Annotated in this window: 92 protein-coding genes, 2 tRNA genes, 2 pseudogenes and 1 riboswitch (1 of these 97 only partly in view); of the genes and pseudogenes, 32 read left to right on the top strand and 64 right to left on the bottom strand. The window is 36.7% G+C overall.

Annotated elements, in window-relative coordinates; genetic code table 11:
- Together H592_RS0115695 and H592_RS0115690 are read right to left on the bottom strand one after the other, a co-directional pair.
- Positions 1-465, bottom strand: partial view of a TRAP transporter substrate-binding protein gene (locus H592_RS0115695; protein ID WP_028869602.1) — the start only. It extends 492 nt beyond the left edge of the window; the window shows 465 of its 957 coding nt (coding positions 1-465); the start codon lies at positions 463-465; the stop codon falls past the left edge of the window.
- Between the two features lie 973 nt (positions 466-1438).
- Positions 1439-1831 carry an amidase family protein gene (locus H592_RS0115690; RefSeq protein ID WP_028869601.1) on the bottom strand — a complete coding sequence of 131 codons (393 nt, stop codon included), beginning with the start codon at positions 1829-1831 and terminating at the stop codon, positions 1439-1441.
- Positions 1832-2091: 260 nt separating this feature from the next.
- Here H592_RS0115690 and H592_RS0115685 point away from each other — a divergent pair, with 260 nt between their 5' ends.
- From H592_RS0115685 to hflX, 5 genes are all read left to right on the top strand, one after another.
- A complete protein-coding gene (locus tag H592_RS0115685) occupies positions 2092-2406 on the top strand; it encodes a hypothetical protein (protein ID WP_051369207.1) in 315 nt (104 codons plus the stop codon).
- Between the two features lie 17 nt (positions 2407-2423).
- On the top strand, positions 2424-2846 hold the full coding sequence (locus tag H592_RS0115680) for a hypothetical protein (RefSeq protein ID WP_028869599.1): 423 nt from the start codon (positions 2424-2426) through the stop codon (positions 2844-2846).
- Between the two features lie 168 nt (positions 2847-3014).
- Positions 3015-3260, top strand: a complete 246-nt coding sequence (locus H592_RS0115675) for a hypothetical protein (protein ID WP_028869598.1) — start codon at positions 3015-3017, stop codon at positions 3258-3260.
- Positions 3261-3741: 481 nt separating this feature from the next.
- Positions 3742-5322: a BCCT family transporter gene (locus H592_RS0115670; RefSeq protein ID WP_028869597.1), complete on the top strand. Its 1581-nt coding sequence runs from the start codon at positions 3742-3744 to the stop codon at positions 5320-5322.
- Positions 5323-5687: 365 nt separating this feature from the next.
- Entirely contained in the window at positions 5688-7049 is a 1362-nt protein-coding gene (hflX, locus tag H592_RS0115665; protein ID WP_028869596.1) for a GTPase HflX, read from the top strand.
- Positions 7050-7308: 259 nt separating this feature from the next.
- Here hflX and H592_RS0115660 read toward each other — a convergent pair whose 3' ends face one another.
- Positions 7309-8934, bottom strand: a complete 1626-nt coding sequence (locus tag H592_RS0115660; protein ID WP_028869595.1) for a methyl-accepting chemotaxis protein — start codon at positions 8932-8934, stop codon at positions 7309-7311.
- A gap of 543 nt (positions 8935-9477) precedes the next feature.
- Positions 9478-10056, bottom strand: coding sequence for a phosphoribosyltransferase (locus H592_RS0115655; protein WP_028869594.1), 579 nt, complete (start codon positions 10054-10056; stop codon positions 9478-9480).
- A 119-nt stretch (positions 10057-10175) separates the two neighbouring features.
- Here H592_RS0115655 and H592_RS0115650 point away from each other — a divergent pair, with 119 nt between their 5' ends.
- On the top strand, positions 10176-10769 hold the full coding sequence (locus H592_RS0115650; protein ID WP_028869593.1) for a phosphoribosyltransferase: 594 nt from the start codon (positions 10176-10178) through the stop codon (positions 10767-10769).
- Between the two features lie 162 nt (positions 10770-10931).
- On the opposite strand, the pseudogene H592_RS24680 reads toward H592_RS0115650, so the two are convergent.
- The 7 genes and pseudogenes from H592_RS24680 to H592_RS22535 all read right to left on the bottom strand — a co-directional run.
- A pseudogene (locus H592_RS24680) lies at positions 10932-11294 on the bottom strand (GGDEF domain-containing protein); the annotation flags it as partial.
- A gap of 18 nt (positions 11295-11312) precedes the next feature.
- Complete coding sequence (locus H592_RS24675) at positions 11313-11888, bottom strand: GAF domain-containing protein (protein WP_245600439.1); 576 nt, start codon at positions 11886-11888, stop codon at positions 11313-11315.
- A 542-nt stretch (positions 11889-12430) separates the two neighbouring features.
- Positions 12431-13387, bottom strand: coding sequence for a sensor domain-containing diguanylate cyclase (locus H592_RS0115640; RefSeq protein ID WP_028869592.1), 957 nt, complete (start codon positions 13385-13387; stop codon positions 12431-12433).
- Positions 13388-13845: 458 nt separating this feature from the next.
- Positions 13846-14298, bottom strand: coding sequence for a hypothetical protein (locus H592_RS0115635; RefSeq protein WP_028869591.1), 453 nt, complete (start codon positions 14296-14298; stop codon positions 13846-13848).
- A 157-nt stretch (positions 14299-14455) separates the two neighbouring features.
- The gene (locus tag H592_RS0115630; RefSeq protein WP_028869590.1) at positions 14456-15286 is read right to left on the bottom strand and encodes a hypothetical protein; all 831 of its coding nucleotides are present in this window, start codon (positions 15284-15286) and stop codon (positions 14456-14458) included.
- The gene (locus H592_RS0115625; protein ID WP_037071964.1) at positions 15279-15947 is read right to left on the bottom strand and encodes a sigma-70 family RNA polymerase sigma factor; all 669 of its coding nucleotides are present in this window, start codon (positions 15945-15947) and stop codon (positions 15279-15281) included. The genes H592_RS0115630 and H592_RS0115625 overlap by 8 nt, the downstream gene beginning before the upstream one ends.
- Before the next feature lie 57 nt (positions 15948-16004).
- Positions 16005-17816 (bottom strand): vWA domain-containing protein, encoded by a 1812-nt coding sequence (locus H592_RS22535; protein WP_084296304.1) that lies wholly within the window; start codon positions 17814-17816, stop codon positions 16005-16007.
- A gap of 476 nt (positions 17817-18292) precedes the next feature.
- Between H592_RS22535 and H592_RS0115615 the strand changes: the two genes are divergently transcribed.
- Entirely contained in the window at positions 18293-19489 is a 1197-nt protein-coding gene (locus H592_RS0115615) for an MFS transporter (RefSeq protein ID WP_028869588.1), read from the top strand.
- An 82-nt stretch (positions 19490-19571) separates the two neighbouring features.
- Here the strand turns inward: H592_RS0115615 and H592_RS0115610 are convergent, their stop codons facing one another.
- Both H592_RS0115610 and H592_RS0115605 read right to left on the bottom strand, forming a co-directional pair.
- Entirely contained in the window at positions 19572-19985 is a 414-nt protein-coding gene (locus H592_RS0115610; protein ID WP_028869587.1) for a GFA family protein, read from the bottom strand.
- A 208-nt stretch (positions 19986-20193) separates the two neighbouring features.
- A complete protein-coding gene (locus H592_RS0115605) occupies positions 20194-20592 on the bottom strand; it encodes an NUDIX hydrolase (RefSeq protein ID WP_028869586.1) in 399 nt (132 codons plus the stop codon).
- 175 nt (positions 20593-20767) lie between these two features.
- Here H592_RS0115605 and H592_RS0115600 point away from each other — a divergent pair, with 175 nt between their 5' ends.
- Positions 20768-21556, top strand: a complete 789-nt coding sequence (locus tag H592_RS0115600; RefSeq protein WP_028869585.1) for a hypothetical protein — start codon at positions 20768-20770, stop codon at positions 21554-21556.
- 155 nt (positions 21557-21711) lie between these two features.
- On the opposite strand, the gene H592_RS0115595 is transcribed toward H592_RS0115600, so the two are convergent.
- The 5 genes from H592_RS0115595 to H592_RS0115575 all read right to left on the bottom strand — a co-directional run bounded on the left by H592_RS0115595 (position 21712) and on the right by H592_RS0115575 (position 25499).
- Positions 21712-22116 carry a GFA family protein gene (locus H592_RS0115595; protein ID WP_028869584.1) on the bottom strand — a complete coding sequence of 135 codons (405 nt, stop codon included), beginning with the start codon at positions 22114-22116 and terminating at the stop codon, positions 21712-21714.
- Positions 22117-22321: 205 nt separating this feature from the next.
- Positions 22322-22969, bottom strand: a complete 648-nt coding sequence (locus tag H592_RS0115590) for a LysE family translocator (RefSeq protein WP_028869583.1) — start codon at positions 22967-22969, stop codon at positions 22322-22324.
- Positions 22970-23139: 170 nt separating this feature from the next.
- Complete coding sequence (locus H592_RS0115585) at positions 23140-23673, bottom strand: redoxin domain-containing protein (protein WP_028869582.1); 534 nt, start codon at positions 23671-23673, stop codon at positions 23140-23142.
- Between the two features lie 164 nt (positions 23674-23837).
- Complete coding sequence (locus H592_RS0115580) at positions 23838-24413, bottom strand: YceI family protein (protein WP_037071960.1); 576 nt, start codon at positions 24411-24413, stop codon at positions 23838-23840.
- 453 nt (positions 24414-24866) lie between these two features.
- Complete coding sequence (locus tag H592_RS0115575; protein ID WP_028869580.1) at positions 24867-25499, bottom strand: SGNH/GDSL hydrolase family protein; 633 nt, start codon at positions 25497-25499, stop codon at positions 24867-24869.
- 288 nt (positions 25500-25787) lie between these two features.
- On the opposite strand from H592_RS0115575, the gene zwf reads away from it, so the two are divergent.
- From zwf to gnd, 3 genes are read left to right on the top strand one after another with little or no spacing between them, the layout of a single operon-like run.
- Entirely contained in the window at positions 25788-27284 is a 1497-nt protein-coding gene (zwf, locus tag H592_RS0115570; protein ID WP_028869579.1) for a glucose-6-phosphate dehydrogenase, read from the top strand.
- 1 nt (position 27285) lies between these two features.
- Positions 27286-28023 carry a 6-phosphogluconolactonase gene (gene pgl, locus H592_RS0115565; protein ID WP_028869578.1) on the top strand — a complete coding sequence of 246 codons (738 nt, stop codon included), beginning with the start codon at positions 27286-27288 and terminating at the stop codon, positions 28021-28023.
- Positions 28013-29461 carry a decarboxylating NADP(+)-dependent phosphogluconate dehydrogenase gene (gnd, locus tag H592_RS0115560; RefSeq protein WP_028869577.1) on the top strand — a complete coding sequence of 483 codons (1449 nt, stop codon included), beginning with the start codon at positions 28013-28015 and terminating at the stop codon, positions 29459-29461. The genes pgl and gnd overlap by 11 nt, the downstream gene beginning before the upstream one ends.
- Positions 29462-29630: 169 nt before the next feature.
- On the opposite strand, the gene H592_RS0115555 is transcribed toward gnd, so the two are convergent.
- From H592_RS0115555 to H592_RS0115545, 3 genes are all read right to left on the bottom strand, one after another.
- Positions 29631-30251 carry an HAD family hydrolase gene (locus tag H592_RS0115555; RefSeq protein WP_028869576.1) on the bottom strand — a complete coding sequence of 207 codons (621 nt, stop codon included), beginning with the start codon at positions 30249-30251 and terminating at the stop codon, positions 29631-29633.
- A gap of 375 nt (positions 30252-30626) precedes the next feature.
- Positions 30627-30977: an Imm51 family immunity protein gene (locus H592_RS0115550; protein ID WP_028869575.1), complete on the bottom strand. Its 351-nt coding sequence runs from the start codon at positions 30975-30977 to the stop codon at positions 30627-30629.
- Between the two features lie 362 nt (positions 30978-31339).
- Positions 31340-32674, bottom strand: coding sequence for a ferredoxin reductase family protein (locus H592_RS0115545; protein ID WP_028869574.1), 1335 nt, complete (start codon positions 32672-32674; stop codon positions 31340-31342).
- 436 nt (positions 32675-33110) lie between these two features.
- Between H592_RS0115545 and H592_RS0115540 the strand changes: the two genes are divergently transcribed.
- Both H592_RS0115540 and H592_RS0115535 read left to right on the top strand, forming a co-directional pair.
- Entirely contained in the window at positions 33111-33587 is a 477-nt protein-coding gene (locus H592_RS0115540; RefSeq protein WP_028869573.1) for a response regulator, read from the top strand.
- A 150-nt stretch (positions 33588-33737) separates the two neighbouring features.
- Positions 33738-35159: an SLC13 family permease gene (locus H592_RS0115535; protein ID WP_211235678.1), complete on the top strand. Its 1422-nt coding sequence runs from the start codon at positions 33738-33740 to the stop codon at positions 35157-35159.
- Positions 35160-35378: 219 nt separating this feature from the next.
- Here H592_RS0115535 and H592_RS0115525 read toward each other — a convergent pair whose 3' ends face one another.
- The 5 genes from H592_RS0115525 to H592_RS0115505 all read right to left on the bottom strand — a co-directional run bounded on the left by H592_RS0115525 (position 35379) and on the right by H592_RS0115505 (position 41114).
- Positions 35379-36698, bottom strand: coding sequence for a hypothetical protein (locus H592_RS0115525; RefSeq protein ID WP_028869571.1), 1320 nt, complete (start codon positions 36696-36698; stop codon positions 35379-35381).
- A gap of 411 nt (positions 36699-37109) precedes the next feature.
- On the bottom strand, positions 37110-37691 hold the full coding sequence (locus tag H592_RS0115520; protein ID WP_028869570.1) for a sigma-70 family RNA polymerase sigma factor: 582 nt from the start codon (positions 37689-37691) through the stop codon (positions 37110-37112).
- Positions 37692-37726: 35 nt separating this feature from the next.
- Positions 37727-39055 (bottom strand): hypothetical protein, encoded by a 1329-nt coding sequence (locus tag H592_RS0115515; protein WP_028869569.1) that lies wholly within the window; start codon positions 39053-39055, stop codon positions 37727-37729.
- Positions 39056-39137: 82 nt separating this feature from the next.
- Positions 39138-40022 carry an IS1595 family transposase gene (locus H592_RS0115510; RefSeq protein ID WP_028869568.1) on the bottom strand — a complete coding sequence of 295 codons (885 nt, stop codon included), beginning with the start codon at positions 40020-40022 and terminating at the stop codon, positions 39138-39140.
- Between the two features lie 54 nt (positions 40023-40076).
- Positions 40077-41114: a serine/threonine-protein kinase gene (locus H592_RS0115505; protein ID WP_156916140.1), complete on the bottom strand. Its 1038-nt coding sequence runs from the start codon at positions 41112-41114 to the stop codon at positions 40077-40079.
- A 1526-nt stretch (positions 41115-42640) separates the two neighbouring features.
- Here H592_RS0115505 and H592_RS0115495 point away from each other — a divergent pair.
- From H592_RS0115495 to H592_RS0115440, 11 genes are all read left to right on the top strand, one after another.
- Positions 42641-43024 carry a hypothetical protein gene (locus H592_RS0115495; protein ID WP_028869566.1) on the top strand — a complete coding sequence of 128 codons (384 nt, stop codon included), beginning with the start codon at positions 42641-42643 and terminating at the stop codon, positions 43022-43024.
- A gap of 287 nt (positions 43025-43311) precedes the next feature.
- The gene (locus H592_RS0115490; RefSeq protein ID WP_028869565.1) at positions 43312-44946 is read left to right on the top strand and encodes a diacylglycerol kinase family protein; all 1635 of its coding nucleotides are present in this window, start codon (positions 43312-43314) and stop codon (positions 44944-44946) included.
- A gap of 307 nt (positions 44947-45253) precedes the next feature.
- Positions 45254-46309, top strand: a complete 1056-nt coding sequence (locus tag H592_RS0115485; protein WP_028869564.1) for a mechanosensitive ion channel family protein — start codon at positions 45254-45256, stop codon at positions 46307-46309.
- Positions 46310-46625: 316 nt separating this feature from the next.
- On the top strand, positions 46626-47171 hold the full coding sequence (locus H592_RS0115480) for a BON domain-containing protein (protein WP_028869563.1): 546 nt from the start codon (positions 46626-46628) through the stop codon (positions 47169-47171).
- A gap of 364 nt (positions 47172-47535) precedes the next feature.
- A complete protein-coding gene (locus tag H592_RS0115475) occupies positions 47536-48882 on the top strand; it encodes a sigma-54-dependent transcriptional regulator (RefSeq protein ID WP_028869562.1) in 1347 nt (448 codons plus the stop codon).
- Between the two features lie 121 nt (positions 48883-49003).
- The gene (locus tag H592_RS0115470) at positions 49004-49228 is read left to right on the top strand and encodes a hypothetical protein (protein WP_028869561.1); all 225 of its coding nucleotides are present in this window, start codon (positions 49004-49006) and stop codon (positions 49226-49228) included.
- Positions 49229-49309: 81 nt separating this feature from the next.
- Positions 49310-50788: a sensor histidine kinase gene (locus H592_RS0115465; RefSeq protein WP_037071956.1), complete on the top strand. Its 1479-nt coding sequence runs from the start codon at positions 49310-49312 to the stop codon at positions 50786-50788.
- Positions 50789-50798: 10 nt separating this feature from the next.
- Complete coding sequence (locus H592_RS0115460; protein WP_028869559.1) at positions 50799-51251, top strand: response regulator; 453 nt, start codon at positions 50799-50801, stop codon at positions 51249-51251.
- Between the two features lie 260 nt (positions 51252-51511).
- Positions 51512-53638 carry a response regulator gene (locus H592_RS0115455; RefSeq protein ID WP_028869558.1) on the top strand — a complete coding sequence of 709 codons (2127 nt, stop codon included), beginning with the start codon at positions 51512-51514 and terminating at the stop codon, positions 53636-53638.
- Between the two features lie 530 nt (positions 53639-54168).
- Complete coding sequence (locus tag H592_RS23720) at positions 54169-54345, top strand: DUF1328 domain-containing protein (protein ID WP_028869556.1); 177 nt, start codon at positions 54169-54171, stop codon at positions 54343-54345.
- 112 nt (positions 54346-54457) lie between these two features.
- Positions 54458-54814: a hypothetical protein gene (locus tag H592_RS0115440; RefSeq protein ID WP_028869555.1), complete on the top strand. Its 357-nt coding sequence runs from the start codon at positions 54458-54460 to the stop codon at positions 54812-54814.
- Between the two features lie 318 nt (positions 54815-55132).
- Here the strand turns inward: H592_RS0115440 and H592_RS22530 are convergent, their stop codons facing one another.
- The 5 genes from H592_RS22530 to H592_RS24835 form a co-directional block, all read right to left on the bottom strand.
- Positions 55133-55867: a DNA-J related domain-containing protein gene (locus H592_RS22530; RefSeq protein WP_051369206.1), complete on the bottom strand. Its 735-nt coding sequence runs from the start codon at positions 55865-55867 to the stop codon at positions 55133-55135.
- Between the two features lie 289 nt (positions 55868-56156).
- On the bottom strand, positions 56157-56780 hold the full coding sequence (locus H592_RS0115430) for an alpha-ketoglutarate-dependent dioxygenase AlkB family protein (protein ID WP_051369205.1): 624 nt from the start codon (positions 56778-56780) through the stop codon (positions 56157-56159).
- Between the two features lie 75 nt (positions 56781-56855).
- On the bottom strand, positions 56856-57701 hold the full coding sequence (locus tag H592_RS0115425; protein ID WP_037071954.1) for a DMT family transporter: 846 nt from the start codon (positions 57699-57701) through the stop codon (positions 56856-56858).
- Between the two features lie 204 nt (positions 57702-57905).
- A complete protein-coding gene (locus H592_RS0115420; RefSeq protein WP_028869552.1) occupies positions 57906-59009 on the bottom strand; it encodes an alkene reductase in 1104 nt (367 codons plus the stop codon).
- Between the two features lie 19 nt (positions 59010-59028).
- Positions 59029-59190, bottom strand: coding sequence for a VOC family protein (locus H592_RS24835; RefSeq protein ID WP_342665430.1), 162 nt, complete (start codon positions 59188-59190; stop codon positions 59029-59031).
- A gap of 402 nt (positions 59191-59592) precedes the next feature.
- On the opposite strand from H592_RS24835, the gene H592_RS0115415 reads away from it, so the two are divergent.
- Positions 59593-59991 carry a CBS domain-containing protein gene (locus H592_RS0115415; protein ID WP_028869551.1) on the top strand — a complete coding sequence of 133 codons (399 nt, stop codon included), beginning with the start codon at positions 59593-59595 and terminating at the stop codon, positions 59989-59991.
- 153 nt (positions 59992-60144) lie between these two features.
- Here H592_RS0115415 and speB read toward each other — a convergent pair whose 3' ends face one another.
- The 4 genes from speB to H592_RS0115390 all read right to left on the bottom strand — a co-directional run bounded on the left by speB (position 60145) and on the right by H592_RS0115390 (position 67325).
- A complete protein-coding gene (speB, locus tag H592_RS0115410) occupies positions 60145-61113 on the bottom strand; it encodes an agmatinase (protein ID WP_028869550.1) in 969 nt (322 codons plus the stop codon).
- Positions 61114-63024, bottom strand: coding sequence for a biosynthetic arginine decarboxylase (gene speA / locus H592_RS0115405; protein WP_156916139.1), 1911 nt, complete (start codon positions 63022-63024; stop codon positions 61114-61116). It lies immediately after the preceding gene.
- Between the two features lie 702 nt (positions 63025-63726).
- The gene (gene paeA, locus H592_RS0115400; RefSeq protein ID WP_028869548.1) at positions 63727-65004 is read right to left on the bottom strand and encodes a polyamine export protein PaeA; all 1278 of its coding nucleotides are present in this window, start codon (positions 65002-65004) and stop codon (positions 63727-63729) included.
- A 1490-nt stretch (positions 65005-66494) separates the two neighbouring features.
- Entirely contained in the window at positions 66495-67325 is an 831-nt protein-coding gene (locus tag H592_RS0115390) for a transglutaminase-like domain-containing protein (protein ID WP_028869546.1), read from the bottom strand.
- Positions 67326-68178: 853 nt separating this feature from the next.
- On the opposite strand from H592_RS0115390, the gene H592_RS0115385 reads away from it, so the two are divergent.
- Entirely contained in the window at positions 68179-69729 is a 1551-nt protein-coding gene (locus tag H592_RS0115385; protein ID WP_028869545.1) for a methyl-accepting chemotaxis protein, read from the top strand.
- 265 nt (positions 69730-69994) lie between these two features.
- Here the strand turns inward: H592_RS0115385 and H592_RS0115380 are convergent, their stop codons facing one another.
- Both H592_RS0115380 and H592_RS0115375 read right to left on the bottom strand, forming a co-directional pair.
- A complete protein-coding gene (locus H592_RS0115380; protein ID WP_028869544.1) occupies positions 69995-71974 on the bottom strand; it encodes a methyl-accepting chemotaxis protein in 1980 nt (659 codons plus the stop codon).
- Positions 71975-72778: 804 nt separating this feature from the next.
- Positions 72779-73330 carry a hypothetical protein gene (locus H592_RS0115375; protein WP_028869543.1) on the bottom strand — a complete coding sequence of 184 codons (552 nt, stop codon included), beginning with the start codon at positions 73328-73330 and terminating at the stop codon, positions 72779-72781.
- Positions 73331-73416: 86 nt separating this feature from the next.
- A riboswitch (cyclic di-GMP riboswitch) is annotated at positions 73417-73505 on the bottom strand.
- Positions 73506-74006: 501 nt separating this feature from the next.
- On the opposite strand from H592_RS0115375, the gene H592_RS0115370 reads away from it, so the two are divergent.
- On the top strand, positions 74007-75434 hold the full coding sequence (locus H592_RS0115370; protein ID WP_425414394.1) for an SLC13 family permease: 1428 nt from the start codon (positions 74007-74009) through the stop codon (positions 75432-75434).
- Positions 75435-75761: 327 nt separating this feature from the next.
- On the opposite strand, the gene H592_RS0115365 is transcribed toward H592_RS0115370, so the two are convergent.
- From H592_RS0115365 to H592_RS0115335, 7 genes are all read right to left on the bottom strand, one after another.
- Positions 75762-76187, bottom strand: coding sequence for a hypothetical protein (locus H592_RS0115365; RefSeq protein WP_028869541.1), 426 nt, complete (start codon positions 76185-76187; stop codon positions 75762-75764).
- A gap of 670 nt (positions 76188-76857) precedes the next feature.
- Positions 76858-77511, bottom strand: a complete 654-nt coding sequence (locus tag H592_RS0115360; protein WP_028869540.1) for a PEP-CTERM sorting domain-containing protein — start codon at positions 77509-77511, stop codon at positions 76858-76860.
- Positions 77512-78721: 1210 nt separating this feature from the next.
- Positions 78722-79366, bottom strand: coding sequence for an SRPBCC family protein (locus tag H592_RS0115355; RefSeq protein WP_028869539.1), 645 nt, complete (start codon positions 79364-79366; stop codon positions 78722-78724).
- 111 nt (positions 79367-79477) lie between these two features.
- Positions 79478-80956 (bottom strand): IS4 family transposase, encoded by a 1479-nt coding sequence (locus tag H592_RS0115350; RefSeq protein WP_169727656.1) that lies wholly within the window; start codon positions 80954-80956, stop codon positions 79478-79480.
- Positions 80957-81054: 98 nt separating this feature from the next.
- The gene (locus tag H592_RS22525; RefSeq protein WP_211235677.1) at positions 81055-82998 is read right to left on the bottom strand and encodes a hypothetical protein; all 1944 of its coding nucleotides are present in this window, start codon (positions 82996-82998) and stop codon (positions 81055-81057) included.
- A 300-nt stretch (positions 82999-83298) separates the two neighbouring features.
- Positions 83299-83389, bottom strand: a tRNA-Ser gene (locus H592_RS0115340).
- Positions 83390-83749: 360 nt separating this feature from the next.
- Positions 83750-83840: transfer RNA gene (locus H592_RS0115335), tRNA-Ser, on the bottom strand.
- Positions 83841-84090: 250 nt separating this feature from the next.
- Between H592_RS0115335 and H592_RS0115330 the strand changes: the two genes are divergently transcribed.
- The gene (locus H592_RS0115330; RefSeq protein WP_028869538.1) at positions 84091-86049 is read left to right on the top strand and encodes an exoribonuclease II; all 1959 of its coding nucleotides are present in this window, start codon (positions 84091-84093) and stop codon (positions 86047-86049) included.
- A gap of 252 nt (positions 86050-86301) precedes the next feature.
- Positions 86302-88503, top strand: a complete 2202-nt coding sequence (locus H592_RS0115325) for a YgiQ family radical SAM protein (protein WP_245600442.1) — start codon at positions 86302-86304, stop codon at positions 88501-88503.
- A 197-nt stretch (positions 88504-88700) separates the two neighbouring features.
- On the opposite strand, the gene H592_RS0115320 is transcribed toward H592_RS0115325, so the two are convergent.
- From H592_RS0115320 to apbC, 4 genes are all read right to left on the bottom strand, one after another.
- On the bottom strand, positions 88701-89366 hold the full coding sequence (locus H592_RS0115320) for a hypothetical protein (protein ID WP_028869536.1): 666 nt from the start codon (positions 89364-89366) through the stop codon (positions 88701-88703).
- Between the two features lie 264 nt (positions 89367-89630).
- Positions 89631-90230, bottom strand: a complete 600-nt coding sequence (gene recR / locus H592_RS0115315; protein WP_028869535.1) for a recombination mediator RecR — start codon at positions 90228-90230, stop codon at positions 89631-89633.
- Positions 90231-90332: 102 nt separating this feature from the next.
- Complete coding sequence (locus H592_RS0115310; RefSeq protein WP_028869534.1) at positions 90333-90584, bottom strand: DUF2164 domain-containing protein; 252 nt, start codon at positions 90582-90584, stop codon at positions 90333-90335.
- Positions 90585-90630: 46 nt separating this feature from the next.
- Entirely contained in the window at positions 90631-91716 is a 1086-nt protein-coding gene (gene apbC, locus H592_RS0115305) for an iron-sulfur cluster carrier protein ApbC (RefSeq protein ID WP_028869533.1), read from the bottom strand.
- 196 nt (positions 91717-91912) lie between these two features.
- On the opposite strand from apbC, the gene metG reads away from it, so the two are divergent.
- Positions 91913-93973 carry a methionine--tRNA ligase gene (gene metG / locus H592_RS0115300; protein ID WP_028869532.1) on the top strand — a complete coding sequence of 687 codons (2061 nt, stop codon included), beginning with the start codon at positions 91913-91915 and terminating at the stop codon, positions 93971-93973.
- A 346-nt stretch (positions 93974-94319) separates the two neighbouring features.
- Here metG and H592_RS24940 read toward each other — a convergent pair.
- Positions 94320-95615 (bottom strand): annotated as a pseudogene (locus H592_RS24940) (substrate-binding domain-containing protein).
- Between the two features lie 891 nt (positions 95616-96506).
- Between H592_RS24940 and H592_RS0115285 the strand changes: the two are divergent.
- Positions 96507-96716: a DUF3565 domain-containing protein gene (locus H592_RS0115285; protein ID WP_028869530.1), complete on the top strand. Its 210-nt coding sequence runs from the start codon at positions 96507-96509 to the stop codon at positions 96714-96716.
- A gap of 40 nt (positions 96717-96756) precedes the next feature.
- On the opposite strand, the gene H592_RS22510 is transcribed toward H592_RS0115285, so the two are convergent.
- The 8 genes from H592_RS22510 to nrdR all read right to left on the bottom strand — a co-directional run bounded on the left by H592_RS22510 (position 96757) and on the right by nrdR (position 103384).
- Complete coding sequence (locus H592_RS22510; protein WP_037071950.1) at positions 96757-97653, bottom strand: DMT family transporter; 897 nt, start codon at positions 97651-97653, stop codon at positions 96757-96759.
- A gap of 163 nt (positions 97654-97816) precedes the next feature.
- Complete coding sequence (locus tag H592_RS0115275; RefSeq protein WP_028869529.1) at positions 97817-98536, bottom strand: DUF445 domain-containing protein; 720 nt, start codon at positions 98534-98536, stop codon at positions 97817-97819.
- A 358-nt stretch (positions 98537-98894) separates the two neighbouring features.
- On the bottom strand, positions 98895-99323 hold the full coding sequence (nusB, locus tag H592_RS0115270; RefSeq protein WP_028869528.1) for a transcription antitermination factor NusB: 429 nt from the start codon (positions 99321-99323) through the stop codon (positions 98895-98897).
- Positions 99324-99328: 5 nt separating this feature from the next.
- Positions 99329-99796, bottom strand: coding sequence for a 6,7-dimethyl-8-ribityllumazine synthase (gene ribH / locus H592_RS0115265; protein ID WP_028869527.1), 468 nt, complete (start codon positions 99794-99796; stop codon positions 99329-99331).
- A 63-nt stretch (positions 99797-99859) separates the two neighbouring features.
- Positions 99860-100966 (bottom strand): bifunctional 3,4-dihydroxy-2-butanone-4-phosphate synthase/GTP cyclohydrolase II, encoded by a 1107-nt coding sequence (gene ribBA, locus H592_RS0115260; protein WP_028869526.1) that lies wholly within the window; start codon positions 100964-100966, stop codon positions 99860-99862.
- Positions 100967-100989: 23 nt separating this feature from the next.
- Entirely contained in the window at positions 100990-101652 is a 663-nt protein-coding gene (locus H592_RS0115255) for a riboflavin synthase (RefSeq protein ID WP_028869525.1), read from the bottom strand.
- Between the two features lies 1 nt (position 101653).
- Positions 101654-102793 carry a bifunctional diaminohydroxyphosphoribosylaminopyrimidine deaminase/5-amino-6-(5-phosphoribosylamino)uracil reductase RibD gene (gene ribD, locus H592_RS0115250; protein WP_037071948.1) on the bottom strand — a complete coding sequence of 380 codons (1140 nt, stop codon included), beginning with the start codon at positions 102791-102793 and terminating at the stop codon, positions 101654-101656.
- A 135-nt stretch (positions 102794-102928) separates the two neighbouring features.
- Positions 102929-103384: a transcriptional regulator NrdR gene (gene nrdR, locus H592_RS0115245; RefSeq protein ID WP_028869523.1), complete on the bottom strand. Its 456-nt coding sequence runs from the start codon at positions 103382-103384 to the stop codon at positions 102929-102931.
- A gap of 318 nt (positions 103385-103702) precedes the next feature.
- Here nrdR and H592_RS23715 point away from each other — a divergent pair, with 318 nt between their 5' ends.
- Positions 103703-103831: a peptide-methionine (S)-S-oxide reductase gene (locus H592_RS23715; RefSeq protein ID WP_084296302.1), complete on the top strand. Its 129-nt coding sequence runs from the start codon at positions 103703-103705 to the stop codon at positions 103829-103831.
- A gap of 467 nt (positions 103832-104298) precedes the next feature.
- Here the strand turns inward: H592_RS23715 and H592_RS0115230 are convergent, their stop codons facing one another.
- The 7 genes from H592_RS0115230 to H592_RS24265 form a co-directional block, all read right to left on the bottom strand.
- Complete coding sequence (locus H592_RS0115230) at positions 104299-106239, bottom strand: bifunctional diguanylate cyclase/phosphodiesterase (RefSeq protein ID WP_028869521.1); 1941 nt, start codon at positions 106237-106239, stop codon at positions 104299-104301.
- 7 nt (positions 106240-106246) lie between these two features.
- On the bottom strand, positions 106247-106939 hold the full coding sequence (locus H592_RS0115225) for a transglutaminase-like cysteine peptidase (protein WP_028869520.1): 693 nt from the start codon (positions 106937-106939) through the stop codon (positions 106247-106249).
- Between the two features lie 11 nt (positions 106940-106950).
- Positions 106951-107556, bottom strand: coding sequence for an OmpA family protein (locus H592_RS0115220; protein WP_028869519.1), 606 nt, complete (start codon positions 107554-107556; stop codon positions 106951-106953).
- Entirely contained in the window at positions 107543-108943 is a 1401-nt protein-coding gene (locus H592_RS0115215) for a TolC family outer membrane protein (RefSeq protein WP_028869518.1), read from the bottom strand. The genes H592_RS0115220 and H592_RS0115215 overlap by 14 nt, the downstream gene beginning before the upstream one ends.
- 19 nt (positions 108944-108962) lie before the next feature.
- Positions 108963-110336 carry an HlyD family type I secretion periplasmic adaptor subunit gene (locus tag H592_RS0115210; RefSeq protein WP_037071947.1) on the bottom strand — a complete coding sequence of 458 codons (1374 nt, stop codon included), beginning with the start codon at positions 110334-110336 and terminating at the stop codon, positions 108963-108965.
- Positions 110333-112540 carry a type I secretion system permease/ATPase gene (locus H592_RS0115205; RefSeq protein WP_245600438.1) on the bottom strand — a complete coding sequence of 736 codons (2208 nt, stop codon included), beginning with the start codon at positions 112538-112540 and terminating at the stop codon, positions 110333-110335. Before H592_RS0115205 ends, H592_RS0115210 begins: the two co-directional genes overlap by 4 nt.
- Before the next feature lie 205 nt (positions 112541-112745).
- Positions 112746-115343, bottom strand: a 2598-nt coding sequence (locus H592_RS24265) for a VCBS domain-containing protein (RefSeq protein WP_051369204.1), incomplete at its 5' end; no start/stop codon positions are given.

The raw sequence follows: 115343 nt of genomic DNA, 5'->3' as shown, positions 1-115343 counted from the left end.
TGCTGGAGAGTTAATTGGTTTTTTAGCGTAGAAGCTACGTGTACCTGAATCATAAAAAGTAAGACCAATGAAACCTTTTCCTTCGCTTGAAACTAACATCTCTTGTGCTGCTTCACTTCTCATGAATTTTCTCATGTGTGGAACATCACGAAATAAGAAAGGTAGCGCATTAACTTTAAAAGTGGGTTCGAAAGATTCTGCTAAACCACCGTTGATTTTAGCCATATCGATAGCTCCCGTTACTACTTGCTCAGCCTGATCACGTTCAGAACCAAGTTGTCCATTTGGGAAAATCTTAATAGTAAGGTCGCCATCAGATTTTTCTTTAACTTTCTCAGCCATGATAACCATGCCTTGGTGAGCGGCACTTTCTAGAGACATAGCATGCCCCAAGTTTAGTGTCTTAGCATATGCACTTGGTGCAAGTAGCAATGTAGCTACTAAAGGTAATAAGATCTTTTTCATTATTTTCACTTCCTTATTAAAAATATTAATTTTTGCAATCGTCATTCCAATCAAGAAAATGTGCTACAACTGCGATGTTTGGTAAAAATTTTTGTTAAAAATGTATCGGTGTTCATTAACAATGAATGCATTTTACAAAGCCCATTAAGTATTACAATAAGAAAATATTTCAACATGACATAGGTCACGCTTAGTCATCTGAAAGTTAGATCTTAATCACTGTTCGCTTGTTTTTTATAACTCAGCGAAAATAACGTTTAAAAAATAACAATAATAAACACAGGGTAAATAGATAAAAAACAACAACTTACATATTCTTGTGATATGTAAACGATTAATTGATCGACTGCCTTTTAAACAACCGTTAATTTAGATACAACATAATTACATTTAATAAAATTATCATAAAAACCAACACATAAGGATTAGTTGTATTACAACTAGCCGTAAAAACAATAATATTAACTGGCACTTAAAAGGGAAATATAGCGAACCAGCAAGTTGATTATAGTCAGGTTTCACACTTTGTTTTTAACTCTCTAAAATCAACGCCCCATATTTAATTAACAAGTAGCATTGAACATTGAACATTGAACATTGAACATTGAACATTGAACATTGAACAAGCATGTTTCAACTCTGTTCAAATAATTATTAAGGGGGAATCTGGTGTGATTAAAAAGTAATAGGTTGAGTTAGGTGGGATAGAAATCATGAATTTATTTGAAGTAAGTTATTTTCGACACCCGTTCATCAATTATTATTAATGAATAATTAATAAGTGATGAGGCTAATAATAATGAGGCGAATAAAAAACAGGTTTAAGGAATAATAAGAAAAGGCTAGGTTGCAGCTCTACTCCTAGCCTTTTTAATGACAAATAGAATTAATAGTAATAATAGTAATAAATGACGAGTAACATTAGGTGATTAAAGGTAACTAATTGAAACGTCTTCTAAAGCTAATTTAATCTTTACGTTGAGGCAACATAAGCACGCCAACTACCTAAATCACTAATATTGATCGCGTCATTAACTGCATAACCTTCACAAATAAAACGAGTGACCCAACTGTTACCTTGCTGAACAGTAATAGCTAACAACTGGTTAAGCTCATCAACCGTATTCGTTAATAAAGTCACACAATCTAAACTTTTACATGCAGGTACAACAACTGTACAACTCAATAATCCTTTGGTCGCTTTTAAGCCTACAATATTATTCAGTGCAGCGGGCACTCGAGCTGACCCTACCGTATCCGTACCTAATGAGAAACTCACGTTACCATTAGCAACAGCAATCGCGCTGCCAGGGTTTGAACCACCAGAAATATAATCAGGATTAAAACTATTTTTAACCGCCCCCATGGGCTACGCACACCAACAAGCCCAGTCGCAAATTGGTCTAAATTAGCTTTACCTAATAGCTAACTTCATTTTGCTTTTGAAAATCTTACAATATCATACTGAAAAAATTACACTGACAATACCCCAAAAATCTTCATAAAAACCATAAGTAATTGATAAATAAAAGATAAAAATCCGGCCTGATAGTTGCTACTACCTTATTGAACACATTATAAAACAATCAATATTGTATATTTCAATAACTGAAGAGGAAAATAAAAATGGCACAGTCAAAACAAGCAATTAAAGCTGATTTAAAAAACACATTAAACGAAGATCACCCAGTTACTGATAAGTTACAAGATACTTTACATGATTCAGTGGATACCTTAGCGGATAAAGTGGGTTCGGCAGAAGAAACCATTCGCGAAACCGCGCACAGCAGTTCAGAAACATTAGCGAAGAAACAAAGTGAAATAGAAGATAAATGGAATCAGTCGGCGGTTAAAAAATACGCAAGTGAAAACCCTATCGCGACCGCAGGTATTGCATTTACAGTAGGAATGCTAGTTTCATCACTATTAAAAAGAAAATAATCGAGGCGTAGATTAGCATGGATATTCCAGAGCAAAATGACACGTTTGAACAACAACCTAATAGTGACGTTGATGAACAATCAGCGTCATTTAAAAAGACATTCGACAGTTTAGAGACACTATTAGGCAGTAAAATAATCAAGCTAATCGCCTCAAAAAATTTAGTTGTTGCTGAGGCTAAACTTAGCCTCAGCGCTATTTTATTATCATTTGCTATTAGCTTAACCTTAGTAGTGATTACAGCAATGGTATGGATGCTATTAAACATCGGGCTTGGTTTACTCATTTACCATATGAGTTTGTCCCTAAGCGTCCCTATTATATTGTTATTAATAATCAATGCTGGATTAGCATGGTGGTTGTTTAAGCAATTGAAAAGCATATGGAAATTAGTTGGATTCCGTTCAACGATCACTGAAGTAATAAGTGAAAACACCTAGCTACTAGCAACTAATCATAATTAACAGCTAACAAGTTACTCGTACTAGTTAACTACTAATGAATAACAACTAATAAGTAACCAGTATTAGTGAACCGTGCGCAACATCTAACGCTTATCAGATAAAAGAGCTTAACTCATAACGAGTAAAAGATAGCAGGTAAAGAGTATGAAATTTATTATTCAAGATGAAATAAATGCAGTACAGCAAACACAACAAGAGTATCTCAACGCATGCATTTTAGATAAGCAAGCCACCCTAGACGCCAAAGATAATGTCAATACGTTATTAGCCTCAAAACAAGGTCTGATGGCTTCCTTTGGTGCCGGTTTTGCAAAGGGTATGGTTAGCCAACCCAATACATCGTCTAAATCAATGTTACCCAGTTTAATACAACTGTTAATGAAGCTATAAACAACTTTTTTAATCAATTTATTAATTACCTACATGAAGGAACAATTTAGTATTGTTTTTTTGGTTCTTGGGATTTTAGTTTTTGGTTATGGGTATTCGATTATGACTGTTGGGTATTAGATGACGAATTAACATTCACTTAATTGGCAGTGGCGTGTAGTCATTGAATAGCTTATCGTCCCCTTGCGTTGTTTATCGACTGCGAGTTAGCATTTACAACTCATAAAGAGGCAGTTATTGATCATGCAAACCCACTTTAGTATTAAACGTTAAAAGAATAAGTCAAAATAAGTTAGCCATTTAATCATTACATTGTACTATCGCTCTCTGACACCACAGTGAACACTTGGGTCTGCTAATAGTAAATGATTAAGCACTGTTATTTAATTTATAACCTGCTTAATAACGATTAATAAATACGTGATCGTTATATTTACTTTCTAATTAACCGCTGTTTTTAAGGCACACAGTAAAAAATATTATGGATAATCAACAACAAAAATACAGTATCGAGACAACTGACTATCAGGTCGGTCAAGATAACCTTCAAAAATGGGGATTTGATATTCATAACCCTGTTTTTGGTACCAGTGCAGGGCTTATTTTCCTATTCATTGCAATGACTTTACTTGTCGAACCAGGCACCGCTAAAGAAGCATTAAATAGTGTTAAAAATAGCATTATGAAAGAATTTGATGTGCTCTTTATGTGGGCGACTAACTTCTTCTTACTCTTCTCATTAGTACTAATGGTTTCTCCATTAGGTAAAATTCGCATTGGCGGTAAAGACGCTAAATCCGAATACTCAACACCTTCATGGTTAGCCATGTTATTTGCGGCAGGGATGGGTATAGGTCTCCTTTTTTGGGGAGTTGCTGAACCAACGGCTTACTTTACTGATTGGTGGGGAACGCCATTTAACGTCGAACCTTATACGCCTGAAGCGAGATCTCTCGCGATGGGTGCAACCATTTTCCATTGGGGTATTCACGGCTGGGCTATCTATGCAATTGTCGCATTATCGTTAGCCTTTTTTGCTTACAATAAAGGCCTCCCTTTATCCATTCGTTCTGTCTTCTTCCCTATATTTGGTGATAGAGCATGGGGTTGGTTAGGGCATATTGTCGATATTCTTGCTGTATTAGCAACCTTATTCGGTTTAGCCACGTCCTTAGGATTAGGAGCGCAACAAGCAACTAGTGGTATCAACCATGTATTTGGTACCGATGGCGGCCTTGGCATGCAATTCATTGTGATTGCTTTTGTTACTTTTATTGCAATTTTATCGATTATTCGTGGTATCGAAGGCGGTGTAAAAGTACTGAGTAATATCAATATGATGTTTGCATTTGCACTGCTTTTATTTGTTGCCTATGTTGGTTTCGATATTATTGTTGTGACTATACCAGACACCTTTATCGCTTATGCTGAGAATATTATTGCATTAAGTAATCCGCACGGTCGTGATGATACGACCTGGATGCAAGGCTGGACTGTCTTCTACTGGGCTTGGTGGATTTCATGGTCACCATTTGTTGGTATGTTTATCGCCCGTATTTCTAAAGGCCGTACTGTTCGTCAATTTCTATTTTGCGTGATTTTTGTGCCGACATTTATGACCATTATTTGGATGGCTATTTTTGGTGGTATTGCTATTGATCAAGTGATTAACAAAGTCGGTGAATTAGGTGCTAACGGTTTAACAGATATCTCATTAACTTTATTCCATGTCTATGACTCGTTACCTTTTGGTGATGCCATTTCTGTATTATCAATTGTATTGATTCTGATCTTCTTTGTCACCTCTTCTGATTCTGGTTCCTTAGTTATCGATAGCATTACTGCTGGCGGTAAAATTGATGCACCGGTGCCACAACGTATTTTCTGGGCAACAACTGAAGGTGCTATTGCCGCGGTGATGCTGTGGATTGGTGGTAAAGAAGCGCTGCAGGCATTACAGTCAGGAGTTGTCGCAACGGCTTTACCATTTACTTTTGTATTGTTAATTATGTGTGTGAGTCTGATCAAAGGCTTAAATAGTGAACGTGCTTTATACAAGTAACGTTCACAAGTTAATCGCTGCTAATGCAAAGCTCCTGTTGCTCTATCGCGATTAGTTTAAAATATTAGCGCAAGCCCATACTAACCACTAGCAATGAAATTAAGTACTATCAATGAAGATCTTGATAGTACTTTCCTTTTACATCATTTTTCTCCCAGATTACTTTTCTATAGAGTACTTTTCTACAAAGTACTGGGCTTTATAGCGCACTACACTGTTACACTGCTATTTTTATTCCCTATCAGCAAAATAGCCATTCATTTTTTCATTTTAGTCAATAGCAACAGCAATACTCGAAATTAATATAACTGCACCACACAACAGCGTAGGATAGTGACTATAACTCCTTAAGTCATGAGCATTCCATGTCAATTACTACCTCAGATGAAAGCATTACCCGCGCCCTTTTAATTGCGATCCGCACACCCGATGTGACCCAACAAGAAGTTGATGAGTCTTTATCTGAATTGGGGCGCCTAGTAAATACATTAGGTTTTGAAGTAGTTGGTAGTAAAACCCAACGACAAAAATCAACTAAAAAGTTATCGGTATTAGGCTCAGGGAAATTAGAAGAGCTTGCCTCATTAACTAACGACAGTGAGTTGATAGAAGACGATGAAGATCAGAGAGAGTTGGAAAGTATTGATTTTGACCAAGATGAACTGAACCAATTATTGGCAACAGACGATATAAAAAAACAAGCCAATGTCGTTGTATTTGACTGTGAATTGAGCCCGAATCAATTACATAATGTTGAGGCGGCATTAGGCGTAGAGGTTTACGATCGTACGCGTATCATCATCGAAATTTTCAGCAAACATGCACGTACTCGAACAGCTAAACTGCAAGTAGAAATAGCACGACTTAATTATTTAACACCACGAGTACGCGATGAAAATAGCGGAGACCGAGAACGCCAAAAAGGCCGTTGGATAGGTGAAACAGCCTTTGAGATCAACCGTCGTCGTATTCGGGATAAAATTGCAGACTTAAAGAAAGAACTAAAGAAATTACAAAAAGAGATGCAGGGTCGACGCAGTGGCCGTATCGAGCAATTATGTGTGGCATTAGTTGGTTACACGAATGCGGGGAAATCCTCTCTGATGCGAGCCCTTACTGATTCTGAAGTATTAGTTGAAGACAAGCTTTTTGCGACTTTAGATACTACCGTAAGAACCTTACAGCCAGTGACTCAACCACGAATTCTAATCTCCGATACCGTTGGTTTTATTAAAAAATTACCGCATGATTTAGTCGCGTCTTTTCACTCTACTTTAGAGGAAGCCAAAGAAGCCTCTTTATTACTGTATGTGGTTGATGCATCGGATCCACTTTTCGAATCACAATTAGCGGTTGTTGACCAAGTGCTTGCAGAACTTGATGTTGATTTTAGTAACAAATTATTACTTTTGAACAAAGTGGATTGTTTAACTGAAGATCAGCAGTTAACCTTATTAACACAATATCCAAACGCGTTACAAATAAGCACTCGTGATAAAAAAGATGTTGCCATGGTGCATCAAGAAATTCAGAACTTTTTAGAGAAAAAGATGTGTGCGGCTTGCTTTAGTATTCCTTATACCGCGACCGGTATTATGGGTGAAATTCACAGCAAAATGCAGGTAACTGATGAGCAATACAATGAAGATGGTGTTCGCATAACTTTAAAAGCGAGCCCCATTGCACTAGAACGTTTACATAAAATGTTACAAACATCCTCATTTTAAACATGTTTAACTGAGTGCTTTGCAATATAAGTAGCAGTTTCATAAGTAGCAGTTGCCGCTCATCAGTAGTCAGTATTACTTGAAGCCTTTCCATTTGCCTATTAACAATAGGTAGCAATATGATTAGCAACATAGTTTGATGCTAATGCGAATAGGTACAATAGAGATACTATAAACCATCACTTAGCTGTGTTTATGTATTGTTTAAGCTATCTCTGATTTACGTTTAAGTGTTGCTGAAGTTACACTTCAAATATATTTAAACGGTGAAATAGTCAGTATCTTTTTTCAAACGTTTAGCTAGGTTTTCAAGTAATTCAGCTTGGTTAACATTGCTTTTAAGTGTTTCACTGGTTTCTCTAGACATTAAGGTGATCTCTTCCATGCCTTTGGCTACATTATCAATAGTAGCAACCTGCTCATTGGTTGCACCTACCACCTCTAATACTTTAACTAACGAATCATCAGCCTGGCGTTGGATATCATTCAATAACTCATTTGCTTGATGAGTCAGTGTTAAGCCCTTTTCTACTTGCGGTACCGTTGTTTCCATTGCCGTAACAGAGGCTTGAGTATCGCCCTGTACTTGATTAATCATGGTTTCAATTTCCCCCGTTGCCTCACCTGTTCTTAATGCCAGTTGGCGAACTTCATCGGCAACAACCGCAAAACCTCTACCAGTTTCACCAGCTCGGGCAGCTTCAATAGCTGCATTTAAAGCTAAAAGATTAGTTTGATCGGAAATACCGCGAATAACGTTAATAATTTCGCCAATTTCACGAGCTCTTTCTTGTAATACGTTAACTTGTGTCACCGTCGCTTTCACAGTACTTGAAATTTTTTCAATTTCAGTAGCAACATTTTGAACTGCTTCTCGGCCTCGTTTTGATAGCTCTACCGTGGCTTGAGAATTACTTTCAGTTTGCTTCACGGTATCAACGACATTGTGAATACTGTAACTCATTAAGTCCAAATCATCTTTAGCATGATTGGTTTGCACAACTTGTTTATCAGCAGCATTTAATGCTTGTAAAGAACCAGCAGTTACTGATATTGCACGTTCAGATAACTCTGTCGAGGAAGCCACAATGCTATTCACAGTTGTTTTTAATTGCTGTTGCATCAAACCAACCGATGCCAACATGCTATTTGGACAACATGAGTTGATCTGTCCCGTAAGATCTCCTTTTGAAATTCTGGCCACAACTTTAGCTGCTTCCTGAGGATCTCCGCCCACTGATTGCCTCACTTGGAAACTAATTCGGTAAGCAACTGCTAAACCGATCGCTATCGCAATGCTGGTTAATATAATCATCCAATTTTGAAATGAGCTTGCCACTTCTCGGACTTCTTTAGTGGCCTGCTGATTCACCGCTTCTTGATAATCAATAAATTCGTTGATAATACCAAGCCATTCAACAAATGCGCCTCTCGCTTGATTCAATAACAGATCATTTGCTAATGCAAGGTTGCCACTTTGTTTAGCGGCGATCACTTGCTCTATTAACGGCATGGTTTTCTGTTCAATTTGATTAATTGAAGTGTAAATACGTTTTTCTTCTGCGCTAACATGTTCAGATGACATTTGTGAGCGCATCGCCACTGCAGATACTTGATAAAATTTATCCAGTTTTTGTATATTAGCAATATCGTTATTCAGTTCACTTTCGGTCCTTGCAAACACAACATCTCGAACGGCAATAGCACGATCATGAACACTACCACGGAAATTAATAGCGTAACGTTGTTTAACTGAATTAACATCTGTCATTTCGGTGATCTTAGCATCGATAAAATTAACGCGGAATGTGCTGATAACTGTCAAAATTAACATCATTAAAAGAACGACGCCAAAACCAATAATTAAACGTAAATTGATAGTCATATAGTTTTACTCAGAAAATGGAAAGAAGTGAATGATTTTAATCGCTTTAGCCTAGTGTGGAATTCAAGATATCGCCATTAAATATTAAAAATAATAACAAAAGTAGTACTTATGAAGTTATCCGCATAAGGTATTAATCAAAAAAAGCTTTATTTACAATGTGAGAGCAGGATAAACGTGGAGTGTAATCATCGGATAAAACGTATGTTATATCGATTACATGAAATAAGTGATCTAAATTTTGCTTAGAAAAAATGACTTAGCTCAAGGCTAAAATCAAGCTAAATGCTTGTTCTAAATATGAAAGTCACAACAAAGAAATAAGTTATTTTAACAAGTAAAATAGATCAATAATTAGTGTGATTAATGGTATTAGTCAGTCTCTATATTTATAAACCAAATAAATGCGAGGTACATCGCCATTAAGATGGGATTAATTTATTTCAGTAAATTATCGTATCTATAGTTAATATTGATACGATAATTTAACCAATAACCCCACGTAGATAGCAGTCACATATCGCAGTACTATCTAGGTGTGGGTTATTTCTCTTCTGATGGTAAGAAGTCTTTAATAATTTCATATAAACGAGGTCGTTGTGCTGAAATTTCCTGCGCGCTCAAACCTTCAAGTGAATGCGGGTATTTTAACCAAGCATTAGTTTCATGAATATAATAATCAGGAACACGATCCGTTAAATTACGAGAAGGTTTGTAATAAGGAACAGCAACTCTTACATCTTCAGGCATGTTAAGTCTTGTTTTTCTTTGTAGCTCTTGAATAATCGCCTCAATAGAGCGACCCGTATCAAAAACATCATCTACCAATAGTAATTTATCGTGATGTTGTAAGTTTTTAACTAAATAATTCAAACCATGCACACGTACTTCTTTTTGTTGTTGATCGATGGCAGCAGCATAAGAAGAGGTTCTGATAGCAATATGATCCGATTGAGTTCCGTGTACGGCTAAGAACTCCTGCACCGCAATACCAATTGGCGCCCCACCACGCCAGATAGCAACAATAAAAGTAGGTTTAAACTCGCTATCTAAAATTTTACGCGCTAAAGCATAGGAATCTTCTAATAGGGTTTGTGCGGTTAAATACTGTTTGTCTGACATGTTATTTCCCAGTAAAACATTTAAAGATAGTGCCACTAAAGATTGAATTAAAATCTTGTTTATGTTCTAATTTTTCGATTAATTATTTTGTAAATTTAACACATTAAGTTGGTAATTTCTTGGCTAAATACAGTGAAAAAATCTTTTTAGATGAAGACACGCTAATCGAAGAATCCTTTCAATTAGCAACGCAAATTATGGCAAGTGATTTTAAGCCGACCTTTATTGTTGGCTTATGGCGCGGAGGTAGTTCGGTAGGTATCTATGTGCAGGAATGTTTGCAAACACTAGGTGTCAAAACCGATCATATCTCTATCCGTACTTCCTATGGTGGTTTTGATAGTTATCATGATCAAGATAGTGTCAACCAACCCATCCATGTGCATGGTTTAACTTACTTAGTAAAACAGTTAAATGCTGATGATAAATTACTGATTGTAGATGATATGTATCGCTCAGGTAAAAATGCTGATGCCGTGATCAACGAGCTTAAAGTCAGACTCAAGCGAAACATGCCTTCTGATGTCCGTATTGCAACTGTTTGGAAAAAAGCATCATTACCGGAAAATATAGGCCCAGACTACTTTGTCAATCAGACAGATGATTGGGTTGTATTTCCCTATGAGTTACAAGGGTTATCACTTGAAGAGATAAAAACTCATAAATCATTTGCTTTTAACCATATAGACACTAAATCATTTGTTAAAAGTTAATTAATGAAGCATTAATAAACAGTATTAATAATCAAACATTAATAACAGCTTACTAAAGGACTAATATAATATGGGTCCTTTTTTATTTGTTGAATTGACAGCGTTTAGTAAAACTTTCATATTCAATCGACTGTATTAACTACCTATTCTAAGTTCTAAGCTTTACCTTTTAGCACCTTTACAGACATACATTTGCTGATCTGCCTCTGATAATAATAGGTCTATGGAGCTATGTTTATTAAGATTAAACTCAACAAAACCCATTGAAAACGAAACATTACAGCGCATTTCACTTTGTTGCAGGTGGTCTAAAAGCGACAGCTTAAAGTTCACCATTATTTTTTGTGCATCTTGCTGTGAAGCATTATTTAAAAGCAACACAAACTCATCCCCGGCAAGTCGAGCAACAATATCTGAATCACGAAACGAGCAATTTAAGAAAGCAGCAAATGAATGTAATATTTTATCTCCAACCTCATGCCCAAAGTTATCATTAATAAGCTTAAAATCATCTAAATCTAAATAAACAAGTGTACAAGTAACTCAATCTCTTACGCTTAGATTTAAACTATTTTGAGCTAAAGAGATAAAACCACGTCTATTTAATATACCAGTTAGTTCATCATGGGTGGCCATTTGTAATGCAGAAAGCTCTTGTTCAACGGTTGCCGCTAAATCTTTTAATGCTGCAATATCTTGATCATCAAAGTCTCTTATTCGATTGTCCGCAATACATAAAGTACCAAGTCTGTAGCCCCCGACTACTAAGGGGCATCCCGCATAAAACTCAACATTAGGAACATCAATAACAAAAGGGTTATCAATAAAACGATGATCGCTGCTTGCAGAAGGAACGACTAAGACTTCACTATCAAGAATAGTATGCCCACAAAATGAAATATCACGCGACGCTTCAGTTGCCTCAAGACCAATACAAGACTTAAACCATTGTCTATTTTCATCAACCAAAGTGACTAATGCAATGGGCACATTAAACATATGCTTAGCCATTCTCGTTAACCTGTCGAAACGTTCTTCAGCAGGAGTATCTAAGATGCGCAGGCCGCAAAGCACTTCAAGTCGATTTATCTCATTAAATGGAATATCTGGCTGTATCATTAAATAATCCTAAAAGTAAGTTAAGTCATTAACTAAGTTAGTTCCCCTAAGGAAAATTATAAATACAAACTAAGAAAGCTAAAACATAGACTTAAACTCGAAACAAAAAAAATACCTCTTACGAGGAGCAACAGTGACTGTATTCTAGCAACAATGATAAAAAAATTATCAAAAACGTTATTTTGTTATCATTAACGTGATTTAAAGCATAGTTACAAACTTTAGCTATAACTTTAAAATATCAAATATTTTCAGTTTAAAAGTAACAATACAACGGTCTCTTTAGCCGTTTTATAACACCGAAAGTAGTGAGAAGATAAATAGGCAGGTATTGGCTAACGATTAGATGTGACAGGTAAATATTGATAGAGCTATATCTTCGATTTCTCTTTATATACTTGAACAATAAAATAATAAGGGCTAGTTGCGAAAGACGGCCTCATTCTTTGAATGGATCCCTCATTGATTGATAACGTTCGAAGACCGTCTTAAAGACTACGTTTAAAAACCGCAGTTACACAGAATTATTTGCAGGGTCTTAATTAACTATTTCTCTTCTTACAGTGATACATATTATCGTCTCCCTCAGATAACAAATCCTCAATGGAATGATGTTTTTCAGGATCAAATTCTACTAACCCAAATGAAAACGAAACAGGAAATAGCGTTTTCTGTTGTCGGTGAAATTTATCGATGTAACCTATAAATTTTTCAATGACTTTCTCTGCTTCATTTTGAGCGGTATAATTTAATAATAAAATAAATTCATCACCAGCTAATCTTGCAAGTATATCTGACTCTCTAAAATGGCTATTTAACAGTTGTGAAAAAGAACTTAAAATATTATCCCCTTCCGCATGGCCAAAGTTATCGTTAATATGTTTAAACTCATTTAAGTCTAAATAAGCTAATGTCACCGGAAATCTATTTCTTGCACTCAGATTCAAACAATGTTGAGCAAGAGATAAAAAACCTCTTCGATTTAATAACCCTGTCAGTTCATCGTGTGTAGCAATTTCCAATATAGAAAGCTCTAATTCCACCGTCGCAGCAAGGTCTTTTAGTGAATCAATATCATCTTGCTCAAAGTCTCGAGGTTGATGATCTGAAATACACACGGCACCAATCCTATATCCATTCACGACTACCGGGCAGCCAGCATAAAATTGGATATTAGCCTCACCAGTGACAAAGGGATTATCAAAGAAACGCTGGTCCAAACTGGTATCAGGAATCACTAATACCTCACTATCTAAAATGGTATGAGCACAAAATGAAATCTCACGAGAGGTTTCTTTAATATCGATGCCAGCACAAGATTTAAACCACTGACGGTCCTCGTCAATTAAACTCACAATGGCAATCGGTGCATTAAACATTTTTTTTGCCATGCGAGTAATGCGATCAAAACGTTCCTCATTAGGTGTATCTAACACCCCTAGAGATTGTAGTGTTTGTAATCGTTTTTTTTCATTAAGTGGAATATCTGTTTGTTTCATTAAATAGTCCTGAAAATAAGTTAATTAATTCACAATCTCAAGGCAACATTAGTAATCGCTATAGATTAGCTAAAGGTAATCTGAATAATAAAGATAGACTGAAACTGACCACCTATAAAGGAAAAACAAGAAAAATTACAATTATGTACCAAAGTTATAACAAAATAAAGAAAACCAAAATACGCTTATTGAAAGACCTGATCAGTAAAAACTGTTTCGATTCAAAAGAATAAAGTTTGGTTTAGTTAAAATTAAATTTGCCACCATTTAAATGGGCAAAGTTAGACGGTGAAGTTGCATGTGAAAGGGGCTTTTGTGGACAGCTATTAATTTAATAAAAAGAGTCAAAGCAATTGATAAATAAACCAGACTCTTTTCATTAATGAGGAGGTAAAATAGACAAATAATCAGCACGATGAACATTGCTTATCATTGCTATAATATGGGTATAACACGGGCTACTTAAAGCGGATCAATACATCCATTTTAGTTGACATGGTTGCGCTCAGTGTTTGTTTATTGTCAGTCGCTAAAATCACCATACCGTTATGCTTTGCGATATTTTTGAATAAATTATTAAGGTCAAAACCACTATCACGTTCGTGTGAATTTTTTACGTCTGTTTTTTTATCAAATAACAAATCAGATTTTTCAAACAACAATATATTGCGGCTATTTCGTGCATCAGCAAATAACACATCAACTTGTTCTGGTGTTGCTTTATCGTTAATCGCAGTAGAATGTTGTACTGCACTTTTTGTGATCGCAGTTAACTCTGCTGTCACCGCCTCTAAATCTGCCTCATTTGCACCATTAAAGGTAATCAAAAAACGGGTTTTATGGTTTATAACCTGAGGCATATCATTTAAAAAACGGTGATAACTTTTGCTCTGGTAATCTACTATTAACATTTATAATCCTATTTACATTGTCATTTTTTCTGCGCTTAGTTTAACAGCTTATTAGCTCAAAAGTTCAGCTCTATTTACCAGTGTTTACTATATTTTAGCGATGACTAAAATAAACAACGGCCTTTTTAACGCTCTAATGCTTAAATAAATACAACATTTACCTATCATCTTTTTCTAGATTACTTTTCTGCAAGCTTTCATAAGAAGCGGTTATCTCTTTTTGCCTTTCTGGATAAGCTGTTAATAACGCCTTTAAGACGATATTAGCCTGCTCTTTTTCACCTTTCTCTAAATGTAATGCTATTATTTTCAGCCCTTCGATTATTGACGATGGTTGATTATTTTCAATTACTTTAGCTTGGGGCAATGAACTATCTTGGAGCCCTTGTAACGCCTCTGCTGATGCTTGTTGTTTTTGCTGAGACATTTTTTTGGATTGCATCATCATGCTATGATTTTCTTTCTGTTGCGAGTGTATCGCAGCTTCAATTTCTTCGCTTTGTTGCATTTGGCTATCTAGCATTTCACTTTCTAACCTTTCACTGCCTATTTGTTGTTCATCGTAACTCGCCGTATCATGCGGCGGTGCAAAGCTTCGTACCGGCGGCTGATTTTGTAAGTACAATACAGCAACAAAAACAAGTGAAGCAGCTGTTGAAAGCAGCCCATACCATGTTTTATAAAGTGGTTTTTTACGAGAAAATGTCTTCTTAGCCTGAATTTTTGTAGGAAGCGCCACGACATCTTGTGTAGAAGGTTTATCACTGCTCGCATTAACATCACTCTCTTCAACCGTTAACGTAGCGCTATTGTTGTTATTAAATGTGCTGTTAGTATGCTTCTCACTATGACTATGTTGAACGTGAGCAATATTGGCTTGTTTTTCTGCCGATGCTAAAATGCACTGATCCAATGCATCGCTTGGTTGCTCTGTTGCTCCTTGATGATAAAGGGAATTCAGATCATGATCTGTCATCTTATCACTCATAAAATTTCCCCATGTTATGCTTTACACAATGCTTTAACTTATTGATGCTATAACGAATTCGACTTTTAATATTTTCACTCGTCTCACCGACTAATTGTGCGATTTCATTTAAAGTAAAACCTGATTCATGCTTAAGTAAAAAAGCTTCTTTTTGTTCTCGAGGTAATTGTTGTAAACACCACTTTAATTGCACAGCTTGTTGCTTCGACTCTAATTCATCATCGACATTCGGTTGATTTTTGTCGGCTAAAAACCCCGCTTTAACATCCTCTACACCTTGCTCGTCATTATCATTATTATGCACTTCCCTATTGCAATGATGACGCACTGAGTGGGCTTGACCTTTCTCTTGTACTTGCTCAATACTAGCCAAAAACACTTTTTTCTCAGAGGCATGACGACGGTAATGATCTATTAGCTCATTATGGGCGATTCGATATAACCAGGTACTAAATTTACTTTCAGCTTGGTAACTGGGACTAGCTTCGATCAGTTTATTCCAGACATCTTGATACAACTCTTCAGCCAATTCAGGTGTTGCTGTTTGACGTAAGAAATATCGATAAAGACTATTTTTATGGCGAAAGTACAGTTCACTAAAAGCCTGTACATCGCCCTGCGCATATTGCAGCATGAGTATTTCGTCTGCTATCCCTGTCATAATATCCTTAATATCTTAATACTCGCGCTCTTTTATTGGTGTGCTTTATCAGTGATTTTATTGCAACGCACTGGCGGTTCTCACAAGCTGAATAAATTCAGCGCGATAGCCAAAAGGATCTTCACCTTTGCTCTCTACCGCTAAATTAATAACATCTTGATACTGCCATTGCCCTGTGTATTTTGCACCTTTTAATAATTGAGCAAAACCTGCCACTGCACTCGCAAACTTAAAATCATCACTTTGTTTAGTTACTTTATCCACCACCATCACAGGCTGGCTAATTAACTGACTAACATCACTATTAGGTTGTTTATAACGTACTTTTACATAAGCTAATTCTTGGTCATTTAAATGATCTGTTGACGTTTCTGTTAATGCATTGGTTTGGTAACGCGATTCATCTATGTACTTATTATCAGTCTTCGCTAAGGTGATTTCATATAAGGCAGTGACAGTATGCCCCGCGCCGTGCTCTGCGGCATCAACGTTATCATTATTAAAATCCTCATTGGCCAATAAGCGATTTTGATAACCAATTAATCGATATTCAGCAACCTGTTGCGGATTAAACTCTACTTGAATTTTGACATCTTTAGCAATAATTTGCATGGTGCTACTTATCTCATCCACTAACACTTTTCGGGCTTCATTAATATTATCAATATAGGCATGTTGGCCATTACCAATATTGGCAAGTTGCTCCATTAAGGCATCATTATAATTTCCCTGCCCAAAACCTAACGTTGTTAACGCAATACCTGTATCACGTTTCTGGGCAATCATTTCTTTCAACTTATCTATAGATTGAGTACCGACATTAAAATCACCATCAGTGGCTAAAATCACTCGATTAACGCCCCCCTCTTTAAAGTTTTCTTGCGCTATTTGATAAGCAAGCTCAATACCTTGTGCTCCGTTCGTTGAACCACCTGCAGCTAATTTATTAAGTGCGTTAGTAATTGTTTGTTGATCATTACCAGCCGTCGCAGGCAATACCACACCCGCTGCGCCAGCATAAACAACAATAGCGACGGAGTCATTTTCATCAAGTTGCTTGGTCAACATGGTTAAACTTGTTTTAAGCAGCGGTAATTTATCGGCTGCATTCATTGAACCAGAGACATCCAATAAAAATACTAAATTTGCCGCTTTTAAGTCTGCTTTTGCTATTTCAAACCCTTTAATCCCTATTTTTAATAACTGTCTTTGGTTATTCCAAGGTGCATTTGCAACTTCACTGTGCACTTTAAAAGGAGTATCAATACGTTCTGGTGTACTGTACTGGTAGTTAAAATAATTAATAAATGCCTCTTCACGAACTGCATCCTTAGGTGGAAGTTGCCCATGATTGATAAAGCGGCGCATATTACTATAACTACCACTATCTACATCTACAGAGAAGGTTGATAGTGGATTGCTATTAACTTGTTTCACTGGATTTGATAATGATACGGAGTAGTTTTCAGTATTCATTTTTTCAGCTGCAACGGGTGGTTCAATAACCCGCGATGAAACAGGTGCGCTTGAAAGCGCGGCATAATTTAACTGTTTTGACTGCATACGAGATTGTTTTTGCAGTTGCTGACTAACTTGACGATCGGCCATCATTTCCTGCTCAAGCAACTCAGTGTGTACTTCTTTTTCGCTTCCCTGAAGCGGCTCTATATTGGTTTGATTGCATGCCGTTAATCCACATAAAATAGCAGTACTTAATAGTGTTAAACGATATTTTTCAACTCGCAGCACAACACCCCGCTTCATGCTCTGATTAATACTCTGCGTTGATTGCTTCGATTCTTGCTGAAAATCTTGCTTAGCATTTTGCTTCATTTCTTGATTCGCTTTTTGCTGTAAGTTACTGCTCATGATGTCACCTTTTTTATCTCAATTTAGAGTAGAAATTTTTTATTTAACGAATTGTATAGAGCGTTAAATAAAGCCTTGTTATTGATATAAACGGATGACATGCAAAAGTGGGGTTAAAAAAGTTAAATTATTTTTCTTCTACATTTTTATGCATCGTAACTATACCTCGTAACATTGCATCCTAATTATGCCTCGTAACTGTGCATCCTAGTTATGCATCGTGATAACGTAATTATTTAACTTATCCCCCTATTATATTTTTAGTGAATAGCGTTTAATGAACCGGTTTAAATAACTCATTAAATAATGTCTAAAATTAACAGTCATCATTAATGAGCTTAAAACCAGCCCCACTAACTATTTAAAATCATTCACTTTAATCATTTTTTACTCAAATTTAGAGCGACTATTTAATGCGTTTAATTACTATTCTCTGTTATCATCATGAGCCTTTTTTCTAACCATTAAGTTTCAGCATGTATTCTATCTCGCCTAAACGATCCCGCCTTGCCTCCGCCATTTTAATTCTTGGTATTTTATTTATTGCAGCCAATCTACGCGGCCCTATTACAGGGATTGGTCCGGTGCTAGATCAGGTGATCAGTAGCTTTCAACTTAGTGCTTCTCAAGCCGGAATGTTAACAACTTTACCTTTGCTTGCCTTTGCCATCGCTTCACCTGTGGCAACAACCTTAGCGAAGAAACAAGGCCTTGAAATCTCATTATTTATCGCATTAATCTTAATTGGATTAGGGTTGAGCTCTCGGCTAATTGATTCAGTCGTTGTGCTTTATATTGGTACCGCCGTAATTGGTGTAGGGATTGCTATTGGTAATGTGTTACTGCCAAGTTTAATAAAACGCGACTTTCCACATAAGGTGGCGGTCATGACCTCAGCTTATGTATTAGCCATGGGGATTTTTGCAGGCAGCTACTCCGCCCTTATTATTCCTCTCGCTGCCTATCAAAATATAGGTTGGCAGATTGCTTTGGCTTGCTTTGGTTTAGTCACTTTATTCAGTGCCATCATTTGGTTACCGCAATTAAAGCTGCATACCAAACCCACTAAAGATTTAGCACAATCACTGACCCCCGGTAAAATTTGGCATCACGCATTAGCATGGCAAATTACCTTGTGTTTAGGACTTAATTCTTTTTTTACCTATGTACTCATTGCTTGGTTACCTAATATATTAATGGAAGGCGGGCATGATGCGCAGCAAGCGGGTGTATTACATGGCACCTACCAACTTGCTTCTGCAGTGCCGGGTATTATATTGATTCCACTATTATCAAAACTAAAAGACCAACGATTTTTAGCGTTATCATTAGCAATATTAGGATTTATTTGTGCATTAGGCCTCTTGTATTTACCTGATTTTGCTTTTATTTGGTCAACAACATTAGGTTTTTGTTCTGGTGCAATTTTTATTTTAGGGCTGTCATATATCAGCTTACGTACTCATCATTCTGGGCAAGCTGCTTCTTTGTCAGGTATGGCTCAATGTGTGGGATATTTACTGGCGGCGATAGGGCCAATGTTTGCGGGCTTGTTACATTCACAGTTTGACAGTTGGGCACCCGTGTTATGGTTATGTGCAATAGCCAGTTTATTATGTGGTGTGTTTGGTTACTTAGGTGGGCGTAACATCACCCTCAATGAGCACCTTTAATCAGCTTAAATTGGTATGGTACAAGCCCTAAACTGAATTGATACCATTAAGTTGGAGATAGGGTTAGGGCTTGTCATTAAAACTATTTAGGTATTGCTGTCTCAAAGGCAGGAATGTCTGCCAATGTCTTTAACCATGGAGCAGCGGAACGACACCATATTTGTGCTTTGGGGGTCAACAACTCACGTTGCTCAATCGCCCCTAAGCGTAAACCATACACTTTATCACCTTCCCCCACTGAAGTGGCATACAGTGTTGTACCGCAATTTCCACAAAAACCCTGCGCGCGTTTATTTCCACTCTCAGCCGTTTTTACGTATTCTTTGGGTTGAGCGGCAGTAAAAGTAACAGCGTTGGGTAATGACACAACCGCACTACGAAAAGGTCCACTGGACATCACCTGACAATCACTACAGTGACAACTTACTACTTTGGTTTCATCTACTTCTGCATGGTAAACAACATCACCACAGTGGCACTTTCCAGTAATCTTCATCGTCTTTCCTATTTTGAGATCATTATTTGCAACACATTAAAGCAGATATTAATCAATAAGTAACTGCCCATGTTATAAACTTATTTCCATTGTATGAAGTCTGTGAGCTATCTTTTACGAATGAAAATACCTTCTTTTAAACCACAAATTACGTGCCGTAACAAACGTAATACAAGCAAGTAACGCTTTAGCGTGAGTTTCTTTATGATCACATTAAGTTTTCATGCTTCAGCCATTGCATCACTTTGATAGAACCTAATGAACAACGTGCTCTGTTATTAAAATCAATAAAGGCGATTTCATCTATTTCTGACTGCGCGCAAAGCTGTCCTTCAAAATCAGCAAAATAACAGGTCAATTTGACTATCGTGTCACACTGTTCTCCATCGGCTGGCGCTTCAAATGTACCGACATATTGAATAGAATCGGCAATAAGATCGACTGATATTTCTTCTTTAATTTCGCGTATTAATGCTTGTTGATCAGACTCCCCTATTTCACGCTTACCACCCGGTAAATAAAAAAGTGTTTTATTTTTAGAACGAGCATTAAGCAATTTACCATCACGAATCATTAACCAGGCAAGTTTATCAATTACTTTTTTCATATGTATTCCATTACGTTAGCACCTGTGAAATACAGATGTATTCATCAAAAATGCTATTTTATACCTTTGTATTGTAAATCTCTCAATTTACTAAGCAGTTAGCGCTTTTAATCCATTATCATCAATGCTATAAACTGATGAAAATATAAAATTAACATACTTAAAAGGACTTATTGTGAAAAAGATATTATTAATAACCTGTGCACTTTTATCATCTAACAGCTTTGCTTTAGACCTCGCTAAATACCCGATAGAGCTAACGTCTGGTGACGGCGTAAACGTTGTTATTGCAACAACAACAGACAAAAAACAAGCCTTGATAAAAGTAACCGGCATTAATCATGAGATTGATGGCATTACTCTTTTAACTGATTTCAAACCTCACGGTAGTAACAACGCCTATAAATATACTTATGACGGCTCTGAGCGAAGCCTAGTAAGTGTTGATCAAGGATATAGTTGTTGCTCCTACACGCTCTACATACCAGATACGCGGGATGGTATTTATTTAGCAAAAAAAGAAACGCCTAATCCTATATTAGTTGCCGATTTAAAAGCACAATACGAACAACAAAAAAGCAAAGGCCTGCAAGCCAAGTTAGCTAACTTCAATCGTGAAAAGCACTTAAGTTATCAGCAGGGAAAAATCACAGCGGCTAATAGCGAAATAGAGAAGCAATGTGGCGTAAAAATACAAACCGATGTCGACTGGAAAATAATTGATGACAAAATATTACAAAAATATGCCATCGGTTCTTTTTGCGCACAGGTAGCGAATGAAATGGCTTCTATGTGTGAAAGCGATCAAAGCTTTAAAAATGATATTGCCCACATTAATAACATTGAATGTCAATTTACTGATCAATTGAAACTACGTCAAAACGACACAACTCTGACATTTAAAACAGCACCGAAAGCACCAAACCAACGCCAGTTTATCGACGCATATTTACGTAACTTATAATTCTGCTTTAAAAATCTAAAAAGCACCTTCGGGTGCTTTTTAGTAACTAACCTAAATGTTCACAAAATAGCACTGATAATAGCGTGTTGATAAAATAGAGCTGATAATAAAATTAATGAAGAACAGTAAAGTATCACTCAACTGAATCGGATCAATTACTCTGGAAATTTATCAAATTTATGGGCCGTAATCGCTTCTTGATACCACTCTGCTTGTTCTGAACAAAATATATTATCTTGTGGCGCGATTGAAACTGGCGTATCTAAACAACCTGCTGGAATTATTAAGCTGTTACCCGATAAAGAAAGATACGGAACAGCCCCACCACATTCCATACAAAATGCATTTGATATCGTTCTTCCTGGTAAATCAAAGCGCTTAACTAATTGTTTTCCGGAAAGCCACTTAATATTTTCAGGGGCAGTAAATAGATTAGCAGCGTGCGCTGAGCCTGTGGCTTTTTGGCATTGAATACAGTGGCAAAGATGAAATTGTTGAAAATCATCCTTGCTCTCAAAAGTAACCTGCCCACATAAACAACTACCCGAAACATGGGTCATATAACATCACCTTTATGATTGAGTTATGTTACCTATTTTAATAGCATGCTTAGCTTAAATAGGTAACTTAAATTGATAGTTTAAATAGAAAGCTAACGTGAATAGCTTAGGTAAAAAACTTAACTAGAAAACTGATTTAAACAACTAATATATAAAATCAGCTAGTGCATATGAATAGATAAATCATATATTTCGCGACTGCTAATTATCCTTTTTTATCGAAACCAGCCGAAGCGGCAAGCGCGCCGCCCAATACAATAAATACACTTCCAACGGTACGATTAACAAAACTCATTGTGCGAGGTTTAGCTAATAATGGGCTAATTTTTGAGCCTAAACCTGCATACATAAACATAGAACTGCAATCGATTAAAAACCAAGTGCTGGCTAATACAATATATTGTTCAACTTGAGGCAATTGTGCATCCATAAAGCTTGGAAACAAGGCAATAAAAAACAGGAGATCTTTAGGGTTACTAATACCGACCATAAAGCCTTTACGAAAAAGTGTAACACTAGAGTAAGAGACTAATTTAGTGTCTATTGCAGTCTCAGATGGAAGGTCTATTTTGCCTTCTTTCCATGCGCTCCAACCTAAATAGATCAGATACAGCGCACCGATCATTTTGATAACAAAAAAGAGATGCTCTGAGGCGGCTAAAATAGCACCGAGACCAACAGCCGAAATGCTCATCAAAATAAGCGCCGCTATTGCACCACCTATAATTGTAGGGATTGTTTTCTTGTTGCCAAACTTAACACCATCAGAAATACATAATAGCGCCGATGGGCCAGGACTAAATATCAATATACTGATCACACTGATATAAACTAACCATGTACTCCATTCCATAGAGGTCTCATTAATAATATTTAAGCTTTTATAAGCCTATTAACTAAAATAATAGTAAGCAGAAAATAAAAAAACTAAAACAATAAAGGCTAAAAAAAAGATATTGTACTCTTTTATTTTAGCCATATTTTTCTAGTGTAAACTAACACTAACTATACCTTTACCTTCGTTTATTGATGTGTCCCACGGATCGGGTAATCATTTTCAGGCGCTTTAATAAACTCTAATCCCCCCGCTAAAACCGCTAAGTCAGGGCGCGAGAATGGACCATTTGATATATCCAATAGTTGTACTTCGCCTTTCTCATTGATCACAAATAAACCCGGTTCAGCAAAAGCATGGTCCGTTTCTTTCTCAGAGCGAGGATCAGAAATATAAACACCTAACGCTTTCATTTGTTCAATGCTTAAACCATGGTAAATAGGGAAACTAATTTCTAATGCAGGCAAATGTATTTCAAGTTGCTCTTTACTGTCAGCAGAGACTGCAACGATTTCAACACCGTTTTTAGCAAATCTTTCTTTATAAGTTTCTAATAAATTAAGGTACTTAGTACATAATGGGCAATGCTTACCACGATAAACTATCACCATTCTCCAATCTGCATTTTCGCTAATTTGGCTGATATCAACCGCTTCGCCGTCAACACCTGTGACAACGGTACTTGGAAATAGCGAACCTGCTTTAATTGCGGAATGTGTCATTATACTTCTCCTAACTGGTTGAATTTTTTTTAAATGTTTAAAAGCATCTCGCTAAATTAAACAGCATAGAAATAGTTGGTTAAAGAGTTGTGCCCCTATGTTTTGCAGACATCTCCAATAACCAACCGCTTTTTCAATACTAGTAGAACTAGTTTGTATACTTTTTATTGCACAAAAATAAGATTAAATGTTACCGGGACGGCAGTACTAATTGATGGCAGCTTAGCAACTTCTCGTAATTGCTCTATGCCTGGCTCTAATCCAAAACTACTCGCATTAATAACAACCGGTCTGATGGAGCTAACCAATAATTTTCCATCATTTAGTTTGACCACTTGTACTTCGTTTGATACTTCCTGTGAAGCACCATGCAAATCGAGGTCTAACTTAACTGTTTCAACGTAGCTATCACCCACGTTTAAACTAGCAACTTTCTCAATATCAATTGCGCCCGTTACATTGGCTTGTAAAAATGTAGAGGTTTCAAACAACATTGATTTAACTCTGCCATTACGAATACCAATGTTCGTTTCAACACTAGCCAGATCAATATTGAGAGCAACAGCCCCAGTATCGCTTATCGCACCGGTGAGCTTTTTGAAATGATGAACTTCGGCTGTTGTTGAGCTCTTTACAGAGACAAAATTGACGCTTGAATCATCCCCTTGTAATTGCCATTGTGCAAATGCACTCGGGGTTAAAAATACCAATAATAATGCAATGCTAGATATAGCTTTCATGACAAACTCCATTAATTTTTAATTACGTTAAAAAAACCTACAGACACCATCGCCTCAACATCATTGTTAAGTAACATAAAGTTAATTTGTATAAAGTTAAGTTGTATAAATCCGTATTTACGGTGGATACGTGACGCCAATATTGCAGTCAACGTGCGCGACCACAATATCAAAGATATATATTTAATCAAACTCTTAAAAATAGTCGGCCAACTGAAAAATAAGCCTTGCTGAAAAAATTGAGGGCTTACTAATGCGAGAGAGAGGTTTAGTGATCAGCAAAAAGCCAACTTCTATATACTGCAAGTGCATATATTAATCTAATAGCTTGATAACTAGTATGAAACACCCTAGCTAACACTCAATCAGGAGAATACAGTAGCACTCTTTTTGTCGCAGCTATCAAATGAATGAATAATATTTAATAGCGAATGTTAATCGTAAGCGACAGCACTAGATATCATGACTAAAAATAGCTTGAATCTCGGGCACTAAAGCATTAGCAAAAAGTTGATGTTGTTCTACATCCCAATGAATCCCCTCTTTATTACATGAGGTGACGACGCTACCCGCATCAAAGTAGCTACAGCCTAATTTTTCTGCACTACGCTGATAGTATTTTGCTAAGGATAAGGATTTAGCTGCACCACCTGCAAACATATCAGCGAATTCACCCACCTCATAAATAGGAGGAGGAGAGATCAATAAAACTTTAGGTGCCTTTTTTTTGCAAGCAGCATCAAATTTAAGTACCGTTTCAGCCAGCACCGACACACCACGAGAAATGTCATCGGGAGATAAGCCAAAACGATGTTTTAAATCATTGGTACCGAGCATGATCAGCACCAAATCAGGCACATGAGACTCTAAACATGGACGTAAATATTGCAGTCCATTTCGGCCTGCATTAAAAGGGTCATCATGTACAGTTGTTCGGCCAGGTTGTCCTGCTTCAATAACGTCAAAATGAACAGGAAGCATGCTTTTTAATAGGCTTGTCCACCTTTCGGTTAGATCATAACGTCGATCCTCATCGGGTACTGTTCCCCAAGTATTTGAATCACCAAAGCATAATATTGTTTTCATCATTATCACCGCTGAAATTTTATAAAATGAAAGTCATTAATCATATTCTTAATAATTGATTATAAAAAATATCCTTGCTAAACAAAACATGTTTAGAATATGGTATCTCCGTAAACAACCTATACAAGCAAAACTTTATGCTTTAAACAGTGTCCATATCATTGGCTGTTAATCAAACAGTATGTTGTTTAACAATAAATTTAAACACAAAAATTAAATCTATATCTGCGACAACTTAATAATCAGATTTTTTTAATCTTTTTTGCCTATTTAAATAAGGATAGATTAATGTTAACTCTTGATAATAACTGCATTGTGATTTTTGGCGCATCTGGCGACCTGACACAACGCATGTTAATACCCGCCCTTTTTAAGCTTTATATGCTAAAAGAATTACCCACCTCATTTGCTATTATCGGGGTCAGTAGAAGTGATTATAGTGACCAGAGTTTTCGAGATAAATTAATTAAGCATATCGAGTCTGACCCAGATGTTGATCAAGCGGCACTAGAAAAATTTTCTAAACACTTATTTTATCAAGCGATTGATCCTGCAAAAGTAGATCAATATGCAGTCCTTAAAGAGCGTATTGAATCCTTAGAAACACAATTAAAAATACCAAGTAATACCCTTTTTTACCTTGCGACACCGCCTAGCCTATACTCCGTCATTCCTAAAAATCTTGCTGCGCATGGCATGAACAAAGAAGATAACGGTTGGAAACGCTTAGTCATTGAAAAACCCTTTGGTTACGACCTTGAATCAGCAATCGAGCTAGATAAAAGCTTATATCAAGATTTTACCGAAAAACAAATTTATCGCATAGACCATTACTTGGGCAAAGAAACAGTACAAAACATGCTCGTTTTACGCTTTGCAAACAGTATTTTTGAACCTTTATGGAATGCTAAATATATCGATTATATTGAAGTTACTGGCGCAGAAGATTTAGGGATAGGCACTCGTGGAGGTTACTACGATAATTCCGGTGCGATGCGCGACATGATCCAAAATCACTTATTACAAGTGATCGCAATGGTGGCAATGGAACCACCAGCAGTGATTAACGCTGATTCTATGCGTGATGAAGTCGTTAAAGTTTTGCAATGCCTAAAACCTCTGACCGACCATGACCTAAAACATAACCTAGTGCTAGGCCAATATACAAAATCACATGTGCGTGGTAACTGCTTATTAAGCTACCGTGAAGAAGAGGGTGTACCTAATGACTCTCGTACTGAAACCTATGTCGCATTAAAAATGTTTATTAAAAACTGGCGTTGGGACGGTGTACCCTTTTATGTACGTACCGCTAAACGCATGCCTACTCGTGTTACTGAAGTGGTTATTCACTTCAAAAAAACACCACATCCGGTTTTTTCAGCCAATCCACCAGATAATAAATTGATCATTCGTATCCAGCCCGATGAAGGTACTTTACTTACTTTTGGTTTAAAAAAACCTGGATCTGGTTTTAACACCGAGGAAGTTTCTATGGACTTCCATTACAAGAACTTAAAAAACACACAGCTATTAACGGCTTATGAACGCTTATTATTAGATGTTGTAAAAGGCGATGCGACCTTATTTTCTAGAAGTGATGCCGTTCATGCCTGTTGGCAATTTGTGCAGCCTATTCTCGATTATAAAAAACAATCCTTTGATCTTTACGGTTATGCCGCAGGAACATGGGGGCCGATTGAGGCAGAAGCGCTGTTTGAAAAAGACCAAACATGGCGTTCTCCTTGTAAGAATTTAACTGATACTGACTACTGTGAGCTTTAATGTGAATAATATTATTTTTAATTCCACTCAAGCATTGCTTGATCAACTGGCGACTGATTTACAACAACTCAGTGTTAGTGAACATAAAATCCATATCTCTTTATCGGGAGGTTCTACGCCTAATCTGTTATTTGATTATATAGCAAGTTCTGATTACGCAAACACCATCAACTGGCAGCAACTGCACTTTTGGTGGGGTGATGAACGCTGTGTTGCCGCTGACGATGCTGAAAGTAACTATGGTCAATGTAAACAACGTTTATTTGATCATATCGCTATTCCAGAAGCGAATATTCATCGTATTAAAGGCGAAAACCCACCCGCTGAAGAAGTACTTCGTTATGCACAAGAGATACAAGACTTCATTCCTTGTGGCGATCATAATATTCCACAATTTGATTGGATCATTTTGGGTATGGGGGGAGATGGGCACACCGCATCGATTTTCCCAGGACAAACTAATTACGATGAAACTAACTTAACGTTTATTGCAACACAACCACAGTCTGGTCAATTACGCATCTCTAAAACCGCACATTTAATAGAGCAGAGTAAACGTATTACTTATTTAGTGATGGGCGCGAGTAAAGCTGAAATGATTTATACAATAAATACTCAAGCGAATAGTGGAGACATTTACCCTGCTGCTCATATTTCAACTAAATCAGGATTAACCGAGTTTTATTTAGATCCAGAATCCGCAACACTATTACAAAAAGGAAACAATGATGAATGCTGATATCGCAGTCATAGGCCTAGCCGTGATGGGGCAAAACCTAATTTTAAATATGAACGACCATGGTTTTAAAGTGGTTGCTTATAATCGTACCGTGTCAAAAGTTGACCAATTTTTAGCATCAACAGCAAAAGATACCAATATTGTTGGCGCGCATTCCTTAGAGGAGATGGTGAGCTTATTAGCAGCACCGCGTAAGATAATGTTAATGGTGCGCGCTGGTGACGTTGTTGATCATTTTATAGATGCCCTACTGCCACTCTTAGATAAAGGAGATATTATCATTGATGGCGGTAATTCTAACTATGTCGATAGCAACCGTCGTGTTCAAAAACTAAGCGAGTTAGGCCTTCACTTTGTAGGTGCAGGTGTTTCTGGTGGTGAGGAAGGTGCGCGCTTTGGCCCTTCTATTATGCCAGGTGGCGACATTAAAGCGTGGCCGCATATCAAACCTATCTTCCAAGGTATTTCTGCAAAAACGGATCAAGGTGAACCTTGTTGTGATTGGGTGGGTAATGCTGGCTCAGGCCATTTTGTAAAAATGATCCATAATGGTATTGAATACGGTGATATGCAGTTAATTAGTGAAGCTTATCACTTTATGAAAGAAGCATTATTGATGTCACATGAAGAGATGGAAGCCACCTTCCGTGAATGGAATGAGACAGAATTAAATAGTTATTTAGTAGAAATAACCATACAAATTCTGGCCTTTAAAGACACTGATGGCGAACCACTGGTTGAAAAAATCATGGATACCGCAGGGCAAAAAGGCACCGGTAAATGGACAGGGATTAATGCCCTTGACCTTGGCATTCCTTTAACCTTAATTACTGAATCTGTTTTTGCACGTTACTTATCTTCTATTAAACAACAACGTGTAGAGGCGAGTAGCCTATTTAACAAATCTATTTCGCCTATCAAAGAAGATAAAGCAAAATGGGTTAATGCCTTACGTGATGCCCTATTAGCGAGTAAAATCATCTCCTATGCACAGGGTTTTATGCTGATGAGACAAGCATCGGACGAAAACAATTGGGAGCTAAATTACGGTAACGTGGCATTAATGTGGCGCGGTGGTTGTATTATACGTAGTGCATTTTTGGGTAATATTCGTGACGCTTTTGCGACACAACCTGAACTTAACTTCCTGGGCTTAGACCCTTATTTTAAAGATATCCTAGAACGTTGTTTACCAGCATGGAGAGACGTTGCATCTAGTTCACTGCAAATTGGCTTACCAATGCCATGTATGACCTCTGCACTCACCTTTTTAGACGGTTACACAACGGCGCAATTGCCAGCAAATATGATCCAAGCACAACGGGATTACTTCGGCGCACATACCTTTGAGCGAATAGATAAACCTGCTGGTGAGTTCTTCCATAACAACTGGACAGGACACGGGGGCAATATTTCCTCCACCACCTATGATGCTTAAATAATCTTAACCGCACTCAAGCTTAAGGTAACTATTTATAAACATAGCTATTTATATAGTAGCTATTTATATAGTAGCTATGTTTAAGATAGCAACGCCATAAGCAAAGGCGTTAAATCATTGAGTATTACAATGGTTTAACGCCTTATTTCTTGTACATCTATCAAACTTAAAGTTTGCCAATCAATTCTGACATATGCTGTATTTGCAACATCGCAAGCGGACTTTGCTCTACCTCATTAGGCGCGTAATAAACACTTTTCATCTGCGCTGCATTCGCAGCCTGTAAACCTACTAAACTATCTTCAATCACATAACAATTAGCGGGATCGACCTGCATGGTTTCTGCTGCATGTAAAAATAAACCAGGGTCAGGCTTCCAAGAGCCGACTTCATAGGCGCTGAATATTTTACCTTTAAAATACTTATCCAACCCTGTCACCCGTAGTGCCTGTTCTATCTTCATTCGTGGGGCTGATGATGCAATGCAATAGGGAATAGTCAGCGATTCAATTAACTCAATAACACCTTGATTGGGGGTTAAGTGAAGGTCAAAAAGTTGGGCCACTTTTTTCCTATACTCAACTTCGAAATTGCCAGGGAAATTGATTGAAAAGACAGTTTCTAAGCTCGACATTATCACATTAAGCTTCACGCCTCGATACTCAGCAACAAGCTGCTCAGCACTTGCCTCAATACCCAATTCTGCCAACTGTTGTTGCATTGCTAGATTACAGAGAAACTCACTGTCGACCAATGTTCCATCACAATCAAAAATCACTAAATCCATAACACCCTCATGATTACTTTATAAAAATAATTAGATACTCACCTTTTTATAACTACCTAGCTTACAACTACTTACCTTATAGCGCCCTACCTTACATCACTTTACAATAAGTAAAAATAACATTAAAAGGCGTCCAATAACAATTCGCAGGAAGTGGCTTGCTGAATCGTAGTTAAATATATCATCGTTATATTGCTACATAGAAAACTGAATACATAGCTGAATACATAGCAGAAGGCTTAGTTGACTAGCAGGTGGCTAAAAATTATTGTGAATAAGAATAAAAAGGAAGGTGAGTAAAACAGTGAACGAATAATGATTCGCTGTTTACTCAATATTCTATCTAGATAACCAAAGATATTGTTTACAGGATCTTTAAACGGATGCGTTAGGTACAAAGTCATACTGCGCATAACGTTCAATAAAAGCATCTAAACGTGTATCATCGTCATAAAACTCAAACACCATTTCTGCTACGTCATGCAGTGCATCTCTATCTTGGCTGCGAATACAAAACATATCATGGTCGCTACACAATGTTAATTTTGCTAAAAGATCGGGGTTTTTCTCGGTTAGCATATTTTCTACGACCATACCCCAGTCATCGCTATCACCTAAAAAATCATGCGACTCAAATGCTTTCCATTTTAAGTCCCCCAAGGTCAAACTATGAATTTTTTGGAAACTTGAAAATAAAAAAGGTTGAAAAGCATTCGGTTGTTTCATAATAAATCTCTTTAATAGACACGGTTGATTTGAACTTCATCCTAGCCCTAAAAATGATAAAAAATAATGCTATGCATCATACTTTTGTATTTAATAATTTATATAACCCTCAGAATGAATAGGTTTTTTATGAGCAAGCAAATAGTCTATTGCAAACTGAATTGTGCTTAGCGAATGTTTGTAGTGCCCAGCTCATGTTTGTCGCGTTGACCGCACGATAGTAATCAAGCCAATGCCTTTTTTGAGGCATCGATTTTGCTTCATGGATAGTTATCGATAGTTATCGATAGTTAAGGTGAATGATTATTCATATACTAATGAAAGCATGGCGTTATAACATTACAAATTAAAATAATTAACCACTAACGCATTTGAAACAACTCATAATGGAATTTACTTTTGTCTAATCCAAGCTCATCAAATGCATGCTGTAATGCACTAGAGAAAGATTGAGGTCCACAAAACCACACATCTGAACCTGCCCAATTCATTGCCTTTTCAGTGATCTGTTTGGCATTTAAAAATCCCTGCTTATTCACATCCCATAAGTGTAATTTAACATTAGCTTGTTTGGCTAATGAGCTAATGTATTGAATAAAAATAGGATCAGGGCTTTGCGTGCAATAAAACAGATCCACAGAACAAGTTTGATGTGCATTCACCAACGCTTCCATTCGCGCTGTAAAGGCAGCAATACCAATCCCCCCCGCAACCCATATTTGATGATCGGTTTTAGATTTAAAATTAAAACATCCGTAAGGGCCTTCTAATGTGACGGGATCGCCCACTTTAATACTGGCATTAAGTCGATCCGTAAAATCGCCAATCGCTTTAATATGAAAACGAACAGACCCCGATGAGTTTGGCATACTAGCAATAGTAAATGGATGTGGCTCTTGTCCCAAAAAGGTAACAAAAGCAAACTGCCCACATTCATGTCCAGGCCATTGCTTTGAAGTCCCCACGCTGAGATTTAATACATGATTACTTTTATAAAAATGAAAGCTTTCAACATAGCCCTGTATTTTATTATTTTGTCCAATATTACCTAGCAAGCTTTGTATTGAAGCCCAACAACCGATAATGATTAATACTGCAACAAACCAACCAATGGGTTGCTGCCAATAACTAAACTTCAATAACACTAAACTATGAAATACAAACAACAGATAAACAACGGACATTAGCTTATGTGTTGTCAAAAATATCGGGTAACTGATCTTTTTGACTAAGGCGATAGCAATCAATAGTAGCAGCACATAAAAACCCCACTCACCTACCGATTCAGCGGAATGACGTAAGCTATGTAATAGCCCTTCAAATGAAGATGCGTCAATGGATGACAACATTCGCCCTTTTCCACCGGGTTTATCTAATAGCCCCCAGTTGACCAAATATTTTGAACCTTTAGTCCAAAACCAATGGATAAGAATAAACACCAAGCTACTAATGCCTAGCCATTTATGTAAACGATATGATTTATCTAAACCATTTAATAATTTTTCTAAGGGCTTTAAACGCAGTGCTAGCAGCATAATAATACTCATCGTCGCCATTGCTAATATGCCACTGTATTGCATCAGTACCTTACGAATGGGAAAGTAAGACCAAGGAAGTAATTGAAGATTTTCGGCTAATACCCATAACAGGGTCAATAAACCAAAAAATACCGGCATAAACCATTTTATTCTACGCATAACCCCGCCCCCTAAAACTTAAATAGCGACTAAAATAGCGACTAAAATAGCGACTTAACACGGCGCAATTCACGCACTATTAACATGGGTATAATATAGCAAATAAATAGCCTTCAAATATGAATTAAATATGGATTTAGACACAAATAATCAAACCTGCAATAAAAATGCTAAAACACCTTTTAAAGACGGCCTTATCAAACTCAACTAAAAGATATAGCTATCCTATCTTTACTTGATCTAACCACCTATTTCGACTGTTGAGCCTATGCTATACCTTTATTAATGCTTAGAGGTGAACATCGCTTTGTTAGCGCTAATCACCTTACTATTGAAGATATTTTACTGCAGCAAATTACTTTCTTATTGGAGCTAATTACTATTTATTTTCATAAAGATAGTTACTTTTATTGATGACTGTGTAGGAGGAATTAAAATGGAAAAAATTAATATTATTTGCGTTGATGATGATCGCGAAATCCTAGAAGCTGTCAATCGAGACCTTAGCTTTTTTAGTGAAATGTTCACTATTGAAGAATGCCAATCTGCGGAGCAATGTGAGCAGTTATTAGAAACCTTCGATGCTCAACAAGAATATGTCGCTTTAATTATTTCGGGGCATTTTTTACCCGTTAAATCAGGCGTTGCATTATTAACAGAAGTCGCAATCGACAGCCGCTTCATTGGCACTAAAAAAATCCTCCTAACCGGCCATGCCACACAAGCAGACACGATCAAAGCGATTAACAGCGCCAAGGTTGATGGCTTCTTAGCCAAAGCCTGGGACTCTGACCAGTTAATCCAAATGGTGAAGGAGTTATTGACTCAATTCATCCTTGAAAAAGGGATTGAATATGAACCTTTTATAAAGAAACTCGATGCCCCGACTCTGTATCGATTACTTAAATCATAAATTTTACAGCATTTATTTTACGGCATTAATTTTTTGATAATAACGAATTCGTAATAATGGCAAATAATAAAATAACGCGGAGATACAGATAGAATTACTTCAACAGCTAACATCAACTTAAATTAGATCGCTTTGTGGGAGGCATATTAAATGATAAAAAAAAACTTGAAGTACATTCTGCCTATTTTATTCCCCTTAATTATTATTTTATTACCCGCAGATAGCTTTGGACTAGCAGGTTTAACATTAGTAGAGCAACGCGTCATGGCTATTTTTGTTATGGCTGCTTTGTGCTGGGTCATGGAGCCGATCCCGATTTACGCCACTTCCGTGTTAATTATTGTATTAGAGCTGCTGCTTATTTCCGATCACGGATTATGGTTTGCCACTAATGGCACACCGCAATTGCAAGGGCATTTGCTTAGCCAAAGTGACATTATGGCCACCTTCGCATCACCGATTATTATGCTATTTCTAGGTGGTTTTTTCTTAGCTATTGCCTCGACAAAATATCGTCTGGATATTAATTTAGCCCGTGTACTGTTACGTCCTTTTGGCCACCAGCCAAAATATGTCATGTTAGGTATCATGCTCATCACAGCTGTGTTTTCGATGTTTATGAGTAATACAGCAACCACCGCTATGATGTTATCTATTCTAACGCCAGTACTTGCACTGTTTGGTGATAAAGATAGCGGTAAAGTTGCCTTTGCATTATCGGTCCCCGTTGCGGCCAATATTGGTGGTATTGCAACTCCAATTGGTACACCACCTAATGCCGTCGCCCTAAAATATTTAGTCAACGAAAACAGCATTAGCTTTGCGGAATGGATGGCAATGGGCGTACCTTTTGTTGCTGTGATGTTATTACTCGCTTGGCTATTACTAAACCATCTATTTCCAGCTTCCGTTAATGCCATAAAACTAGACATCGAAGGTACATTTTTAAAAACACCAAAAGCTTGGCTCGTTTATGGCACCTTTTTATTAACCATCATATTGTGGTTACTGGGAGACTTGCATGGCATGAGTTCTTACGTAGTTGCGATGTTACCCGTCGCTATTTTCTCTATCTTTAATATCATTAGCAAAGAAGACTTAAAACATATTTCTTGGGACGTTTTATGGCTTGTTTCCGGCGGCATAGCCTTAGGTTTAGCATTAGACAAAACCGGACTGGCAGCTAGGACCATTGAAGCAATTCCATTTCATCATTTTCATCCATTAGTGCTCATTGTTGGAGCCTCAATGCTATGTTTACTGATGGCAAACTTTATGTCTAATACAGCCAGCGCTAACCTGCTATTACCCTTAGTCGCGACATTAGGTGCATCGATGCACTCATTACTTCCCTATGGCGGTCAAATGGTCCTTATATTATCAGTAACCTTTGCGGCCTCGCTAGGCATGTCATTACCTGTCAGTACGCCCCCAAACGCACTTGCTTATGCTAGCGGGCACATTAGAAGCTCACAAATGTTAAAAGTGGGTGTAATACTTGGATTGAGTGGTTTGATGATCAGCTTTTCAATGTTTTTTGTACTACATCAACTTGATATTATTCTCGGCTAAAAAGTGGTTAGAAGATGGAGAGAAGTGCTTATAAAAAAAAGATGTTGTATTTATTCAAGGTGAAAAAAAGCCACTCTAAAGTGGCTAAAATGGGTAAAACGGTCGTGCTCATTAGCGACTGACTTTAGTATTAAGCGTCGCTAATGATGGATGTGATTGTTTAGTTAATGAGCCTTATAAATAAGCTTATTTATAGATAAGCTTGATAAATCGATACTATTATTTATTCAATAATAACCATTCGCTAATAATGTTTCTTGCTAGGTTTTCATCTTTAAGTACTAATGTTAATGGGCCTTGGCCATCAACACTTTTAACAAGTACCATATTATTATCTGAAAGGTACTGGCTATAAACCAAGTCATTTTCACCTAATGCGCTTAATTTGAATGTTAATTCTCCGCCTTGCAAAGACCAGCCTAGTGTTATTTCTTGACCTTCTTCAGTCATAGTCAAAGTTGATTCAGAAAAACTGACGGTGACCATTGAAGGGTCAGGTACTTTAGAGTCTGCCGAGTCATCAAAAACAAAATAGAATGTCTCACCAATTAAATCGTCTTCAGTCCAAAATTTAGTCTCATCAATCTCTGATTTGTGCATTACCGTGAGATCTTTATCTGCTAAAGGGACAGATAAAGACAAGTCATTACTGACATAAATAAATTGATCCGTCTCTTGTTCTGAACCAAATGAAGTCGTCAATTGGTTGCCAGTTATTGTATAAGTCGCGATATTACCTTCAAGATCGGCTTCACCATTAGAAAAAGTAACAGCTCTTACACCTTCGTCATTAAAGTAACTACTATTAAGGCTAAATTGCGTTAACTCCCCCTCTTCAAGGAAGTCTGATAATGAGGTTATTAATCGTCGATGTTTAATCTCACCTTCTTTATCAATAAAGATATTATTCAAATCTAAATCCATACCCTCATTAATTAAATCAAATTTAATATAATCATTAATTTTTGTCGCTTGTTTAATTAATTCACTGGTATCGTTGTCTTCTTTTTGTTTGCTAAGTTGGGTAACTAATGCACGAGCTAATAAATGTACCTGTGCCTGTTCAGCTGCGGCTGAAGCAACATAATCACCACTGATCAGTTCTTTATCAAGTCCCAAATCATTAGCAATATCAGCCATGGTTTTATCAGTATCTAAGGCATCTAGAGTTGTATATGGTGTAATAACATTAGGCGTATCTACCGAAATATCGGCGACCATTTGATAACTTTGAGCAATAAAACCAACACCATCGTTATCACTTGTTTGACCTGCAATTGCGCTAACCACAATCTGCCCTGCAGTATAACTTTCAGGAATAACAATAAGACCGTTACTATCCGTTTTACCGAGCTCATTACAGTCACTTTCATCTGTTTTAATGACACACACATCTGCATTCGCTAAGTAACCATCAATGACACGATATTCTGTACCAGAACTTTTATTAACCTTATTAGCACTATCATCAGATGAAGATCCCCCACAAGCAGAAAGTAAGCTAACAATGCTAAGAGAAAGTAACGTTTTTTTGATCATTTTATCATTCCTTTATAGGGTTATTCGCAAAAAACTAATCACCCCTTGATTAGTTAATTCGCTGAAGATGAGAGAAATGTACGATCAAAAAATACTTAATAATAGGTACGATAATTAATGGAAAAACCACATTGTTTTTTATTATTATTTTAAAAAAGGGGAATAAATGTGATTAAAGCAATAGGAAAACAAGATAGGACGTGCAGTTAATGTGTATAAAATCAATAGCTTGAATTTAAATATGCAATCATTGCTATCTCTACAATTAGACTGCAAACGACTCAGTCATAACAAGCTATCACTTTTTATGAATACAGATAATAAGCATGATCGGAAAATATAATACTGTAATTAACGTCAGCAAGGGATATCTTTTTTTGCGGCTCAGTGAGGAGGTTATTTATAATCACTTTACATTTGTAACCTGATCCAAGCTTTGGCAAATCTTAAGTCATTCTCCACCGTGCGTGTAGAGACACTTAATAATCTTGCAATCTCTTTATTAGAACGTTGCGCGTAATACCTAAGCTCCACCGCTTCAGCTTGTCGTGGGTATTGCTTCTCTAATGCATCAATATTTAACGATAAAGACGATAGCTCATAGGATTTATCTAGGCAGTGCCCTTGTTGTGATATTGCACGAGGCGACATTAAACTGGTGCGTTCAGGATTTCTCGATTTGGTTTCAACTAATTTACGATAATGATCAATAAATGTATTTCTTACGGTCGCATTGAGGTAGCTATAAAACTCTCTCAGTGTGGTAATCGGCAACTTCGATTCCGCCTTGGTCAAACGTTCATAAACATCGTGAGCTAAATCAGTGGCTGATTGTGAACAAATAGCCGTATTAGCATTCTCAGGCATATTTTCACGGTGCTTCACAGCTAATTGTTTTATTCTGTGGTAAGTCATCCCCATTAGAATTTGCGTTGCCGCGGGGTCTTTATTTTGCCAACCTTTCACCAATTGAATCAATTCACTTTCTTCCATGGTTTTACCTTCTTAATTGTATTGACGCGTTTGCTTTATAAAAGTGACGTCCACTGATCTACTATATATTGCGCAAGCTGTTTATCTTTAATGAATAGAGATTGCACACCTGATGCTTGATTCTTGGTGATGATCATCTCGTCGTCGGTCATTAATTTGATGATATTTAATGTTGCTTGATCATTGTCCGAAAACGCTAATTCCAACTCGCCCTGCGCATTAATCTGCCATGGCACAGTTATCGACTCACCATTGATGGTCAATACAGCTGAGCTTTCGGTAAAAATAGCTTCCATTAATGTTGGTTGGATTGCTTCATTTAGTTCAAGCGCTTGATCATAAAGGTGATACCAGGGACCTGCTAATAGTTCTTGCTTCGACCAAGGTTGACCTTTTTTATGACTAATAAGATCTTCATAGGTAAATATCACTAAGTCACCATCTAACAATGGTACCGTCAATGCTACAGACGAAGAGACATAAATAGCCACATCACTTTCAGGCCCTTCTCCAAAGTCCATTGTCATCAGGTTATCAGTTATCTGATATAGCGCTTCAAAGTCTTTAGATTTAAGGATGCCTTGTGAAAATAAAGCGGTATTGGCCGTTTCATGCTCGACATCGTTTTTGTGTGTTCCTGACCAAAAAACAGGTTGCAGCTCAAGAAACTGCTTAAACTTTTCTTGTCCAACCAAATACTCTTTTGCCGGTGAAAAGTACCCTTTAATGACTTCCGGAATATTTACGATATAGGCAGATAGCGACGGTGCATGTTGTTGAAAATAAAATGAGCTCTGAAGTTCTGTAAGCGCTGTTACTTGACCTTGAAATGCATAGTAAAAATCTATTGTTTGTCGTTGTGGGTTAGTAAGTTCTTGCCAATGAGTCTCTTTAATATATTGCATTAATTGAGTATGCAAATTAAACGTTTCAGTGATTTTGTTGCTCTTACGATCGTAAGTTAGGTTGAGCAATTGATGATAAAAATAGGCTTGTGCCGAGCTGACTGGTAGCTTTGTTCCAGGCGTAAATTCAAGCTTATCCTTAAGCATTAATAAATGACGATCTGCTAAATTTGATTGATTGTCTTGAGTGATTAAAGAAAACAACCTTTGTCCTGCGTTAAAGGCGATATCGGTATCGGTTAAACTGTCAAATCGCTCAATAATTTTGTTATAAAGCAATATCGCTTTTTCATTTTCACCACGACTGACATAGTTATTTGCTAAACTTAATTCTACCGTTGACTTCCTATCAAAATCCAAATCGAGTACCAATGAAAACTTTTCTAGCATCACATCTGTTTGTTGTTTTTCCGCCTCTAAATGCTGGTATTGAAACAATAAATCAGTAACTAGAACCACCAACACCATCACAAAAAAGCTAGCTAAAGAAACGGAAACAGGGTGACGTTTACAAATAAACTTTCATGCTTATGCATTTAACTCAGGTTGTTTTAATTGGAGCATGAAAAATTGCTAAATTTAACAACCTATTAGGTATTTCTTTTTCTACAAACCTACGGTTGAAGCGATAACAGAACTCATTAAGATATTCTTGTAGAAACTTTCCTGTCACACCATGAAAAGTACCCAGTAAGAACGTTTTCAAATTACCAATTGCTATATGAACCCACGGAAGCCATTCATCAACTAACCCACTAGGCGTTACTTTTGGAATGTGCTGCTGTGTTTTATTTATAATATTGAGTGAAGGATAACCATCCGTTCTTACTTTCTGCTTTGGTAATAGATATCTATTTACAAATTCTTCGACATTAGAAAAATTAACACTATCAACAGCCTTCATTGCGATAAAACCAGCTTTCTTTTCTCGGCTTTCACAAGCGACGATAACGGCTGTTTTCCCACTTGCGCCACGCCCTCTTTTTCCTTTTTGTTTACCGCCAACAAAGGCGTCATCAAGCTCAATGGTCCCTGATAAACGATATAAACTATCTCTGTGGCCCATGGCTTCTCTTACTTTTCGTAAGATTAATCGAGCGGTACGCCAATTCACTTCAATTAATTTGCTAAGTCGTAATGCTGAAATACTACCTTTATCTGAGCCAATAAAATACAACGCCCAAAACCACTTTAACAAAGGTAAATGACTACGATGAAAAAGAGTACCAGCCAAAACAGAAGTTTGCTTGTGACATTTACTACACTCAGTTACTTTTCTACTAATTAACTCAGAGCCTTTGTCATGCATGCATCGAGGGCATATAAAACCATTTGGCCATTTAAGTGTTTTTAGATGCGCGATACAATCATCTTCAGTATAAAATTTACGTTGCCACGTTAAAAAACTAGCTTCTGGAGTTTTCATAACTTTCACCTCGTCAACAAACTGTTTATACATACAGTATAGACGATACCTGACTCAAGTGCAGAAGCATGTAAACTTTTTAATTCGGTATATTTTATTCGATGCATAGGCAGTGGCTACGTGCCCCGTTAAAAAAAGAGTGATATCCTGTTTTAATTCAGATACCGAGGCATAGCGGCCGGTAGCTGATGAAGCAACCGCTTTGTTAATAATCGCTTTAATTTCTTGATAGTATTTAATATCGGTGGTCATCTTCTGTGTGACCAATGCAGATAAAATCTGACCTAAAGCATACACATCGCTATAAACACTAGGTTTTTCACCATTGATTAATTCAGGGCTAGCAAAGCCTTTAGAGATACCATTTAATGGTTCAGAGGTTTGTTCTTGAGACGTTGATTGTGGATTATTAATCACTTGAGAAATACCAAAATCAAGTACTTTGATCTGTTGCTCTTGATTAATAATAATATTAGCGGGTTTTAAATCACCATGAACCACCTGCATTTGATGTGCATAATTGACCGCACTACATAAGCGAGCAAAAGTGATCAGTTTTTCATGTAAAGTAAAGTCTGTATCGGCAAAATAATTAGATATTTGATGGCCATCCAAATATTCCATTACGACAAAATGTAATCCCTCTTCAGTGATCCCTGCATCGTACACTGAACAGATATTGGGGTGATTAAGCTTAGCCATAAAGTTGGCCTCACTGACTAGCTTATTACTATCAAAAAAAGGATACAGTAATGACGAAATGACTTTAATCGCTACGGTTTGCTCAAATCGACCATCGATACGCTTTGCTTTAAAAACAGCGCCCATACCCCCCTGACCTAAAAGCTCCGTTAGTTTATAAACAGAAATTATATCGCCTATTTCCACTGTATTTTGCTGTGCAAATATTTCACTCTCTTGAGCGATATGATGGGACAAAGTAAAGTCATCATGCTCTGCTGAAAGTAAGGCTAAGACCTGCGCTAAAATCGCTTGATCTTTGCATTTTTCACGTACAAAAGCTTCCCTGTGTTGCGCTGCTAACTGCATCGCTTCACTATATAATTGATATACCATAATAAAGTTTTTCACTTCCTTTGAATGACATGCTTGCAGTTATTTCACTGATTAAATAATACAGACATACAAGATGTTGTAGGTTTGCAGACTTAGAAACCTACACTCATCTAAAAAATTAAGTTGATCGCTAATAAGCCGTTAAATAGAGTATTAAGTGGTTCGGTAACTGTATTAATAGCGATAATTTTTAGCGTATTGATGTCATGACTGCACATTATTCAAAAACCGAATCTTGTCGACAATATTTACAGTCTATAATAAGACGCACTCTAACAGGGAAAATAGAAGCTTACAATTTAAGTTACTGAAAAATATAAACAAAAAAGTAAAGAAGAAGGGATATTAAGGTAAGTGTTGAATTTTGAATGTTATTATAAATATTGAATAATGGCATCAAAGTAAAAAACACATCAGGTTTTAACACAATGACACCCTCATTATACTAAAATATTTGAACCTCAAGCCTGCTCTTATTGACCTTGATATTAAAAAATTATTTTGATTATTAAAACAGTAATAAACGACCTAAAACTATTGCTTCATAGATACGAGAAAATGAATTACTTATGCCATATCGGTTATCATTTAATTAACCTAATCACTAATAATAACCCTGGTCATCAGTAATCAAGGTTAGCTCAACAAAGTGAATCCTAAGATTTACGCCCGTACTGCAAGGCAAAAACTAAAAAGAGAGAAACGATTTTCACTCTAATTTATTCTCCATTCATTGGTTATTCACTTGTCATTTGTTCAACACTGAGTCGATATAGTAAGGTGAAATGAACAATAAAGAACGGCACTACTCAGTGCTAACTCAGCTATTGCTATCTATTGTTACATCATAGGGCCATACTGAATCCGTTATACAATAAGCCTGTAGACCAAGATATTGAGCCAATGTGTAATTTCCGTTATTCACTTAGTTGAATAATTATAAGTAAGCAATTTCTACAAAAGGAAAAAATCATGAGTAAAGGCCAAGACACTAAAAAAAATGTTAAAAAGAAACCATTATTAACTGCAAAAGAGAAAAAAGCAGCCAAAGCAGCAAAACAACCCGTCAGTACTTCTTTAGTACACTAGATGAATAGTGCACTATTTTAAAATGTATAAAGTATTAAGTGCGTTTTAATAAGTAAATTAACAAAATAAGGTAATCAACTCTTTGATTACCTTTTATTGCCCAGCTAAAAAACGACAACAGATATAAAAGCTTATCTATCGGTTATGAGCTTTGCTAAGCCGCTAAAGTAAATACCGACTTTTTTCTGAGACCACCTGTGCCAATATTATTTAACAGGCACTGTGAATTTATCATCACATTTAATCAGTTATCAGCCTAAAAAAATGTAACTATTGATGACATCACTAACAAACCTCCCCTTTTTAAACGAGATAAAACCGTTACAATATTGTTTATATTCATTTTTGTATTGATGTAGATATTTATATAGATGTATAAGTTGATGTTGATTAAATTAATCATGGTTATTCAAACAGCCAATACCATTACGTTTTTTCAAGGAGAATAATAAATGGAAGGGATTTTTTGCGGTTATTACGATCAAGAAATGGAACAAGATGTTCCCCTTCAACCCACTTTAGATGAAGCATTAACTTTTTTTAGACATTTCCATTGGCAAAATCAACAGCAAACATCGTCAATGAAAATATTAATCTTTCAAATTCCTGAGTCAGACGAGGCTTCTTTACACATCTCTAGCTTAGAAACAGGAAAATGGATGATTTCAGCTAAAGTTTCTCAGCGTCGACGCTTTTTAGGTCCTTTTTTTAAAAGAGATACTTTTAGCCTGTTTGATGATAAAAATGCAATTGAAACTGAAGCATTGATAAAAGACTTTTACCAGTGTTCTTTAAATGAATTCTCTCAACGATTAAAAAGTAATAATCAGCTATAACCTTATTATTTTAACGCGCAGTATTAACAATAAAGTGTGTAAACTTTACAAAAAACAGATAGTTAAAAATAAAAGATAGAGAATAAGTAGTTATTTATCATAAGGTTAAGTTTTGGCTTATGCCTTGCAAATAACCAATGTAAAACATAGAGCTAAGAGAAAATAACAGGTACAAGTGAGTATATAGAGGTAGTAAAATGACCACCAATAACCTAAACCTCAAATTACTACGACGTTAAATCAGTCCTGTTGAATCTATGTCATCATTTTTCTTAAGGGGATTATTAATGCCTATTTATTTTTATTACATCGCGTTAACCTTCATTTTTGCTTTATTGGGTTATTACAGCACTTTTTTACTGTCTTTTATTTTATATTGGATCAGTGCCTCTCTCGCCGTTATTTCAATTGCTTACCTGATTAAAATGCCCAGTATATTTAGAAAGAATAGCGATGGACGCATTCCCCTCTATATTAATGTTTTATTATGGCCATTTATCGCAGGTGTTTATATTTATAATGGCATTGCTAGGAAGCTAGATAAGACCCCTAAAATACATGAAATAGACAAAGGTTTATTCGTCGCAACACGTTTAAATACACAAGACTTTATATCCGGTGATATCAGTGATATTCATGCAATTGTAGATATGACCGCTGAATTTAGTGCCTTAGACTGGGGAAGTACTGCGCTAGATCTAGATTATTTGAACATCCCAACATTAGACCATCAAACACCGGATCTCGATTCTTTACAGCAAGCAATCACTTGGATCGACAACCATATTAATGATGGTAACAACGTGGTGGTTCACTGCGCTTTAGGCAGAGGCCGTTCGGTATTTGTTGCCGCAGCTTATTTATTAGCAAAAAACCCGGACTTAACCGTTCGAGAAGTATTAGATAATATATCAAGTGTGCGTACTCAAGCAGGTTTAAACAAAAAACAGTTAAGACGCTTAGTGCAATATCGAGAACAGAAAAGCCTTAATACTTACCCAACGGCTTGGTTAATTGTAAATACGGCGGCAGGGGGCGGGAAGTGGGAGCAATATAAAGTCGATGTTATCAATCAACTTAATAAACACTTCACATTAACAGTAAAAGAAACGACCCCAACACTATCCGCTAAGCACTATACCGAACAAGCGCTAGCGGCCAAGACTTCGACAGTGATTGCCGCAGGTGGAGATGGTACCTTAAGGGAAGTTGCTGAAGAGGTAGTGAACACGAATATTATATTTGGTTTTTTACCTATGGGTACCGCAAATGCATTAGCCCACCATCTATACGGCCACCTGTCTAAAATAACCCCCGTTGAGCTAGCGCTATCACACATATGTAACAAACAAACAGTTAAAATTGATACCGCAAAATGTAATGATAAAACGGTGCTGTTATTAGCAGGAATTGGCCTAGAATATGACATGATCAATTTTGCAGACAGAGAAGTTAAAGATGATAACGGGCAATTTGCTTATTTAAATGGTTTTTGGAAAGCGTATTCAAAGGGTAAAAACTATCAGCTCGAGATCGCTTTTGATGAGCAGGATTTTACCCCTATCAAAACCACTAGTTTTGTAGTTGCTAACGCCGCCCCCGTAACAAGTTTATTAGCACAAGGTAATGGAGCACCTAATATACAAGACGGTTACCTTGATATTACTTGGATTAATTCAACACAACAGGTAGGCAGTAAATTAGTGGGATTAGGGGAATTAATTTCAGCAGGATTGAGCTTTAATAATGAACAACCGAGGCCAGTAGATAGCGAACAAAATATTCAAGCTAAACGGGTTAAAAAAATAAAAATCAACAGTAAAGAAAGCATTAAATACGTCATTGATGGTGAGTTATTTGAAAGTGATACGCTCAGTATTTGTATTAACCCCAGTGCATTAACAGTTTTTTTAAAACAATAAAAATAACCGCGCTTAGTGGACTCTGCTGACAATAAGCAGCTCCACTTAGCGCTTTTATTTCAATCTTCCATCCACTTTCATGGTTCATGGTTCATTATCTGTTCCAACAGCCATTCAACTTAAATTTATATTTCCTCAGCAAAAATGCTACAGAGCTAGGAATAACTGACAATTATTTTTGTAAAATTTACCACTCCGTCTTTTTAAGACCTTATAAAACAGAAATAAACAAAATAATATCAGACAGTTAGGTTCAGGCCTAGAATTTGCAATTGGATTTTTATATGTAATTTTCTAGGAGTACGACATGGACTTATTAAATATTGATCAATATTGGAAGCTGATAGAAGAAAAGCTAAATACTTGGATAGAGACAGGCATACAGCATATACCCAATTTAATCGTGGCGATTATCTTTATTATTTTATTTTCTTTATTCGCGCGTATCGCCGGTAATGTAATGCGTAAAGTATTAAGGCGTGCATTTGACTCCCACCAAATAGCAGACTTAATTACAGCGATTCTTAAGACATGTTTAATATTAATGGGTATTTTCATCTGCTTAGACTTTGTTGGTTTAAAAGGCACAGTGACCTCGTTATTAGCGGGTGCAGGGATAATTGGTTTGGCGATTGGTTTTGCCTTCCAAGATATGACTGAAAATTTAATTGCCGGCATTGTAATGGGGATTAGAAAACCATTTAAAATCGGGGATATAGTCGAAGCTGATGGCGTATTTGGTACTGTTAAAACGATTAATTTACGCAATACCTTAGTTGAAACATTTTTTGGTCAACTAGAAATTATTCCTAACAAAATATTGTTCAGGAATATATTAACCAATTACACAGTGATTGGTGAAAGACGTATTGAAGTCCCCGTTTCAATTTCTTATGCTGACGATCCGGATCAAGCTGCCAAGCTGTTAGTCAACGCATTAAATCAATGCGACTTTGTGATCAAAAAACAGGAAACCAATGTATACGCTGAAAGTTTTGGAGACAGCGCCATTAATTTATTAGTATGGTTTTGGATTGATTACCCTGGCCAGACAGGCTTCATGGCAGCAAGGCACCAAGCTATTTCTCTTATTAAAAACACACTATCGGAAGCTGATATCTTGATCCCATTCCCTATTCGTACCCTAGATTTTGCAATTAAAGGAGGAAAAGAGTTAGGCCAGGTATTAAATGAGCAAGCAGATGCTGAACAAGTTAATGTTAAACAAGGAGCTAAGCAACGGACTAAGCAAGGTGCTGCATCTACTAATAACTCGCATAACAAACAGCCTCATAAAAGTACTAAAGCCGCTACTAAATCCAGTATTAAATCAAATACGACAGGCACGGCAAATAACAGCTAAGCAATGCAATCGCTAATCGCTAATCGCTAATAATAGAATAATAAGTAAATTCCTCCCTACCTCTCTAGGATTATCTGTGAAGTTAATCCTAGAGAGGTGATATAACCGTGATCATTTAAGCTGAGAAATCAGCGGCCGCAAGGTCAATGCCTAACGGCGATCCCCCTTGTAATTTTTACATTCACGCATGTAATAAACACAAAGTAACTTTACTAAAAAGTCATAACAAAAAACAAATAAACAATAAAAATCAATTATTTACAGATTTGGCACAATAATAGCTAATCCACTTTACCTAATCAAAAAGGAGAAAATAATGAAAAACTCAATTCGTTCAATTATTGCACTTACCTTGTTCACTGCAGGTTCAACAACCGCATTCGCAGACAACACGTGGGAAGATAAATCTAAAGATGCATGGTTAGATGGCAAAGCAGAGACAACGCTTTTATTTAACAGTCATTTAAACTCTTTTGATATTAATACCGATGTGCAAGACCGTGTTGTGATCCTAACGGGTAAAGTAGATAGCGCCGTAGACAAATCATTGGCGGAAGAGTTAGTAACAAGCCTTGAGGGTGTTGAGTCAGTTGACAACAAGCTTTCAGTAATTAATAAAAAACAAGATAGTGAATTAGTTGCTTCGTTAACCGACTCAAAAGTTGAAGCCGTAGTTAAAAGTAAATTATTAATGTCATCGGACGTGAGCGGCACTAGTATTGAGGTTGAAGTGCTTAATGGCGTAGTGATATTAACCGGTGAAGTTGACTCAGACAGTGAAGAAGAATTAGCAGTGATGATCGCTAAAAACAGCGAAGATGTTAAATCTGTTATAAACAAATTAGAAGTTGCTGATAGCTAAACATTAATCAGCGCTTAAGAATCATATAAAGCATGCTTCGGTGTGCTTTTTCATGCACATAAAGCGTTCACTATTTCAAAGCTTTTTAAGAGTTATTTAAACCTTTAGATTAAATCATACAAACCTCCCTATCAATTATTGAAGTATTAATACCTATGCCTTAAGGAGTAATTTGTATAAATATTCTTAACTAATTAATAATAAACAATAAAAAATAGCCCTTTTAAACGAGACTGGTCGTTAAAAAAGTCGATATTTAAATAAAAATGTGCAATAACTTACCGTTAAATATTGCTAGTATGTGGCATTATAAAATATTTTAGTTATAGGCAAAAAGTCTATTGAACGACCATAAAGGATCACCGTGTTAAATATATTATTAGTTGATGACGATGAAGAGTTTACAAGCGTAGCATGCCATATTATTGAGTTTCTTGGGCATGACATCATGACGGCTAATTCTTTGCAGGAAGCGTATCAGATACTAGAAAATAATGACTTTGAGCATATTTTTTTAGACTTTATGTTACCCGACGGTAGTGGCTTGCACTTAATTGATTATATTAATAAGTCTGATCAAACACCTTATATTACCCTGATCACAGGACACCCCTTAGTAAAAGGGATGTTAGACAGCTTATGTGGCCCTAAAATAGACTACCTTGCTAAACCTTTACAACGCGAAGATTTAGAGGAAGCGCTGTCGCACAAAAGTCCAAAAGCAACAAATAAAAAGCACAACTCATCGTTACCCCATAAACATTTCGGTTGTTTAATTGGAGAATCCGATGCGATGAAAGCCCTTTATACCATGATTGAACGTGTTTCTTTGACACAGGCAAATGTGATGTTAATGGGAGAGAGTGGCGTGGGTAAAGAGGTTGTTGCACAAGCTATTCATAGCGCGACTAATAAAGTAAACAACACAGAGCATCAACTGATCGCAACGAACTGTGGCGCTTTAACCAAAGAGCTTATTGTAAGTGAATTGTTTGGTCATGAAAAAGGTGCTTTTACCGGCGCAATTGCTAAAAAAGAAGGCGTATTTCAACGTGCAGGTGATGGCACTTTATTTTTAGATGAAGTCACTGAAATGCCAATTGATATGCAACCTAATTTATTACGTGTATTGGAAAATAAAAAAGTTACCTCAGTAGGCGGTACCAAAGAAGTCGCGGTTAATTGCCGTGTTATTTCAGCCTCTAATCGCACCGTCGCAGAGATTGCAGAGAAGAAATGTTTACGTGAAGATATCTACTTCAGATTGGCCGTTTTTCCTATTGCAATCCCAGCTTTGCGCGAACGCAAAGAGGACATTCCTTTATTAGCTCATACTTTTTTACATGAGCTTAATGAAGAGAATAACCGTCAGTACCAATGGCAAGCGGTGCAATTACAACGTCTTATGGACTATGACTGGCCTGGTAACGTACGAGAATTACGTCATGCCATTCATCGTGCTTTTATTATGTCAGATCCCCAGTCGACATCGATTGAGTTACCAACAATATTCAGGTCGCCCTTCTCTTCGATATCAGAAAGTAGCCATAGTGTTAGCGCAGGGCAAACCATAGAAGATGTTGAAAAAGAATTAATCAAAGTGACCTTAAAAGATGTAAACGGTAATAAATCACTCGCCGCTGAAATGCTAGGTATTAGTACTAAAACCTTATACAACCGCCTGCATGCGTATGGTGAATTTAAAGAGTAAAGCATAGCAGTAAGGCATTTTTATAAGCCTGAGTTAGTGACCACATCGAAAAGCGATTCAGGCTCTACTTTCGAGGGCTGATACGTTAAATCCTTAACTAATAGATAAGGTTAATTAAATAATGAATGATCAAGTAAACAACAGTGATGCCAAAAAAATCAATGAACTAATTCATGACGCTCGTGCCCCATTAAATAGAATTTCAATGCAAGCAGAGATGATTAAATTAGTACTTGAAAATAATATGCCAATCGAAAAAGCATTAGAAGCTGCGGATAAAATCCTTATTTCGTGCCAACAATGCAGCCAGTCTTTAGAACACATTGCAAATAAAAAATCGGATTAATTGAGACGAAATAAATCGGGATAAAGTAAGTGTTTAACTTATATTTAAAAACGCTTTCAAAGCAAATACATAGGAAAATAAATGACATCGATTTCTCGCTTATTAAATAACAAACGCATTTCATGGGCTTTAATCTACTTTATTGTCATCGGCATGATCACGATTAATGTCGTATTAGCATTAAAAACAATCGATGAACTAGCAAAAACGCAAAAAAGCTTAACCAATACTGGGGAGGTTATTTTAGCGTTAGATAAATTGCATATACTTGTTTTATCTGCAGAAACTGGACAGCGTGGTTATTTATTAACGGAAAATAAGGACTATTTAGCTCCCTACCAAGAAGCACTTTCATTAGTGTTAAGTCAAATTCAAAAAGTCAAAGCCCTACAGACAGATATGGTGGCTGACCTAGACAAACAACAGGTATTGTTAGAACTTGTTGCAACAAAATTAGATGAACTCACCTACACCGTTGAACTCGCACTTAACGATAAAGAAAAAAGAGCTATTCGCACAGTTATGACGGGCAGAGGTAAAAACCTTTATAACGAAATAAAAACCTATTTTGATGAATTGCAAAATGCTGAAGTTAAACATCGTTACAACCTATACAAAAAACTCAATAAAATTGAAAAAGAAGCACAGGTGACCTTTAGTACCTCCGCCATCACCAGTTTTTTATTATTATTTGGCTTATGGTTTTTAGTGCGAATTAATAATAAAACAGAGCAACAATACAAAGATACTTTAGAGCAGCAAAATGAAAAACTAGCGGATGAAGTAAAAGAACGCACTAAAGAGTTAACTTTGTACTCCGAGGAGTTATCACGCAGTAACCGAGAATTAGAAGACTTTGCTTTTGTAGCATCACATGACTTACAAGAACCGTTAAGAAAAATTAGGGCTTTTGGTGATCGCCTGATGACTACCTACGCTACTGAAATTGACCCTAAAGGTCAGGATTACCTTCAACGAATGTATAATGCGGCAGAACGGATGTCGAACTTAATCAATGACCTACTCGAGTATTCTCGTATTAATACTCGAGGTAAGCAATTTGTGAGTGTTGCGCTAGATGAAGTGTTAGAAGCCGTATTAGATGATTTAGAAGTGGCCATTGAAGAGAGCAAGGCGGAGATCATAGTGACCGCATTACCCGTTATAAATGGCGATAAATCACAACTTGATCAACTTTTTTTGAACCTACTAAGCAATGCAATTAAATTCAAAAAAGAAGCCGTTTCACCGCATATCAATATCGATTACAAAGAAACCATGGTCTTTGACCCACAATTAGAAACCGACAGTTTATGGTATGAAATCACCGTAAAAGATAACGGCATTGGTTTTTCACAAGAATTTGAAGATAAAATATTTATTCCGTTCCAACGCTTACATGCACGTTCTCAGTATAAAGGAACAGGCATTGGTTTAGCGGTATGTAGACGTATCGTAGAGCGCCATGGCGGTATTATCTCAGTACAAAGTGAGGTCAATGTAGGCTCTGAATTTACAATCAAAATCCCACATGATTTTACTTTTACAACAACCAGTTAAGGTTAGATAAATGAATACAAAAGCAATTACCATTTTAATCGCAGATGATGATGAAGATGATCGCCTATTAGCTCAAGATGCACTAGCAGAAAGCCGTGTATTAAATAAACTGCATTGTGTTGAAGACGGTGTTGAATTACTTGAATATTTAAACCGAGAAGGTCAATACCAAGATAAATGTAGCTCACCAAGACCTGATTTAATATTATTAGACCTTAATATGCCGCGTAAAGATGGACGCGAGGCGCTGAAAGAGATTAAAGAAAATCCAAATTTAAAGGGTATCCCGGTGGTTATTTTAACCACTTCAAAACAAGAAGAAGACAAAATTAAAGGCTATAACTTAGGCGCTGCGTCCTATATTACTAAACCCGTTAATTTTGAAGGCTTAGTTGAATTAATGAAAGTATTAGGGAAATATTGGATTGAGTTTGTTGAGTTTCCTGTTTCTAATGATGATTAGCCGCTTCTTGTAATGATCCATTTCCCTAGCGCTAGTTATTGCTAGCGTGAGTTATTGCTAGCGTGAGTTGTTTCTAGCTTTAGTTATTTCTAAAAGTGCTGAATTATTTGTCCGCAAACAAATGGAACTCATCACTTACTACTTGAACAATAATACAGGGCTAGTACTGACTAGCCTCTAAGTAACACCCAAGTAGCTGAAGAGCGAAAACCCTTTAAATACTGAATTCAATTTAAATTATAATCAATGAAGACTTAACCATGACTGAATCTATAAAAAGAGTATTGCTGGTAGAAGATGATGAAGATGATTACCTATTAACCAGTGACTATCTTCAACAAGTCTCCAATTATCAATTTGAAATTCAATGGACAGATAGTGCAGTTGAAGCGTTAGCCTTACTCAAGCAAAATAAACACGATATCTGTTTACTTGATTTTCAACTTGGTTCATTGAATGGTTTAAATGTGTTACAACAAGCGATTAATGCGGGCTGTACCATTCCCATTATTATGTTGACGGGTCAGACAGATAGCGAATTAGATAATAATGCACTGGATGCCGGCGCGGTTGATTACGTTATCAAGTCAGAACTTAATACCACGCGTTTTCATCGTGCTATTCGTTATGCACTGTCCCGTAAAGAAGTTGAAAATGAACGCTTAGAGCGCATTAAAGCTGAGACTAAAAATCGCTCAAAGGATAAGTTTGTTGCACATCTAAGCCATGAACTGCGAACCCCCCTTACCTCTATTTTAGGCTATACGGAACTCTTATTATCGCACCAAGAAAATACTCATATTCAATCAGAGTTAAATACAATATTAAATAATGGTAAGCATTTATTAGGGCTGTTAAATAACGTATTAGATCTCTCTAAAATAGCGGCAGATAAATTAGAATTAAATAATGCGAATATTGCCTTAGACAACTTTATTACAGACCTGTACGCGTTAATGTCAGTGACAGCAGAAGACAAAGGTATTTCACTTAATATCAATACAAGCACCCCACTACCACTTGAAATCAATGCCGATCCGATTCGTTTAAGGCAGGTCTTTATTAACTTGATTCATAACGCCATCAAGTTTACCGATAATGGGGCCGTGACCATTGATATCTGGTTACAAACAGAAGCGAATAAAAACACCTTATATTTTACTATCACTGATACAGGTATTGGTATTCCTCAACATTTATTAAAAACCATCTTTAAACCCTTTGAACAAGTTGAAGATATTGTTTCTCGGAATGAAGCTGGAGCAGGATTAGGACTAGCCATCTGCTGCGAATTATTAAAAAAGATGGGTGGCACAATAAAAGTTGAATCAGAGGAAAATGTTGGCAGTAAATTCATTATTAGTTTAAATCTTGGTGATTTATCTAATACGCGTATTGAACCATTTGCCTTTAACCCTATCAACGCGCAAGCACCTGAGGCTACTCTGCCGCAAATAAGCGGACGTATTTTAATTGTTGATGATATAAAAGATATTAGAAACTTAATTGGCTTTATTTGCCGCTCCTTTGGGTTAAGTGTTTGCTATGCAGTTAATGGTGGCCAAGCAGTTACTAAAATCATCGAAGCACAGGTACAAGGTACGCCCTTTGATAGCATCTTGATGGATATTCATATGCCAGTGTTAGATGGTAAACGAGCCATTGCCAAATTAAGAAGCATGAAGATCACCACACCGGTTATCGCGGTTACAGCAGCCACCATGAAGGGTGTTGATCAAGAACTAAAATTGCTCGGTTTTAATGATGTAGTGGCAAAACCGGTAGATAGAGAAGTATTATATCGAGCATTAGTAAATTGTTTAGGCATCAATATAAACTCTTCTGGTATTGAAACTCAAAGCACTGACAACACTTCATCACCACTTGTTAATACTGAAGATGGCAATTTAATCGCGTCGCAACAAACAAAAGATAACGTAATAGCTATCCAACTCGATGCAAATAAGCTGAACAATACTTCAGCAACAAGCTCTCAATCAACAGCACAAAATTTAGAGGCTGTCGAGGTGTCAAAACGGTTTTTAATTATTGAAGACGATCAAGATGCTGCTCAAATAACAGCGTTATTACTGAATAACCTCAATGTAAAAACACAAATTGCGCACAGTGCTGCTGAAGCGATAGCTTTATTAACCAGTAAAGATCAACCCACTAAAGATGATTTTTACGACCGTATTTTACTGGATATCAACTTACCCGATGCAAACGGATTAGCTTTTTCAAAAGAATTACGCTTGTTATTACCAGACAGTGAAATAACTATCATCAGTGGTAATGAGATTAGTGCAAAAACCTTAGCCGAGTTTGCGATTGACCAAGCTTTATTAAAACCAATCAATTTAGCGATGCTTAAAGATATTATTTAACGTCGAGCTAAACCTTGAAGATAACTTTATCCGTTTAACCCTTTAACCTTAGAGGCTAAAAGTGCTAAACAACTGCTCCGCTACACAGCCACTAGGCTGATAACCATTGTTTATGATGAGCGATGGTTATCAGTTCTATTTATTAACAACAAGTTAAATCCCCCTAAAGATTGTTCTACCTATCAACTCCAATATCATCCTCACTCACAGTACTGAGCACTTCACCGATAACAAACCACCTATTGCAACATCGTAATAACAATATTAAAAAATAAATTGATAACAGGTCGATATTAATAACAACGTAAATATCTACTTCATCGTCATTGTCATCGTCATCGTCAATAGAGTAGTGCACTCTTTCTTTGCTCTGCAAACTTTACACTTTATCTTGTAAAGTTTACTTCAACTCACTTTCCTAAAAAACAGAAAACCAAATAAAAACAATAAAATCAATACATTAAAAACTGGCACGCATCTCGCAACATAGATATCAACAATATCATTCAACATACAAAAAGGAGCGTCACATGTTAGGTTGGGCATTAACTTTCTTTATCGTTGCAATCATTGCAGGTGTGTTAGGTTTTGCAGGAATAGCTGGAGCAGCGACAGGAATAGCTAAAATAATATTCTTTGTCTTTGCCGTATTACTGGTGATTTCATTAATTGCTAACGCACTAAGAGGTCGAACACCAAAGCTTTAAGCATTTAAATGTTAAGCATTAAAACGAGCCTATTTATATACATTAAACATTTGAACTTTAAACATTAAAGTGAATCTATATCACATAAATTAATTATTACTGGAGATCGACTATGAACTTTAACAAACAAAAAACACTATTAGTACTAACACTTGCGTCAACATTAGGTTTAGCGGCTTGTAGCGATGATAGCGCAGAAACAGCAGGTGAAAATATTGACGAAGCAGCTGCGGAAACGAAATCATTTGCAGAAAATGCTGGCGATAACCTAGATACGCTTGTTTCAGATACTAAAGATGCAGCGGGAGAAGCCGGTGATACACTAACCGAAGCTGTCTCTGACTCTAAAGGTGCAGCTAGCGATGCAGGTGACAAAATAAAAGACGCAGCAACTGATACAGGTAATGCCATAGAAGATGCCTGTGAAGATGTTAAAGGTGAATTAGGCGCTGAAGATAAAGACTGTTAATCACTAACCTATTGCGGTGATCTAAAAATTAACCACCTTTTAGCCTAATATAGCTTTTAATATCAAGCTTAACTTTGATATCAAGTTTAACAAGGTTTTAAGAATGGCTTTTAATATCACTTAAAATATGGCAATAGTTAACAAAAATGCATCGTGCTAATACACGATGCATTTTTTATTGCGGCTTTGTAAGTTGCAAACATCTCATAAAGCTAAAAAAATAACAATCTAGTATCTAGAAGAGATGCAGCGTTCTTAACGCTCACTTTTCACTTCATTTACAATAACTACGTTTTAAAAACGCGATTAAATTTAAAATTAAACGGAATAACAACGCTTCAGCACTGACATCGCATCATTCAATGCCTTGGTCGTCTCCAAACATCCGCCTTTATCAGGATGGTATTTTGCCAATAACTGTCGATAGCGCTTTTTAATCATCACTAAATCACATGGCTCTTGTAACTCAAGCAAAGTTAATGCAGCGATCTTTTCACTATTGTCCCCAATATTAAGCCAAAAACTATCTAGTAGATTAGCTACATCTTCACTTGATGTGTCGTGCAAATTATTGATATCTAAATAATAACCCCTTAATGGATCATTATTCGCCAACTCAAGGTGTAGATTATATTTAGGGTCATTAGCTCTATTTTGCTGACCTTGCTCGGCGGGTAAAAATTGAATATTTAAGGCTTCAATAATAAGCATGCCCTCTTGAGCGGCTTGTAATTGATCATTTAACTTATAGAGTGCATGAAATAAAAGAAAGTGTTTCTGAAAGAGGTCTAAGTTATCAAAGAAGGTGGCATTTCTAGAAAAAGGTTCTTTTTTCGAGTAAGCCGTATCTATCGAATTTAGTGGCTCTGCTGCTTGTTGTGGAGGTTCTTGTGGAGATGCTTGCTGCTGTAACAGTGTTAACAGATCATACTCTTTGATCCCTTGCGGATAACCTTTAAGCATTTTTAATAGACGACTGTTGTGATAGCTATTTTTTTGTTCCTTGTTTTTCTGCTCACTTTTCTGATCATTGCTTTGTTGATGCTGACTCACTAACACTGCTCCCTTTCATTAACCTATACCCGTTAAGCTAATATCAATAACTGCAATACAATAAATATATGTTTAGTTCTAACTTACAACTTTACACCTGTACCACTATGAACATAAGCGTAGCAGATTTACATCGTAGTATAGTTAGATAGATTAAAAGTTTTGTAAAGGGAATAACCATTTACAAAACTTTTGGCTTAAACTAGCTCCTTTTTCCTGCCTAATATCTGATCATTAAATTAACGAAATTGCTATTAGCAGGTTCCTTAGCTATTTAATCGCCTATTATTTAGTAGTTCTGATCAATGGTACGAAACGTCAAATTAATACGAGCCGTATTGACTTTTTTAGTCGGTGGTAATCGATGTAACCAATGCGTTTGAGTTGCGCCTTTCATAACTAATAAACTGCCATGTTGTAAGAAAATCGACTTCGTATCTTGGTTTACTTTATGTTTAAAAGAAAACTTACGCTCTGCACCAAAACTTAATGAAGCAATCGCCCCATTCTTTTGTAAGTCTGTTTCACCATCATGGTGCCAAGCCATCCCTTCTTCACCAGTACTATAGAGGTTTAATAAACAAGAATTAAACTGATGCCCTGTTGCTTCTTCTACCCTCTTTTTTAATACTAGTAGTTCAGGCGTCCAGGGTAAGGCCACTTTCGTCATATTAGAATAAGTGTAATTAAAAGATTCATTAGCATACCAAGCGACCTTTCTCTTGGTCACAATCACTTCACCTAAAATATTTGCTTGGTCATGTTTCCATTGAATGGTGTTAAGCAAGATATCAAAGAAATAATTCGCTTCATCAAAGGGGATTAACAGCCCATGGTACTCTACTATCCCATCGTAATTAATAATGTTAATCGGCGACTCTTCTAGCGCTGAAAATAAGTCCAGATTGTACATTCTATTTCCTCTTTTAAAGCAAACTCATCACTAAGCTAATATTTGTAAAACTGCGCTATTTTCTACAAAACTTCACTATCTTCTAGAAAGCTTAATATAAAGAAATAACGACAAAAATATAATAGCAGCCCCTATCAGCTTTTGTGTTTCAAGTATTTCTCCAAGCACCACCATGCTCATGAGCAGTGTCCAAATGGGTTCTAAAATCATGATTAATGCGGCAGTTTCGATCTTAATTGAAAGTTGTCCCATGGTTTGTAATAAATAACGGATTGAAGTCGCAACAACAGCAGAAATAACGAACCAAACTATCACGTAATTGGTTAATTCAAAGTGAGCTTGTTCGTTAAACACAGCAAAAAGTGCAGTAAAAATGCCTACCGTCAATAACTGTATAAAGATAGAGATAAGCGGCTTAACACTGCTGGACATCTTTTTATTAAATACAAAATGCATAGACAGTAACGCAGAAGCAAGTAAAAAACACCATTGGCTTTTCTCTACCTGCCAACCATTAGACAGTGTCATCAACATCATGCCAGCAATCGCAATAGGTAACGCGAACCAGAATGCTCTATTAGGGCGTTGACGAAAAAACAACCATGAAGTAAAAGGTGCAATAATCATCGCTAAGCTCATGATAAAGGCCCCTTCAGAGACGCTGGCAGTGATTGACATCGCATAGACCCAGACCTTCATTGAAACGGCTAAAATAAGGCCAACGGAACACACTGATATAACTTGTTTGAAGTTTAAGCGTAATACTTTTTTATAACAAAAAGGAAATAAGATAAGACTCGCAAACAAAAATCGAACCGATAAAAAGATGTCACCCGGTACTGACTCAATCACTATTTTAGAAGCAATCCAACCAACTGCAGCTAGCAATGTAGCTAATAATAAATGAAACTCTCCGCGCATCGGTTTTCTCTTTTTAATTGTTTTATTTTTACGTTTTATAAACACAAAAAAGCAACCAAACTGTTCCGTAAGGTTGCTTTTAATAAACTGAATGACTAGCCACACTAGTTTAACTGAGTCACAAGAATTAGCTTAACTTATTTGCAACATTCAGATTAACTATGCTTAGATTTATTCTTGTATAGTTTTAATGTATGGCTTAGTTTACTCAGGCTGACTGTATTCAGGATAATCCGTTAAGCCTTTTTCGGCTCCACCGAATAACGACTCTGGATCATGAGCAGCTAATGGGTATCCATTTTTAATACGGTTTGGTAAGTCGGGATTAGACACAAATGGACGTCCAAAACCAATCATATCAGCCAATCCACTTTTAATAGCTTGCTCGCCTTTTTCAGCATCATAACGTCCCGCGTAAATTAATGTTCCTTGATAAGCCGCACGAACATTTTCTTTAAATATTAAAGGTGTTTCAGGTGCATCGTCCCAATCCACTTCTGCAATATGAATATAAACAACATTATGCGTATTCAATAATGCAGCGGCGGCGCTATAAGTTTCTACAGGCGTTTCATCAACCGTACCGTTTAATGAAGTAAACGGCGCTAAACGAACTCCCACGCGATCTGCACCGATAGCATCAACCATTGCAGCAACCACTTCACCTAGAAAACGTAGACGATTTTCAATACTGCCGCCGTATTCATCAGTACGATTATTGGCATTTGAGTCAATGAATTGATTGATTAAATAACCATTAGCAGCATGAAGTTCAATACCATCAAATCCCGCTTCAAGAGCATTCAGTGCCGCTTGACGATATTCTTCAATAACAGCTTTAATATCCGCTTTCGTCATTTGACGAGGTTCAACTACATCAACAAAACCAGGTGTACCAACACCATCATCAACAAATACTTTTACATTTTCAGCTTTTAAAGTAGAAGAAGAAATCGGTTGAACACCACCCGTATTATCTGGGTGTGATACTCGACCAACATGCCAAAGCTGAGCAAACATAACACCGCCTTTTGCATGTACGGCATTGGTTACTTTTTTCCAACCCGCAATTTGTTCTGCACTGTATATCCCAGGTGTCCAAGCATACCCCTGACCTAATGCAGAGATTTGTGTGCCTTCACTAATAATAAGCCCTGCACCTGTGCGTTGTGCATAATACTTAGCCATGATGTCATTTGCTTCATTACCCGGTTGAGTAGCACGAGAACGTGTCATCGGTGGCATCACAATGCGGTTTTTTAATGAAAATTTGCCTAATTGAAGTGGTTGAAATAGTAAATCTGTCATCATATCTTCCTTTAAAAAATTATTCAGTTTTAATCAATTCTATTTGATATCCATCGGGTCTGTAATAAAAGCAATATGAGGTTGCACCTATAACAGGGCCAGACTCACCTATCACTTTTCCACCTAATGCATTGTTCTTGCTGCAAGCAGCGTAAATATCTTCAACGCCAAGCGTAAGGATTAATTAAGAAGCGCAGTACCGCTTCGATAGCCAACAATATACTCCACTCCATTGGTACTTTAAAATTATGATTAATTATCATAATAATAATTAAATGTTATACATAATCAGGTTAGTTAACGACTGCTCAACAGCGATTAACCTTATTTACCTCAGCCCTATTGGTATGAATATTTTGAGATGAAAAGAAATGAGGTGAAAGGAAATAAGCTCAACGCAAAGTAGAAACACTTACAATAAATAATTTAAGTAATCTAAGTTATATAAGTTACATAAGTTACATAAGTTACAAATGTTAGTTAAAGCATAAAGTTGTTTAAAGTTACTTGAGGTTATTTAAGGTTGCATAGCCTTTAAATACAGCCTATTGTTAATACAATATTATAAAAAGGAGTTTTAAAAATGAAAGAGATGATCGTAAAAAACTATATGGATGTTAATTTTGCGAAGATTTATGAAGATATGCCAGTGATAACCGCATCAATACAACTCATTCAGAAAGAAGCATTAGGTGGGCCCGTTATTGATCAAAATAACATATTACTTGGTTGGATTTCTGAACAGGAATGTTTACACGTAACCACTCAATTTGCTTATCACAACCAGCGAATAGGTTTAGTTCAAGACATCATGCGTAAAGAAGTGCTAAGCGTTAAAGCAGATCAAACAATTTTCTCATTGGCAGAAAAGATGGTGGGTCCTCAACCTAAAACTTACCCAGTGATTAACGAAGACAATAAAGTGGTGGGTGTGATATCTCGTCGTCGCGTATTAAAAGCATTATTAGATAACAATTTTTAATCAAGTTTAAGATGGCTTTTCGGCAGGCTAAAATAGTTTTACTAAGCTCGTTACTTAATAAGCTAATTGAACGAATTAAAAACGTCTATTTACTCTATTTTTTAATATCTTATAGTAAATAGACGTAGTACTAGCAAGAAAAAAGTAACGATTCTAAGCAGTAGCGTTAGATGCGTTCAATTTATTAGCCGTCCAAACATACAATAACTCTAATGCTATTGTTGCAGCAGCAAGTGCAGTGATCTCGCTTTGATCGTAAGCAGGTGATACTTCAACCACATCCATTCCCACCAAGTTAATCCCTTGCAGTGCACGAATGATTTTTAATGCTCTATCCGAGCTAATACCACCACATACTGGCGTACCCGTACCCGGTGCAAAAGCAGGATCTAAGCAATCAATATCAAAGGTTAAATACACCGGTTTGTCACCGACAATCTGTTTAACCTGAGACACAATCTCATCAACTGATAAATCATTCGCTTGCATCGCATTAATCACATTAAAGCCATGTCCTTGCTGCTTATATTCAGTACGAATACCAATTTGCACTGATGATTTAGGGTCAATCAACCCTTCCTTAGGCGCATGGTAAAACATCGTACCATGGTCATAACGACTACCATTATTATAAGTATCAGTGTGGGCATCAAAATGAATTAATGCCATTTCACCATGATGCTTTGCATAAGCCCGTAATAAAGGCAGCGTTACAAAATGATCGCCCCCTAAACTGAGTAACATTTTACCACTGCTTAGAATTTGGTCGGCTGCCGCTTCAAGACGTTGTGTCATGTCTTCAGCATCACCACAGTCAAATACTAAGTCGCCAGCATCAATCACCTTGGTATGCTCAAACAGTTTAAACTCCCATGGGAATTTTTTACTTTCCCATGACAAGTTAACCGAGGCACGGCGCACTGCATCAGGGCCCATACGCGCACCAGAACGACCTGATGTTGCCATATCAAAAGGCACACCGAGTACAACTACGTCCGCATTTTCTGCCAATGGATCTTTCGCTAAAGGATTTTTCACTAACGGACGACGCATAAACGTCATCGCATTAGAATATAAAGAATAATCTTCTTTAGTGAATAAATCGTTAAAGGATGCCGACATTTAAAAACCCTCTAAGTAAGTGTAACCCGCTAAACCTTGCTCTAATTCATCTAAAATACTTTGCTGCTCTTCAACCGATATACGCGATGATGCCAATGCGCGGTAATTATCACGAATTGCTTCAACGTCGATATGTACATATTTCATCACATCTTCAACGGTATCGCCTTCATTTAATGAATCGATATTCCAGCTACCATCTTCTTCTACATTAACCACAACGCTATGTGTATCACCAAATAGGTTATGCATATCACCTAAAATCTCTTGGTAAGCCCCCACTAAGAAAAAGCCCATTAAGTAAGGTTTATCAGCAGACCAAGCTGGTACAGGTAAGGTTGTTTCAATGCCTTGTCCATCAACATATTGGTCAATCACACCATCAGAATCACAGGTAATATCTAACAATACAGCGCGACGTTCGCCCGCATTCTGTAAGTTAGACAGCGGTAAAATTGGGAATACTTGATCAATCCCCCACGCATCTGGTAGCGATTGGAATAGTGAAAAGTTAACAAAGAACTTATCCGCTAAACGCTCGTTTAAATCATCTAAAATAGGACGATGAAAACGGTTTTTAGTACTCATTTGCGCGCTTAATTCATGGTAGATACGTAATGCAACTTGCTCACCCCAAGCACGCTCCTGCAAACTTAATACACCCGTCGCAAATTGATTATGTACTTCTACGATGTCACTTTGTGTATCGTTGTAAATCTCAATTAACGCTCGATCATCACTACCGCCAGATAACAAGCTCCAGTTATTCCACATATTTTGTAGCAATAATGAACCAGCCTCCACCGGCGCTTCAATCACTTCTGGTTTGTAAGTTTCTGCACCAATAACATTGGTGATTAACACCGCGTGATGCGCTGTTAATGAACGACCAGACTCAGAGATAATCGCAGGTTTAGGTTGATCATAAAGATTACAAATATCACTAATCGTGATCACAATATTACGAGCATATTCCGCTAAACTATAATTCATTGAATTATGAGATTGGCTACGAGTGCCATCGTAATCTACCGCTAAACCGCCACCCACATCTAAATAGTCTAATGGCACACCCATCGTGCGTAATTCACAGTAAAAACGTGCTGCTTCACTCACACCATTACGTACATCACGAATATTCGCCATTTGCGAACCTAGGTGAAAATGTACTAGTTGTAATGTATCTAGTTGGTTTTCAGCTTTTAAACGTTCAACAACCGTTAATACCTGAGCAGCAGCAAGACCAAATTTAGACTTTTCACCGCCGCTTGATTGCCATTTACCCGCGCCCTGAGAGGCTAAACGAATACGCAAGCCCATACGCGGCTTAACGCCTAACGAACGAGCTTCTTCTAACACTAAATCAAGTTCAGATAATTTCTCTAATACAATGAGTACTTTATGGCCTAGTTTTTCACCAATTAATGCTAAACGAATATATTCTCTGTCTTTGTAGCCATTACAAACAATCACAGAACTGGCTTTATGTGCCAACGCTAAAACTGCTAATAATTCAGGTTTACTGCCCGCTTCAAGCCCGAGTTGTTTATGCTCTAACTCCGCTTGGCTTGCTAGAATTTCATCAACAACTTCTTTTTGTTGGTTAACTTTAATAGGGTAAACCAATAAATAATTATTATCGTATTCAACTTCTTGAATTGCTTGGTTAAAAGCATCACAAATATTGTGTACACGTTGGTGTAATATTTGCGGAAAACGTACTAAAGCAGGCATGCTTAAATTACGCTCAGCCAATTGCGTTGCAATGTCACTTAATGCAAGTTGATGATCACTGCCACTGCGCGGTGAAACATACACCTCACCTTGGTCGTTGATCCCATAAAAACCTTGGCTCCAGTAACGAACATTGTATTCCGCTCGGATGCGTTCCATATCAGTTGAATGTTGCAAATTTAGATCTCTCAATAATAATGTAAGAATAATGATGACTCAGTGAACTGAAATCACAGCTCGATGACCGCCTTTTTCTTCCTCTAATTAATAGGCATTAAATAGAGTTAAATACAGTGGCCATCGCACAATTTATGGCTCGGATTATTGGGTAATAATGGCATCACGTCTAGATAATAATTTTGCTTTGTTTAACAAAAAAAATTGAACACACAGCTAGTTCAAACATTTTTATTGATTAAAAAAGCCAATACAGGTCGAAAAATAAGCAATTAAGGGGAATAAAAGTAATTGATTTAAAAAGTGTTATACAAAATAAATGCGCAAAAATAACGGGTTAGGATTACAAAAAAATGATGCTAAAGAGTGTGCAAAATAAGAAGAGAATGGGCGGGAAATAAGCACACAATAATAAAATTTATTTTGTGTGCTTATTATATGAATCTAGGAAATTGCTTGAATCTATCAAACAAATTAAATGAACTACCTTTATTGAAATTACTTAACCTCAATTCTGCTTAATGAAAGCAGAATTGAGGTTAGTTAAAATCATAAGATTATATTTTTTGGCTATACAATGCCGCTAGTTTTGCGTAGTTCAAGGCCAATTATTGAAGCAATAACTGGCTATTGAAAGAGTGTTTAACGAAGAAATCCGCAGAAATAACGGTGTTGTATCGTTTTGCTTATCCATAACTGAGGTTACTTAAGCTTAGTCACCAGAATTTGTTCAACGCGAACACCTTCTAGATCCAACACTTCAAACTTGTAACCTTGGTGGGTAAAGTGATCCGTACGTTTAGGTAAACGTTTCAACGTATAAATCATAAAACCCGCAATCGTTTCATATTGAATACGATCAGGAAACTCTTCAATCGCCAAGCAACGCATTACCTCATTAATTGGCGTTAAGCCCTCAATCAACCAAGACGATTCATCCCTTTGTACAATTTGCTCTTCATCTTGATGTGTGATCAATTCACCCATAAAGCTGCTCAACAGATCTTTTACCGTCACAATACCCACCACGGTGGCGTATTCATTAACAATTACCGCAAAAGGTTGAGTGGCCACTTTAAAGGCATTCAATGCTTCAGAAAGCGTCAAGGTTTCAGGTAAATAGAACAAGTCTTTGTCCACCTGTGTGGGGTGAATTTGTGCCAGCTCTCCTTTTAACACTAAGCGTAAAATCTCTTTTGATTCAATACTGCCACGAATTTTATCCAAGCCACCATCACACACTAGAAAGTCATTATGAGGTTGTTCGATAATTTTTTGGCTGATTTCATCACTGCTATCGTCTAAATCAAAAAAAATGATTTGATCACGCGGGGTCATCACACTACCAATAGTACTAACTTCTAAATCAAATACATTACCAATCAGTTGATATTCTTGCTTTTGCAAACTGCCATCTTCTGCCCCCGCATCCATCATCGCGATAATATCTTCCGTTGTCACCAGCTCGGTACGTTCCGTTGGAATATGAAATAAGCGCAACATTATATTTGTCAGGCCGTTAAACAAAAACACCGCAGGCATCAACAAAAAGGTTATCCAACGCATCAAGGATACGATACGAATAGCCACCGCTTCCGGCATAATAATCGCCAACCGTTTAGGTAATAAATCAGCAAATAAAATAAATAAAGAAGTTAGGCAAATAAAAGAAAGGATAAAACTGACTTCGCCCAATAACGGGCCTTGATAAAACACACTGAGCATCTGGCGAATATAAGGCGTTAATGCCTGCTCACCGATAATACCGCCAAGAATAGAGATACCATTTAAGGCAATTTGCATCATCGCAAAAAAGTTACCCGGTTGCTGTTGCAACTCAATCACATCAAGTGCTTTAGCACTGCCCTCATCCGCCATCACGCGCAGTTTAATCTTCCTAGCCGCCGCAATAGAAATCTCCGACATAGCAAATAAAGCACCCGCTAATATTAATAAAACAATGCTCAACACATCACTCATCTTCAAACCCTTTCATCACACCATAGCCACCCAAATTGATGACTATTTAACACATTACCAACACGCTTTAAGCAACCGTTTCCGGATATATAGCGCTAAAATTAGCCGCATTATAGAGCGAGTTTCAAGTTCGACAACGGTTATTTTTTTAATTATCAAGATCCAACTGCATCGTTAGGTTAAGTAGTTGAATCTATTTAGTAATTAGGAAATTAAATATTGTGAGTTGGTTGTTTGGAGGGACGAATAATATTAGTAAAGATAAACAAAAAAATACCAATGGGGTCATTTAGTGCCTTTTGTTCCGTTACCCAAAAACACTTAAAATAAAACCTTACTCAACATGGCCCTCCCACCGTTGATTTTTCCCAAGGTAACCTTTAATTTTAGTAACAGCAAACAGGACGTTTGCGGTAGTTTCAGAATCGCCATGGACGGCCATCCTGAAACGGTGCGTTTAAAATTAATAGTTAGCTTAGAGCAGAAAAGGACTCGGTTGGCCTTTCCTTTGCTTACTTTCCTTTGGCCACTCAAAGGAAAGTAAAGTCGCTGCAAGAGCGAAACACCAAGCAAAAAATAATAAAAATGACTGGATGAGCGCAGACGAACCAATATCGCAAGTAATAAGCATCACCGTATCGATTTTGTATTTTGCATCATTGTCTAGAATCACTCCAAATAAAACATGACTCAACGTGGCTACATCCTACCGCCGTTGAGTTTTCCCAAGATAACCTTTAATTTTAGCAACAGCAAACAGGACGTTTGCGGTAGTTTCAGAATGGCCATGGACGGCCATCCTGAAACGGTGCGTTTAAAATTAATGGTTAGCTTGGAGCAGAAAAGGACTCGGTTGGCCTTTCCTTTGCTTACTTTCCTTTGGCCACTCAAAGGAAAGTAAAGTCGCCGCAGGGCGAAACACCAAGCTAATAAGAATAAAAGTGACTGGATGAGCTCAGACGAACCATTAAATAAAACATGACTCAACGTGGCTACATCCTACCACCGTTGAGTTTTCCCAAGGTAACCTTTAATTTTAGCAACAGCAAACAGGACGTTTGCGGTAGTTTCAGAATGGCCATGGACGGCCATCCTGAAACGGTGCGTTTAAAATTAATGGTTAGCTTGGAGCAGAAAACGATTCGGTTGGCCTTTCCTTTGCTTACTTTCCTTTGGCCACTCAAAGGAAAGTAAAGTCGCCGCAAGGGCGAAAAACCAAGCAAAAAATAATAAAAATGACTGGATGAGCGCAGACGAACCATTATCACCAATTAGGTTAAGCCTTGCCTTTTTCTTTGCTATTTATAGGTATAATTTTATTTTGGGCAAGCAAAAGAAAGTAAAGTCGCCGCAAGGGCGAAACACCAAACAAAAAATAATAAAAATGACTGGATGAGCGCAGACGAACATTAACCTCATAGCTATAAACTTCATAGCTTCATAGCTACATAGCTACATAATAAGATAACAACATAAATCAAAAAGCTAAACTACGCCGTCGATACTGGCATACCATCACCATACAAAAAAGACGGATCTGCAGCGTCCGCCTGCACATCAATCGACAACATGGTCACTTGCCCCACAATATTCGCAAATGACGAATCTGCGGCATCCAGGCCAATACCTACCCTAACCAACCCACTAACTGGTGCCATACGCGTTGCATCAAAAAGATACCAACGATCTTGCAAATAAACTTCAAAGAAACCATGAAAATCAGGTGGTTTTAATCCAACCGCATAACCCGACACATAGCGCGCAGGGATCCCCAAAGCACGACATAGCGCAATACTCACATGTGCAAAATCACGACAAACACCTGCTCGCTGAATGAGTACATCACAAGCGCTTGACGAAGCATCCGTACTTCCTGCAACATAGTCAATATGTGCATTTACCCAATTACAAATTTCCTCAACGCGCGAGTAACCACTGGCTAATTGACCAAACTCTTTCCAAGCAAACCGCCCGAGACGATCTGACTCACAATAACGACTCGGACTTAAAAAAGGCAAAACTGAAGCCGGTAACCTTTTATGCTCGACCTCATTTAAATAAAATATGCGCTCTATTTCTGGTGATAATTCGACGGTAGCATTATATCGAACGCTAAGTTCACAAGGGTCTGTTTTTAAACGCAAGCCACGACAACCAAAATCATTTAATTGAAACCATTCACTGTCGATAAAAGGATAAATAACAAGATTTTCTTGCACTGTTTTTTGATGCACAGTATCCGCGGCTGCAATGTTAAAAACAAAGCTTGAGGGAGATTCAACGGTATAAATAAGCTCTGAAGATATATTGACTAAATACATAACAGATAACCTCTAATCGACGATCGCCATAACAACCAATAAATACAAATAAACACCCTGTATCATTGAATCTTTTATATAATTAAACGAAATTCTGGTTTATACATTAATTGATTTAACTCACCGAGTATATGCACAATAAGTGATGAAAGCCTTTCATTTTTAACAAAAAAATAAAAACACCTCCTATAGGGTACATGCCACACCTGAAATAATTACGCTTAATAAATAATACTCAGAGTAAAATCAAAGCAGTTAAAGTTAAACCTATTAAACTAAAACTGTTCTAAAAAAATAGCACTTTACTCTGTAAAATACTTCTAACTCCCAGTTTAAAACCTTGTTCAATAAAGACAATATCCATTACCGCTATGTTTTTTCAAAAGCACTGCATTTAACAAAGCCAAACAACACATTTGGCTTAATTTCGTAAAACTTCCTTATTTAAGGTATAAATCATAGGTTTAAAATAGCGCTAACCTGAGTGCATGAATATAAATAATAAAAGTAAAACCCGACTATTTACTTGAATCATAAACGTATCCGCAGAGTAATATTTTCATCAAAAAACAAGGCTAAGTCACTATATAAGAAACAAATTCTTAACCGGCAGATATAAGGGGTGTTTTTGTTAACAAGTCCTGTAACATTATCAAAAAAATACCTAGTTAGAGCTATTTACGTGTAAATTCATCAGAGCACCTACTAAGGTTTTACATTAGTGAACGATTTAATTACCTATTAAATCCTTACAATTAATTTCAAACACTACAGTTTACTTTCATCAAAAACCTATTGTATTTAATGGGTTTTAATATCAACCAAGTTTTAATATCAACCAAGGTTAAATTTAATGCGTAAAAATCTGCCCGTTATCGATCAACGAAAAACATTCTCTCCAGATTCCAAGTTAATTTCAGTAACAGACAACGATGGCAATATAACTTATTGTAACGATGCTTTTATTGAAATAAGTGGTTTTTCGCGTGATGAATTAATTGGCCAACCGCATAACCTAATCAGACATCCCGATATGCCAGCAGCAGCATTTGAAGTAATGTGGGAGCACCTAAAGCAAGGTAAACCTTGGATGGGTTTGGTTAAAAACCGCTGTAAAGATGGGCAATATTATTGGGTTGATGCCTATGTCACACCCGTGACTGAAAATGGTGTAATTATTGGCTATGAGTCTGTTCGGTCATGCCCTAAACAGGAGAATGTAGAAAGAGCAGAAAAGCTTTATAAACGAGTAAATGCAGGTAAAGGGCTGAATAAACCTGCGCCTGTTTCAGCGCCAACTATATTTATAAGTGTCATGTTGATTTTGTCTATTGTTTGTTATATGGCAGGGTCAATACCCGTTGCATTTAGCCTTCTTGTTTGTTCAACTATTTTACATGGTATTTGGGTTAGCGCGGTAAAAAAACACATTATCACTAATTTATCTCAACGTTTAAAACATAACTTTTCTCATGAACAAGCGGTGCAATCCTATACAAACAACACTGGTATGTTGGGTAGTTTAGAAGTGGAAATTCTTAGTCAACAGGCTCATTTAACAACTATTATTAGTCGTATTGAAGATGCGGCAAAAAAAGTGTCTGCAGGCTCTCATAAATCATCGGCACTTGTGCAAAACTCTAAAAATAGCCTGGAGCAACAACAGTCAGAAACCACTCAAGTTGCAACTGCAATGAATGAAATAACATCAACAATTGCAGAGGTCTCTGAACGAGTTAACGATACGGCAAAATATACTGAAACTGCATTTGGACTTGCTATAGAGGGTAAAAAACTATCTGAAGTTACCAGTAATTCAATCAATGAACTTCGAGAAACGGTGCAAACCATTAGTCAATCGGTTATTAGCGTATCAGAACAATCAAAATTAATTGCTACAGCGACGAATATGATTGAGAAAATTGCAAAACAGACCAATTTACTTGCATTAAATGCCGCGATTGAAGCCGCTCGAGCAGGCGAACAAGGCAGAGGTTTTGCGGTGGTTGCCGATGAAGTGAGGAACCTTGCCAAGAATACACAAGATTCAACCAGTGAGATTTATAATATCGTTGAATTATTAACCCAAAAAACAGACGATGCCGTCGCTCACGTGCAAAAAGGCACCATTGAAGCAAATAACGGTTTAGAAAGGGTATTAGAGAGTGGGGAAATGCTTAATGGCATTGTTGACTCTGTTGGTAAAATTTCAGATATGTCTATCCAAATCGCCGCAGCTGTTGAACAGCAAACTCACGTATCTGAAGATATTAATCGTCAAGTAGTCAGTATTTCAGACTTAACCGATGACAATGTAACTATTACAAGCGATGCAGCCTCTTCTATTAATGACCTGAGTAAAACTGCTGACGATCTTCATGAACTAGTGATCCGCTTTAAATAACTTCCAGTCTTTAAATAAGCAGGTAATAAAAAAGTATCAATGGATGGGGTCAGTATTGCCTTCTGCCCCATTGATTTAAAAGGGCTTTAAATAAGACATTACTCGATAAAAGCCAAAAATAAACCTTATTACTTTAAACAAGTAATAAGGTAACTTAACGACAGTGCTAAAACACTACCGACAACCATCACAATAACTGAGACAGCTTAACAATTAACAACTAACAACTAACAACTAAAAATTCACAGACACTAAATATTAATGACTATGCAGCGGTAAGCCTGAACTTTTTAGTTTCATTATTTAACGTATTTGCCATATTAGATAATTCGTTACTTGATTCAGCAATATGCCTTACCGCTTGTTCAGTCTCACATGTACCAGTATTAATACCTTCTATATTTTGCGCAATTTCATCAATCGTAACACTCTGTTGTTCAGTAGCCGCTGCAATTTGAGCGACCATATCAGAGATACCTTCAACACTTAATGCTACATCAGCATTGATTTGATTCGCTTGATACGCAATTTCTTGAACCTTGTCGGTTTGAATAACATTATCATTCATGGTTTCTACTATGGCACTACTACCACTCACTATCGCTTCAATAATCACTTCAATCTCTTTTGTTGATTTTTGTGTTGATTGAGCGAGATTCCTTACTTCATCGGCAACAACAGCAAAACCTCGTCCTTGATCTCCCGCCCTTGCTGCTTCAATAGCCGCATTTAACGCCAGTAGGTTAGTTTGTTCTGCTACCTGTTTAATAACACCTAACATATTAGCAATTTGATCCGAGTCATCGCGCAGTTTAGACATTTCTATCGCTGTCTCTTTCGTTTTTGCACCAAGTGAAATTAAAGCTTGGTAAGTTTCCTCGATATGTTCTGCACCTTGTTTTGATTTTGATTGGATATCTTCACAAATATTCGAGGCGTTTGCAGTCGTTGATGCAATTTCCCTTACTGATGCACCCATTTCAGTTGTCGCGGTAACAACCTGCTCCGTTTGTCTTTGCTGTTCAGTAACGGAAGCACTTGTCTGTTCAGTGACTGAGGCGAGTTCATCCGCTGTCGTCCCTTGTTGCATGGCTATATCAGCAAGGTCCCCGATCATAGAGCGAAGGTTATTCAACATGGTAGACAATGCAACTTGTAATGCTCCTACTTCATCATAAGCATGCACCTCAATCTTATTACTTAGGTCACCTTCAGCTATCTTGGTAGCAAAAGAAGATGCCGCAATAATAGGGTTAGCAATTTTTTTAGAAAAGTACAGTCCTAATAAACTGACGATAATGGCGCAAATTATAATCAGTACGATGGCAAAGAATATTCCTTCATAGACTGAAGCAAAGGCTTCTGCTTGATCTATTTCACTTAATATAACCCAATTAAAATTATCTATTTTAATATTGTCATAAGCCGATAAAACATTGTTTCCATTATAATCTTTAATTATACCAACACCATGCTCTCCAGCCAAAGCAAGGGAAACGGCTTCTGTATCAACACCATTATTTGCGACATTCCCTGCGAAGCTTGCCATTAATGAACGACCAGTGGGATCTAAAAATGAATTAGAACGCATAAGTTTATCTTCACCAACTAAGTAACTTTCACCTGTTTCGCCCATACCATCACGTACAGCCATTATCTGATTGGTGCCATCACTAGAAAGTTGCAATGCTAATATAATGTCACTGCCTTTAATAGGAATAGCGATAAATGCAGCAGGATCGCCATTACTTGGCGCATAGGGTTGAAAATCGACAATGCCATAACTACCGGTATTACGTACCTGCTGGATAAGTTGACCTAAATTAGAACTTGCATATTTTCCGTTCAAGATATTGGTCTGATAATCCGCTTCTTTGGCTTGGGTGTAAAAAATCATCCCCTGCTTATCAACTAAAAACAAATCATAATAATCATACTGTTTTATATAGTCAGTAAAATAAGCATCATAATTTTGCTCATCTAAATTTCCGATGGTATTTGCTAACACTGTAATGTCTGAAACACGCTGCTCAAAAAAGGTTTCTATTTGCGACTTTTTTATTTGATTAATTGCTTCGAGTGATTGTGATACTTTATATTCGACATCTTCTACAGCATACATAGTGATAATACTGCTTGTTATCATTGCGGGTAAGAGCCCTAATAATAAGAATGCTAAAGTGAGTTTTGTTTTAAGGCTCCAATAAGCAATATTAAAAACTGAACGCTGTGCTAATTTTTCCATTGTAAATATCCTGTTAATTGTTAATTGTTAATTGTTATCTTGGCTACCTGTAAAAAAAACAGGGCAACGCTCTCAGTCAAAAAATCAACTCATTGCCTTCTTACTAAGATCATAATGATTTTCATCATTTTCCATTTTCTCAGCACACCCATTATGATCTTCGGTCATATTTTCAATTTCAGCAGAATTTGAAAATTAATATTTAATAATAGGTAGGAATTTCAAAACGTCAATTGTATTACAATAATTTTATTGATCTAAAGCAATTTTACATACATTTAGTTAGCCACTGGGAATGGTAGGCCTAAGCGGGGAAGTCTTTCTTTTTTACTATTACCTCAAATAACTTCTTGGATTCAAATAAAACTTACTCAATTTGGTCAAATCGAGGCACAATCAATTTCCCCAAGCCATCAATTACTTTTAGCAAAGCCAAACAGGGTATTTAGCTTAAGTTCATACTGCGTATGGATGTGCTGTACAAGCTGATGCGTTAAATAAGGAATTGCTTTGCTATTTGTAGGTATAGCTTTTATTTAATACCAACTACATTAACTATGTGATCAAATATTGCGCAGGAAAATGGGGAAATTTAAGGCAGAGTAAAATATCTATTATCAAACTCCATTAAAAATGGGAGGATTACCAAATAGATTGTTCCCTTTACAAAACGTTTAACGTGAAAAGAGCTCCTTTTTAGCAACAAGATTGATCTGCTATTTAGCAGAATTGGTAAAATAGGGAATGAAAAAGTGATTTATTTGCAAAGCCAAACGGAGCGTTTGGCTTTGATTTGAAGTAAAATTATAATTCAATACATTGTTCAGATGATGATGACTTACCAATGCTATTTGACGCACTAACACGATAACAATAAGTTTCACCGACTTGAACACCTTCGTCATTATATGATGTTATATTTTCAGCAACATAATACGTGGTTCCATAATCAACATTAGATTGAATTCGGCGCTCAATAATAAATTCTACTTCATTATCAGAATTATCCCCCCAGGAGATATATAAATCGACTTGATTCGCTTGTTCCAAGTTTTCCTCTTCAACAATAGATTCATTAACAATCGTTCCATTAACAATCGATCCATTAATAATAGGAGCTTCATTCTTTGAATCCTCAACTAAAGTCGTCTCTGAAGTAATGTCTTCTGCTTTAGCCTCTTCTGTAACGATTATTGAATCTAATGACTCTTTAGCACCAGATTCTTCACTTGACTCAGCTTGTTTTGATACTTTAGCAGGCTCTGAACTTGATGAACCAGATGATCCACACCCCATCAATAAAACAGGACAAAGAATTAACACCACCTTAAATAGAGTACTTTTTAAAATCATCATTTTTGTCTCCAACAAAAGTGATGATTCAGAAATTTTTATATATAACAGAAGAAAAAATGAAGAGGATAAATGAGAAGTATCATCGCCTCGGTAACTCCGCTGCCGTAGACGATTAATTGTCAATAGGCCGGTGGTTTTGCGTATTAAGGTTTCCCTTAAGTTGCCTTTTTCTAGCTAATAATATTGTAATTACTGAATCAGATGCATTAGCGCAATAGATTATTATTAATATATTAGTTTATCGAATTGGTAAAAATAAATTAGACAACTATTTATAGCACGCTTTAATTTTAATACAAATTCGAAACGTCCTTTGTGATGCGAAAAAATTAAAACCCCAAATTTATCAACAACTTGAAGTCAAACTTAATAAGTCAAAAAAATATAACACTTACCTATAACAGCCTATTAATTCAAATAATCACAATATAATTACTTCCTGGATTCGCATAATAAGAACCAAGCTATTCTTGAAAGATCAGGAAAAATGGTTAGTTTTTGCCGCCTGACTCCTTTGATGGTTAAGTACAGGTTTACTCGAGTCCAAAATAAAAGCGACATTGCTCTGAGGTAAGATTATCGTATTAGGGATATCTTTTGTCATAATAACCACTTAAATCAACACTAAAGACAAGATATGATGGACGCATCAACTTTTCATTGCAGCATTTTCAACATAACAAGGATCACTGCCGTGGCGCCTACACTTAATTTTAAAAGCATAGCGGTATCCACCACTATTGCTGCTGCTCTCTATATGATGGCGTTTCCGTTAGCAAGCTATCCCATTTCATTTTCATATAGCGCTGCGGTTATATTAATAACACTGACCTGTTGGAGCGCTTCATTGCTCCCCCCTTTTCTGACTGGATTAATGTTTTTTGCATTATCAATTGTATTGCAATTAATTGAACCTAACGCTCTATTCTCAGGGTTCTCTTCCACCGCTGTTTGGCTGATTATCTCAGGGTTTATTATTGGCTCTGCTATTTCCACCTCTGCTTTAGATAAAAAATGTGCTTCATTCATCGCTCCCCATTTAACACTTAGCTATCCACGACTTATCTCAGGTTTGGTGTTTAGTGCCATCATTTTAGGGTTTATTATGCCCTCTTCAGTTGGTCGCGCCGTGGTATTAATTCCAGTTGGGATGGCACTTGCTGAGCATGTGGGCTTTACTCAAGGAAGTAATGGCCGTAAAGGTGTGGCAACGGCGTTAGCAATTGCATGCAACATGCCTAGTTTTGCTGTATTACCGGCAAATATTCCTAATATGATTTTAGTTGGTTCGAGTGAAACACTGTTTAATATACACTTTGGCTATATGGAGTATTTACTATTACATTTCCCAATATTAGGGATTGTTAAATCTTTGTTAATTGTCTACTTAGTATTGAAGTTATTTCCAGCCTCAATCGTCGAAAAGCCGACTAAGAGCTTGCATTCGCAGGATACAAACAAGTCGAGTGATCATATACACATCAATATATTACAAAGAAAAGTTGTCGTTATTCTCGGACTCACCTTGCTGTTTTGGATCACTGACTCAATACATGGTGTGAACCCAGCATGGGTCGGTCTTATTGCGACTATCGTTTTATTATTACCACGATGGGGTGTGCTTGAAACCAAGAAATTTAACAGTTCAGTTGATTTTGGTACCGTCGTATTTGTTGCTGCAGCACTCGGCTTAGGCACATTGGTTAATGTTTCAGGTGTAGGTGCGTTTATGGGAGAAGCATTTACTCATTTATTACCGAGCGCATCGGAAAACAGCTTTTTTAGTTTTATGTCGCTTTCGCTTATTTCAACATTAACAGGATTAGTAACAACCGTTCCCGGTGTCCCAACCGTACTTTCACCAATGGCCACTGATTTTGCGCAAGCCACAGGACTTTCATTACCCGCAGTATTAATGACACAAGTTATCGGCTTTTCAACTGTGTTATTCCCGTATCAAGTCGCTCCTTTAGTGCTTGCCATGCAGTTATCACGGGAGTCACTTGCGAGCTTAGTAAAAATAACTATACCGTTGGCGATATTAACCATAGTCGTGTTAATGCCACTTGATTATTTATGGTGGCAACTATTGGGGTGGATATAATGACTGAACAAGAAAATAATAGCTTTTATAATTTTTGACTAGGCAAGGCCTTAAAGATAAGAGCCGTCAGGAAGTGAACGCTGGATTAATCGCCGTTGTGGGGTTAGGTATTATTGATAGCTGTTGTTTTAAATATTTTTTAATAGGTATTGTTGTTAGACGCTGTTTCGGATAATTGTTAAGGGATGCTTTGGTAAAGATTGTTTTGAAATAAAGTTGCGAGGAGATAACTTAGCATGGCTAAGCTTACTACCTCGCAAAGCGATTAAATGGTTTAAACTAGCGCCCAATATCCCGGAAAAATAACAGTATTAGGCTGAAAATCCATTAGTATTCGTACTTTTGCTCAATTTTTCTTTTCTCAATAAGATAAGTTTTATTATCGATTTGATCAGCAATCAATAGTTCTTCTAAAGCAATTAATTCCTTACCTTTTTCTTTTCTTAAATATGTTTTAGTCATATCGTAGTTAATTGACTGAGCACCATCATAACCACTGACAGGATCCCATAAAATAGAGGCAGGCCAAAATAATAAATTAACAACGCCAAACCCAGGCTCTCTAGCATAGAAAGAACCAAACCCAGGTAAAAGCCCCAACGCAGCACCAACCATTGGTTTTTTTTCTTCGATTAAAACACCTTCATTTTCAAAAGCTGCATATTCCCTTTTTTGCATTGAATTTAATCCAGCTGCACACCCAGATATTATTAAAGCGGAGAGAGCCAATGCAGCAACCTTTATAAATTTCATTTCTTACCCTTTTTAAATTTAAATCATCGAAGACGATTGTTAGTCTTTTATATTATTTAGATAAATTACGTTTCTTTCACTTTGAGATGTCAGAAATTAATATCAAAGTCTTAGCGTAATCTCTACGTGGTTATTTGAATTAAATTAAATATAGGAAATTGCACTTATTATGAGAATCTAGGAAAGGATATGGACACAATGAGTTAACTCAATAATGGAACATCTTTCCATTAAATAAAGAAGCTATATTTAATTCGCGCACAATACATTAAAAACATATTACAATCAAAAAAATACCACCATATAGGTAATCTCATTTCAGTAATTGCAAAAAGATGTTCTAAATATCAAAGAAATGATTTATTAAATAAGTATTAATAACTCTGTATCGGGTTGATTTAAAATGTTTTAAGCAGGTAATTTTATCGATAGAAAATGATAAAACATAAGATTATTGACTTACTTTTGTGTTCATAAGGTATCAGATAAAAAATGCTATCTAACTACTTAGATAGCATTTTTTCATTAATAAATTTATTTAATAAGAAGCTATTTGTTCTTTCTTTGCCATTTTATATATGTTGATAAATATCTTATAACAATCAGACAATCCTACTAATAAATTAAACACTATAATTTGTTATGGGATATTATACTTAACTCAAATTAGTTAAGCTTTGCTACGTTTTATTAGCAGTAAAGCCAAACCGAGAAATAACATACTAATTGTAGCTGGCTCAGGGACATTCACACCTATTGTAGGGTCATTGTAAGGGTCTGTATCAGCTGCATAATTATCTGAAAGTAAAGCATAATCAAAACCGTAAAAATCCGCAGAACCATTCCTTTCAATGACAACATCAAGGTAACCTAATGAGTTGATACTTGTAAGCACATCAGGTGCAAGGTCAAAATATCTTACAACTGTACTAGGGTAACCGTCATTAAAAGACCAATTTTGCGCTATACCATTATAAGTTGTAGTCACAGCTCCAAAAGTTGAAGCTTGGAAATCTGCCATATCAAACCACATACTTCCTGATGTCCAACCGTTGCCTAGTCCAGTGAAAGAAAATGTCGTTGTAGTACCTGTTTGAGGGCTGTATCCTGGATGTGCAGTACTATATGAATCAGTATATTGAGCACCATTTGTTGCAGCTACCTCATCCGGTGTACGTCCATCATAAATGGGGGCAAATGGTGGATGATTAGCGTTATCAGCAATTCCGGCACCATAACCATCATTGTCACCAATCATAATCACAGCAGCCCAAGTTGGGCTAATCATCATTGTTAGTAAAGTAATATAAAGTAGTTTAAACATTGTGTATCCCTCCAGTAATGAGTAAAGATCAATATTTGACTCCAAATCCTTGAAGCTAAGTATAAACAGAGCAAGTTAAGTGCCACAATTAAAGCGCATAAAAATCAATTAAATATAATAACCCTAAAATAACAATGTAAAAAAATCCGTCGTATTTTATTCTTTTAGGATGAGTAAAGTTAATTTATTTATTTTTTCATTCAAAATACATTCTCAATTTTAGCGCATGCCAATGGACACAGTATTGCTTTTGCCTGATTGTGACCAAAACACTTCAGATAAAATATTACCCAAAGTGGCCACATTCTATCCGCCGCTTAGTTTTCCCAAGGTAATCATTAATTTTAACAACAGCAAACAGGGCGTTTGAGATAGTTTCAGAATGGATATGGACCGTCATCATGAAACTATGTTTTTAAAGTGAATAGCTAGCTTGGATCAGAAAATGAATCGGTCTGCCTTTTTCTTTGCTATTTATAGGTATAATTTTATTTTGGGAAAGCAAAATAAAGTCACTCGACGCAAGGGCGCAACGCCTAGCAAATAAATATCAAAATATCTGGATAAGTGCAGACGACGAAGAATACTCACAAAAATAAAAGTCTCGGATTCAACTAAATAACATCGACATTATCGAGGGCTATTTACATTGTTCTGAAAAGAGAGTACTTAAATAAATTAATTTTAAGCAATTGATTTTTAATGCTTAGTTATTTTTTTAAATGTTAATGATTAATAAATATGATATGTGTATGACCGACCCAAATTTCGTATCAGTTCGATCACTTTAACAGTATCTGTGTTAAAAAAGGCTTAGGTTGTGGGAAAATTGAAATAATCAATTAAGGAATGATGAAAGGCGATGTGCTCCTGAAGCAGGCTATCGCACTATCTAAAAACGAATAAATGCATATAAATAGCATTAGAACTGTCATTCCGCGCTGAATAACGATTAAACTTCACCTTTGAAAAGTAATTTTAATCACGGAGTGATACGGTAGTGAAAAAGTGATTAACCGCGTTCTTACTTTTTGATTTATTACTCTCAACTGTCACCATAAACTTTGTTGAGTTTTTCTTTACCACTGTGTGCAACGGCTTTGACTTTTTTGTTGATCACAATGGCATACGAAATAAAGTCGCTGACAGGACCAAACTAGTATTAATAATGCCGCAATGCGCACATCTAATATGTTAATAATGAGTAAATCTAATAGGAAAACTGTTCTAATGAAGCGTCATCGATAATAGCGTTTAGCTTTTTCAGATCACGCTCAGTGCTATCCACCAGTTCGTTATTGAAGATAAATGCAGGTACGTTGCCAGCAGGATCAATCCATGTTTTATAATTGACTTCAACTAATGCGTCACCACGTTTTTTGATTACCCAACTCGATTCAACTTGTGAAACACGAACATAAAGATCATTAATTGCTACTTGTTCACTACAAGAAACAATATTAATAGTGATGATTGTTTCCTCAAAGGAAGTGTTAACACAGGTAATGAGCTCTCGATTTTTAAACGGCCAAGGGCTGTTTATAATCGTTCGCAATAAATATTGTTGATTATTATAGACTGTCAATACTTCTACGCTATCCAACCGCTGTAACCATTGCGATGTTTGCTTTATATTTGATAAGACTCTAAACACAAGCTCTTTAGATTTGTAAGTATAAAAACGCGCTTCCACCTGTTTAAAATCGCTTTGCTCGTGTTGCTTTAAATCAACCTGAACACTCGCCATTGATTCAGCTACTTTTTTCTGTTGCAACTGTACATTGGCACAACCAGAAAACCACAGAGTAGAAACTAACAAAAAATACACAGAAATTATGCTTAAACGATATTCCATTAATGATCTCCATTCCATAAAAGAACAGTGACACAATAAAAATCCACTGTTTAACAACTAAAGAACTCAAGTTTCGGAGTTCACTTTTAGCCCATAAAAGTGGACGTTTCATCATTCTAGCGCCTCTTGCCGCAAGGTGAAACTATCCATTTGCATGACTTGCGTAAAAAAATCGACAACCATTTTTTCAATTTTGTTTAACACGTCATGTTTATCAACGTTTGTTAAACTTGTCATTTCATTTAATGCACCCGCGATCAACGCTTTGAATAATCCCCACAATTTACTGGCAAAGTTCAGGCAACTCAAATTTTCTTCAAAATCATTTCTTACATCACTAAGTCTTGCCGAGCCTTCTTCTTGTTTGGCAAAAAGCAGAATGCAAAACCTTAGGCCAGTTAGGTGTATTGAGGCAATATAAGCACTGTAATGTCGGCTTTGCTCTTTTAAAAAACCGAGCTTTTGCTTGGCTTCTTTGAAGTAAACTTCAATCCCCCAACGCAACGCATAGACCTCAAGTATTTTTTCATCTTCAAGTTGGCTATCAGTCGTTAAAAATAGCGCCCAATCATGCTTACTCGCCTGTTGCTTGCTTTCATTTACTGAACGAACAAAGAGTAATTTCACTTTTATCCATTGGGCTGGCTCTTTATCTGAGCTTGCAAGGTTCAGCTCAACAACAATGGACTTACTTTGGTAAGGCACATGATTAAGCGTTTGCCAGTGACCTTTGACATGTTGCTTATATAGCGCTTGGGCACAAAGCAAGTGAGTCATGCCGTTGATAATTAGTCGGTATTTCATCTTATTCTTTTTCATTCTGACAATCGCAACAAGCGAGTGTGTTATCGTCATGCTAAGAATATGCTTGGTCGCGAACCATGCATCCGCTAAAAAATAATCGGCATTAATGCCGCCCCGAATAGCTCGCGCTATCATGTCACACACCATTTCTGGCTTAGTTTGTTGTTTTGATTTCTGATAGCGTTTGGCCGCAATACTACGCCCATCATTAAACCTATAGTCTAACGCTTGCTCCTTAACCTGACTGATGAATATTTCATTATCAACGGGAACAAATTGCTCATCATTAGCGACACCTAGCGTCACTATTTGCTGCCCCATCACACAACGAGCGGTTAAGTGATCAAAGTGACTTGAAACACCTGGCATTTTTTTACCACGCCTTGTTTTGACTGTGTCATCAATAACAAAGGCGCTGAGCTTGCTTTTACCGCTAGCCTTAAGTACTTTTTTAGCGGTCAATAGCTGTAGCTTTCGCCAATCTAAATCTTCGCGGTTAAGTAGATCATATAGCGCGTCTTTTTTAGCCGCTGAAAAACTTAATAACGCATCCCTTGAAAACATAGCAACAGAGTCTACTTTTAGCCAAACCCAAAGCATTAATAGATAAACAACATCACTGGCTGGTATGCCTGAGCGTTTAGAAAACTTAGCTTGACGTAACATCGTATTAAAACGCAGGCTCTTCCATGTTGAGCTAAATGTGTTATCAATTTTAAGGTTTTTTTGGTTAAGTAAGTCAGCGGTTAATGATGGTAAGTTCAAGGGCTTTGTGGCAGAATTCATTTGATGTCTCTTGTGGTTTCTTACTTTGTCTAGATAACAAGTATTTTACCACAATGAGACGTCAACCTATTTTAAATCATCAAGTTACTTTAGTTTTATTATCTGTTTTGAATCCCGAAACTTGAGTTTAAAGTAATAAGAAAATTATTATCCTTAATATATTCATCTCTAAATTCTTGGCTATTATATTGATTTTGTATTTTAGAAAGTGTTTTATTGATTTCTTTTATTTTTTTCAAAATGATTGGATCACTTTCACTATATGAAACTGTTGAGTTTACTAGTGTTGTTAATAAACTCCTTACACTATCAACATCTGCGAGACTATAGAAGTCGAATAGGGTTAAAGAAACTTTTTCAATTTTTCTTCCTTTTAACTCTAATCTAGGATAATTTTCAAACTCAATAAAACCTTGCTTCCGAAGGATATATTCGTGTCTTCCAATTTGTTCTGTAGCATTTAATAGCGATTGAGAAATATCAAGTAAGCCTGATACAACATCCCCTTTTCTTGCATCCGATGTTAAAGTTTTAGATTTTTGTTCAATGAATATTATTTTATTGTTAGTTTCTATAATAAAATCACATTCCCCTTCTTTTGCTCTTGATTTTATACCCTGTAATATATTCCCTTTAACCTTATAAGTAGCGCCTTGCATATAGTTTATATTTTTTTCTATAAGTAAATTTTCTACAAACTTCTCTGAAATATCACCAAATAATTTAGCAAATTTTTTACCTGTAATATTTAACTCTTTTGATTTTTTTTGTAATTTACTAAATAATACTGAAATAAAGCCCGTGCTATGAAAATATGAATTTAAATACTTTATGCTCACGCCATCCTTGATAAATGGCTTGGAATAATAATTTATATGATTGACTTCAAATGGGTCTATATATCTCCTATTTATGCTTTCGTTATTCAAACAAAAATCTTCTATTGCTGTAGTTAATTGCTCTTTAGTGTATTTGCCACAGAGTTGGCGATAAATATCATCTATATGAATTAAGTATGTTTTTTTATTAGGGGTTTTATTTGTAATATCGAATATATCTAAATAAATACTTAAATCGACAGGTAATTCAGAATTTTTACTCTTATTAAATAACCCGTGAATTATTTTTCTAGCGTTTTTATTACAATATTGCGGAATGCTAAACAATTGATCGTGGAGTAAGTTTTTTCTTACGAAAGCTAAAATATCATAATTTCCCGACAGCATTCCTTCATAACAGTTTAAGATTTGAAGTTTATACACCGTCATAATATCTTCTGCTAATTCAAATATTTCCTTCAGAAGTTCATTTTTTAATTTTGTTTTTAATTCTGTTTTCTGCAAATGCCTAATAGATAAATTATATAAGTATCCTAATGGTATTTGAGGATCATTATCATCTATTGTCACAGCCTTTCTTAAATAATACCTGTCGTGCCTAAAATGATATTTATTTTCTATTTGAGCAAGTATTGAACCATATAACTCAATACCTAATTTTTTAGAACGATATTCTATTCTTTGTAACATATTATTAAACTGGCTTTCGCTTATACTTATCTTCCCTTCAATTACATCAACTTTAATTCCTTTTTTACGCAATCGTCTTACAGCTTTACCAATGATTCTATTTTCATCATATAACTGTATTTCTTCGGTAATGTGGTTTGATATGCTTATATAGAGTTGTAATAATTTATGTGCTTCAATCCAATTATTTTTATCAATAGAATAAGAATCAAGATGGTTAATGCAAGATCGTAGTTTGGCTAAAAAAGTAAATAAATTTTTATGCTTATTATTACAATAAAACTCAAAAGAAACTTGATCCGATATTGTTACAAACTCTTTAAATGAGCATTCATCAGAAGTTAATATCGTTTTAATTCTGTTAAAAATAAAATCTGTCACCTCTCTTGTTGTTTTTGATGACTTAAAATCATACCCTAACTCTATCCCTACACGTATAAAATCTTTTTTCGTATTAAAATCAAAGCTCCAATCATAATTTTCTTCTGTTAGAGTCAGAATCAATTTATTCAAAAAATCTCTCCCTTGGCTATTTTTTATTAATTAAGATCATTTATTTTCACAATAACTTAATCTACTTTCAAGTTCACTTTTATATAGCACGAATTCAAATATTGTTATTTATAATTAATAAGGATTAATTATCCAAAATGAAGATATGATTGTGGATCATTGGAAATAATGCTAAAACTAAACAGGACTAAACAACTAATAATTGTTTACTTACGGGCAATCTAACTATGGAATTGGAATTGATTTTAATACTGTAGATAAGAAAAAAGCCACTGAAATCAGTGGCTTTTCGCTTTAATGTGGCGGAGGAGGAGAGATTTGAACTCTCGGAGAGCTATTAACCCTCGCTGGTTTTCAAGACCAGTGCATTCAGCCGCTCTGCCACCCCTCCGCAGAACGAGGCGTATATTATAGAACCTGAGATAAAAGCCAAGTACTTTTTTACAATTAATGTTCGAGTGCTTAATTTCCAATCAAAAAGAGCAAGTTGCAACCAATCACTTTATAAAAAGTAATCAATCGTTATTCATGTAACTGAAATGGTATTGTTTATTGAAATAATTAACGCTGGTTTACTGAGATAGTTAACATTGCTTTACAGCTTATAAAAATTAATGACAATAAAAAGCAGATTGAATTGCTAAGGAAGCGGTTTTTGAAAAGAGTGACAACAATGGAAAGATGAAAAGTAGTTTATAACGTAGTAGATACGAAAAAGGGCTTCTCAATTGAGAAGCCCTTTTTCTTAATGTGGCGGAGGAGGAGAGATTTGAACTCTCGGAGAGCTATTAACCCTCGCTGGTTTTCAAGACCAGTGCATTCAGCCGCTCTGCCACCCCTCCGCAGAACGAGGCGTACTATATCTAGATTTTAAAAAAAGCCAAGCTTTATTTTAACATTTCTTAAAATTAGTTTTAATTTTCAACATTTGCGCACTTCAACCTTTAATTCCCCTGCGATCACCTTTACTATTCATCACTTAAGTTGAGGAAGTTTAACGAGTTATATTATTCGCTTTTATTTCAACCCTCGTTTTTCTATAAACGCCTCTTTCTCGAACATTATTATCGCTATTCACTTAAGGTTTCCAGCATGTTTCAAGACAATCCATTATTAAATCAACTTAAACAAACCATGCAGGAAAACACCCCAAAACGCACAGGGATTGTCAAAGCCTCTGAACGTGGGTTTGGTTTTTTAGAAACCGATAAAGGTAAACGCTTTTTTATTGCGCCCAGTGAAATGAAAAAAGTATTACACGGTGACAAAATAAGTGCCTCTATTACAGAGAATGGCGATAAGTCATCGGCACAACCTTTACAATTAAAACAAACTAACACCACAGAGTTTGTTGCTCAACTTTCTATTAAAGATAAACGCATCTCGATTAAACCTAATAATCCGTTATTACAGGGTTTCTTTAAAATTAAAGGTGCTATGCAGCTTAGCAATAAAGGTTACCATGATGGAGATTGGGTAAAGGTTAAACTACTTTCCCACGCCCTTGATGGTAATGGCTTCTTGGTTGAAGTAGTTGAGAAAGTCGCTGAGCATAATGACCCTTTTGCGTATCGCTTAATTGCAGTGGCTACGCATCAATTACCTAATAAAGCCCCTGAATTTGATCATCCTTGGCAGGTTATCGATACAGATCTTGAACGACAAGATTTAACAAAGATGCCCTTTTTTACTATTGACGGTGTTAATACACAGGATATGGATGATGCATTGTACATTGAAGAAAATGAACAAGGTTGGGCATTAACCGTTGCTATCTCAGACCCTTCTGCTTATGTACCTGAAAATAGTGAAATGGATGCGGAAGCTAAAAAACGTTCGTTTACTTTATACTTACCTAACTTTAACGTGCCAATGCTACCGCGTGATTTAAGTGATAGCTTATGTTCACTGAAAGAAGGTGAAAAACGTGCAACTATCTGTTGTACTCTGCAAATTGGTAAAAGTGGTGAAATCCTTGGTGAACCTACTTTTTTTGCTGCTTGGATAAAATCTCATTATCGTCTTAATTACCATGATGTTTCGACTTATTTAGAAAACGAAACGCTAGCAGAAGGCCAATGGAAGCCTAATAAAGAATTAGGGCCATTATTAAAAGTGCTTGAACAAGCGACTGAAGTGCGTCATCAATGGCGTTGCGAAAATACCGTGGTGATTAAAAGCCAGCCCGATTACACTTTGAAGCTAAATAATAAAGGTGAAGTTTACGAAATTTTATGTGAACCCCGCCGCACAGCTAACCGTTTAGTTGAAGAGTCAATGATTGCTGCGAATGTTTGTGCCGGTGACTTTCTTGCAAAACATTGCCAAACCGGTGTGTTTAATGTGCATTCTGGTTTTGCCTCGGACAGATTAGAAAAAGCCGCTACTTTATTAGCTGAATATGGCATCACCGTTGAAGCAGCAACATTAGCAACGCTAGAGGGTTATATAAAGATGCGCCAAGATGTCGCGTTATTACATAATGCTTACTTAGATCATCGTTTACGCCGTTTATTATCTTATGCAGACACAGCGCCTTCCCCTGCTCCGCATTTCACTATGGGGGTCGGCCATTACGCGACTTGGACATCACCGATCCGTAAATATGGGGATTTAATTAATCATCGTTTAATTAAATCAGTATTAATGCAACAAACAGCGACTGAGATTGATGCTGATGTTGGTGTACACCTTAACGAAGCGCGTAAAGTACAGCGTATGGCTGAACGTGATGTGAATAATTTATTATATTGCTGCTATTTGAAAGATCAAGAAAATTCAGATTGGCGCTATAAAGCAGAAATATTTGATATCGTTAAAGCGGGTTGTCGCGTTCGTGTTCAAGAAAACGGTGCGACTTTCTTTGTACCAAGTAGCTTGTTAGGTAAATCTTCTGAAGCTAAAAAAATAGAATGTGTCCGCGAACAAGGCGTGGTTAAAGTAGCCGATCAAATTGAATTGCAGTTAGGTGATGTAATTGATGTGATGTTGACTTCGGTGAAACCTGAATCTCGTCAATTAATTGCTAAGCTTGCTGATCCGCTAGGTTAAACACCTTTTGATCATCTCAAAATAGACTTTTTTATACCTCTAATCAGTTGATCTTTAAGATCAACTGATTAACACCTTTGTTTGTTAACGACAAAAAGCGACTTTGTTAAACTCTATGGTACAATGATCTCAATTTAACATTCTAATACTAGAGATTTTTTCTTGAAGCCAATAACTCCCCACAAAGACCGCAATTTATTTTCATATCCAAAATACAGAGGCGACTCTGCTAAGGCAGCTCCTTTTTTACCTATGTCACGTAAAGAGATGAAGCAGCTTGGCTGGGATAGTTGCGACATTATTATAGTGACAGGTGATGCTTATGTGGATCACCCTAGTTTCGGAATGGCTGTCATTGGTCGAATGCTTGAAGTACAAGGTTTTAGAGTCGGTATTATCGCTCAACCTGATTGGCATTCAAAAGATGCATTTATGGAGCTAGGTAAGCCTAATTTATACTTTGGTGTGACTGCCGGTAACATGGACTCAATGATCAACCGTTATACGGCTGAAAGAAGATTAAGACATGATGATGCTTACACGCCAAATGATGAAGGTGGTAAACGTCCAGATCGAGCTGTTGCTGCTTATACACAACGTTGTAAAGAAGCTTACAAAGGTGTTCCCGTTATCATTGGTGGTATTGAGGCGAGCTTACGTCGTATAGCACATTATGATTACTGGTCTGACAAAGTACGTCAATCTGTTTTGTTCGATGCAAAAGCAGATCTGTTAATTTATGGCAATGCGGAACGTCCTTTAATTGAAATTTCACACCGTATTGCACAAGGTGATGATATCAAAACCATTACCGATGTACGTGGTAGTGCTTTTCTAACTAATTCAGCGCTTCCTGGATGGACAGGTATTGATTCTCGCAGTGTCGATAAGCCAGGCAAAATAGATCCTATCTATAGCCCTTATCAAGACTTAAGTGAAAAATGTGATACTGCGAAAGATGAAAGCGATGCTGCTGATGAAGCATCAGATATTACTAAAATAGCGCAAGTTATCCAAATGACGCCTCATAAAGGCACGCCGCAAGAAGAGCGTGAAAAAAGATGGGAAGAGAAAGCAAAAGCTTGGTCAACGACTTATATTAATTTACCGACTTTTGAGCAAGTGAAAGAAAATAAAATGCTGTATGCACATGCATCGCGCATTTTTCACCAAGAAGTTAACCCAACCTCTGCAAAAGCATTAATGCAGAAGCATGGTAGTCGCGCTATATGGTTAAATCCTCCTGCAACCCCATTAGAAGAAAGTGAAATGGATGGTGTATTTGGTTTACCTTATGCGCGTGTTCCGCATCCGAGTTATGGCGATGCTAAAATTCCCGCTTACGATATGATAAAAACATCCATCAATATTATGCGAGGTTGTTTCGGTGGTTGTACTTTCTGTAGTATTACAGAGCATGAAGGCCGTATAATACAAAGTCGTTCGCAAGAATCAATCATCAATGAAATTGAAGACATTAAACTCAAAGTGCCTGGGTTTACTGGCGTGATTTCAGACCTTGGTGGTCCGACAGCTAATATGTATAAATTACGTTGTAAGAGTGAAAAAGCCGAAGCAACATGCCGTAAACCCTCATGTGTATGGCCAACTATTTGTGGCCATCTCGATACTGACCATACGCCAACAATTGAGCTATATCGCGCGGCACGTAGAGTGCCAGGCATTAAAAAAGTATTGATTGCATCAGGCGTTCGTTATGACTTGGCAATCCAAGATCCTGAATATGTCAAAGAACTCGCGACGCATCACGTGGGTGGATATTTGAAAATAGCACCAGAACATACCGAGGAAGGTCCATTAAATAAAATGATGAAACCGGGTATGGGTAGCTACGATAAATTTAAAGAGCTATTTGATCATTACTCAAAATTAGCCGGTAAAAAACAATACCTGATCCCATACTTTATTTCAGCTCACCCTGGCACAACAGATATGGACATGATCAATCTAGCAATGTGGCTAAAAGAAAATGATTTTAAGTTAGATCAAGTACAAAACTTTTATCCTTCACCTTTAGCGAATGCGACGACTTTGTATCACACAGAAATTAACTCATTACGTAATGTAAAAAGAAACAGTGAAACAGTGTCCATTCCAAAAGGAACCGTTCAACGTCGATTACATAAAGCGATACTGCGTTATCATGATCCAGATAATTGGCCAATTATTCGTGAAGCGTTAATCAAAATGGGATTGGATAAAACCTTGATTGGTAGCAAAGCAACGTGTTTAGTACCAAAAGAAACACGAGCTGAAATCCTTAATAGAAATACTAAAAAAGCAAAGTCACCTTTAAAAGGCAATAAAGTGGCTGCGAATAATAAAGGCAAACTGGCTAATAATAAACGTGCGCCTAAAGCAAAATTTGGTAGTAAACCAGCAAATGGAAAACAAGGTTTAACGCGCTTTAGTACTAACCAATTTCAAAAGTAAGTTTTTTATTTTGGTATGACGTAGTTAAAAAATAGTGTTCAAGTAAATCTTATAAAGACCCTCACTATCTGCGATAAATTATCTTCGAAAAAAGCGTTAACTTTTAACTAAGTTAGCGCTTTTTATTTGAATTCAAACCATGAGTTTATGCAATTTTCACTAGAAATTTAAATATTGAAGTCTTTTACTTAACTAGATTAATCTAATTGCAGCGCACCTGTTTGCTTCAACTTACATATTTGGTTTAAAAATGAATTAATACGATAGGGTTGAAAATGAGTAGGCATTTTATTTTCCAACGCAGGAATAGGTGCTCGATCGTCACGTAAATGCTTTAATATTAAGGATAATAAGGCTGAAAGGTAACGCTTAAATTCCTGACTTTGATACAGTTTATCCCAATTGATAATATATTCATTACTCACCCCTTCTATCAAATGCTCTAACTGATAGGTGTAGCGTTGAATTTCCGTATCTCCCATGCAGTATTCTTTTACTAACTGTAGAAACAGATCCAAACACTCACCACGTGGTACCAAGGTAAAAAACTCTTTTTGTTTAACCGCGCTTTCATTACCTTTATTAGCATTAATGATACGAAATAAAATTTCAAACATATGCACAATGGTTCTGTCTAAAATACGCTGTTTTGGTACTCGCTGATGTTTCATATCATCGGCAACAATTTTATAAAGGGTTAATAAATCGACCTTATCTGCAACCTGTCGAGATAGTTTGTCTGCAATGGACACAGGAATGCGATTAGCCAACAAAGCATTTAATGTTGTTCTGGTGAGTGTTTCCTTTAATGCTTTATGTGCTTTTTCTGTGCCTTCAAAAGGCATATTATTATTTGCAGACATTTTATTCCTTTTAGTGAATACAAATCTATTTTGTTGATAATGTTCGCCAACAAGCGATGTAACCTTTTATCTACCCTTTCAAGCTATACTTACTGCGCTTTAACAGCCCTACTTTGAAATATAATTTTAAAGGTAAAGCTTTAAAGGTCTAGGGTTGAAAATATAGTTTTAAAGGTAAAATTTTGAAGGTCTAGCGTTGAAAATATAGTTTTTATTTTGAAGCGGCCTCACTAACTTTAAAGTGTAAAGTAAGGCCGACAAGCACTATAACTTTGATCGGCCAGTAAACGAATGCGATAAGGTGGTGCTATCTACGAACTCTAGCTCTCCACCTACTGGTACGCCGTGTGCAATACGACTTACCTGAATTCCATGTTTTCTGGCCATTTCTGCAATGTAATAAGCTGTTGCTTCACCTTCTACGGTTGGGTTAGTGGCCAAAATAACTTCATTAGTCTTACCCGCTTGCATCTGTTTTTCTAATAGATTCAAACCTAGTTGGTCAGGACCTATACCATCGAGTGGGGATAAATGCCCCATTAATACAAAATACGTACCAGAGAAAAGCGCTGTTTGTTCAATAGCCACCACATCAACGGGCATTTCTACAATACAGATAGTGCCGTTGTCGTTACGTTTTTGATTATTACAAATAGAGCATAAATCTTCTTCGGTAAATGTGCGGCACTGTTGGCAATGGCCAATTTCAGCCACTGCTCTTGCTAACATGTCGCTTAACTTAAGCGCACCATTACGATTTTTATCTAATAAATGATACACCATACGTTGCGCCGATTTTGGGCCAACACTGGGTAAACATTGCAAGGCTTGCATTAATTCATCTATTAAAGGTCTACTTGACATTATCTCTTCTTCTATTTTTAAGCATTATTTAAGGTACTGTTTATAAAGTACATTTTATTAAAGTTATTCTAGTATTGATATCAACATCTGACTGCAATCTTGTTAGTTAAATTCAGTGACTTTTTCCAGTTCATAAAATGATTCAGTAATGGTATCTAGTTTATCATCTAATAGTGCTCTAGCGTCATTTAGTCCTTGATTGTAATAATAACTACCCACTTTTTCGGTAAAGAAATCTAACAAAAATTCAGCATCAAATTGCCCAAGCTCTTGATCCAGCTCTTTTTCAAAATACTTTTGTATTTGATCCACTATTGCGACTTTTTGTGCATTAGAAAATTTAATTTCAGCCATTTTCATTCCTCTATAAACGGGTAGATAATTTATTATTCACTGTATCTTATTTCAGCTCAGTAATTTTTATTTGCTCAATAGTCGGCTGCAAGTCTTTGTATAGATTAATCGCCACCTGCTCAGCTAAGTGTAAATACGGATCCACTAGTTCAGGAAGATCACCTTTAGCCACCGTTGGCATACCTGCATCGGTATCTTCACGGTATCGAATATGTAATGGTAATTCGCCTAAATAAGGTAAGTTAAATTGTTCTGCCAATTTTCGTCCACCACCGGTTCCAAAAATAGCTTCTTGATGGCCACATTTTACACAGGAATAAACACTCATGTTCTCAATTAAACCAGCGACATGTACGTCTACTTTATTAAACATAATAACCCCTTTTTGAGCATCAATTAATGCAACGTCCTGCGGAGTTGTTACTATGATTGCACTGGTCACAGGTACATTTTGAGACATCGTTAATTGAATATCGCCGGTACCCGGTGGCATATCCACAATCAAATAGTCTAATTCAGGCCAGTCCGTTTCATTTAATACTTGCTGCAAAGCTTTACTCGCCATCGGCCCTCGCCATACCATGGCATCTTTATCATCGATTAAAAAGCCAATGCTATTACCCACAATGCCATGAGCGCTAATTGGCGTTAATAGTTTGCCATCAGCAGAGGTCGATTTAGTTTGTTTTTTACCGATCATAGTAGGCAGCGATGGGCCATAAATATCTGCATCTAATAACCCTACTTTTGCACCATTCTTGGCCAACGAAATAGCAAGGTTAACACTGACCGTAGATTTACCCACTCCGCCTTTACCCGATGAAACGGCTATAATATTGTTTATATTAGGATTAGTTTTGGCCACTTTTTTGTGCTCAAAGGTGGGCACTTTGTAGCTAACATTCCACACTGCAGGTTGTTTGAATAAGGTTTGTAATGAATCAGCTGTTTGTTGTTGTAAAGAAGCTAACCATTTAGGTGCATAAAAAGGTAAACGTAAATTGATTTCAGCTGAGTCTTCTTTAATAACTAATAAACGCTGCTCAATAAATTTTTTAAATATTGTTTCTTCAATTGCTTTTTCTAAACATTTTAAAACTTTTTGTTCGATAGTTTTCTTTTTAAACATCATGATAAGCCCTTAAAACTGAATTGATGAGTGAGTTTATCAAAATCATTAGATAAATCATCCTTATTAAAAATAGGCATTAATACATACTGATATCTATTGCAAACAAGAAACCTAGATAAGAGTGGGATTTATAATGTTTTTTGGGTAGAATTACTGGCTTAAAAAATCCGCTTAGACTTAAGGAATATCAAATATAATGGCTAATCAAGATCGTAATATCCTTGTTACTTGCGCCCTTCCCTACGCTAATGGTCCAATCCATTTAGGGCATATGCTTGAGCATGTACAAGCTGACATCTGGGTTCGTTTCCAGCGCTTACGCGGTAATAACATTCATTTTGTTTGTGCTGATGATGCACACGGCACGGCTATCATGCTGAAAGCGCAAGAAATGGGTATCACTCCTGAGCAATTAATTGCACAAGTACAAGCTGATCATGAGAAAGATTTTGAAGGGTTTAACATCAGTTTTGATAACTACCATTCAACGCATTCAGAAGAAAATAAAGCATTATCATCTCAGATGTACCTCGCTTTACGTGATAATGGTTACATCACTAAAAAAGTGGTTTCGCAATTATACGATCCTGAAAAAGAGATGTTTTTACCAGACCGCTTTGTAAAAGGTACTTGCCCAAAATGTAAAGCAGAAGATCAGTACGGCGATAACTGTGATGTTTGTGGTGCAACGTATAGCCCAGCTGAAATGATTAATCCAAAATCAGTGGTTTCTAATGCGACACCCGTGATGAAAGATACAGAAAATTTATTCTTTGATGCGCCACAGTTCCAAGAGATGTTAGTGGAATGGACTAAATCTGGAGCGCTTCAAACGGAAGTGGCTAATAAATTAAGTGAATGGTTTGAGAGCGGCTTGAAAGCATGGGATATCACACGTGATGCACCTTACTTTGGCTTTGAAATCCCAGATGCACCGGGTAAATTCTTTTATGTTTGGCTAGATGCACCTATCGGCTACATGGGTAGCTTTAAAAATCTGTGTGATCGTACCGATGGTCTTAACTTTGACGATTACTGGAAAAAAGACAGCACAGCTGAGCTTTACCATTTCATTGGTAAGGACATCATCAACTTCCACGGTTTATTCTGGCCAGCGATGTTAGAAGGTGCAGGTTTCCGTAAACCAACTGGCGTTAATGTACATGGTTATGTGAGTGTTAATGGTGAGAAAATGTCTAAATCAAAAGGCACCTTCATCAAAGCAAGTACTTATCTTGAAAACTTAGATCCTGAGTGTTTACGTTATTATTACGCTGCGAAACTAACATCTCGTGTTGATGATTTAGACTTTAACTTAGAAGACTTTGCGCAACGAGTTAACTCTGATGTGGTTAATAAGTTAGTTAACTTAGCTTCTCGTACAGCTGGCTTTATTGCTAAAAAATACGACGGTCAACTTTCTAAAGAAGTGTCTGAACCAGAGTTATACCAAGAGTTTGTTGATGCCGGTGAGTCCATCGCAACGCAATTTGAAAACCGTGAATTCGCTCGCGCTATTCGTGAAATCATGGCACTGGCTGATGTTGCCAATAAATACATTGATGACAAAGCACCGTGGGCATTGGCTAAAGTTGAAGGCAAAGAAGTTGAAGTGCAAGATATCTGTTCAATGGGTATTAACTTATTCCGTGTGTTAATGACATATTTGAAACCAATCATGCCAAAACTAACCGAGCGTAGTGAAGCATTTTTAGATGAAACGTTAACTTGGGACAGCATTCAAACACCATTAGCTGGCCATAAAATTAATAAGTTTAAAGCCTTATTCCAACGCATTGATCCTAAACATGTTGAAGCAATGGTTGAATCATCTAAAGCAAGCGCTGCTGCCGATGCAGCTGCTAAAGAAAAAGCTGCAGAATCCACACAGGCCGCAAGTCAAAGTGAGCTAGATAAAGAGCCGATTGCCGCTGAGATTGATTTTGATACTTTTGCTAAAACGGACTTACGTGTTGCTTTAATTGCTAAAGCTGAACATGTGCCTAAAGCCAATAAACTGTTAAAACTAACCTTAGACTTAGGCGGTGAAACACGTACCGTATTTGCTGGCATTAAATCAGCTTATAACCCTGAAGATTTGGAAGGTAAATTAACAGTCATGGTAGCGAACCTTGCTCCACGTCAAATGAAGTTTGGTTTGTCTGAAGGTATGGTATTAGCAGCAGGACCTGGCGGTGAAGATATTCATATTTTAAACCCAGATTCAGGTGCAAAACCTGGCCAACGTATTATGTAATTTAAACGGCTAACCTAGTGGAAAAAGTTAGCTAGTTTGTAATTTTGTAACTTTGTAACTTTGTAACTTTGTAACTTTGTAACTTTGTAACTTTGTAACTTTGTAACTTTGTAACTGAAGATTATCAAGTTGTTCACTAGAAAAAAGGCGCTATATTCAGTTTATGCAACTAACGTAGCGCCTTTTTTATAAGTGATGTTTTACCCGTCAATTTCCTGAGTTAAGTTCATTGTGTCTATACTCACCACCTCTGAGTTCAGTGCTATAGCTTCACCATTTCTAGACCTGTATTTCTAAACCTAGTATTGTTAATTCATTCCTCCTAAATAAAGTATTTCAAACTTCATTATTTAAAAACAAAACCGTTTACCACATTTTCTAAGTATTCTTGAGCACCAGACACAGATGTCGGTTGAAAATCACTTTTAGCAGCATGCTCAGCTAATGCAGCAAGTGAAAGTTTACCACTTAAAATATCTTTGCCCATTTGGTCATTCCAACCAGCATAACGATTAGCGATATTCTTACCTAAAATATCATTTTCGATCATACCCGCTGCGCGCTCTAATGATGCAGCCATTACATCCATTCCACCAATATGGCCATGGAAAAGGTCAGCACCGTCAATTGATGGACGACGTACACGAGAGTCAAAGTTGAAACCACCCGTTGTAAAACCACCCGCTTTAAGGATTTCGTACATAACTAACGTATTTTCTTCAACACTATTTGGGAATTGGTCAGTATCCCAGCCTAGTTGAGGGTCACCTCGGTTAGCATCAACTGAGCCAAATAAACCTAATGATGTCGCTGTTGCAATTTCATGTTGGAAGCTATGACCTGCTAACGTGGCATGATTAGCTTCGATGTTTACTTTAATCTCATTTTCAAGCCCGTACTGTTTTAAGAAACCATAAACAGTTGCCGTATCATAATCATACTGATGTTTAGTTGGCTCTTGAGGTTTTGGTTCGATTTAAATAGCACCTTTAAAACCTATTTTATGTTTATGCTCAACAACCATTTGCATCATTCGGCCTAACTGCTCACGCTCTTGACGTAAATCGGTATTTAGTAATGTTTCGTAACCTTCTCTACCTCCCCATTTCGCAGTTAATGCATTTTCCATTATTTTGAATGCGTTTTCTGCTAACCAATAATTAACCCATTGGTCACCAACAACTTCTATATCACCAGCATCAATTTTAGGTTGAAGAATATTCATTTGTCCTTTACGGAACAGTTTTGCATTACTATCAGTTGGCACACCACCCATTAAGAAATAACGACCTGATGGTTTTGCTGCAACCATCGCTGTTGCTTGCATTTCACCTACAATTTCATTATCAAATGATAAGTAAAAATCGATATCTGCATTGCTAATCAAGCGATCATAAGCAAGTACTTTGATCCCATCAATTTTAGCTTCTTTGATTACGTTAGAAAGTACCTCACCGTTTGTAGGAATAATCACTAGTACATCAACGCCTCGTGAAATCATATTTTCGATTTGAGATATTTGAGTTTGTTCGTTTCCGTTAGCAGATTGAACATAAACTTTAGCGCCTTGTTTTTCTGCTGCTGCAACAAAGATATCTCTATCTTTCTGCCAACGTTCTAATCTAAGGTCATCAATTACCATTCCTATTTTTAAAGATTTAGCAAAAATAGGAGTGCTAATTGTGATCAAAACTACGCATAGTAGGGTTATGATTTTTTTCATTATAATGTCCTTTAATAATGTAATTTTTTTGTAAAGGTTTATACCCGTTACCAATCAAGATGCAAAGTTCAGCAGGTTGTAAGGTGAGTAGCTTCTAGGCAGAAAGTTGAAGATCTAACTAGTTCAAGCAATACTTTCTAACAACGAAGATACTTGCCTAACAACTTGCCCTGCGGGTCGTTAGTTCGGAAAGCAATTCAGCGTTGCAACATTCGATAAGGGCTAGCCATTGTCATCATGTTGCGTCTTGCCTTGCTGCCGAACTAATGACTGAATAAAGCATCTCGATTAGTAACGGGTATATTCACATTCAGTGAATGGTTAGACACTAACGTCAGAATTGCAGGAAATCTTTTCAGTAATTTCATAATCTCTTTGTCATTTTTTGTTTTTTCAATTAACTGTTATCGTAAGCATGCAAGGTTTATTTCGAACAATTGCTCAGCTGAGAGGCACCTCACAAAGCCATGTCTCCCCTCTTTTTTTGTTATTGATGGAACAAACCAATAACTCGCTTTGTGAATCACAAAATTGAGTAAGCTAAAAGCGAGTTAAACAAATTTGACAATTGGAAATAGAAAATGGGAAATCTGAAAGCCAAGAAACAAGGCAATAGATAAACGAGCGCCATGAGCAAGGGAAAATAGCAAAGTATAAAAAGAGAAATAGGTTTAATAGAAAGAGTAAAAGTAATCCTCGAGTGTGTTAGCATTTTTATTAAGGAAAGAATCATTTATATAATAATGTTACTTTGTATTTGCTTAGCTTTTATTACCAGCATTGACTCACACCGCAAACGGATTTGATATCATGAAACAGAAGATTATTGGTTATCATAAGGACGATGAAGATCATTGGGTTGCACAGTTAGTCTGTGGCCATTTTCAACATGTTAGGCATAATCCTCCCTGGACGGTTCGATTATGGGTAACCACCACACAGGGCCGAAAATCGATGATCGGACACCAATTAAATTGTGTCAAATGTGACAACGGCGCTGAAAAAGATCAACGTGAATAAACGCATTCACTAAAACAGAGTGATTACCTTACATGCTCAGTTATTTCAGCGCTACAGAAGCTTTTAATGATGGATTTTTAATCACTAAAAGAATGCCGCTCAAAATCATCATGCTTGATATAACAAACACTAATGACACGGATTCACCGAGGAAGATAAAGCCTGCAACAGCGGCTAATACAGGGACTAGTAATTGCACAACGGCTGCAACGTTATGACGCAATGTTGTTAATGCTTGATACCACAATAAGTAACCTAATGCAGAAGCAAATACACCAGATAAAATGGCGTATAACACACCATCCATGGTTAACTGGGTAGTCTCAATATTAACAAGTGCAAAAATGAATAGAAACGGTAAAGTACGGAAAAAGTTAAAAATGGTATCAGCACTGGGATCAGTACTTTTTTTACCCGCTAACGTATAGAAGGCCCAACTTATACCTGATATACACATCAATACAAATGCAATTAAAGAAGGGCTGGACATTTGCGGTGCTAATAAATAAATAAAACCAGCAACAGCTAGCATTAAACCCAATAACTCCGCACGACTTAGTAGATGCCCTTTAAATAGGCGCGTTACTAACATGGTAACTTGTACTGTAGCAAATAGTACTAAGGCCCCTGTTGCGGTATCTAACTGAATATAGGCGTATGAAAATGTTAGGGCATAAACAAACAACCAAATAGCATTGATCCAACTACCTTTACTTTTTTTAGTAGCAGTTCCCTTCTCTGCCACTTTTTTTAAATCAATAAAAAAATGCTTAACAGCAAGAAAAATAGCTAAGAAAATACAACCAGAAAACAATCGGATCACAGTAAAGCTACCTGCATCGATTTGGTTATCACCTAGTGCTAATCTACAAAAAACGGAATTAGCAGCAAAGGCTAATAATGCTAACGTGGTTAAAACAAAAGTATTATTAAACATAACAAGCTTCTTCCCATGCAATATAAAAATAAAGCCTGCGTAAAACAGGCTTTAAGAGTAGTTTTTGTAATCGTTTTGGATTAACTCATACTATTTTATTGATTAAATTAATTTAACGATTAATGGCTAACTTACGCCGTTTAATAATCTCAAACACTTAGCTTTAAGCAACGATAAGTGCACTCACTAAACCAATCAAACCACCGAATACACCACCCCACACAACTAACCAACCTAAGTGTTTTTTGATCATAGCTTGAATGATCTCTTTCACTAATTGTGGTGTCAGCTCATTTAGGCGCTGTTCTATTATTTTTTCTATTTTAGCTAAAATATCCTGCATCATATCCGGTTGTTCAATTTCACTTTTTAATAACTCAATAAATGCATCATCTTTTGTGAGATCAATAATGGATGTTTTCATGTGTTTAATAAAAGGTTCTCTGAGTGGAGTGAGTGCGTCTTCACCACCAAACATATCTAACATAGCACCAAATGAGGAGTTCATAATCACTTTTATTAAACCATCATAGGTCGGATTTAAATCAACTTTTTCGATCACGGGTTGTAGATTTAATTGTGCAGGTGAAAAACTACCAGCAGATAAAAAACGATCCACATTTTCTGCAGTAAAGAATTGCGTCATCATTAAATTTCTAATACCTGACTTAAATTCTTCAAAGTGAGCGGGCACAACACCTGAGCCATATAGGAATGGGACTTTTTCAAACAACATAAATACAGCAAGCCAGTTGGTTAAGGCCCCCGATAGTGCAAACAGTCCGACCATAATTAATATAGCTGCAATTTCAGTGTCACCCATTACAAACCCTAAGCCTAAGATTAAGGCTGCAATCAGGTTAGTGGCTAAACTCTTGTTCATCTTTACTCCTTGTTTTATACCAATCTAAGTAATCATCAAGTCATTTATGCTTGTTAAAATGAATTCTAGCTTCGTTGTTGATTTTGCAATGAGAACAACTAGTTACTACAATCAACGCCTTGCTATCATCCATTTCCCCTAACGTCTAAAGACCACTTATTTATCCAGATTGGTATTAGTTATTTTTATGATTGATATTTTTAAGGTTTTTGTATTTGCTTTTATCACGATTAAATCGATTAGAGATTAATTTAAACCGGCATTCTTTTAAGCAATAAGCTAATTATCCATTTTTTATCGAAAAAAAATCCAGTTATAAATAACTGGATTTTATTCTCATTACACATAATAACTGTAATTATTTTGAGATTTCTTCACGTAACTTTAAGCTACGAAGTGCTTTATCTAACACACCGTTAACAAATTTATATGACTCATCGGTTGCAAAATCTTTTGCTAATTCAATCGCTTCATTTAGTACCACTTTAGGCGGTACATCAGTGCGGTAAGTTAACTCAAACATCGCTAAACGTAATACGGCAATATCAACCATATCAACATCGTCAATTTTACGAGATAGGTACGGAGAAAGTTTTTCATCTAATGACTCAACTCTCTGCACTACACCGATTAACAATTCTTTAAAGTAAGGAACGTCCGCTTTTGACATATCTTGGTCAACAGAGAATTGTTCAATAATTTGTGACACACCTGTTTGCGTGATTTGCCATTGATAAATAGCTTGCACAGCAAACTGACGAGCACGACGACGTTCAGCAGGTTTCATTTTCATTATCCTAATTCCGCCATCACGTTAACCATTTCTAATGCGCTTAAAGCAGCTTCACTACCTTTGTTACCCATTTTAGTTCCAGCACGTTCAATTGCTTGATCAATTGAGTCCGTTGATAAAACGCCAAATGCAACAGGGATATCGTTATCTAACGATACACTTGCTAAGCCTTTATTACATTCGTTAACCACTAATTCAAAGTGCGGTGTACCACCACGGATAACACAACCCAACGCAACAATAGCATCAAACTTTTTAGATGTAGCTGCACGTTTAGCTACTAATGGCAGCTCAACAGCACCCGGTACTCGAATCACCGTGATATTTTCATCAGCAACTTGACCTGTACGTTTAAGGGTATCAACTGCACCAGCAAGTAACTGCTCATTAATAAAGCTGTTAAAGCGAGAGATTACGATTGCAATTTTAGCTTGTGGAGCGGCTAAGCCACCTTCAATTATTTTCATTTTCTACCCTTATTACAAAATTTTTGTGCATTCTAACACAGTTTATTTCTATACTGACACTGTTTATTCGGTGATGTATTCAACCACTTCTAGCCCAAAACCAGATAATGCATGGTACTTTTTCTGTGAACTAAACAATGCCATTTTTTGTACGCCTAAATCACGCAAAATTTGCGAACCGACACCGACACGACGGCTTGCACCTTGTGCTTTAGCAGCAATACGTTCACCGGCATCTTCTTGCTGAATATTTTTGATTTGTTCGATCAATGATTCTGCCGTTTCTTGGTGTCCTAACATAACTAATACACCGCCATCTTTGGCTAAACGTGCCAAAGCACTATGCAGTGGCCAAGTGCGCGGACTTAAACGATCAGAAAAAAAGTTATCAGCAAATGTATTTTGTAAATGAACACGCACATTAGTGATTGCATCGCTTTTTACTTCACCATTAACCAGCGCAAAATGCACTTGTTTGTCGATAGTATCTTGATAAGCGACTAAATCAAATTCACCAAACTCAGTCGGTAACTTGCACTCACTAACACGTTCAATCGTGGTTTCATTGTTGTTACGGTATTCAATTAAATCAGCAACTGTGCCTAGCTTAATATTATGTTGCTTAGCAAACACTTCCAAGTCAGCACGACGCGCCATGCTGCCATCTTCATTTAAGATTTCAACAATAACGCCAGCAGGTTCACGACCAGCAAGACGCGCTAAATCACAACCTGCTTCAGTATGACCCGCACGAGTTAGAACACCACCTTCTTGTGCTTTAAGTGGAAAAATATGACCTGGCATTACGATATCTGTCGGTTTTGCATCTTTACCAATCGCGGCTAATACAGTCACTGCACGATCTGCAGCTGAAATACCCGTTGTAACACCCTCTGCAGCTTCAATGGAAACAGTAAAGTTAGTTGAAAATGCTGCCGTATTATCTTCTACCATTAATGGTAACTTTAATTTTTCACAGCGAGCTTCTGTCAGAGTTAAGCAAATCAAGCCTCGACCATACTTTGCCATGAAGTTAATTGCTTCTGGCGTTACTAAGTCCGCAGCCATGATCAAATCACCTTCATTCTCACGGTCTTCGTCATCCATTAAAATAACCATTTTTCCTAAGCGAATATCTTCAATGATTTCTGCAGTAGTATTTAACTTCATTTTTATTCCTTAAACCTTGTGAATTACCCCATGAAACCGCTTTTTGCTAGCAGCTCCATTGTCGACTGTTGTTTTTTATTTGTGTCAGCGGCATGTTTACCTAATACCAAACGCTCTAGATAACGAGCGATCACATCCACTTCTAAATTAACACGACTACCAACAACATAATATTGCATCGTGGTTTGACTGATAGTATGAGGAATGATGGTTAATTTAAAACTAGCGCCATCGACATCATTCGTTGTAAGACTGATCCCATCAACGGTAATCGACCCTTTTTTAGCAATATATTTAGCTAAATCATCGGGTGCTTTGATCCAATATTCAACGGCATTACCTAATGGAGAAATAGACGTTATTTCGCCAACCCCATCAACATGGCCGCTAACAATATGACCACCAAAACGGTCATTCATTTGCATCGCTTTTTCGAGGTTGACCATAAATCCGGGTTGAATATTTGCAAAGCCACTTAATCGAATAGTTTCATGTGAGACATCCGCATCAAATGAGTTTTCACCTAGACGTGTTACGGTTAAACAAACACCATTATTGGAAATACTATCACCGAGTTTGACGTCGTTCATCTCTAACTCGCCAGCATGCACGGTGATGGTCATATCTTTTTCATTATTTTTAATTGCAGTGATTTTGCCCACTGCTGCAATAATGCCTGTAAACATATTATTCTCGATGGTTAATCAGACGAATATCATCACCTATCTGCATCACAGAGTGTAATTTGAGGGTAATAATTTCGTTCATCGTGGAAAAGTTAGGTAAGTTTACTAAGTTTCTGCTTTGATCGCCCATTAATTTTGTCGCTTGATAGAGAATAAATTCATCAACCAACTCATTTTTGAACAATTCGCCAGCTAAAGTTGCACCAGCTTCCACCCATAGGTCGTTAATTTCATATTCGTTCAGCAAAATCATTAACGCATTAAGGTCGATACGCTGATGATTGTCTGCGCTACAAATAATTTGATCGACTTGCGCGACACAATTTTTGAATGCACTTGTATCTCGAGCTTGTAACGACACTAATAAAACTTTACCGGGTAAATCAAATAATTTTTCTTGTAATGTACATTGGTTATTAGAATCTAAAATAACACGTATTGGTTGCCGCAGATTAGCTTCACTCACTAATTCACTATCAAAAGCAGGACTAGCTAAAAGTTCTTTATAACGCACATTTAAACTAGGGTCATCGGCTAGCACCGTATTTATACCTGTTAAAATAGCGCTTTGCTGTGCGCGATAATATTGGACATCTACTCTTGCGTCTGGGCCTGTTATCCATTGACTAAGGCCATTTTTTAATGCCGTTTTACCGTCTAAACTTGACGCCATTTTTACCGTTATTCTTGGGCGCTTATATTTCATCCGAGTAATGAAACCTAAATTTAACTGCTCAGCTTGTTTGGTTAACAACCCCACATCAACTTTAATCCCCGCTTCTTGTAATAAGGTAATACCTCGCCCTGTCACTTTAGGGTTTGGATCAACCATTGCGACTACAACACGTTTAACGCCCGCTTTAACTAATGCTAAAGCGCACGGAGGCGTTCTACCAAAATGCGAACAAGGCTCCAGAGTGACATAACATGTAGCACCAATAGATTGCTGTTTGGCAATCGCTAGCGCATTCACCTCTGCATGACCAGCCCCCGCTTTAAGATGGAAGCCCTCACCAACAATATTGCCTTCCTTAACAATTACACACCCTACATTTGGGTTAGGAGAAGTAGTAAATCGGCCTCGTTCCGCAAGTACGATGGCACGTTGCATGTATTTTTCATCAAGCTCTGTAAATAGCATTTTATTAGTACTTTTATTGATTTAAATAATTAATTCATTGAAACATTTAACGTGCCGTATGATCGATAAGCAGTCAATAACCTTAAACTTTATTGGCAATATTTATATTTTATTTAAGGCTTCTATTTATTATATTCATTTATTGGTATCTAATTTAGCAATCTCTTCACCAAATTCTTTAACGTCTTCAAAAGCGCGATATACAGAAGCAAAACGAATGTAAGCAACTTTATCTAAGCTTTTAAGTAAATCCATCACCAATTCACCCACCATTTTGGAAGGGATTTCGCGCTCGCCAGTTGCACGCAATGTTGATTTTAATTTATTCACCGCACTTTCTACCGCTTCAATACTAACCGGGCGTTTTTCTAGTGCGATATTAATGCCTACAAGCAGTTTTTCTTCATTAAAGGGTTCACGACTACCATCTGATTTAATTAAACGCGGCATGATAAGTTCTGCTAATTCAAAGGTAGTGAATCGTTCATTACACTCATTACATAAACGGCGGCGACGAACTTGAGAGCCTTCAGAAACAAGACGTGAATCAATAACTTTTGTATCTTGGGCATTACAAAAAGGACAAAACATAGTGTTTTTCTCTGTTCAATAAACGACGAAATGATAACTTAACGTATTTCGATCTCTGTAAAGATGAGTGCATTAAGCAAGCGCTCACATTAAGGCTTTAAATAGGTGCTTAAGTTAACATATTTATGCTCTACGATGGCAGTTTATAGAGACTATTTTATCTTAAAAAGTGATATCTATATGTTCTGACAGAGTTCAACATGATGGCAGGTACTCATAAATTGTTCATTTAGACTGTACTCTATATGAGTTATTCATACGAATGTTAACGAGCTCTATAATTTACATCGTTTAGTTATCAAACAATAAGGAAGCACAATGACACAAAAAAATATGATCATCGGAGGGGGATGTTTCAGGTATCTTGAAACAGCTTTTAACCAAGTAAAAGGTGTTACAAGTACTATTTCAGGACATACCGGAGGCCGAAAAGAAAGCGCATATTAATCAACAACAGATATTTAATAAAGATAGATTAACAAGTGTTGAACCTCTTGATATTTTTATGCGGCATAGGATTATCATCAAAGATATTATTTAAAAATCCTGAGCAAGGTTATTGTATTGTGGTGGTTGCACCTAAGTTTCCAAAATTTAAAGCGCAACATGCGGAATCAAAAAACAATCACATAACCAACGCCACTAATACCATTAATTCAGCTAATAGCTGATCAATCTAGCTGGTTAAAATGCATCCCTTCAGTGTTAGAAATTTTGCAAAGAAAATAATCATTTGACCCAATTTTTGCGTTGAATTGATGTATTTTTCTGCATTAAATTTGACTAAACACATTAACAATGTTGACATAAACGTCTGATATATTTAACTTTATCAAGAAAAAAGGGTTAAATAGTTTACTCGCTATTTAACCCTTTTTTGCTTTCTTATTTTGAAAAGAACTGTTGATTAGGTGTTAATTAACATCACTGGGTGCAATAATGAATCCTTGATAACCCGTTGCTTGTAATTCACTGACTCTATCTAGCTGTTCGTAATCTTCAACTCCTGTAATGATCACATCCACACCTGAACCGAGCGCAGTGTTAATTACTGCTCGCGTTAATACAAGTCGCTGTGTCAACTCGCCAACATCCATTTCATTGCTCAAATCACAAGATAGAGATTGGTCTAGTTTTACATAATTTGGTTTGATATTTTGTAAGTAAGATAATGACGCCATCTCTCTTCCATAATGATCAATGCCAAGTTGAGCCCCCACTTCTTTAATTAGGTTAGCAAAATGAATACTTTGTTCAGGGTGATTTAAAATAGCATCTTCTTGGATCTCAAAATAAAAGCGGTTTTGATCAGGTTGTGCTTTCAAAAACCCTTTTAACCAACTATGAAATTGCAAATCAAGCACGCTGTCATGAGTAATGTTAATGGCTACTTTCTTATTGCTAGATTGCATGGTTGGGTTTTCTACAATGGCTTCAATTAATGATTTATCGAACTGACTGCCTAACTCTAACTGCTCGATGTAAGGCATAAATTTAGCGGCACGGATCTGTTTATTATCAATGGTGATAATACTGTAAATTTCATGATGCAAAATTTTATCGTTTGCAAATGAAATTGAAGGATGCCATTTAAATTTTAGTGACTTATTGGCAATTGCCTCTTTTAAATGAGTATGCCATTGCGTCAATGTCATATCTTGTTTAACCACACTCTCGTACCAGTGACTCACTTTTGATTCATTCAAAGCATGTTGCAGTGCATTATCTGCATTAGCTAATAATTCAGAAGCCGTTATATCATCAGTACGAATCGCACCACCAATAGCAAATTGGCCCTCACCATCATAATTTACATTTTGCATTGCTTCACTAATTAGTCGAGATACCTTTTGTAAATAGACGTTCAGTTGCGGTTGCGATGCTTTAGTGACTAAAAATACAAACTCTCGATTGGAGATACGAGCAATAAAGCTTGGACATACTGCAGGTAAAGTTTGTTGCATTTCTTTGGCTAAAATTTGGATAGTATTATCTCTAACTTGATACCCAAATTGATCGTAAATCGTTTCTAACCAATCTAACCTTGCGATTAATAAACCACCATAGCCAGGATCTTTGATCCAGCTTGCAAGTTGTGAATTAAGGTATAAACGATTTGGTAATTGCGAAACAGTATCGGTTAGTTTTCCTTTCTTTAAAGAGACCACTTCTTTATCTAACTGTGAAAACACTGCTTGTAATTGACCAGACATACTATTAATAGCTAATACAACCTCTTTAAGCTCTGTTGTTTCCGGGATTGCTAAATTAGGCTGAAATTCTCGTTTTGCAATCAGTTTAGCTTGATCCGCGACACGATGTAATGGTGCAAGAATACGTTTTAAACGAAGATTTAAAATAATTAAAGAGACAAAAAATATAATAGCTAATGCGATTAAAGTATCGCACATTACTTTCCATAATTGGCTGTAACCAATTGCTGGATTTGCTTCTAAATTTAATGTTGCCAGTTGGATCCAACCATTAGTAATAACACTCTCTGTACTTTGTGACTCAAATAAATGTAAGTCTAAAAACCACTGTGGTACGCCGGCTACTTTGATTGGGTTTTCCCATACTTGTGTTTTACTTGTTTCTAACCAAGTCAGGCTTACTTTTTTATAAAATCCACCTTCAAAAATAACATTAATCACAGTTTCTGCAGAGGCAACATCCCCTGTTTCAAGGTGCGGCTTCAACATTAATGTAAGCGCATTCGTTGTATTATTTAAGTCCGACGCTATTTGGCTATCCATAAATGTTTTTGTTTGGGTAAACTGAAAATACGCCAAACTCGTTGCTACTAGTAAGAACAGCCCTAGTAATAATGAGTTTATCTGATTAAACAGTGTCATAAATAAGTTACTCCATTGATGTAACAGGTTGCTTTAATTGATTAAGTCCCATGCGATGATTTAAATCATTCCATCGTTTGAGTCTACTGGGTTTCCCTGCTACACGGCCTTGTCTTTTTTCATTGTTTAACCATAACTGTTTACCGTTAAAGCTATACACAGGGATTAAATCTTGTCGCTCACTTGCTTTTTTTATACGTCCATCGATGTTATCTAAAATTAGTGGTTCCGCTGTTGGGTGTTTATAATAAGCCACAACCATATGGTATTGGTTAAGCGTTAAGGATTTAACCATCACTATGCGTAATTTATCGTCTGCAACACCCACAGCCAGTAAACTAAAATACTTTGCTAACGCAAAATCTTCACAATCTCCCGCATTGGCCCCTATAAACTCTACAGGTGTTGCCCAATAATTACTTTCACCCCACAATCTTTGATCTGTTGTAAACTGCAGTTGATTAAAAAAACGGTTAGTACTAATTAATTTTTGTTGTTCATTTTTATATTGCTTATTAAGGACTTTTAACCATGCAGAACCACGCTTTGCCGCACGATCTCCATAGTTTTTTTGCAATACAGAGATCAATTTTTTGGTATCAATATTTATTGGAATGCTTGCATATAGATAAGCACTACTCATATATACAAACAAGCCAATAAGGGATATTTTTTTTAATAAAGCACGTTTACTATGCATTTAGTTCGTAATTATTGCTCACGGTGATCAACGGTATAGATAGTCCATTTCATATCTACTATATCTGCTGCACCATCTACTTCAGCAACAATACGTCTATTTTGAGCATTCACATATTCATCATTACCTTCAAACAGAAGCTGCTCAAATCCGAAGCCAACAGTGTCAATTCTATTTTCATCAACGGCATATTGATTAACTAATATTTGTTTAACTGCGTCAGCACGGTTTAAAGAGAGTTGCTTATTATATTGCTCAGTACCAACAATACTTGTGTGCCCTTCAATCATCACTGTAATCGAAGAATATTCTTTCATTAAATCTGCTAATGCTTTAATTTCTGCATAATATTTACCATCAACAAATGCAGAGTCATTGTCAAAATTTACCAACAATTTTATACGTACTTTTTCAAGGTTATCTGTACTACATCCGTCGTTATTAATTTCAGCTCCGAGTGCTGTAGCAGGGCATTTATCGCGAGCAGATATTATGCCATCTCCTTCTAGATCCGATAAATCATAAACTTGTACCGTAGGTTCAGGCGTCATTTCAATAATATTAGATGAACAGCCACTCGCTAATATAGCGGCAGCAAATAGACTAATTATTTTCATTGTATACACCTCCTTCAAATTGCTCTTCTCCTTGCCAAGTTGCAGGGCGAGTCACTCGCAACGAGTCTAATAATTTTCCCATTGAATGTAAGACACGATATTGTGCTGTTATTTCAGAAAATTCGGCTTCTAAAAAGTCACGTCTCGCTTGATATAATTCATTCTCGGTATCTAATAAGTCTAATAAACTACGTTGGCCTATTTTAAACTGTTCTTTATAATCTGCCTGTGTGTCTTTGGAAGCAATAACATGCAATTTGATGTATTTCTTTTGTAAATTTAATTGCTCAAATGCATCCCAAGATAAAATAAAACCTTCTTTTACTTCACGATGCGCGGTCATATTTAACGCTTTAGCTTCATTAATTTTGTATGCCGTTTCTTTTGTATAAGCGAGATCTTTACCGCCTGAGAACAAGTTATATTTAAAACGAAGCATCGCAGTGACATCATTATTATTACCACCCACGTCGCCGCTAGTGTAATTGCCATCAACACCATCAACGTTATCATTAAAATTAGCGTCAATTTCAAATGTAACTTCAGGGTAATAAGTTGATTTAGCACTATCGTATTGTGCATGAGCGGATTGTATATCGTTACTTGCAGCCCATACTGATGGATGATTTTTAAACGCCATTTTGAGGCCTTCATCACGAGTAGTTGGTAACATGCTGCGGTCTGGAAAAGGAATAACAAGATTTTCTGGTGTTTGATCAATGAGACGATAGAACTTGGTTTTACTGTCTAAATAATTATTTTTAGCAGCAATCAAATTTGATTGTGCTTTTGCTAAGCGTCCATTAATCTGAGATAAATCGGCCTTACTACTAAAACCAGATTCAGTACGCTCTTTAATTTGATCATAAATTTCAACGTGCGACTGTAAGTTTTTTTCTGATAAAGAAACCAACTCTTCAGACTGAATAAGCGCCAAGTAGACTTTAGCTATTTCTAATGCAATATCTTCAGCAATTGAATGCAAACGCCATTGTTCTGCACTCGTTGCATAACTTGTACGTTCTACTTCACTGCTGGTACGAAAACCGGTAAACAAGTTTTGTTTTAAACTCAAGCCCAATTCACGTCTAGTTAAGTTTTCTGGATCATCATTTGCGTCATTTCTGGTGCTTGGACTATCGGTATACTCGTAACCAATCCCACCAGTTAGATCAAGAGTCGGCAAATAACCTGCTTCCGCTTGATCAACTTGTTTCTCTGCCGCTTTAAATCGTGTAAACGCAGCTCTAATTTCAGGATGAGTATCTAAAGTATGAGCAACTGCTTGCTCTAATGATTGACTGTGTACTGACAAAGGTGACAATGCCAGAGAACTAAAAGCGATTAATACCGCTTTATTTGCTATTCTACGTTTTAATGGTTTCATTCTCTCTCCATGAGCGTTTTTAATATTCACGTAATGCCATCTCTTTTGCTCGTAATAATGGGTTTAACATATATTCAAGTACAGTACGTTTGCTTACCATTACGTCGACGCTTGTTAGCATTCCGGGAATAATCGGCATATCGTCCTTATCTTTACGATTCATACTTGATTCATTGGTTCTGATCCTAACAATATAAAAACTATTGCCTTCTTCATCTTGTGTAGTATCTGCACTGATATGTTCAACAACACCTTCAAGACCACCGTATCGGGTAAAATCATAGGCTGTAATTTTAACGCGAGCAGGTAAGCCAACATGAATAAATGCAATATCTTTAGGAATTATTTTAGCTTCTACTAGTAACTTATCTTCTGTTGGTACTATTTCTAAGAGTACCTGGCCAGGTTTAACTACACCACCTAGTGTATTGATATGCAAGGTTTTTACTGTACCAACAACGGGAGAAGTGATCAGAGCCTTAGTTACTTTATCTTTTACACCTACTTGTGCTTCTGTGATCCTAGAAAGTAATCCTTGTTTTTCATTTAATTGAGCTCGAGCATCTGTACGAAATGCAAACACTAGTTCACGTCTTTTTAAGATAGACTCTTCTAAGGCAGATTGTTGTCTTGGGATTTGTGCTCGTAATGAATTAATTTCACCATTTAAATCATTAACGGTACGTTGTAATTTTAAGTACTCGACTTCAGGTACAATATTTTTTTCAGCTAAAGGCCGAGTTAAACGCATTTCTCTATTTGCTAATCGTAAACTACTTCTTAATGTACTGACCTTAGATTCTATTTCTTTAATTTCTTGTTGACGTTGTTTAATTTGTTGGGCTTGGATTGCAACTTGGTTTTCTAAGCTGTTTAAACGTCCAATATATTCATCTTGCTGCCGTTCAACTAGCGTAGCCGCTGTTGTTTGAAGATCTTCAGGGAACTGTAATATTTTTTGTTCTATTTTTATTTGTAATTTCCAATCCTTTACATTGGCTATCAAGATGCTGCTTAATTCCGATCTTAAACGAATAATATCAGCTCTAAGTGCATCAACTTCTTGAGTTTGTTGTGCCATATCTGAGCGGAATCTAGTGTCATCAATACGTGCTAAAGGCTGACCTTTAGTGACTAACATTCCTTCTTTTACGTATAAATCTTGTAAAATACCACCATCTAAACTTTGAATTATTTGTACTTGTGAAGAAGGAACAACCTTACCTTCCCCGCGAGTCACTCGATCTAATTTTGCATAATAAGCCCACACAAAAAAGCACACGAATAAAGCTGCTAAAGCCCACACAGTTAAGCGCTGTGCAGTCGGTGTTTGAGTTATCATCGCACCATAAACATCGTCGGCCATTTCTAAATCATGTTTGGAAATTTTCATGATTTAACTCCTCCAGTACTGCTAAGGTTACCTGAAGCAAGTTTCTCTAAAATAATATCTTTTGCATCATTCGCGACTATTTTTCCATTCTCTAATACAATAATCCGATCAACCAACTGTAATAGATGCATCTTGTGAGTGATCAGCAGCAAGCTACGATTTTTTATGGTTTGTTTCATTGAACTAATGAACTGTTTTTCAGCACGAGCATCTAAACTTGCTGTAGGTTCATCAAGTAACAAAATTTGAGGATCATTCAAAATAGCCCGTGCTAATGCAACAGCCTGACGCTGACCTCTAGATAACGTTATCCCCCCTTCACCAACTTGTAAATCCAAACCTTCAGAAGCAAAATCCGTAAATAGTGTCACGCCCGATAATTGAGCAGCACGTAATAATTGATACTCAGTAACTTGACGAGTACCGAACAAAATATTGTCTTTAATAGAACCATGGAAAAGGGTTATATCTTGAGGCAAGTAACCTATATTGCTGCGTAAATCACTGGGATGAATTTGCCCTTGGTGTAAACCATCGTAGCGAATGCTACCTAAGACAGGTTTATAAAGACCTAAAATTAATTTAGCTAATGTGGTTTTACCAGAACCATTACGGCCTATAATTGCAATTTTTTCACCGGGCTTAATGTGCAAAGAAAAAGGGTACAAGGCTGTTTTTTCATTATTCGGATAATGGAATGATACCTGCTCACATTCAATATTCCCCTGTAACTTGTTGCGGCTTACTAAGTGCCCTTTATTCTCAAACTCCCCTTCTTGCTCCATAACACTATTGATTTGACGTAAAGAACTCATCGTTTGATTATAACGTGTCATTAACGAAGCAATTTTAGCCATCGGCCCGATCGCTCGGCTAGACAACATCACCGCCGCAATAATCGCCCCCATAGAGATCAGACCTTCAGATACTCGATAAACGCCTAATACCATCACCGCGACGACAGAAATTTGCACAATGAAACTTGATACATTAGCCACCGAATTAGTAATCACTTTTACTTTTAATTGCCACTTTGAAGTATGGCCAACCATTTGTTGCCATGTATGTTGAATAATACCTTCAGCACCATTTGCTTTGATTGACTCCATAGAAGACAAACTTTCTACTAAATGACCATGGCGTAAACCTGAAAATTTATTACTCTCTTCTATTGCTACTTTTAATTTACTTTGCACAATCAGGCTATAACTAATAATTAATACGGTCGCAATGACTGCGAAAATAGCCAGATCGCCAGAAACTAACCAAATGATAAAGATAAAGAAAATAGAAAAAGGTAAATCAACTAATGCAGTAATGGTTGCTGAAGATAAAAAATCACGAATACTATCAAACTCACCTAATTGACGCGCCATACCGCCAACACTTGAGGACCTTTTTTCTAGTGGGATACCAATTGCTTTAGCAAACAGTTTGGATGAGATCTCAACATCGACTTTTTTACCTGCTACGTCAATGAGGTAAGCCCGTATTTGCTTTAATATAAGATCGAATATATAAGCGACACCAGCACCTATGGCTAATACCCATAGTGTTTCAAAAGCAAGATTAGGCACTACTTTGTCATACACATTCATCACCAACAAAGGTGATAACAATGCAAATATGTTAATTAAAATAGACGCAATAATAACATCTCGGTAAATCGGTGCAGACTCACGGATACTATTCCAAAGCCAATGCTTTTTAGTGTCGTGGATATGAACATCAAAATGACGATCGCCATGATATTTTTGTTTAATTAAGAAGAGATAACCTACGTATTCAGCTTCTAATGCTGCAATGGTTAACAGTTCTTCGCCGCCCGTTTCAGGAAATGAAACACGCGCTTTATCGGCGGTGATATCAATTTCATGTAAAATACAGGCCTGTTTATTTTTGAGCATTAAAATACAAGGCAGCAACATATCAGGAATAGCAGATAAACTCCTACGATCCATTTTTGCACTCAACCCAGCTCGGCTCGCTGCTTGAGGAAGTAGCTCAGGAGTAAGATGTTGGTGTGTTAACGGTAAACCTGCCGCTAATGATTCTGCTGAACAGGGCGTTGAAAAATGCTCACTTAATAGAACTAAGCAATCTAATAATGGATCGTGTCCAATACGAGTTGAGCTATTTATTTCCCACTGTCCTGACTGAGGCTTTGTTTGCTTCAATGTTGACCCTTTATTGTCAATGGTCAAAATAACCCTCCTTTATGAGCATTATGATGACTATTTTTATTTGCGTAATATAAAATATATTAACGTTTTTATAAGCAGTTATCTATTTAAAAACATGACCTTAAAAACGTTATCTAAATAGTTAATTAAAATACCTAATAACAATTTAAACAAGATAACGTTAAATAAAATATCATTTAAAGATAATTAATTATACATATTCCACTTAAATAATTTCATCATCTAATGGTGAGGATGTATTTTCAACAATCGTGTCTCCAATAATCAAAGCACCATCGTTTAACAGATTATTAATAACAATTTCTTTATCTGTATCGGATACGTTACCTAGAGAATCAAGACCACCAGTATCAATACCTTCCAATTGTGTATCTTCTAATACAATTTTCTGTGTAGGAGAGTCTCCACCTTCTTTATATGTTGTAATTGTTGTATCTTTTCCGTCAAAACTGAAGTCTAAATAATCTCCAAGGGTATTTTCTGATTCCCCCTGTAGCAGATCACTTAGGTCTAGTTTATCTTCATTAATATTAAAGTCTGTTATCGTATCAGTGCCGTAAGTATCACTAGCAGTCCAAACAAACGTATCATTACCATCACCACCGGCTAATATATCATTGCCTGTACCACCAATGAGCAGGTCGCCACCTGCTCCGCCATAAAGCTCATCACGCCCATTGTCTCCGCCGAACAATACATCGTCTCCATCGCCTCCGTACAATTGGTCATTGTTGGCACCACCTTTTAGAATGTCATGACCAGTATCACCTTCTAATAAATCATTACCCGTTCCACCAAGTAATTCATCATTACCAGCTCCACCGCTGAGTTGATCATTTTCATCATTACCCTCTAAGGTATCGTTGCCAGTTCCACCGAAAAGTTGATCCCTCCCAGATCCACCAAATAAGAAATCATCTCCACCTTCACCATGTAGTGTATCTTGATTACTTAGGCCAGAAATATGGTCATCTCCACTGCTGCCAATAAGTGTATTTTGTTTCCAATCACCGATAAGAGTTTGGTTGTCATCTGCAGGCTCAACGGCTACTGAAGAAGCCTGAACACTTGTAACTGGTTGCCCGCTAACTGCTTCTGCTTCATAAACTAACCCTTCGATTAAACCTGAAGCTTGATTATGCACAACACTAACATTAGCTGTCGCTTCGTTGGAAACAATTCCATTTTCGTCGATAATTGTATAAGTGAATGAATCTGCTCCAGTATAATTAGTGTTAGGTGTATATATAACATTGCCATTTTCAATGGCTACCAAACCATACGTAGCTGCCCCAACTGAGTGAATAGTAATACCTTCACCGATATCATTTGATAACAAATCCAGTGTAATTGAAGTGTTTATTTCCGTACTTGACTCATCTATAGCATGAGAAAGATTTTCAGAAATCCAAATATTATCTCCAAGAATGGAGTTGGTTCCATTACCACTAATAACCTGACTTAAGTCTAATTCAAGAACATAATCACCACCTTGATCCCAGTAAATAATATCCACTGAGTGTAATCCAGCTGCTAATGTAATCTCTTGAGTGGTATTTCTTGGTCCAGTATTTCCATCAAAAGCAATTGCCTCATTACCATCGACTATAACTTGAAAACCATCATCATGCCTTACCGTAAACTGGTAAACGCCAGCAGTTTCTACATCTAAATTACCACTTAATTTTATGATACCTGCACTTGCCCCTTCTGTTGAGCCACCATCTACAGCGACTATAGATGAACTATCACTGCCTAAGAAGTTAGTTAAATGAGACGGTATGCCAGATGCATCAACATCATCGGCTAAATCTCCGCTAAATTTGCGGTAGTTCATTTCAGTAGAAACAAAAGTTACCTCAGCAGCTTGCTCAGCGGTATAATTATTAACAGTTGCAATATTTTTAAGCTGTCCACCTTCAGCACGCTCGTTATAGCCCCAGTATTCACCAGAGAGGCCTTTTATGATTCTACCCGAATCATCTACTTTGAAGGCATTGTCATTAACAGAAAGAGGTTCATCAACCCCATTAATAGTTATAACAATATCCTGTGTTGTACCATTCAAATTAACAGTATGAGTCTCAGTGATTGTTTCATTCGAATCTAGCGCTTGAATCTCGCTGTTTGTATTATCAACTTCATAATTCCAAGTACCATCTGGATTAATGGTTAAAAGACCTAGTTGAGCAGTTCCAGTTGTATTAGTAAGATTAACCTGAGGGTCAAAATTTTCACTATCAATGGTATCAACGTCACTAAAGGTTAATTTACCCGACGTCGTTAATTTACCGTTAATATCATTGTCTTCAGTGATCTCTCCAATGGCACTATCTCCAGCACCTGCATTTACAATGATTTCAGTTGGATCTTCAGCCCCAAATATTGTTATTGGGACTTCCGTTGTGACCCCATTAATAGAAACCGTATAAATTTCAGTAATATTTTGACCTATATCTAAATATTGTGCAGCTTCATTATTTAAAACATATTCCCATTGAAATTGACCAGGATTACTAGCGGTTGGAGTAGGAGTTAAAGTGAAATTGCCTATAGCATTACTTCCACCAGTAGAACTCGTGAATTCAGAAGTTGGTTGATATGTATCTAACTCTAAATAATCAGGATCGCTAAATATAAAAGTCCCCTGTGCGCTTTGAAGACTTCCCCCATCTTCCAAAACTCTCCCTTCAGCTGAATTAGAGCCTGCAACTTGAATAATAGTAGGATCATCTTGTGGAGTTATCGTTACATTAACCGTTCCTTCCTGCCCTTCAGCATTGGTATAAGTAAAGCTATCCGT

The organism is Psychromonas arctica DSM 14288 (assembly GCF_000482725.1).
Lineage (GTDB): Bacteria > Pseudomonadota > Gammaproteobacteria > Enterobacterales > Psychromonadaceae > Psychromonas > Psychromonas arctica.
Note: the sequence above shows the minus strand (reverse complement) of the source record. Positions and strands in the feature narration are given on the sequence as shown.

Bases quoted from the DNA above. Each gene is read 5' to 3' on its own strand.
- H592_RS0115555 (WP_028869576.1), bottom strand. From the start codon at position 30,251: ATGGATTTAGTGATTTTTGATTGTGATGGAACATTGGTCGACAGTGAG.
- H592_RS0115220 (WP_028869519.1), bottom strand. From the start codon at position 107,556: ATGAAAATAATTAGTCTATTTGCTGCCGCTATATTAGCGAGTGGCTGT.
- H592_RS0115355 (WP_028869539.1), bottom strand. From the start codon at position 79,366: ATGGAATATCGTTTAAGCATAATTTCTGTGTATTTTTTGTTAGTTTCT.
- H592_RS0115495 (WP_028869566.1), top strand. From the start codon at position 42,641: ATGGAAGGGATTTTTTGCGGTTATTACGATCAAGAAATGGAACAAGAT.
- H592_RS0115490 (WP_028869565.1), top strand. From the start codon at position 43,312: ATGCCTATTTATTTTTATTACATCGCGTTAACCTTCATTTTTGCTTTA.
- H592_RS0115225 (WP_028869520.1), bottom strand. From the start codon at position 106,939: ATGCATAGTAAACGTGCTTTATTAAAAAAAATATCCCTTATTGGCTTG.
- H592_RS0115470 (WP_028869561.1), top strand. From the start codon at position 49,004: ATGAATGATCAAGTAAACAACAGTGATGCCAAAAAAATCAATGAACTA.
- H592_RS0115430 (WP_051369205.1), bottom strand. From the start codon at position 56,780: ATGTACAATCTGGACTTATTTTCAGCGCTAGAAGAGTCGCCGATTAAC.
- H592_RS22510 (WP_037071950.1), bottom strand. From the start codon at position 97,653: ATGTTTAATAATACTTTTGTTTTAACCACGTTAGCATTATTAGCCTTT.
- H592_RS0115610 (WP_028869587.1), bottom strand. From the start codon at position 19,985: ATGAAGATTACTGGAAAGTGCCACTGTGGTGATGTTGTTTACCATGCA.
- H592_RS0115510 (WP_028869568.1), bottom strand. From the start codon at position 40,022: ATGAAAACTCCAGAAGCTAGTTTTTTAACGTGGCAACGTAAATTTTAT.
- H592_RS0115465 (WP_037071956.1), top strand. From the start codon at position 49,310: ATGACATCGATTTCTCGCTTATTAAATAACAAACGCATTTCATGGGCT.
- H592_RS0115655 (WP_028869594.1), bottom strand. From the start codon at position 10,056: ATGTCAGACAAACAGTATTTAACCGCACAAACCCTATTAGAAGATTCC.
- H592_RS0115635 (WP_028869591.1), bottom strand. From the start codon at position 14,298: ATGTTAATAGTAGATTACCAGAGCAAAAGTTATCACCGTTTTTTAAAT.
- H592_RS0115375 (WP_028869543.1), bottom strand. From the start codon at position 73,330: ATGATGATTTTAAAAAGTACTCTATTTAAGGTGGTGTTAATTCTTTGT.
- H592_RS0115685 (WP_051369207.1), top strand. From the start codon at position 2,092: ATGGCACAGTCAAAACAAGCAATTAAAGCTGATTTAAAAAACACATTA.
- H592_RS0115595 (WP_028869584.1), bottom strand. From the start codon at position 22,116: ATGACCCATGTTTCGGGTAGTTGTTTATGTGGGCAGGTTACTTTTGAG.
- H592_RS0115605 (WP_028869586.1), bottom strand. From the start codon at position 20,592: ATGAAAAAAGTAATTGATAAACTTGCCTGGTTAATGATTCGTGATGGT.
- gnd (WP_028869577.1), top strand. From the start codon at position 28,013: ATGAATGCTGATATCGCAGTCATAGGCCTAGCCGTGATGGGGCAAAAC.
- H592_RS0115390 (WP_028869546.1), bottom strand. From the start codon at position 67,325: ATGTATTTAGTCAATATATCTTCAGAGCTTATTTATACCGTTGAATCT.
- H592_RS0115275 (WP_028869529.1), bottom strand. From the start codon at position 98,536: ATGAACAAGAGTTTAGCCACTAACCTGATTGCAGCCTTAATCTTAGGC.
- H592_RS0115350 (WP_169727656.1), bottom strand. From the start codon at position 80,956: ATGAATTCTGCCACAAAGCCCTTGAACTTACCATCATTAACCGCTGAC.
- apbC (WP_028869533.1), bottom strand. From the start codon at position 91,716: ATGATGTTTAAAAAGAAAACTATCGAACAAAAAGTTTTAAAATGTTTA.
- zwf (WP_028869579.1), top strand. From the start codon at position 25,788: ATGTTAACTCTTGATAATAACTGCATTGTGATTTTTGGCGCATCTGGC.
- H592_RS0115630 (WP_028869590.1), bottom strand. From the start codon at position 15,286: ATGAGTGATAAGATGACAGATCATGATCTGAATTCCCTTTATCATCAA.
- H592_RS0115285 (WP_028869530.1), top strand. From the start codon at position 96,507: ATGAAACAGAAGATTATTGGTTATCATAAGGACGATGAAGATCATTGG.
- H592_RS0115625 (WP_037071964.1), bottom strand. From the start codon at position 15,947: ATGACAGGGATAGCAGACGAAATACTCATGCTGCAATATGCGCAGGGC.
- H592_RS0115230 (WP_028869521.1), bottom strand. From the start codon at position 106,239: ATGACACTGTTTAATCAGATAAACTCATTATTACTAGGGCTGTTCTTA.
- H592_RS0115425 (WP_037071954.1), bottom strand. From the start codon at position 57,701: ATGCGCGGAGAGTTTCATTTATTATTAGCTACATTGCTAGCTGCAGTT.
- ribBA (WP_028869526.1), bottom strand. From the start codon at position 100,966: ATGAAGTTAAATACTACTGCAGAAATCATTGAAGATATTCGCTTAGGA.
- ribH (WP_028869527.1), bottom strand. From the start codon at position 99,796: ATGAAAATAATTGAAGGTGGCTTAGCCGCTCCACAAGCTAAAATTGCA.
- H592_RS0115615 (WP_028869588.1), top strand. From the start codon at position 18,293: ATGTATTCTATCTCGCCTAAACGATCCCGCCTTGCCTCCGCCATTTTA.
- H592_RS0115210 (WP_037071947.1), bottom strand. From the start codon at position 110,336: ATGAAAATTTCCAAACATGATTTAGAAATGGCCGACGATGTTTATGGT.
- H592_RS0115525 (WP_028869571.1), bottom strand. From the start codon at position 36,698: ATGATCAAAAAAACGTTACTTTCTCTTAGCATTGTTAGCTTACTTTCT.
- H592_RS24675 (WP_245600439.1), bottom strand. From the start codon at position 11,888: ATGATACAGCCAGATATTCCATTTAATGAGATAAATCGACTTGAAGTG.
- nusB (WP_028869528.1), bottom strand. From the start codon at position 99,323: ATGAAACCTGCTGAACGTCGTCGTGCTCGTCAGTTTGCTGTGCAAGCT.
- H592_RS0115310 (WP_028869534.1), bottom strand. From the start codon at position 90,584: ATGGCTGAAATTAAATTTTCTAATGCACAAAAAGTCGCAATAGTGGAT.
- H592_RS0115420 (WP_028869552.1), bottom strand. From the start codon at position 59,009: ATGACAGATTTACTATTTCAACCACTTCAATTAGGCAAATTTTCATTA.
- H592_RS0115575 (WP_028869580.1), bottom strand. From the start codon at position 25,499: ATGAAAACAATATTATGCTTTGGTGATTCAAATACTTGGGGAACAGTA.
- H592_RS23715 (WP_084296302.1), top strand. From the start codon at position 103,703: ATGACACAAAAAAATATGATCATCGGAGGGGGATGTTTCAGGTATCTT.
- H592_RS0115330 (WP_028869538.1), top strand. From the start codon at position 84,091: ATGTTTCAAGACAATCCATTATTAAATCAACTTAAACAAACCATGCAG.
- H592_RS0115670 (WP_028869597.1), top strand. From the start codon at position 3,742: ATGGATAATCAACAACAAAAATACAGTATCGAGACAACTGACTATCAG.
- H592_RS0115485 (WP_028869564.1), top strand. From the start codon at position 45,254: ATGGACTTATTAAATATTGATCAATATTGGAAGCTGATAGAAGAAAAG.
- nrdR (WP_028869523.1), bottom strand. From the start codon at position 103,384: ATGTTTTGTCCTTTTTGTAATGCCCAAGATACAAAAGTTATTGATTCA.
- H592_RS0115325 (WP_245600442.1), top strand. From the start codon at position 86,302: ATGTCACGTAAAGAGATGAAGCAGCTTGGCTGGGATAGTTGCGACATT.
- H592_RS0115690 (WP_028869601.1), bottom strand. From the start codon at position 1,831: ATGGGGGCGGTTAAAAATAGTTTTAATCCTGATTATATTTCTGGTGGT.
- H592_RS0115640 (WP_028869592.1), bottom strand. From the start codon at position 13,387: ATGAAACAAACAGATATTCCACTTAATGAAAAAAAACGATTACAAACA.
- ribD (WP_037071948.1), bottom strand. From the start codon at position 102,793: ATGCTATTTACAGAGCTTGATGAAAAATACATGCAACGTGCCATCGTA.
- recR (WP_028869535.1), bottom strand. From the start codon at position 90,230: ATGTCAAGTAGACCTTTAATAGATGAATTAATGCAAGCCTTGCAATGT.
- H592_RS0115580 (WP_037071960.1), bottom strand. From the start codon at position 24,413: ATGAAAGCTATATCTAGCATTGCATTATTATTGGTATTTTTAACCCCG.
- H592_RS23720 (WP_028869556.1), top strand. From the start codon at position 54,169: ATGTTAGGTTGGGCATTAACTTTCTTTATCGTTGCAATCATTGCAGGT.
- H592_RS0115480 (WP_028869563.1), top strand. From the start codon at position 46,626: ATGAAAAACTCAATTCGTTCAATTATTGCACTTACCTTGTTCACTGCA.
- H592_RS0115680 (WP_028869599.1), top strand. From the start codon at position 2,424: ATGGATATTCCAGAGCAAAATGACACGTTTGAACAACAACCTAATAGT.
- speB (WP_028869550.1), bottom strand. From the start codon at position 61,113: ATGTCGGCATCCTTTAACGATTTATTCACTAAAGAAGATTATTCTTTA.
- H592_RS22535 (WP_084296304.1), bottom strand. From the start codon at position 17,816: ATGAGCAGTAACTTACAGCAAAAAGCGAATCAAGAAATGAAGCAAAAT.
- H592_RS0115365 (WP_028869541.1), bottom strand. From the start codon at position 76,187: ATGAAATTTATAAAGGTTGCTGCATTGGCTCTCTCCGCTTTAATAATA.
- H592_RS0115385 (WP_028869545.1), top strand. From the start codon at position 68,179: ATGCGTAAAAATCTGCCCGTTATCGATCAACGAAAAACATTCTCTCCA.
- H592_RS0115660 (WP_028869595.1), bottom strand. From the start codon at position 8,934: ATGACTATCAATTTACGTTTAATTATTGGTTTTGGCGTCGTTCTTTTA.
- H592_RS0115585 (WP_028869582.1), bottom strand. From the start codon at position 23,673: ATGACACATTCCGCAATTAAAGCAGGTTCGCTATTTCCAAGTACCGTT.
- H592_RS0115460 (WP_028869559.1), top strand. From the start codon at position 50,799: ATGAATACAAAAGCAATTACCATTTTAATCGCAGATGATGATGAAGAT.
- H592_RS0115520 (WP_028869570.1), bottom strand. From the start codon at position 37,691: ATGGAAGAAAGTGAATTGATTCAATTGGTGAAAGGTTGGCAAAATAAA.
- H592_RS0115590 (WP_028869583.1), bottom strand. From the start codon at position 22,969: ATGGAATGGAGTACATGGTTAGTTTATATCAGTGTGATCAGTATATTG.
- metG (WP_028869532.1), top strand. From the start codon at position 91,913: ATGGCTAATCAAGATCGTAATATCCTTGTTACTTGCGCCCTTCCCTAC.
- hflX (WP_028869596.1), top strand. From the start codon at position 5,688: ATGTCAATTACTACCTCAGATGAAAGCATTACCCGCGCCCTTTTAATT.
- H592_RS0115360 (WP_028869540.1), bottom strand. From the start codon at position 77,511: ATGTTTAAACTACTTTATATTACTTTACTAACAATGATGATTAGCCCA.
- H592_RS0115545 (WP_028869574.1), bottom strand. From the start codon at position 32,674: ATGCGTAGAATAAAATGGTTTATGCCGGTATTTTTTGGTTTATTGACC.
- H592_RS0115455 (WP_028869558.1), top strand. From the start codon at position 51,512: ATGACTGAATCTATAAAAAGAGTATTGCTGGTAGAAGATGATGAAGAT.
- H592_RS0115215 (WP_028869518.1), bottom strand. From the start codon at position 108,943: ATGAAACCATTAAAACGTAGAATAGCAAATAAAGCGGTATTAATCGCT.
- H592_RS0115380 (WP_028869544.1), bottom strand. From the start codon at position 71,974: ATGGAAAAATTAGCACAGCGTTCAGTTTTTAATATTGCTTATTGGAGC.
- H592_RS0115320 (WP_028869536.1), bottom strand. From the start codon at position 89,366: ATGTCTGCAAATAATAATATGCCTTTTGAAGGCACAGAAAAAGCACAT.
- H592_RS0115415 (WP_028869551.1), top strand. From the start codon at position 59,593: ATGAAAGAGATGATCGTAAAAAACTATATGGATGTTAATTTTGCGAAG.
- H592_RS0115675 (WP_028869598.1), top strand. From the start codon at position 3,015: ATGAAATTTATTATTCAAGATGAAATAAATGCAGTACAGCAAACACAA.
- H592_RS0115550 (WP_028869575.1), bottom strand. From the start codon at position 30,977: ATGAAACAACCGAATGCTTTTCAACCTTTTTTATTTTCAAGTTTCCAA.
- paeA (WP_028869548.1), bottom strand. From the start codon at position 65,004: ATGAGTGATGTGTTGAGCATTGTTTTATTAATATTAGCGGGTGCTTTA.
- H592_RS0115540 (WP_028869573.1), top strand. From the start codon at position 33,111: ATGGAAAAAATTAATATTATTTGCGTTGATGATGATCGCGAAATCCTA.
- H592_RS0115440 (WP_028869555.1), top strand. From the start codon at position 54,458: ATGAACTTTAACAAACAAAAAACACTATTAGTACTAACACTTGCGTCA.
- H592_RS0115255 (WP_028869525.1), bottom strand. From the start codon at position 101,652: ATGTTTACAGGCATTATTGCAGCAGTGGGCAAAATCACTGCAATTAAA.
- H592_RS0115535 (WP_211235678.1), top strand. From the start codon at position 33,738: ATGATAAAAAAAAACTTGAAGTACATTCTGCCTATTTTATTCCCCTTA.